General features: G+C 70.5%; 116 protein-coding genes and 1 riboswitch. Of the genes, 84 read left to right on the forward strand and 32 right to left on the reverse strand.

The annotated features are described in order from the left end of the window. Positions 1-91: 91 nt before the first annotated feature. On the reverse strand, positions 92-838 hold the full coding sequence (locus L6E10_RS38960; protein ID WP_236225178.1) for an IclR family transcriptional regulator: 747 nt from the start codon (positions 836-838) through the stop codon (positions 92-94). Between the two features lie 76 nt (positions 839-914). Between L6E10_RS38960 and aceB the strand changes: the two genes are divergently transcribed. From aceB to L6E10_RS38980, 4 genes are all read left to right on the forward strand, one after another. Next, positions 915-2399, forward strand: coding sequence for a malate synthase A (gene aceB, locus L6E10_RS38965; protein ID WP_236225179.1), 1485 nt, complete (start codon positions 915-917; stop codon positions 2397-2399). Next, complete coding sequence (locus L6E10_RS38970) at positions 2399-3568, forward strand: aldolase (RefSeq protein ID WP_236225180.1); 1170 nt, start codon at positions 2399-2401, stop codon at positions 3566-3568. The genes aceB and L6E10_RS38970 overlap by 1 nt, the downstream gene beginning before the upstream one ends. Positions 3569-3683: 115 nt before the next feature. Next, the gene (locus L6E10_RS38975) at positions 3684-4334 is read left to right on the forward strand and encodes an NAD(P)/FAD-dependent oxidoreductase (RefSeq protein WP_236225181.1); all 651 of its coding nucleotides are present in this window, start codon (positions 3684-3686) and stop codon (positions 4332-4334) included. Beyond that, a complete protein-coding gene (locus L6E10_RS38980; protein ID WP_236225182.1) occupies positions 4280-4966 on the forward strand; it encodes a hypothetical protein in 687 nt (228 codons plus the stop codon). The genes L6E10_RS38975 and L6E10_RS38980 overlap by 55 nt, the downstream gene beginning before the upstream one ends. Here the strand turns inward: L6E10_RS38980 and pucL are convergent. Both pucL and uraD read right to left on the reverse strand, forming a co-directional pair. Further along, positions 4893-5771 (reverse strand): factor-independent urate hydroxylase, encoded by an 879-nt coding sequence (gene pucL / locus L6E10_RS38985; protein WP_236225183.1) that lies wholly within the window; start codon positions 5769-5771, stop codon positions 4893-4895. The two genes, L6E10_RS38980 and pucL, sit on opposite strands and share 74 nt — an antisense overlap. A gap of 2 nt (positions 5772-5773) precedes the next feature. Then, the gene (gene uraD / locus L6E10_RS38990; RefSeq protein ID WP_236225184.1) at positions 5774-6256 is read right to left on the reverse strand and encodes a 2-oxo-4-hydroxy-4-carboxy-5-ureidoimidazoline decarboxylase; all 483 of its coding nucleotides are present in this window, start codon (positions 6254-6256) and stop codon (positions 5774-5776) included. Between the two features lie 122 nt (positions 6257-6378). Between uraD and L6E10_RS38995 the strand changes: the two genes are divergently transcribed. From L6E10_RS38995 to L6E10_RS39060, 14 genes are all read left to right on the forward strand, one after another. Beyond that, on the forward strand, positions 6379-7125 hold the full coding sequence (locus tag L6E10_RS38995) for a hydroxypyruvate isomerase family protein (RefSeq protein ID WP_236225185.1): 747 nt from the start codon (positions 6379-6381) through the stop codon (positions 7123-7125). Then, positions 7122-7979 carry an NAD(P)-dependent oxidoreductase gene (locus L6E10_RS39000; protein ID WP_236225186.1) on the forward strand — a complete coding sequence of 286 codons (858 nt, stop codon included), beginning with the start codon at positions 7122-7124 and terminating at the stop codon, positions 7977-7979. Before L6E10_RS38995 ends, L6E10_RS39000 begins: the two co-directional genes overlap by 4 nt. A 3-nt stretch (positions 7980-7982) precedes the next feature. Continuing rightward, positions 7983-9683 carry a glyoxylate carboligase gene (gene gcl / locus L6E10_RS39005; protein WP_236225187.1) on the forward strand — a complete coding sequence of 567 codons (1701 nt, stop codon included), beginning with the start codon at positions 7983-7985 and terminating at the stop codon, positions 9681-9683. Next, positions 9680-10684, forward strand: coding sequence for a glycerate kinase (locus L6E10_RS39010; RefSeq protein WP_236225188.1), 1005 nt, complete (start codon positions 9680-9682; stop codon positions 10682-10684). Before gcl ends, L6E10_RS39010 begins: the two co-directional genes overlap by 4 nt. Positions 10685-10689: 5 nt before the next feature. After that, positions 10690-11979 (forward strand): allantoinase AllB, encoded by a 1290-nt coding sequence (gene allB / locus L6E10_RS39015; protein ID WP_236225189.1) that lies wholly within the window; start codon positions 10690-10692, stop codon positions 11977-11979. After that, positions 11976-12968, forward strand: coding sequence for an allantoicase (gene alc / locus L6E10_RS39020; protein WP_236225190.1), 993 nt, complete (start codon positions 11976-11978; stop codon positions 12966-12968). Before allB ends, alc begins: the two co-directional genes overlap by 4 nt. 113 nt (positions 12969-13081) lie before the next feature. Next, entirely contained in the window at positions 13082-14614 is a 1533-nt protein-coding gene (locus L6E10_RS39025; protein ID WP_236225191.1) for an alpha/beta hydrolase, read from the forward strand. Between the two features lie 261 nt (positions 14615-14875). Further along, positions 14876-16219: an ammonium transporter gene (locus L6E10_RS39030; RefSeq protein WP_236225192.1), complete on the forward strand. Its 1344-nt coding sequence runs from the start codon at positions 14876-14878 to the stop codon at positions 16217-16219. Beyond that, positions 16216-16554: a P-II family nitrogen regulator gene (locus tag L6E10_RS39035; protein WP_090095448.1), complete on the forward strand. Its 339-nt coding sequence runs from the start codon at positions 16216-16218 to the stop codon at positions 16552-16554. Before L6E10_RS39030 ends, L6E10_RS39035 begins: the two co-directional genes overlap by 4 nt. A gap of 17 nt (positions 16555-16571) precedes the next feature. After that, a complete protein-coding gene (locus L6E10_RS39040) occupies positions 16572-18896 on the forward strand; it encodes a [protein-PII] uridylyltransferase (RefSeq protein ID WP_236225193.1) in 2325 nt (774 codons plus the stop codon). A gap of 341 nt (positions 18897-19237) precedes the next feature. Continuing rightward, positions 19238-19798 (forward strand): AAA family ATPase, encoded by a 561-nt coding sequence (locus tag L6E10_RS39045; protein ID WP_236225194.1) that lies wholly within the window; start codon positions 19238-19240, stop codon positions 19796-19798. Then, complete coding sequence (locus L6E10_RS39050) at positions 19795-20415, forward strand: HAD family hydrolase (RefSeq protein WP_236225195.1); 621 nt, start codon at positions 19795-19797, stop codon at positions 20413-20415. Before L6E10_RS39045 ends, L6E10_RS39050 begins: the two co-directional genes overlap by 4 nt. A 20-nt stretch (positions 20416-20435) precedes the next feature. After that, a complete protein-coding gene (gene ffh / locus L6E10_RS39055; protein WP_236225196.1) occupies positions 20436-21995 on the forward strand; it encodes a signal recognition particle protein in 1560 nt (519 codons plus the stop codon). Between the two features lie 2 nt (positions 21996-21997). Next, on the forward strand, positions 21998-23053 hold the full coding sequence (locus L6E10_RS39060; protein WP_236225197.1) for an amidohydrolase family protein: 1056 nt from the start codon (positions 21998-22000) through the stop codon (positions 23051-23053). Here the strand turns inward: L6E10_RS39060 and L6E10_RS39065 are convergent. Beyond that, positions 23050-23526 (reverse strand): carboxymuconolactone decarboxylase family protein, encoded by a 477-nt coding sequence (locus L6E10_RS39065; RefSeq protein ID WP_236225198.1) that lies wholly within the window; start codon positions 23524-23526, stop codon positions 23050-23052. The two genes, L6E10_RS39060 and L6E10_RS39065, sit on opposite strands and share 4 nt — an antisense overlap. A gap of 115 nt (positions 23527-23641) precedes the next feature. On the opposite strand from L6E10_RS39065, the gene L6E10_RS39070 reads away from it, so the two are divergent. The 15 genes from L6E10_RS39070 (at position 23642) to dprA (ending at position 35692) form a co-directional block, all read left to right on the forward strand. Further along, positions 23642-24517 (forward strand): RNA polymerase sigma-70 factor, encoded by an 876-nt coding sequence (locus L6E10_RS39070; RefSeq protein WP_236225199.1) that lies wholly within the window; start codon positions 23642-23644, stop codon positions 24515-24517. 409 nt (positions 24518-24926) lie between these two features. Continuing rightward, entirely contained in the window at positions 24927-25757 is an 831-nt protein-coding gene (locus L6E10_RS39075; protein ID WP_308102978.1) for a CPBP family intramembrane glutamic endopeptidase, read from the forward strand. Beyond that, complete coding sequence (locus L6E10_RS39080; protein ID WP_236225200.1) at positions 25757-26488, forward strand: LamB/YcsF family protein; 732 nt, start codon at positions 25757-25759, stop codon at positions 26486-26488. Before L6E10_RS39075 ends, L6E10_RS39080 begins: the two co-directional genes overlap by 1 nt. 124 nt (positions 26489-26612) lie before the next feature. Next, complete coding sequence (gene rpsP, locus L6E10_RS39085) at positions 26613-27053, forward strand: 30S ribosomal protein S16 (protein WP_236225201.1); 441 nt, start codon at positions 26613-26615, stop codon at positions 27051-27053. Then, positions 27050-27289: an RNA-binding protein gene (locus L6E10_RS39090; protein WP_030468017.1), complete on the forward strand. Its 240-nt coding sequence runs from the start codon at positions 27050-27052 to the stop codon at positions 27287-27289. The genes rpsP and L6E10_RS39090 overlap by 4 nt, the downstream gene beginning before the upstream one ends. A gap of 17 nt (positions 27290-27306) precedes the next feature. Beyond that, the gene (gene rimM / locus L6E10_RS39095) at positions 27307-27822 is read left to right on the forward strand and encodes a ribosome maturation factor RimM (protein WP_236225202.1); all 516 of its coding nucleotides are present in this window, start codon (positions 27307-27309) and stop codon (positions 27820-27822) included. After that, positions 27812-28558: a tRNA (guanosine(37)-N1)-methyltransferase TrmD gene (gene trmD, locus L6E10_RS39100; protein ID WP_236225203.1), complete on the forward strand. Its 747-nt coding sequence runs from the start codon at positions 27812-27814 to the stop codon at positions 28556-28558. Before rimM ends, trmD begins: the two co-directional genes overlap by 11 nt. A gap of 153 nt (positions 28559-28711) precedes the next feature. After that, the gene (gene rplS, locus L6E10_RS39105) at positions 28712-29071 is read left to right on the forward strand and encodes a 50S ribosomal protein L19 (RefSeq protein ID WP_090095457.1); all 360 of its coding nucleotides are present in this window, start codon (positions 28712-28714) and stop codon (positions 29069-29071) included. Positions 29072-29143: 72 nt separating this feature from the next. Next, the gene (gene lepB, locus L6E10_RS39110) at positions 29144-29815 is read left to right on the forward strand and encodes a signal peptidase I (RefSeq protein WP_374237631.1); all 672 of its coding nucleotides are present in this window, start codon (positions 29144-29146) and stop codon (positions 29813-29815) included. Positions 29816-29819: 4 nt separating this feature from the next. Further along, positions 29820-30683, forward strand: coding sequence for a signal peptidase I (gene lepB, locus L6E10_RS39115; RefSeq protein WP_236225204.1), 864 nt, complete (start codon positions 29820-29822; stop codon positions 30681-30683). Beyond that, complete coding sequence (locus tag L6E10_RS39120) at positions 30680-31474, forward strand: ribonuclease HII (protein ID WP_236225205.1); 795 nt, start codon at positions 30680-30682, stop codon at positions 31472-31474. Before lepB (L6E10_RS39115) ends, L6E10_RS39120 begins: the two co-directional genes overlap by 4 nt. Continuing rightward, on the forward strand, positions 31474-31797 hold the full coding sequence (locus L6E10_RS39125) for a DUF2469 domain-containing protein (RefSeq protein WP_030468024.1): 324 nt from the start codon (positions 31474-31476) through the stop codon (positions 31795-31797). Before L6E10_RS39120 ends, L6E10_RS39125 begins: the two co-directional genes overlap by 1 nt. 248 nt (positions 31798-32045) lie before the next feature. Then, positions 32046-32417 (forward strand): YraN family protein, encoded by a 372-nt coding sequence (locus tag L6E10_RS39130; protein ID WP_236225206.1) that lies wholly within the window; start codon positions 32046-32048, stop codon positions 32415-32417. A gap of 1 nt (position 32418) precedes the next feature. Next, positions 32419-33936 carry a YifB family Mg chelatase-like AAA ATPase gene (locus L6E10_RS39135; RefSeq protein ID WP_236225207.1) on the forward strand — a complete coding sequence of 506 codons (1518 nt, stop codon included), beginning with the start codon at positions 32419-32421 and terminating at the stop codon, positions 33934-33936. 598 nt (positions 33937-34534) lie between these two features. After that, positions 34535-35692, forward strand: coding sequence for a DNA-processing protein DprA (gene dprA, locus L6E10_RS39140; protein ID WP_236225309.1), 1158 nt, complete (start codon positions 34535-34537; stop codon positions 35690-35692). Here dprA and L6E10_RS39145 read toward each other — a convergent pair whose 3' ends face one another. Beyond that, a complete protein-coding gene (locus L6E10_RS39145; protein WP_236225208.1) occupies positions 35693-36208 on the reverse strand; it encodes a hypothetical protein in 516 nt (171 codons plus the stop codon). Between the two features lie 157 nt (positions 36209-36365). Here L6E10_RS39145 and L6E10_RS39150 point away from each other — a divergent pair, with 157 nt between their 5' ends. Next, positions 36366-37343 (forward strand): tyrosine recombinase XerC, encoded by a 978-nt coding sequence (locus L6E10_RS39150; protein ID WP_236225209.1) that lies wholly within the window; start codon positions 36366-36368, stop codon positions 37341-37343. 31 nt (positions 37344-37374) lie between these two features. Then, positions 37375-38316 carry a FliA/WhiG family RNA polymerase sigma factor gene (locus tag L6E10_RS39155; protein ID WP_374237633.1) on the forward strand — a complete coding sequence of 314 codons (942 nt, stop codon included), beginning with the start codon at positions 37375-37377 and terminating at the stop codon, positions 38314-38316. Positions 38317-39640: 1324 nt separating this feature from the next. Here the strand turns inward: L6E10_RS39155 and L6E10_RS39160 are convergent. Further along, the gene (locus L6E10_RS39160; protein ID WP_236225211.1) at positions 39641-40114 is read right to left on the reverse strand and encodes a M23 family metallopeptidase; all 474 of its coding nucleotides are present in this window, start codon (positions 40112-40114) and stop codon (positions 39641-39643) included. 370 nt (positions 40115-40484) lie between these two features. Between L6E10_RS39160 and rpsB the strand changes: the two genes are divergently transcribed. The 5 genes from rpsB to L6E10_RS39185 all read left to right on the forward strand — a co-directional run bounded on the left by rpsB (position 40485) and on the right by L6E10_RS39185 (position 44608). After that, on the forward strand, positions 40485-41348 hold the full coding sequence (gene rpsB / locus L6E10_RS39165; RefSeq protein WP_236225212.1) for a 30S ribosomal protein S2: 864 nt from the start codon (positions 40485-40487) through the stop codon (positions 41346-41348). A gap of 71 nt (positions 41349-41419) precedes the next feature. Further along, a complete protein-coding gene (gene tsf, locus L6E10_RS39170) occupies positions 41420-42235 on the forward strand; it encodes a translation elongation factor Ts (protein WP_236225213.1) in 816 nt (271 codons plus the stop codon). Positions 42236-42356: 121 nt separating this feature from the next. Further along, positions 42357-43067: a UMP kinase gene (gene pyrH / locus L6E10_RS39175; RefSeq protein WP_090096004.1), complete on the forward strand. Its 711-nt coding sequence runs from the start codon at positions 42357-42359 to the stop codon at positions 43065-43067. A 61-nt stretch (positions 43068-43128) separates the two neighbouring features. Then, a complete protein-coding gene (gene frr / locus L6E10_RS39180; RefSeq protein WP_236225214.1) occupies positions 43129-43686 on the forward strand; it encodes a ribosome recycling factor in 558 nt (185 codons plus the stop codon). Between the two features lie 67 nt (positions 43687-43753). Then, the gene (locus L6E10_RS39185) at positions 43754-44608 is read left to right on the forward strand and encodes a phosphatidate cytidylyltransferase (protein WP_090095471.1); all 855 of its coding nucleotides are present in this window, start codon (positions 43754-43756) and stop codon (positions 44606-44608) included. A 7-nt stretch (positions 44609-44615) separates the two neighbouring features. On the opposite strand, the gene L6E10_RS39190 is transcribed toward L6E10_RS39185, so the two are convergent. After that, positions 44616-45434 (reverse strand): VOC family protein, encoded by an 819-nt coding sequence (locus tag L6E10_RS39190; protein WP_236225215.1) that lies wholly within the window; start codon positions 45432-45434, stop codon positions 44616-44618. Between the two features lie 96 nt (positions 45435-45530). Between L6E10_RS39190 and L6E10_RS39195 the strand changes: the two genes are divergently transcribed. Next, the gene (locus tag L6E10_RS39195) at positions 45531-46274 is read left to right on the forward strand and encodes a class I SAM-dependent methyltransferase (protein WP_236225216.1); all 744 of its coding nucleotides are present in this window, start codon (positions 45531-45533) and stop codon (positions 46272-46274) included. Positions 46275-46293: 19 nt separating this feature from the next. Then, positions 46294-47271: an aldo/keto reductase gene (locus L6E10_RS39200; RefSeq protein WP_236225217.1), complete on the forward strand. Its 978-nt coding sequence runs from the start codon at positions 46294-46296 to the stop codon at positions 47269-47271. Between the two features lies 1 nt (position 47272). Here the strand turns inward: L6E10_RS39200 and L6E10_RS39205 are convergent, their stop codons facing one another. Continuing rightward, on the reverse strand, positions 47273-47782 hold the full coding sequence (locus L6E10_RS39205; protein ID WP_236225218.1) for a PadR family transcriptional regulator: 510 nt from the start codon (positions 47780-47782) through the stop codon (positions 47273-47275). A 77-nt stretch (positions 47783-47859) separates the two neighbouring features. Here L6E10_RS39205 and rlmN point away from each other — a divergent pair, with 77 nt between their 5' ends. From rlmN to L6E10_RS39235, 6 genes are all read left to right on the forward strand, one after another. Further along, a complete protein-coding gene (gene rlmN, locus L6E10_RS39210) occupies positions 47860-48966 on the forward strand; it encodes a 23S rRNA (adenine(2503)-C(2))-methyltransferase RlmN (RefSeq protein WP_236225219.1) in 1107 nt (368 codons plus the stop codon). A 106-nt stretch (positions 48967-49072) separates the two neighbouring features. Continuing rightward, positions 49073-49735: a hypothetical protein gene (locus L6E10_RS39215; protein ID WP_236225220.1), complete on the forward strand. Its 663-nt coding sequence runs from the start codon at positions 49073-49075 to the stop codon at positions 49733-49735. Next, positions 49732-50367 carry a hypothetical protein gene (locus L6E10_RS39220; RefSeq protein ID WP_236225221.1) on the forward strand — a complete coding sequence of 212 codons (636 nt, stop codon included), beginning with the start codon at positions 49732-49734 and terminating at the stop codon, positions 50365-50367. The genes L6E10_RS39215 and L6E10_RS39220 overlap by 4 nt, the downstream gene beginning before the upstream one ends. After that, a complete protein-coding gene (locus L6E10_RS39225) occupies positions 50364-51038 on the forward strand; it encodes a hypothetical protein (RefSeq protein WP_236225222.1) in 675 nt (224 codons plus the stop codon). Before L6E10_RS39220 ends, L6E10_RS39225 begins: the two co-directional genes overlap by 4 nt. A gap of 31 nt (positions 51039-51069) precedes the next feature. Then, the gene (locus L6E10_RS39230; RefSeq protein WP_236225223.1) at positions 51070-51498 is read left to right on the forward strand and encodes a hypothetical protein; all 429 of its coding nucleotides are present in this window, start codon (positions 51070-51072) and stop codon (positions 51496-51498) included. A gap of 82 nt (positions 51499-51580) precedes the next feature. Continuing rightward, positions 51581-53152, forward strand: coding sequence for a serine/threonine-protein kinase (locus L6E10_RS39235; protein ID WP_308102980.1), 1572 nt, complete (start codon positions 51581-51583; stop codon positions 53150-53152). A 9-nt stretch (positions 53153-53161) separates the two neighbouring features. Here L6E10_RS39235 and L6E10_RS39240 read toward each other — a convergent pair whose 3' ends face one another. After that, positions 53162-53524, reverse strand: a complete 363-nt coding sequence (locus L6E10_RS39240; protein ID WP_236225311.1) for a helix-turn-helix domain-containing protein — start codon at positions 53522-53524, stop codon at positions 53162-53164. A gap of 103 nt (positions 53525-53627) precedes the next feature. On the opposite strand from L6E10_RS39240, the gene L6E10_RS39245 reads away from it, so the two are divergent. Then, a complete protein-coding gene (locus tag L6E10_RS39245) occupies positions 53628-54527 on the forward strand; it encodes an NADP-dependent oxidoreductase (protein WP_236225224.1) in 900 nt (299 codons plus the stop codon). Here the strand turns inward: L6E10_RS39245 and L6E10_RS39250 are convergent. Further along, positions 54524-54781 carry a DUF2631 domain-containing protein gene (locus tag L6E10_RS39250; RefSeq protein WP_236225225.1) on the reverse strand — a complete coding sequence of 86 codons (258 nt, stop codon included), beginning with the start codon at positions 54779-54781 and terminating at the stop codon, positions 54524-54526. The two genes, L6E10_RS39245 and L6E10_RS39250, sit on opposite strands and share 4 nt — an antisense overlap. 154 nt (positions 54782-54935) lie before the next feature. On the opposite strand from L6E10_RS39250, the gene L6E10_RS39255 reads away from it, so the two are divergent. Both L6E10_RS39255 and L6E10_RS39260 read left to right on the forward strand, forming a co-directional pair. Continuing rightward, positions 54936-56075, forward strand: coding sequence for an ABC transporter ATP-binding protein (locus L6E10_RS39255; RefSeq protein WP_236225226.1), 1140 nt, complete (start codon positions 54936-54938; stop codon positions 56073-56075). After that, on the forward strand, positions 56068-57204 hold the full coding sequence (locus tag L6E10_RS39260) for a spermidine/putrescine ABC transporter substrate-binding protein (protein WP_236225227.1): 1137 nt from the start codon (positions 56068-56070) through the stop codon (positions 57202-57204). The genes L6E10_RS39255 and L6E10_RS39260 overlap by 8 nt, the downstream gene beginning before the upstream one ends. On the opposite strand, the gene L6E10_RS39265 is transcribed toward L6E10_RS39260, so the two are convergent. After that, positions 57191-58303 (reverse strand): cytochrome P450, encoded by a 1113-nt coding sequence (locus L6E10_RS39265; RefSeq protein WP_236225228.1) that lies wholly within the window; start codon positions 58301-58303, stop codon positions 57191-57193. The two genes, L6E10_RS39260 and L6E10_RS39265, sit on opposite strands and share 14 nt — an antisense overlap. Beyond that, positions 58278-58817: a TetR/AcrR family transcriptional regulator gene (locus L6E10_RS39270; protein ID WP_236225229.1), complete on the reverse strand. Its 540-nt coding sequence runs from the start codon at positions 58815-58817 to the stop codon at positions 58278-58280. Before L6E10_RS39270 ends, L6E10_RS39265 begins: the two co-directional genes overlap by 26 nt. 52 nt (positions 58818-58869) lie before the next feature. Between L6E10_RS39270 and L6E10_RS39275 the strand changes: the two genes are divergently transcribed. The 4 genes from L6E10_RS39275 (at position 58870) to L6E10_RS39290 (ending at position 62838) form a co-directional block, all read left to right on the forward strand. Next, entirely contained in the window at positions 58870-59709 is an 840-nt protein-coding gene (locus L6E10_RS39275) for an ABC transporter permease (RefSeq protein ID WP_236225230.1), read from the forward strand. Then, positions 59706-60515, forward strand: coding sequence for an ABC transporter permease (locus tag L6E10_RS39280; protein ID WP_236225231.1), 810 nt, complete (start codon positions 59706-59708; stop codon positions 60513-60515). The genes L6E10_RS39275 and L6E10_RS39280 overlap by 4 nt, the downstream gene beginning before the upstream one ends. Before the next feature lie 71 nt (positions 60516-60586). Further along, positions 60587-62191, forward strand: coding sequence for a histidine kinase (locus L6E10_RS40105; RefSeq protein ID WP_236225232.1), 1605 nt, complete (start codon positions 60587-60589; stop codon positions 62189-62191). Continuing rightward, positions 62188-62838, forward strand: a complete 651-nt coding sequence (locus L6E10_RS39290; RefSeq protein ID WP_236225233.1) for a response regulator transcription factor — start codon at positions 62188-62190, stop codon at positions 62836-62838. The genes L6E10_RS40105 and L6E10_RS39290 overlap by 4 nt, the downstream gene beginning before the upstream one ends. Positions 62839-62900: 62 nt before the next feature. Here L6E10_RS39290 and L6E10_RS39295 read toward each other — a convergent pair whose 3' ends face one another. Continuing rightward, positions 62901-63167, reverse strand: a complete 267-nt coding sequence (locus L6E10_RS39295) for a GlsB/YeaQ/YmgE family stress response membrane protein (protein ID WP_236225234.1) — start codon at positions 63165-63167, stop codon at positions 62901-62903. Positions 63168-63303: 136 nt separating this feature from the next. Here L6E10_RS39295 and dxr point away from each other — a divergent pair, with 136 nt between their 5' ends. The 7 genes from dxr (at position 63304) to map (ending at position 70700) form a co-directional block, all read left to right on the forward strand. Next, complete coding sequence (dxr, locus tag L6E10_RS39300) at positions 63304-64434, forward strand: 1-deoxy-D-xylulose-5-phosphate reductoisomerase (RefSeq protein WP_236225235.1); 1131 nt, start codon at positions 63304-63306, stop codon at positions 64432-64434. A gap of 7 nt (positions 64435-64441) precedes the next feature. Further along, positions 64442-65653 (forward strand): site-2 protease family protein, encoded by a 1212-nt coding sequence (locus L6E10_RS39305; protein ID WP_236225236.1) that lies wholly within the window; start codon positions 64442-64444, stop codon positions 65651-65653. A gap of 49 nt (positions 65654-65702) precedes the next feature. Continuing rightward, entirely contained in the window at positions 65703-66833 is a 1131-nt protein-coding gene (gene ispG / locus L6E10_RS39310) for a flavodoxin-dependent (E)-4-hydroxy-3-methylbut-2-enyl-diphosphate synthase (protein WP_236225312.1), read from the forward strand. A 210-nt stretch (positions 66834-67043) separates the two neighbouring features. Continuing rightward, positions 67044-67895, forward strand: coding sequence for a GNAT family N-acetyltransferase (locus L6E10_RS39315; RefSeq protein ID WP_236225237.1), 852 nt, complete (start codon positions 67044-67046; stop codon positions 67893-67895). 18 nt (positions 67896-67913) lie between these two features. Continuing rightward, positions 67914-69704 (forward strand): penicillin-binding transpeptidase domain-containing protein, encoded by a 1791-nt coding sequence (locus L6E10_RS39320; protein ID WP_308102982.1) that lies wholly within the window; start codon positions 67914-67916, stop codon positions 69702-69704. After that, the gene (locus L6E10_RS40600; protein ID WP_275677350.1) at positions 69704-69832 is read left to right on the forward strand and encodes a hypothetical protein; all 129 of its coding nucleotides are present in this window, start codon (positions 69704-69706) and stop codon (positions 69830-69832) included. Before L6E10_RS39320 ends, L6E10_RS40600 begins: the two co-directional genes overlap by 1 nt. 10 nt (positions 69833-69842) lie before the next feature. Next, a complete protein-coding gene (map, locus tag L6E10_RS39325; protein WP_090096010.1) occupies positions 69843-70700 on the forward strand; it encodes a type I methionyl aminopeptidase in 858 nt (285 codons plus the stop codon). On the opposite strand, the gene L6E10_RS39330 is transcribed toward map, so the two are convergent. Beyond that, positions 70687-71367: an alpha/beta fold hydrolase gene (locus tag L6E10_RS39330; protein ID WP_236225238.1), complete on the reverse strand. Its 681-nt coding sequence runs from the start codon at positions 71365-71367 to the stop codon at positions 70687-70689. The two genes, map and L6E10_RS39330, sit on opposite strands and share 14 nt — an antisense overlap. Positions 71368-71395: 28 nt before the next feature. On the opposite strand from L6E10_RS39330, the gene L6E10_RS39335 reads away from it, so the two are divergent. Then, the gene (locus L6E10_RS39335; protein WP_236225314.1) at positions 71396-72895 is read left to right on the forward strand and encodes a cobyric acid synthase; all 1500 of its coding nucleotides are present in this window, start codon (positions 71396-71398) and stop codon (positions 72893-72895) included. Here L6E10_RS39335 and L6E10_RS39340 read toward each other — a convergent pair. Next, positions 72819-73712: an EamA family transporter gene (locus L6E10_RS39340; RefSeq protein WP_236225239.1), complete on the reverse strand. Its 894-nt coding sequence runs from the start codon at positions 73710-73712 to the stop codon at positions 72819-72821. The genes L6E10_RS39335 and L6E10_RS39340 overlap by 77 nt on opposite strands. A gap of 73 nt (positions 73713-73785) precedes the next feature. On the opposite strand from L6E10_RS39340, the gene L6E10_RS39345 reads away from it, so the two are divergent. Then, positions 73786-74676 carry a LysR family transcriptional regulator gene (locus tag L6E10_RS39345; RefSeq protein ID WP_236225240.1) on the forward strand — a complete coding sequence of 297 codons (891 nt, stop codon included), beginning with the start codon at positions 73786-73788 and terminating at the stop codon, positions 74674-74676. Here the strand turns inward: L6E10_RS39345 and L6E10_RS39350 are convergent. The 3 genes from L6E10_RS39350 to L6E10_RS39360 are packed head-to-tail and all read right to left on the reverse strand — an operon-like array spanning position 74673 to position 77579. Beyond that, positions 74673-75764 carry a winged helix DNA-binding domain-containing protein gene (locus L6E10_RS39350; RefSeq protein ID WP_236225241.1) on the reverse strand — a complete coding sequence of 364 codons (1092 nt, stop codon included), beginning with the start codon at positions 75762-75764 and terminating at the stop codon, positions 74673-74675. The genes L6E10_RS39345 and L6E10_RS39350 overlap by 4 nt on opposite strands. Continuing rightward, the gene (locus L6E10_RS39355) at positions 75761-76864 is read right to left on the reverse strand and encodes an epoxide hydrolase family protein (protein WP_236225242.1); all 1104 of its coding nucleotides are present in this window, start codon (positions 76862-76864) and stop codon (positions 75761-75763) included. The genes L6E10_RS39350 and L6E10_RS39355 overlap by 4 nt, the downstream gene beginning before the upstream one ends. Positions 76865-76907: 43 nt before the next feature. Next, positions 76908-77579 (reverse strand): FadR/GntR family transcriptional regulator, encoded by a 672-nt coding sequence (locus L6E10_RS39360; protein WP_236225243.1) that lies wholly within the window; start codon positions 77577-77579, stop codon positions 76908-76910. A gap of 105 nt (positions 77580-77684) precedes the next feature. Here L6E10_RS39360 and L6E10_RS39365 point away from each other — a divergent pair, with 105 nt between their 5' ends. Both L6E10_RS39365 and L6E10_RS39370 read left to right on the forward strand, forming a co-directional pair. After that, positions 77685-78872 carry an MFS transporter gene (locus L6E10_RS39365; protein ID WP_236225244.1) on the forward strand — a complete coding sequence of 396 codons (1188 nt, stop codon included), beginning with the start codon at positions 77685-77687 and terminating at the stop codon, positions 78870-78872. Positions 78873-78930: 58 nt separating this feature from the next. Then, entirely contained in the window at positions 78931-79335 is a 405-nt protein-coding gene (locus tag L6E10_RS39370; RefSeq protein WP_236225245.1) for a VOC family protein, read from the forward strand. A gap of 490 nt (positions 79336-79825) precedes the next feature. On the opposite strand, the gene L6E10_RS39375 is transcribed toward L6E10_RS39370, so the two are convergent. Further along, positions 79826-81199, reverse strand: a complete 1374-nt coding sequence (locus L6E10_RS39375) for a mycothione reductase (RefSeq protein WP_236225246.1) — start codon at positions 81197-81199, stop codon at positions 79826-79828. 244 nt (positions 81200-81443) lie between these two features. After that, entirely contained in the window at positions 81444-81971 is a 528-nt protein-coding gene (locus tag L6E10_RS39380) for a YbhB/YbcL family Raf kinase inhibitor-like protein (RefSeq protein WP_236225247.1), read from the reverse strand. A gap of 88 nt (positions 81972-82059) precedes the next feature. Here L6E10_RS39380 and L6E10_RS39385 point away from each other — a divergent pair, with 88 nt between their 5' ends. The 3 genes from L6E10_RS39385 (at position 82060) to L6E10_RS39395 (ending at position 83920) form a co-directional block, all read left to right on the forward strand. Further along, on the forward strand, positions 82060-82830 hold the full coding sequence (locus L6E10_RS39385; RefSeq protein ID WP_236225248.1) for a polysaccharide deacetylase family protein: 771 nt from the start codon (positions 82060-82062) through the stop codon (positions 82828-82830). Positions 82831-82909: 79 nt separating this feature from the next. Next, positions 82910-83380: a hypothetical protein gene (locus L6E10_RS39390; RefSeq protein WP_236225249.1), complete on the forward strand. Its 471-nt coding sequence runs from the start codon at positions 82910-82912 to the stop codon at positions 83378-83380. Positions 83381-83443: 63 nt separating this feature from the next. Next, entirely contained in the window at positions 83444-83920 is a 477-nt protein-coding gene (locus tag L6E10_RS39395) for a hypothetical protein (RefSeq protein WP_236225250.1), read from the forward strand. Positions 83921-83987: 67 nt separating this feature from the next. Here L6E10_RS39395 and lon read toward each other — a convergent pair whose 3' ends face one another. Further along, complete coding sequence (gene lon, locus L6E10_RS39400; RefSeq protein ID WP_236225251.1) at positions 83988-86336, reverse strand: endopeptidase La; 2349 nt, start codon at positions 86334-86336, stop codon at positions 83988-83990. A 76-nt stretch (positions 86337-86412) separates the two neighbouring features. Continuing rightward, entirely contained in the window at positions 86413-87123 is a 711-nt protein-coding gene (locus L6E10_RS39405) for a cytochrome P450 (RefSeq protein ID WP_236225252.1), read from the reverse strand. Positions 87124-87204: 81 nt separating this feature from the next. Between L6E10_RS39405 and L6E10_RS39410 the strand changes: the two genes are divergently transcribed. After that, entirely contained in the window at positions 87205-88005 is an 801-nt protein-coding gene (locus L6E10_RS39410; protein ID WP_236225253.1) for an SAM-dependent methyltransferase, read from the forward strand. On the opposite strand, the gene L6E10_RS39415 is transcribed toward L6E10_RS39410, so the two are convergent. The 6 genes from L6E10_RS39415 to L6E10_RS39445 all read right to left on the reverse strand — a co-directional run bounded on the left by L6E10_RS39415 (position 87978) and on the right by L6E10_RS39445 (position 95028). Next, positions 87978-89006: a hypothetical protein gene (locus L6E10_RS39415; protein WP_236225254.1), complete on the reverse strand. Its 1029-nt coding sequence runs from the start codon at positions 89004-89006 to the stop codon at positions 87978-87980. The genes L6E10_RS39410 and L6E10_RS39415 overlap by 28 nt on opposite strands. 124 nt (positions 89007-89130) lie before the next feature. After that, positions 89131-91011 carry a patatin-like phospholipase family protein gene (locus tag L6E10_RS40605; RefSeq protein WP_275677353.1) on the reverse strand — a complete coding sequence of 627 codons (1881 nt, stop codon included), beginning with the start codon at positions 91009-91011 and terminating at the stop codon, positions 89131-89133. A gap of 40 nt (positions 91012-91051) precedes the next feature. After that, on the reverse strand, positions 91052-91594 hold the full coding sequence (locus L6E10_RS39430; protein ID WP_236225255.1) for a hypothetical protein: 543 nt from the start codon (positions 91592-91594) through the stop codon (positions 91052-91054). Then, complete coding sequence (locus tag L6E10_RS39435) at positions 91591-92226, reverse strand: CatB-related O-acetyltransferase (RefSeq protein WP_236225256.1); 636 nt, start codon at positions 92224-92226, stop codon at positions 91591-91593. Before L6E10_RS39435 ends, L6E10_RS39430 begins: the two co-directional genes overlap by 4 nt. Further along, positions 92223-94097 carry an ABC transporter ATP-binding protein gene (locus L6E10_RS39440; RefSeq protein WP_236225257.1) on the reverse strand — a complete coding sequence of 625 codons (1875 nt, stop codon included), beginning with the start codon at positions 94095-94097 and terminating at the stop codon, positions 92223-92225. The genes L6E10_RS39435 and L6E10_RS39440 overlap by 4 nt, the downstream gene beginning before the upstream one ends. 34 nt (positions 94098-94131) lie before the next feature. Further along, positions 94132-95028 (reverse strand): alpha/beta hydrolase, encoded by an 897-nt coding sequence (locus tag L6E10_RS39445; RefSeq protein WP_236225258.1) that lies wholly within the window; start codon positions 95026-95028, stop codon positions 94132-94134. A 69-nt stretch (positions 95029-95097) separates the two neighbouring features. Here L6E10_RS39445 and L6E10_RS39450 point away from each other — a divergent pair, with 69 nt between their 5' ends. From L6E10_RS39450 to L6E10_RS39460, 3 genes are read left to right on the forward strand one after another with little or no spacing between them, the layout of a single operon-like run. Further along, complete coding sequence (locus L6E10_RS39450; protein ID WP_236225259.1) at positions 95098-96117, forward strand: M48 family metallopeptidase; 1020 nt, start codon at positions 95098-95100, stop codon at positions 96115-96117. Positions 96118-96132: 15 nt separating this feature from the next. After that, positions 96133-96909 carry a trypsin-like serine protease gene (locus L6E10_RS39455; RefSeq protein ID WP_236225260.1) on the forward strand — a complete coding sequence of 259 codons (777 nt, stop codon included), beginning with the start codon at positions 96133-96135 and terminating at the stop codon, positions 96907-96909. A gap of 22 nt (positions 96910-96931) precedes the next feature. Further along, entirely contained in the window at positions 96932-97651 is a 720-nt protein-coding gene (locus tag L6E10_RS39460; protein ID WP_236225261.1) for a trypsin-like serine protease, read from the forward strand. Here the strand turns inward: L6E10_RS39460 and L6E10_RS41120 are convergent. Next, complete coding sequence (locus L6E10_RS41120) at positions 97623-99818, reverse strand: tetratricopeptide repeat protein (protein WP_236225262.1); 2196 nt, start codon at positions 99816-99818, stop codon at positions 97623-97625. The two genes, L6E10_RS39460 and L6E10_RS41120, sit on opposite strands and share 29 nt — an antisense overlap. A gap of 52 nt (positions 99819-99870) precedes the next feature. Next, on the reverse strand, positions 99871-100479 hold the full coding sequence (locus L6E10_RS39470; RefSeq protein ID WP_236225263.1) for a LysE family transporter: 609 nt from the start codon (positions 100477-100479) through the stop codon (positions 99871-99873). Between the two features lie 169 nt (positions 100480-100648). Here L6E10_RS39470 and L6E10_RS39475 point away from each other — a divergent pair, with 169 nt between their 5' ends. Further along, complete coding sequence (locus L6E10_RS39475) at positions 100649-101362, forward strand: trypsin-like serine protease (RefSeq protein WP_236225264.1); 714 nt, start codon at positions 100649-100651, stop codon at positions 101360-101362. A 13-nt stretch (positions 101363-101375) separates the two neighbouring features. Continuing rightward, a complete protein-coding gene (locus L6E10_RS39480; RefSeq protein WP_090095515.1) occupies positions 101376-101834 on the forward strand; it encodes a GNAT family N-acetyltransferase in 459 nt (152 codons plus the stop codon). Here L6E10_RS39480 and L6E10_RS39485 read toward each other — a convergent pair. Continuing rightward, positions 101788-102987 (reverse strand): 8-amino-7-oxononanoate synthase, encoded by a 1200-nt coding sequence (locus tag L6E10_RS39485; RefSeq protein ID WP_236225265.1) that lies wholly within the window; start codon positions 102985-102987, stop codon positions 101788-101790. The genes L6E10_RS39480 and L6E10_RS39485 overlap by 47 nt on opposite strands. 37 nt (positions 102988-103024) lie before the next feature. Here L6E10_RS39485 and L6E10_RS39490 point away from each other — a divergent pair, with 37 nt between their 5' ends. After that, on the forward strand, positions 103025-104086 hold the full coding sequence (locus L6E10_RS39490; protein ID WP_236225266.1) for a cytochrome P450: 1062 nt from the start codon (positions 103025-103027) through the stop codon (positions 104084-104086). Here L6E10_RS39490 and L6E10_RS39495 read toward each other — a convergent pair. Continuing rightward, positions 104070-104222: a hypothetical protein gene (locus L6E10_RS39495; RefSeq protein ID WP_236225267.1), complete on the reverse strand. Its 153-nt coding sequence runs from the start codon at positions 104220-104222 to the stop codon at positions 104070-104072. The two genes, L6E10_RS39490 and L6E10_RS39495, sit on opposite strands and share 17 nt — an antisense overlap. Before the next feature lie 139 nt (positions 104223-104361). On the opposite strand from L6E10_RS39495, the gene L6E10_RS39500 reads away from it, so the two are divergent. From L6E10_RS39500 to L6E10_RS39535, 8 genes are all read left to right on the forward strand, one after another. Next, a complete protein-coding gene (locus L6E10_RS39500) occupies positions 104362-105324 on the forward strand; it encodes a low specificity L-threonine aldolase (protein WP_236225268.1) in 963 nt (320 codons plus the stop codon). A 63-nt stretch (positions 105325-105387) separates the two neighbouring features. Beyond that, the gene (locus L6E10_RS39505) at positions 105388-105993 is read left to right on the forward strand and encodes a hypothetical protein (RefSeq protein WP_236225269.1); all 606 of its coding nucleotides are present in this window, start codon (positions 105388-105390) and stop codon (positions 105991-105993) included. Positions 105994-106058: 65 nt separating this feature from the next. Beyond that, a riboswitch (cobalamin riboswitch) is annotated at positions 106059-106194 on the forward strand. 35 nt (positions 106195-106229) lie between these two features. Continuing rightward, on the forward strand, positions 106230-108134 hold the full coding sequence (locus tag L6E10_RS39510; RefSeq protein ID WP_236225270.1) for a putative cobaltochelatase: 1905 nt from the start codon (positions 106230-106232) through the stop codon (positions 108132-108134). Between the two features lie 10 nt (positions 108135-108144). Then, a complete protein-coding gene (gene cobO, locus L6E10_RS39515; protein ID WP_236225271.1) occupies positions 108145-108759 on the forward strand; it encodes a cob(I)yrinic acid a,c-diamide adenosyltransferase in 615 nt (204 codons plus the stop codon). Continuing rightward, the gene (locus tag L6E10_RS39520; RefSeq protein WP_236225272.1) at positions 108756-110132 is read left to right on the forward strand and encodes a cobyrinate a,c-diamide synthase; all 1377 of its coding nucleotides are present in this window, start codon (positions 108756-108758) and stop codon (positions 110130-110132) included. The genes cobO and L6E10_RS39520 overlap by 4 nt, the downstream gene beginning before the upstream one ends. A 31-nt stretch (positions 110133-110163) precedes the next feature. Further along, positions 110164-111201 (forward strand): cobalt-precorrin-4/precorrin-4 C(11)-methyltransferase, encoded by a 1038-nt coding sequence (locus L6E10_RS39525; protein WP_236225273.1) that lies wholly within the window; start codon positions 110164-110166, stop codon positions 111199-111201. Between the two features lie 10 nt (positions 111202-111211). Continuing rightward, positions 111212-112033, forward strand: a complete 822-nt coding sequence (locus L6E10_RS39530; protein WP_236225274.1) for a hypothetical protein — start codon at positions 111212-111214, stop codon at positions 112031-112033. Between the two features lie 49 nt (positions 112034-112082). Next, positions 112083-113333 (forward strand): cobalamin biosynthesis protein, encoded by a 1251-nt coding sequence (locus L6E10_RS39535; protein WP_236225275.1) that lies wholly within the window; start codon positions 112083-112085, stop codon positions 113331-113333. Positions 113334-113425: the final 92 nt, after the last annotated feature.

Raw genomic sequence — 113425 nt, forward strand, 5'->3', positions numbered from 1 at the left:
GGACGGCTCGCCTTCGGCATCGCGCTCGGTCAGGCGGCTCGCCTTCGGCATCGCGCTTGGTCAGGCGGCTCGCCTTCGGCATCGTGCTTGATCAGGCTGTTGCTGCCTGGTCCGCCAGCCGCTTCGCCACTGCCAGCACCTCGGGGAGGATGCGGGTCACCGCTTCCTTCGTCAGTCGTCCCTCCGGGCCCGACACCGACACCGCGGCCAGCGTTGGGCCTCCCACCACCGGCACCGCGATGCAGCGCACCCCTAGTTCTTGCTCGGACTCGTCCAGCGCGTAGCCGCGTTCGGCGATCTCGTCGAGTGAAGCCAGCAGTTCGGTGGCGTCCGTGATCGTGTTCGACGTGTAGGCGGGTAGGCCCGTGCGCTCCAGGAGTGCGCGGACGTCGGGTCGCGGTAGTTGCGAGAGCATCGCCTTGCCCACGCCTGTGCCGTGGGGCAGCAGGCGGCGGCCCACCTCCGTGAACATGCGCATCGAGTGCTTCGAGGGCACCTGCGCCACATAGACGACCTCGTCGCCGTCCAGGACCGCCAAGTTCGCCGTTTCCTCCACCGAGTCGACCAGCTGGGAGAGCAGTGGTCTGGCCCAGGTGCCGTACTGGCGCGAGGCGGTCTCGCCGAGGCGGATCAGGCGGGAGCCGAGGGTGTAGCGCCGGTTGCTGTTCTGGCGCACATAGCCCAGCGTGACAAGGGTGCGGATGAGGCGGTGGATCGTGGGCAGGGGTAGGCCGGACGTGGTCGCCAGCTCCGACAGCGATGCCTCGCCGCCCGCGTCTGCCAGGCGTTCGAGCAGGTCGAATGCCCTTTGCAGGGACTGCACGCCACCTGTGGACACGTGCGGCTCCTTCCATTGCAGTTCCGCAATGCAAAAACTATAGTCCACACAGCAAAACCGAGAGAGGTGGATTCCGGTGCAGGTCCTGACCGAAGAGGCTCTTGAGTTCGTCGCGAAGCTGCACGAGGCGCATGCCGCCCGCAGGGACGAGTTGCTCGCCCTTCGCAAGGAGCGCCGCCCCCTCGGGTTCCTCCCCGAGACGCAGGACGTGAGGGACGGGGAGTGGCAGGTCGCCGAGGCGCCCGAACTGCTGCGCGACCGGCGGGTCGAGATCACCGGGCCCACCGAGCGCAAGATGACGATCAACGCGCTCAACTCCGGCGCGAAGGTGTGGCTCGCGGACCTCGAGGACGCGAACACGCCGCACTGGGACAACGTCGTGCAGGGGCAGGTGAACCTGTACGAGGCGGAGCGGCGGACCATCGCGTTCACCTCGCCGGAGGGCAAGGAGTACTCGCTCAAGGGCGGGCCGTACCCGACGATCGTCGTGCGGCCGCGCGGCTGGCACCTCGACGAGCGCAACCTCCAGTTCGGTGGCAAGAACGCCATCGGTGCGCTGGTGGACTTCGGGTTGCACTTCTTCCACAACGCCGAGGTGGGCAGGCCCTACTACTACCTGCCCAAGATGGAGTCGTACCTCGAAGCACGGCTGTGGAACGACGTCTTCACGACGGCGCAGAAGTTGTTGGGCATCCCGCACGGCACGATTCGCGCCACGGTGCTCATCGAGACGATTCCGGCCGCCTTCCAAATGGAGGAGATCCTCTACGAACTGCGCGACCACGCGTCGGGGCTCAACGCCGGCCGGTGGGACTACCTCTTCAGCGTCATCAAGTACTTCCGCGACGCCGGGGCCGACTACGTGCTGCCGGACCGCAACAGCGTGACGATGACGGCGCCGTTCATGCGCGCGTACACCGAGCTTCTGGTGAAGACGTGCCACAAGCGCGGAGCGTTCGCCATGGGTGGCATGGCGGCGTTCATCCCGAACAGGCGCGATCCCGAGGTCACGGAGAACGCGCTGCGCAAGGTCCGCGAGGACAAGACGCGCGAGGCGAACGATGGTTTCGACGGGTCGTGGGTGGCGCATCCTGATCTCGTGCCGATTTGCCGGGAGATCTTCGACGGGGTGCTGGGCGACAGGCCCAACCAGGTCGACAAGCAGCGACCCGACGTCAGCGTCACGGCCGAGCAGTTGCTGGACTTCAAGTCGGCGGGTGGCGCGGCGACGCGGGCCGGGCTGGAAGGCGCCGTCGACGTCGGCGTGCGCTACATCGCGTCCTGGCTGGGCGGCAACGGGGCGGCGGCGATCCACAACCTGATGGAGGACGCCGCCACCGCGGAGATCTCGCGTTCGCAGATCTGGCAGTGGATCCACAACGAGGTCGTGCTCGACGACGGCACCGAGGTCACCGCGGAGGCCGTGCGCGAGGTCCTCGCCCGTGTCGGCGGCTCCTTGGAGGGCCCGCACGTCGCGGCGGCCGTCGAGCTGTTCGAGCAGGTCGCGCTGTCCGAGGAGTTCGTCGACTTCCTCACGCTGCCGGCGTACGAGCGCATCTGATGTACCGGACATCGCTGCCTCCCGAGGAGGTCGAACGACTGACAGCGCGGTTGTCCACTGTGGAACGCAGCTGGCCGGTCGGCCGTCAGCCCGTGCACACGTGCTACGTGCCCGCCGGGCGCCTCATCGGTTCCACGGTCGAGGACTGGGGCCGCGAGGCCCTGGAGTCGATCGAGCCGGAACTGCTGCCGGACCTGCCGGACGGCGTGCTGGACCGCGTCGAGGCGAAGCTGCGCCGCGAGCCGGTCGAGGACCTGCGGATCGACTTCGAGGACGGCTACGGCGCGCCCGAGGACGACGTCGAGGACATGGACGCCGAGAGCACGGCCCACCTCGTGTCCCGCTGGGTCGCCGAGGGCACCGCGCCGCCGTCGTTCGGCGTGCGCATCAAGTCCTTCGACACCGCGGAACTGCGCGAGCGCGGGCTGCGGACCCTCGACATCTTCCTGACCGCGCTGGAGGACGTCCCGCCCGGCTTCGTGATCACGTTCCCGAAGGTGACGTCGGTCGAGCAGGTCGAGGTGTTCGGCGAGGTCCTCGACCTCTTCGGCGGCGACCTCAAGTTCGAGATCCAGGTCGAGACCACGCAGTCCGTCGTGGACTCCTCCGGACGGCTCGCGATCCCGCAGTTCATCGAGGCGGGGCGCGGCCGGGTGACGGGCCTGCACTTCGGCACCTACGACTACACCGCGGGCTGCGGTCTGTCCGCGGCGCAACAACACCTGGCACACGGCGCGTGCGACTTCGCCCGCCACGTGATGCAGGTGTCCGCCGCCGGCACGGGTGTCCGGTTGTCCGACGGCTCCACCAACGTGCTGCCCGTGGGCGACGGGAAGCAGCGCGGCTGGGAGACGCACTACCGGCTCGTTCGCCGTTCGCTGGAACACGGCTTCTACCAGGGCTGGGACCTGCACCCGGCACAACTGGTGACGCGGTACGCGGCCGTCTACGCCTTCTACCGCGAAGGCCTCGCCGCCGACGCCGCCCGCTTGAAGTCGTACGTCCAGCACGTTTCCGGTGGCGTCCTGGACGAGCCGGCGACCGCTCAGGCGCTGTCGTCCTCCTTCCTCCGCGCGGTGGACTGCGGCGCGCTGGACCCGGCGGAGGTGCAGGCCGCGACGGGTCTGGACGAACCGGCGCTGAGGAGCCTCGCGACCCGGTCGAGCTGATCCGGCGGGGCGGCCACTTCGGCCGGCCGGGGCGGACCTGTTCCACTCGTGACGGGACCGGCAGATGTCGTTGCGGGGCACGGAGAACCGCTGACCCTGCTGATTCAATGGGGCCATGAGGGTCGTGGTGGTGGGTGGGGGAATCGCCGGGCTGCTCGCCGCCCGCGTGCTGAGCGAGGCCCACGACGTCGTGGTCCTGGAGCGGGACGAGCTGTCCGACGAGGTCGAGTACCGGGCCGGGGTGCCGCAGGGCCGGCACGTGCACGGGCTGCTGGTGCGCGGCGGCGAACTGCTGGAGGGGCTGTTCCCCGGGCTGCGCGACGAACTCGTGGCGGCCGGAGCGGTGCTGGCGGACGCGGGGGACATGCGGATCCTCAACCCGCTCGGCTGGCTCGCCCGCACGCGGACGGGGCTGCCGTTGCTGTCGTTGAGCAGGCCCTTGCTGGAGACCGCGATCAGGCGGCGGGTCACGGCCGAGATCGTGGACGGCGTGCACGTCACCGGGTTGTCGTTGCGCGACGGCACGGTCGACGGCGTTCTCACGCGAGACCACGGCAAGATCGGCGCGGACCTCGTCGTCGACGCTTCCGGGCGGTCCTCGAAGCTGGCGAACTGGCTCGCGGAGGCGGGATCACGACGCCGGAGCCCGAGGTCGTCGACTCGCGCACCGGGTACGCCACGCGGATCTACACCGCGCCGGAGGACTTCCCCGTGGTGTACGCGGAAAGCCTGTCCGCGCCGCACGTGCCGAGGGGGTGCGCGGTGATGCGGGTGGAGGGCGGGCGGCTGATGGTGACCGCGCAGGGGGCCGCGGGCGACCACCCGTCGCGGGACGTGCGGAGCTACGAGGAGTTCCTGGGTTCGTTGCGGGTGCCGATCGCCGAGATGCTCGAGGACGCCGAGCCGCTCACGCCCGTGTACCTGTTCGCGCGGACGGCCAGTCGCCGCACCGCGTTCGAGGCCACGGCGCACTGGCCCGGCGGGCTGGTGGCGGTCGGGGACGCGGTGTGCGCCTTCAACCCCGTGTACGGGCAGGGGATCACCGTGGCGGCGATGGAGGCGCTGTTGTTCCGGCGGCACCAGGACTTCAGCGCCAAGGGCTGCCGGGCGTTCCAGCGCAAGGTCGCCAGGACCTCGCGGGGGTCGTGGGCGATGTCGAGCAACGCCGACCGCAGCTGGGTCGAGGACGGGCGCCGGGGCGTGCTCGGGTGGTACCTCAAGAAGTGGCAGGTCGGGATCGTGCGCGACCCCGACCTGTTCCGGCGCTTCATCCAGGTCGCGCACATGGTCGCCTCTCCGGCGAGCCTGTTCACCCCGGTGGTGTTCAGAAGGCTGGCAAGGTACTCCAGGCAAGCCCCGCCTCCGGGGCGTCGTCCCGCAGGACCGAGCCCTCGATGAGGCCGTAGGGGCGGTCCGCGGCGTAGAAGACCTCGTTGTCGTTCTCCAGGCCGAACGGGCTCAGGTCCACGAGGAAGTGGTGCTTGTTCGGCATGGAGAGCCGCACCTCGGCCACCTCGGGGCGTGTGTTCAGCACGGCCTCGCCCATCGCGTACAGCGTCTGCTGCAACGACAGGGAGTGCTTGTCCGCGAAGGTCTTCAGCATCGTCGAGCGGATCTCGGCGAACGACTTCGCCCAGTCGGCGTCCGTGCCGGTGTAGCGCCAGCGGGCGGTCACCGACGTCGCCAGGATGCGGTCGTCGGTCTCCTTCAACGTCGTGTACGGGTCCTTCGGGTAGCCGTGGAACTCCGAGCCCGTCGACTTCAGGACCACGAGGTCGCGCACGCCGGAGACGACCCAGGCGGACGAGCCCTCGATCGTCACGGCGGTGGTGCGCTTCTCGTTCGAGCCCTGGACGAACGAGTGGTCGTGGCCGTCGATGCGGTTCCAGGAGTGCTCGTCGACGAGGATGCGCGCGCCCGTGATCGGTTCCTGCGAGTCCACGAAGTGCCGGCCGAGGCGCAGGGCGAAGTCCTCGATCTCGCCGACGGGCGCTTCCTTGGCGAACGCATAGACGGTGTTCTTCTGCGTGTCGGTCGCGAGCACCTTGGCGTTGTCACCGGTGAGGTGCGTGTCGGCGAGGTCTCCGCGCAGCGAGGTGCTGACGGTCAGGTCTTTGATCGTGTGCACGGAACCGTTGCGCGACACCGTGACGAGGCGGTTCTCCGCCTTCCCGTACTGGTTGGGGCCCAGGACGATGGCCATGTTCAGCTCCCGATCAGCTTCTGCAGCCGCAAGGCGGCGATCTTCGCGAGTTCGTCGTTGACGACGCGGAGCTCGACCTCCGGCGGGTTGTCCATGCGACTGGACAGGTTGCCGAGCATCTCCGCACCGCTCAGGCCGGTCGCGCACACCAGGTAGATGTGCCCGAACCGATCCTCGTACGCGGCGTTGGCGGCCGCCAGGCGATCAGCCTCGGAGGCGTCCACACCGGACTGTTCGGACCGCGACCACCTCGCCGACACCCCGCCTGTCCTCTGCCGTTCGCCGATGCGCGGGTGCCCGGCGATCGCGCCGAGCACCTCCTCGTCGGAAAGTCCTTGTGCGGCGGCCGAAGAAGCCGCGAGGAGAGCATCCATCGACGCGTAAGGCCTGCCCGCCACCACCGCGTCGATCCAGCGGGGTACCGCGAGGCACTCGGCGAGCAAGGGGCGGAGTTCTGACTCCGGGGCGCTGTTGAAGCTCTCCACGGCTCTCCAAGTTTCTACATCGCGGAATTGAACTTCCACATTCTTGACCCGGCGCGCGCGAGATGTCTAGTGTCTCCGTAGTACGAAATACAACTTCCGCAATGTGGAAGGACAAGCCACCGATGTTCGATGCCAACCTCTCGATGCTCTTCACCGAGCTGCCGTTGCTGGAGCGTCCCCGAGCCGCACGCGCGGCCGGGTTCGACGCGGTCGAGATCTGGTGGCCGTTCGCGGACGCCGTACCCGAGACGCGCGAGATCGAGGCGTTCGAGAACGCGATCGTCGACGCGCGGGTGCGCCTGGTCGGCCTGAACCTCTACGCGGGCGACATGCCCGCGGGGGACAGGGGCCTCGCGAGCTGGCCCGGCCGCGAGACCGAGTTCCGCGCGAACGTCGAGATCGCCGCGGCCATCGCGGCCCGCCTCGGCTGCCGCACGCTCAACGCGCTGCACGGCAACTTCGAGACGACCGCGCACACCATCTCCCACTACCGCTTCGCCGCCGACGTCGCGGCGGAGATCGGCGCGCAGATCGTGGTCGAACCGCTGAGCGGCGCGCCGCGGTACCCGATCAGGACCGCCCACCAGGCGTTCGACCTGATCGACGAGATCGACCGCGGCAACGTGAAGCTGCTCGCCGACCTCTACCACCTCGCCACGAACGGCGACGACCTCGACCTCCTCGCCGACCACGCCGACCGCATCGGTCACGTGCAGATCGCCGACGCTCCCGGACGCGGCGAGCCCGGCACCGGCGAGCTCGACCTCTTCGGGCATCTCGCGAAGCTCCGCGCCAACGGCTACACGGGCTTCGTCGGCGCCGAGTACAAGCCCGTCACCCACTCCTTCGCTTGGAGGGACAACGCATGACGAAGATCGGTTTCATCGGGCTCGGCATCATGGGCGGCCCGATGGCGGCCCACCTCGTAGCCGCCGGGCACGACGTGACGGGCTTCGACCTCAGCCGGGCCTCGCTCGACGAGCTGGTCGCGAACGGTGGCGGGGCGGCCGGATCGGCGCAGGAGGCCGTGAGCGGCGCCGAGGTCGTCATCACGATGCTGCCGAACCACCCGCAGGTCGAGGCGGTGGTCGACGAGGTGGCGTTCGGCGAAGGCGCGTTGCTGATCGACATGAGCACGATCCGCCCGTCCACCTCGATCGAGATCGCGAGGAAGCTGACGCACGTGCGCGTGCTCGACGCGCCGGTCAGCGGCGGCCAGACGGGGGCGGTCCAGGCGTCGCTCAGCATCATGGTCGGGGGCGAGGAGCGGGACTTCGCCGCGGCCAGGCCGTTCCTGGAGGTCGTCGGCAAGACGGTCGTCCACGTCGGGCCGCACGGCGCGGGCCAGGTCGTGAAGGCGGCCAACCAGCTCGTGGTCGGCGGCATCTACGCCCTGGTCGCCGAGGCGATCGTGCTGCTGGAGGCGTCGGGTGTCGACCCGAAGGCGGGCCTCGACGTGCTCGCGGGCGGCCTCGCGGCGAGCCGGGTCCTCGACCTCAAGCGCGAGTCGATGATCGCCCGCGAGTTCCAGCCGGGCTTCCGGATCGACCTGCACCACAAGGACATGGGCATCGCACTGGACGCGGCGCGCTCCGCCGACGTCGCACTGCCGGTCACCAACCAGATCGCCGCGCTGGTCGCGGCGGCACGCGCGCAGGGGTACGGCTCGCTGGACCACTCCGCGCTGCTCAAGGTCGTCGAGAACTTCGCGGGAAGGGCCTGACACATGCCGAAGATCCCCGTCATGCAAGCGGTCGTCGAGGTCCTCAGGTCCGAGGGCGTCGACACCGTGTTCGGCTGCCCCGGCGCCGCGATCCTCCCGCTGTACAAGGCGATGGAGCAGGACGGCTCGATCGAGCACCTGATCGTCCGCCATGAGGAAGGTGCCACGCACATGGCCGACGGCTGGTCGCGCACGACCGGCAACGTCGGCGTCGCGATCGGCACCTCGGGTCCGGCCGGCACGAACATGATCACCGGCCTCTACACCGCACAGGCCGACTCCGTGCCGATCCTGTGCATCACCGGCCAGGCGGCGGTCTCGAAGCTGCACCAGGAGGCGTTCCAGGCCGTCGACATCGTCTCGATCGCCGCGCCCGTCACGAAGTGGGCGGTGCAGGTCAGGGAAGCCGCGCAGATGCCGTGGATCTTCCGCGAGGCGTTCCGGATCGCCCGGTCCGGCCGTCCGGGACCGGTCCTGATCGACCTGCCGATCGACGTGCAGAAGCAGGAGATCGAGTGGGACTCCACGATCGACGAGCCGTTGCCGGTGCAGAGAAGCGCTCCGAGTGACGCACGGGTCGAGCGCGCGCTGGAGATGCTGCTGGCCGCCGAACGCCCGCTGCTGCTCGCGGGTGGCGGTGTCATCCTCGGCGAGGCGTCCGCCGAACTGCTGGAGCTGGCCGAGTTCCTGCAGGTCCCGGTCCAGGCCACGCTGATGGGCAAGGGCGCCCTCGACGAGGACCACCCGCTCTACGCGGGCATGACCGGCATCCAGACCTCGCAGCGCTACGGCAACGCGTCGTTCCTGGAGTCCGACCTCGTGCTGGCGCTCGGCGCGCGGTTCGGCGACCGGCACACCGGTGACCTCGCGACCTACCGCGGTGACCGGAAGTTCATCCACGTCGACGTCGAACCGACGCAGATCGGCAAGGTGTTCGGGCCGGACCTCGGCATCGTCGCGGACACCAGGCTGTTCCTGAAGGCCCTGCTGGACAAGGCGAAGCGGCACGGGCCCCGGGACGGGGGCGCCTGGGTCGAGCGGTGCCAGGAGCTCAAGCGGACGCTGCTGCGGCGCGAGGACTTCGACACCGTGCCGGTCAAAGCGCCTCGGGTGTTCAAGGAGATCAACGAGTTCTACGGCCCGGACACGTACTTCGTCACGGCCATCGGGCTCTACCAGATCTGGTCCGGCCAGCACCAGAAGGCGCACAGGCCGCGGCACTACCAAGTCTGCGGCCAGGCCGGTCCGCTCGGCTGGGAGATCCCGGCGGCCATCGGGGTCAAGAAGGCCAGGCCGGACGCCGAGGTCGTCGGCGTCGTCGGCGACTACTCGTTCCAGTTCCTGGTCGAGGAACTGGCGGTCGGCGCCCAGTACGACGTGCCGTTCGTGCTGATCATGCTCAACAACGAGTACCTCGGCCTGATCAGGATGGCCGAGGACCACGGTGGCTACGACATGAAGTACGAGGTCGACATCCACTACGACACCACCGGCTCGGACAACGTCAAGATCATGGAGGCGTACGGCTGCTCCGGTGTCCGCGTGGCCGATCCGGGCGAGATCCGCGGCTCGCTGGAGTGGGCGCGCAAGGAGGCCGACCGCACGCGGCGGCCGGTGCTCGTCGAGATCATGGTCGAACGCGAGGGGAACACCGCGAACGGCACGTCGATCGCCGCGATGAGGGAATTCGAGCCGCTGCCGTGAGTGCCGTGGTCATCGCGCCGGACAAGTTCAAGGGATCGCTCACCGCCCCGCAGGTCGCCGCCGCCGTCGCGCGCGGCCTGCGGGAGGCGGTCCCGGACGCGGACGTGCGCCTCCTCCCGGTGGCCGACGGCGGCGACGGCACGGTCGACGCCGCCGTCGCCGCCGGGTTCCTGAAGGTGGGGCGCTGGGTCACCGGACCGGCCGGCACGCCGGTGCCCGCGTCCTTCGCCGTCCGCGGCACGACCGCCGTGGTCGAGGTGGCGTCGGCTGCGGGGCTTGCGTTGCTGGAGAAGCCCGCGCCGCTGGACGCCACCAGTCGCGGTGTCGGTGAGCTGCTGAAAGCCGCTCTGGACGTCGGCTGCTCCACGATCGTGCTGGGGCTCGGCGGCAGCGCGTGCACGGACGGCGGCGCCGGGATGCTGGAGGCGCTCGGCGGGACGTCGTTCGGCGGCGTCGACCTGGTGCTGGCCTCGGACGTCGACAACCCCCTGCTCGGGCCGACCGGCGCGGCGGCGGTCTACGGGCCGCAGAAGGGAGCTTCACCCGGCCAGGTGGAGGTCCTGGAGCAGCGGCTCGAAGCCTTCGCCGACTCGATCGGGCCGGAGCACGCCTCACGGCCCGGTGCCGGTGCGGCCGGTGGGATCGGGTTCGCGGCGCTGGCGGTGCTCGGCGCGCGGTTCCGGCCCGGCATCGAGGTGGTGCTCGAGCTCGCCGGTTTCGCCGAGGCCGTCGCCGACGCGTCGCTGGTGATCACCGGGGAGGGGTCGCTGGACGCCCAGACCAGGCACGGCAAGGCGCCGTACGGCGTGGTCAGGGCCTCGGGGGACGTACCCGTGGTCGCGGTGGCCGGACAGTGCTCGGTCGAACCCGGCGACCTCGGGCTGAAAGCCGCCTACGCGTTGCTGGACGTCGAACCGGACCTCACGCGGTGCATGGCTCACGCCGGTCCACTCCTCACCGTCCTGGGTGGTCGCATCGCCCGCGACTGGGTGTCACAGTGAGTGCCATGGACCTGGTCTTCCGCGCCCGCAGAGCCGTGACCCCGCAGGGTGAGATCGCGTGCGACGTCGGCGTCGTCGACGGCAGGGTGGTCGCCGTCGAGGCGCGCATCGACTCGCCGAACGTCGTGCACCTCGCCGACGACGAGGTGCTGCTGCCGGGCCTGGTCGACACCCACGTGCACGTCAACGACCCCGGCCGCAGCGAGTGGGAGGGCTTCGCGACGGCGACCAGGGCCGCCGCCGCCGGGGGCGTCACGACGATCATCGACATGCCGCTCAACAGCATCCCGCCGACGGTCACGGCCGAGGCGCTGGAGATCAAGCGCGGGGCTGCGGCGGCCGTGTCCGTGGACGTCGGGTTCTGGGGCGGCATCGTCCCCGGCAACCTCGCCGACCTCAAGCCGTTGCACGAGGCCGGCGTCTTCGGCTTCAAGTGCTTCCTGCTGCACTCGGGCGTGGACGAGTTCCCGGCGGTGACCACCGACGAACTCGAAGCGGCGTTGCGCCGGTTGGCGACGCTCGACGCGTTGACGATCGTGCACGCCGAAGACGCGCACACGGTCCGTGAGTCCGAGCCGGACTACGCGGGGTTCCTCGCCTCACGGCCGCGAGAGGCCGAGAACAAGGCGATCAGCGACGTCGTGGCGTTGACCCGCAAGACCGGCGCACGGACGCACATCCTGCACCTCTCGTCGTCCGACGCGCTCTCGATCCTGGAGGCCGCGAAACGCGAGAGCCTGCCGATCACCGCCGAGACGTGCCCGCACTACCTCACGTTCACGGCGGAGGAGATCCGCGACGGGCAGACCGAGTTCAAGTGCTGCCCGCCGATCCGCGAGGCGGAGAACCGCGAGGCGCTGTGGCAGGGCCTGCGCGACGGCGTGATCGACCTCGTCGTGAGCGACCACTCGCCGAGCACGGCGGAGCTGAAGGAGGGCGACTTCGCCACGGCCTGGGGCGGCATCGCGTCGCTGCAGCTCGGCCTGCCCGCGGTGTGGACGGGCGCGCGGGAACGCGGGTTCCAGCTCACCGACGTCGTCCGCTGGATGGCGACGCACCCGGCGCGCCAGGCCGGGCTGGAGAGCAAGGGCGCCATCGAGGTCGGCAAGGACGCGGACCTCGTGGTGTTCGCGCCGGACGAGACCTTCGTGGTGGACAAGGAGAAGCTGCACCACCGCAACCCGGTCACGCCGTACCACGGACGCACGCTGCACGGCGTCGTGCGCCAGACGTGGTTGCGCGGCAAGGAAACCGGTCAGACGCAAGGCAAGCTGCTCAGAAGAGGAGAAGCATGACGGAGTGGACCCGGCTGCCCGATCTCGCCTCGCGCGCGGTCGGAGGTGGTGTGGTGTGGGCGAACGACGAGCTGTTCGCCGAGCGGGAGAACCTGGTCGAGCCCGCCGAGCCGGTCTACCGGCCCTACACCTTCGGCCACAAGGGGCAGGTCTACGACGGCTGGGAGACCCGCCGGCGTCGCGAGCCCGGCGTGGACCGGGCGGTGGTCCGGCTCGGCATGCCCGGTGTCGTGCGCGGGGTCGTCGTCGACACGGCGTTCTTCAAGGGCAACTACCCGCCGTTCTGCTGGGTCGAGGGCGCCCAGGTCGACGGCTACCCGTCGGCCGACGAGATCACCGGGTGGTTCCCGCTGGTCGGGCGCACCGCGCTGAAGGGCGACGAGAAGCACTTCTTCGACGTCGGCGAAGGCCGCCGCGTCACGCACGTGCGCCTGACCATCGACCCGGACGGCGGCGTCGCCCGGCTGCGCGTGCACGGCGAACCTGTCGCCGACCCGCGCCTGCTCGTCGGCGGCGTCGACCTCGCCGCCCTGGAGAACGGCGCGGTCGTCACGGGCTGCAGCAACATGTTCTACAGCTCGCCCAACAACCTCATCGCCCCCGGTCAGGCCGCGGTCATGGGCGAGGGCTGGGAGACCGCGCGCCGCCGTGACGACGGCAACGACTGGGTGTCGCTGCGGCTCGCCGCGCCCGGTCTCGTGCGGCTGGTCGAGCTCGACACCAGCCACTTCAAGGGCAACGCGCCGGGCTGGGCGTCGGTGAAGGGCTGCGACGAGCGCAAGGACCCGGACACGTGGTTCGACCTGCTCCCGCGTACGCGGCTGCAGCCCGACACGAGGCACCGGTTCCTCGTGGACCCGGCCGAGGCGACGGCCGCGCGCCTCGACATCTACCCGGACGGCGGCATGGCACGCCTGCGCATCCTCGGAACTCCTACGAGTGACGGCCTGTCCCACCTGCGAACGATGTGGGCCAAAACGACCAACTGAGGGTGGTTGTACGACCACGGGCTGATTTCTCTCCCTACCTGAGTCGGTTGTCTGCGTCACACGATCGGTGGAAGCGTTCCTCCCGCAAGATCGGGGATCTAGGGAGGAAATCCATGCAACCGATGGTGCGCGTCTTCGGAGCCGCGCTAGCGAGTTCTGCATTGGTGCTAGGTGCGAGCCAGGTCGCGGTCGCGGCTGGGGAAGGGCAGCCGGAGTTCCACGTCGGCGCGATCGACTGGAAGCCCTGTGAAGAGGTGCCGACGGTCGACTGCGGCTTCCTCGAGCTGCCCGTCGACTACGCGAAGCCCCAGGGGGAGAAGTTCCAGCTGGCCGTGTCGCGCCGCAAGGCGAACGACCCGTCCCAGCGCATCGGCGCGATGGTGATCAACCCCGGCGGGCCGGGTGGGTCCGGTGTCGACTTCTCGTTCGGCGCCGACCGCTACTTCAGCAAGGAGATCGTCGACAAGTTCGACGTCATCGGGTTCGACCCGCGCGGTGTCGCCCGCAGCGCGCCGATCAAGTGCTCGGCGGAGATGCTGCAGAAGACCCCGTCGAACTACCCGAAGAGCAAGGCCGAGTTCGACGCGCTCGTCGTGTTCAACAAGGCGCTGCGCGAGGACTGCCGCAAGCAGTCCGGCGCGATCTTCGACAACGCCTCGACCGCGGAGGTGGCGCAGGACATCGACGCCATCCGCCGTGCCCTGGGCGAGAAGAAGATCAACTACTACGGCATCTCGTACGGCACGATCATGGGCCAGCACTACGCGGAGCGGTTCGGCCGCAACATCCGGGCCATGATCATCGACTCCAACATGGACCACAGCCTCGGCACCAAGGCGTTCCTCGACTCCGAGGCGCGCACCGCCGAGGACTCGTTCGACGAGTGGGTCAAGTGGAGCGACCGCAGCCCGTCGTCGCCGTTCCACGGCCAGGACCTCCGCAAGATCTGGAAGGACCTGCTGGCCAAGGCCGAGCGCGGTGAGGTGCCGGCTCCGTGGGACCCGACCCTCAAGATGACGCCGGAGGACCTCGGCAGCGGTGTGGTCGGCATGGCCTACGGCCCCAGCTGGAAGCCGTTCGCCGACCAGGTCAAGCAGATCATCGACGGTGTGCAGGCGCCGAAGTCGGCGTTCTCGGCCTTCGCGGCCGAGGAGACGTTCCCCAACCCGTTCCCCGGCATCTTCTGCAACGACTACAACCTGCGCGTCAGCTCGTGGGGTGAGTACCAGGCGTTGACGAAGTCCGAGTACCGGATCGCGCCGAACACGCGCGGCTCCTCGCTGGGCCACGGCGCCATGATGGGCTGTGCCGGGTTCCCGAAGGCCACGAACCCGCAGCGCACGCTGAAGATCAAGAACGCGCCGAAGATCCTGCTCACCAACGCCAAGCACGACCCGGCGACGGCCTACGAGTGGGCGGTCAACGCGCACCGCCAGTCCCGCGACACCACCGTCTTCGTGACCTACGAAGGCTGGGGCCACGGCGTCTACGACCGCAGCGAGTGCACGCTGAAGATCAACAACGAGTACCTCGTGTCGCTGAAGCTGCCGCGCAACGGCACGTCCTGCGCCGCCGTCGAGCCGGCCGAGACGGCGACCATGTCCGTGAAGCCGCGGGTGCCCGCGGGTCCGTTCTCCATCGCGTAGTCCAGTCAGGTCGCGGACCGCGTCCGCCGGTGAGCGCACCGGGGGACGCGGTCCGTTCGCGTCCCCCGCAAGGGTGAGGCCGGGGGCCACTCCTCGTCACCGGTTCGCCGCCGTGAGGTGGCCGAATCGAGACCGTGAACGCCGTGAAACGCGGACGTAACACGTCCAGTTCGACAGTTCACCTCGGCGAAACGTTCCACGCGGGTCCGTGAAACAGGACCTGCCGATGCTCCCTGCAACCGACGTGCAGTGGAGGTCGAAGTGGATACAGGGGACACCGCCTGGGTGCTCACCAGCGCCGCCTTGGTGCTGCTGATGACGCCGGGCCTCGCCTTCTTCTACGGAGGCATGGTCCGTTCGAAGAGCGTGCTCAACATGATGATGATGAGCCTGGGCGCCATGGCCGTGGTCGGTGTCCTGTGGGTGCTGTTCGGGTACTCGACGGCATTCGGCGCGGACGTCGGCGCGGGCCTGCTGGGCAAGCCGTTCGAGTTCTTCGGCCTCGACGGTCTGCTGGGGGCCGACTCGCTGTCGGGCAAGATCCCGAGCACCGTGTTCGTGGCGTTCCAGGCCATGTTCGCGATCATCACGGTCGCGCTGATCTCCGGTGCGATCGCCGACCGCGCCCGCTTCGGCCCGTGGCTGCTGTTCGCGGGTCTGTGGGCCACGATCGTCTACTTCCCGGTCGCCCACTGGGTCTTCGACTTCGACGGCAAGGACGAGGCCGGCAACGTCGTCGACCCCGGCGGCTGGATCGCCAACAAGCTCCTCGCGATCGACTTCGCCGGCGGTACGGCGGTGCACATCAACGCCGGTGCCGCGGGTCTCGCGCTGGCGCTGGTGCTCGGCAAGCGCGTCGGCTGGCCGAAGGAGCCCATGAAGCCGCACAGCCTGCCGCTGGTCGTGCTCGGTGCCGGTCTGCTGTGGTTCGGCTGGTTCGGGTTCAACGCCGGTTCCGCTCTCGGTGCTAACGGCACCGCGGGTGTCACGTTCGTCAACACGCTGGTCGCCACGTGCGCCGCGATGCTCGGCTGGCTGCTGACCGAGCGCATCCGCGACGGCAAGGCCACCACGCTCGGCGCGGCGTCGGGTGTCATCGCCGGTCTGGTCGCCATCACGCCCGCCTGCTCCGCGGTCACCCCGGTCGGCGCCATCGCGATCGGCGCGATCACCGGTGCCCTGTGCGCCCTGGCCGTGTCGCTGAAGTACCGCTTCGGCCTCGACGACTCGCTCGACGTCGTCGGCGTGCACCTCGTCGGCGGTCTGTCCGGCACGATCCTGATCGGCCTGTTCGCCAGCGAGGCGGCGCCCGCCAAGATCAACGGCCTCTTCTACGGCGGCGGCGTGGACCAGCTGTGGCGCCAGGCCGTCGGTGCCTTCGCGGTGCTCGCCTACTCGTTCGTCCTGAGCCTCGCGCTCGGGTACCTGGTGAAGTTCACCGTCGGGTTCCGCGCCTCCGAGGAAGCGGAGGTCGCGAGCATCGACGAAGCCGAGCACGCCGAGCGCGCCTACGAGTACGGCAGCCTCACCAGTGCGCGGGGTACCGGCAAGACGAGCGTGGCCGCCGGTGCGACCGCGGTCCTCGAGGGGAGCAACAAGAAATGAAGCTGGTCACCGCGATCATCAAGCCGTTCACGCTCGACGACGTGAAGAGCTCCCTGGAACAGCTCGGGGTGCTGGGCATGACCGTCAGCGAGGTGCAGGGCTACGGCCGCCAGAAGGGCCACACCGAGGTCTACCGCGGTGCCGAGTACTCGGTGGACTTCGTGCCCAAGATCAAGATCGAGGTCGTCATCGACGACACCGCCGTCGACAAGGTGCTGGAGGCGGTCGTCGAGGCCGCCCGCACCGGCAAGATCGGCGACGGCAAGGTCTGGGTCACTCCGGTCGAGACAGTCGTTCGCGTGCGCACGGGCGAACGCGGATCGGATGCGCTTTAACCACTAGGAGACGGCCCGTGGAGAACAACGAAACGGCCGTCGTCACGGCTGACGACCTGGTGCGAGCACGCGAAAGGCTGCTCGTGCCAGGTCGTCGTCGCTTGGCCGCCGAACCCCTGCGCGAAGCACTCGTGGACCTGCACGAGTTCTGGTTGACCAAACACGCGCAGGGAGCGGGGACATCCGGACCGGGTGTCGCGCTCGTGGCGGTCGGCGGGCTGGGGCGGCGCGAGCTCGTGCCCTACTCGGACCTCGACCTGGTCCTGGTGCACAACGGTGTCAAGAACATCGATGAGATCGCCGAGAAGCTCTGGTACCCCCTGTGGAACTCCGGCATCGGACTGGACCACTCCGTGCGGACCGTCGGGGAGGCGCTGAGGGTCGCCGCCGGCGATCTGCGGACAGCGCTGGGACTGCTCGACATCCGCCACGTCGCCGGTGATCCGGAAGTCACGCAGAAGCTCGCGGACGGCGCGCGGCAGGCGTGGCGGGGCAACGTCCGCAACCGGCTGGACGAGATCGCCGAGTCGTCGCGGAAGCGCTGGGCGCGCAGCGGCGAGATCGCCCACCGCGTCGAACCCGACCTCAAGCACGGCCGCGGTGGACTGCGGGACCTGACCATCCTGGACGCCCTGTCGCTCGCCCAGCTGGTGGACAGGCCGTCCGCCGACGTCGGTGAGGCGCGCCGGTTGCTGCTGGACGTGCGCACCGAACTCCGCCGCGTGGCGCGGAAACCTCGTGACGTGCTGCGGGCACAGGACGGCGACGAGGTGGCATCGGCTCTGGGGCTGGCCGATCGTTTTGCTTTGGCCCGTGCGCTTTCTTCTGCCGCACGCACCGTTGTCTACGCGTTCGACGTGGCCATGCGCTCGGCTCGTGCGGCCGCACCGAAGCGTGGACTCGGCGCGTTCCTCCGCGGACAGCCGCCGCGCAGGCCGTTGGACGAAGGCGTTGTGCTGCACGGCTCCGAGGTTTCCCTCGCCCGTGACGCGATTCCCAGCCGTGACCCGGCGTTGTTGTTGCGTGTGGCCACGGCGGCGGCACGGTCCAAGCACCCCATCGCGTCCGGAACACTCACCCGCCTTGCGGACTCGGCGCCGGAGCTGCGCCAGCCGTGGCCGCGCGAGGCCCGCGAGGAACTGCTGGCGTTGCTGGGCAGCGGCAGCGGGCTCGTGGACGTCGTGGAGGCGTTGGACCGCACGGGTCTGTGGGGCCGGCTGTTCCCCGAGTGGGGCGCGGTGCGGGACCTGCCTCCCCGCGACGCCGCCCACATGTGGACGGTCGACCGGCACCTGGTGCAGACCGTCGCGCACGCCGCCCGCCTCGCGACGACGGTGGCGCGGCCGGACCTGTTGCTGCTGGGCGCGTTGATCCACGACATCGGCAAGGGCCGGCAGCAGGACCACTCCGAGGTCGGGGCCGCGCTGGCGACCCAGATCGGCGAGCGGCTCGGGCTGTGGCCGCAGGACGTCGAGACGCTGTCCGCGATGGTGCGCCACCACCTGCTGCTGCCGCACACCGCGACCCGTCGTGACGTCGAAGACGAGGCCACCGTGCACCGCGTGGTCGAGACCCTCGGCGGCGACGCGGTGCTGCTGGAACTGCTGCACGCGCTCGCGGAGTCCGACTCCATCGCGACGGGGCCGGGCGTGTGGACGGACTGGAAGGCCGCGCTGCTGGCCGACCTGGTCGCCCGCTGCCGCACGGCGATGGCGGGGGAGGCGCTGCCCGAACCGGAACCGCTCGACCCCGCGCACGTCGAGATGGCGGAACGGGTCGCGGCGTCGGGGAAACCGGACGTGCTGCTGGAGAAGCAGGACCACGCGGCGGTCGTGACGGTGATCGCGCCGGACCGGCCGGGGCTGCTGTCCAAGGCTGCCGGGGTGCTCGCGTTGAACTCGCTGGAGGTCCACGCGGCGACGTTGCGCTCGCACGGCGGTGCGACGGTGGACGCGTTCACGGTGTCACCGCGCTTCGGCTCGTTGCCGGACGCGGCCCTGCTGCGCGAACAGCTCACCAGGGCGGTCGAGGGCTCGCTGCCGCTGGCGGACGAGCTCGCCGCCAAGGAACGCGACTACGGCGGCCCGCCGCTCGACCCGCCGCCCGCCCGCGTGCTGTGGTTCGACGACGAGGCGACCGGTGCCGTGGTGCTGGAACTGCGCGCCGCCGACCGCATCGGGCTGCTGCACCGCGTGGCCGGTGCGTTGGAGCAGTGCGGGGTGGACGTCCGGTGGGCGCGCGTGTCCACGCTGGGCGCCACCGTCGTCGACTCGTTCAGCATCGCCGGCGCCGATCTGGACAGGAGGCGGATCGAGCGGGCTGTGCTCGACGCGGCCAGGTAGAGGTTGAGTAGCACTACGCACAACCACTCGGGGGTGCTCACGCTCCTGGACGCTTCCGGAACGCGGCAGTCTTCGCGGTGTCCGGAAAGCGTCCTCGAGGGGTGGACCGCTTCCCGGGCGGGCGAAGGCGGTGGTGACGGGTGACGGAGCCGGGGGAGGTACCGGGCACCCGCACCGCCGCCGGCGTTTCTCCCGTGCCGCACGTCACTCCGCGATCGGTCCGGGGAGGTCGGCGGGCCGCCGTCGGGCGAACAGCACGGGCCGGGGAGCCGAAGGCTGTGCATTCGGTGAGAAACCGGACCAAACTGAACGAGAAGGATGGCCGGAACGTCTTCTAGGACATGACCGCCGTGTTGAACACGCAGACCACCGCCGTCCGAGTGCGGCCGCGCTCGCTCGTAGTCCTCGCCGGGATCCCCGGCGCGGGCAAGACGACGCTGCTCACCCGCCTCGACGCGGACGAACCGGTCACCGTGCTCGACTCCGACCAGGTGCGCCAGTGGCTGGAGCCGCGCGTGCGCCTGCCGTACCGGTACTGGCGCGTCTTCGTGCACCTCACGCACCGGCTGCGCGTGTTCTGGGCGGCGCTGTCCTGCGCGGGCCTGCTGGTGGTGCACGAGCCCTCCACCCGTCCCGGCACCCGGTTCATGCTGGTGCTGGCGGGCCTGCTGTCGGGACGCTCCCGCCACTTCCTGTGGCTGGACGCCTCCGCCGCCCAGGCGCTGGACGGTCAGATCGCCCGCAAACGGGTCGTCCGCACCCACGCGTTCGAACGCCACGTCCGCCGCGGCACGTCGATGCGCGCCCGGTTCGAGGCGGGCTGGGTCCCGTTCGGCTTCCAGGGCGTGACGCTCCTCACCCGTGCGGGGACCTCGGGTGGTCTGCGCATCATGGCGTCGTGATCAAGGCTGTCCTGTTCGACTTCGCGGGCACCCTGTTCGGGCGTCCTGCCCACCCGTGGTTCCCGCCGCGGCACCTCTCCGTCCTGCGCGCGCCCGCGCCGTACGTCGCGCGGATGAACGCGGCGGAGCGGGCTGTCTGGGACGCCCGCGACCTGACGGCGCTGGCCAGCCGCGCGGCCCACCGGACCCTGTTCCGGCTGGCGGGCCTGCCGCTGACCGAGGACCTGTTCCAGCGCCTGCACACCCCGGCGTTCTGGCTGCCGTACCCCGACACGGCCGCGGCGTTGAGCGTGGTGAGGCCGTTGAAGGTCGGCGTTCTCAGCAACATCTCGTGGAACATCCGCGGCGTGTTCGCACGCGAACGGCTGTCGGTGGACGCCTTCGCGCTGTCGTACGAGATCGGCTTCTCGAAGCCCTCACCCCGTGCCTTCGACGCCGCCTGCGTGCGGCTGGACGTCGACCCGTCCGAGTGCCTGCACGTCGGCGACGACCCCGTGGTGGACGGGGCCGCGGTGGCGGCGGGACTGCGGTTCGCGCAGATCTCCACTGCTCCGGTCGGACGCCGTCAGCCGGTCCTTCTGGACGCGCTGGCGAGCCATGGGATCGGGTGGAGCTGAGGTTGGCTAGGCTGGACGGCGTGTTCTCCACGCTTTCCGACCGGCTGACCACGGTTCTCCAGGGCCTTCGCGGCAAGGGCCGGCTCAGCGACGCCGACATCGACGCGACCGCCCGCGAGATCAGGGTCGCCCTGCTCGAGGCCGACGTCGCGCTGCCCGTTGTGCGCGGCTTCATCGCCAAGGTGAAGGAGCGCGCCAAGGGCGCCGAGGTGCACCAGGCGCTGAACCCGGCGCAGCAGGTCGTGAAGATCGTCAACGAGGAGCTCGTCAACGTCCTCGGTGGCGAGACGCGGCGGCTGAACCTGGCGAAGAACCCCCCGTCGGTGATCATGCTGGCGGGTCTGCAGGGTGCCGGTAAGACGACGCTCGCCGGCAAGCTGGCCCGCTGGCTCAAGGGCCAGGGTCACACGCCGCTGCTCGTCGCGGCCGACCTGCAGCGCCCGAACGCCGTCACGCAGCTCCAGGTCGTCGGTGAGCGCGCGGGCGTGCCCGTGTTCGCCCCCGAGCCCGGCAACGGCGTGGGCAACCCGGTCGAGGTCTCGCGCCGCGGCATCGAGGAAGCCAAGGCCAAGCAGCACGACATCGTCCTCGTCGACACGGCCGGCCGGCTGGGCGTCGACGAGGAGATGATGAAGCAGGCCATCGACATCCGGGCCGCGGTCAACCCGGACGAGGTCCTGTTCGTCGTCGACGCGATGGTCGGTCAGGACGCGATCAACACCGCCACGGCGTTCCGCGACGGCGTCGGCTTCACCGGTGTCGTGCTCACGAAGCTCGACGGCGACGCCCGCGGTGGTGCCGCCCTGTCGGTCCGCGAGGTCACCGGCCAGCCGATCCTCTTCGCGTCCAACGGCGAGAAGCTCGAGGACTTCGACGTCTTCCACCCGGACCGGATGGCCTCGCGCATCCTCGGCATGGGTGACGTCCTCACGCTGATCGAGCAGGCCGAGCAGCACTTCGACCAGGAGCAGGCCGAGAAGGCCGCCGCGAAGCTGCACACCGGCCAGCTCACGCTCGAGGACTTCCTGGAGCAGATGCTCGCGATCCGCAAGATGGGTCCCATCGCGAACCTGCTCGGCATGCTGCCGGGCGCGGGGCAGATGAAGGACCAGCTCGCGATGCTGGACGAGAAGCACCTCGACCGCATCCAGGCGATCATCCGCGGCATGACGCCGGCCGAGCGCGACGACCCCAAGATCATCAACGCTTCCCGCCGGCTGCGCATCGCCAACGGTTCGGGCGTCAAGGTCAGCGACGTGAACGACCTGGTCAACCGCTTCTTCGAGGCCCGCAAGATGATGGCGTCGATGGCCGGCCGGATGGGCTTCGGCGGCGGTGGCGGCGGCAAGGGGAAGAAGGGCAAGAAGGGGAAGAAGGGCAAGGGCGGACGCGGCCCGACGCCTCCCAAGATCAAGGGCGGCTTCCCCGGGATGCTCCCCGGCGGGATGCCCGGTGGCTTCCCCGGCATGCCTCCCGGCGGGATGCCCGACCTGTCGAAGCTCGGTGGGGGCATGAACGAGCTCCCGCCCGGCTTCGACCCGTCGAAGTTCAAGTTCGACGGCGACGACAAGAAGAAGTGACCATGCACCTGCGCGGCGTCGTCCTGCCGGACGGCGAGCCGCGAGACCTGTGGGTCGTCAACGGCCGTGTGCGCACCCAGCCCGTGCCGGGTGCGCGGACCGTGGTCGACGGAGGGTTCCTCGTCCCGGGCCTGGTCGACGCGCACTGCCACGTCGGCCTGGGCCCGCAGGGCGGTGTGGAGCTGTCCGAGGCCGTTGAGCAGGCGATCACCGACCGCGACGCGGGCACGTTGCTGATCCGCGACTGCGGGTCGCCGATCGACACGACGCCGTTGCAGGAACGCCTGGACCTGCCGCGGATCATCCGGTCGGGCCGCCACATCGCCCGCCCGAAGCGCTACCTCCCGCACATCGGCGTGGAGATCGAGTCGGACCTGGCGTCAGCCGTGGCGGAGCAGGCCGTGCAGGGCGACGGCTGGGTGAAGCTCGTCGGCGACTGGATCGACCGCGACGCGGGCGACCTCGCCCCGCTGTGGACGGACGAGGAGCTGGCCGGGGCGATCAAGGTCGCCCACGACGCCGGCGCCAAGGTCACCGCGCACGTGTTCGGCGAGGACGCGCTGCCGGGCCTGATCAACGCGGGCATCGACTGCATCGAGCACGGCACCGGCCTGACCGGCGACACGATCGCGCTGATGGCCGAGCGGGGCACCGCGCTGGTGCCCACGCTGATCAACGTCGAGACGTTCCCCGGCATCGCGGACAGGGCCGGCAGGTACCCGGTCTACGCGAACCACATGCGGGACCTGCACGCCCGCGTCTCGTCCACGGTGGCGTCCGCGATCGAGGCGGGCGTGCCGGTCTACGCGGGCACCGACGCGGGTGGCGGCATCCGCCACGGGCGCATCGTCGACGAGGTCGTCGCCCTGCACCGCGTGGGCATGAGCGCGGCGGACGCCATCGGCGCCGCGTCGTGGCGTGCCCGCGAGTGGCTGGGCTTCCCGTCGCTGACCGAGGGCGCGGCGGCGGACATCGTCGTCTACGACGAGGACCCGCGGAAAGACCTGGAGGTCCTCCGGACGCCGCGCATGGTCATGCTCCGGGGCCGGATCCACTAGTCGAACTGGGCCATCGCGCCCACCTGGTACGCACCGCCCTTCTGGCGGGTGATGACGCCCAGCCGGTTGGCGGCGTTGATCAGGCCGACCAGGCAGACCAGGGCGGCGGTCTCCTCGTCGTCGTAGTGCTTGCGGACCGCTGCCCAGGTCTCGTCGCTCACGCCGTCGAGCGTGAGCAGCGTGCCCTCCTCGGTGAGCTTGAGCGCGGCCTGTTCGGCCTCCGTGAACACGGTCGTCTCGCGCCACCCGGCCACCAGGTGCAGCCGCAACGGGTCCTCACCCGCCGCGACGGCGTCCTTGGCGTGCATGTCGAGGCAGAAGCCGCAGCCGTTGAGCTGGCTCGCCCGCATGCTGACCAGTTCGATCACGGTCTTCGGCAGCGGCGACTCGTGCAGCACGCCGTGCAGACCCGCGAACCGCTTGGCAAGCTTGGCGCCGGTCTGGGTGGCGAAGAGGTCGAAGCGGGTTTCCATCGTTGGTTCCTCCCTCGTGGACTTGCCGGACGACCACGAGATGCCGGACCCCCGAATCCTGTGACTGTGATCCAGCACACTGTCACAGTCGAGCCCGGCCTGGTGTCTTGTGTCCATGGACGCCGCGACCGACTCGTTCGTCAGCCACCGCAACCTGCTCTTCACGATCGCCTACGAGATGCTCGGCTCCGCCGCCGACGCCGAGGACGTGCTGCAGGAGACGTGGCTGCGGTGGGCAGACGTGGAGCACGGCGCCGTCGAGAACCACCGCGCCTACCTGGTCCGCGTCGTGACGCGCCAGGCGCTGGCGAGGCTGCGGACCCTGGGGCGCCGCAAGGAGTCCTACGTCGGCTCGTGGCTGCCGGAGCCGCTGCTGACCGCCCCGGACGTCGCCGAGGACGTCGAGCTCGCCGACAGCGTCTCGATGGCGGTGATGCTGGTCCTCGAAACGCTCACCCCGACCGAGCGCGCCGTCTTCGTGCTGCGCGAGGTGTTCGACCTCGGCTACGACGAGATCGCCGAGGCCGTGGGCAAGAACCCGGCCGCGGTCCGCCAGATCGCCCACCGCGCCCGCTCGCACGTGGCCGCCCGGCGCCCGCGCGAGGTCGTCACCCAGGCCGAGTCGCGCGAGGCCCTCGCGGCCTTCCAGCGCGCCACCGAGACGGGTGATCTCCAGTCGTTGCTGGACCTGCTCGCCCCGGACGTCGTGTTCCTCGGCGACGGCGGCGGCGTGAAGCAGGCCGTCCCGCGTCCGGTCGTCGGCGCCTCGAAGGTCGCGCGCCTGCTGCTCGGCGGCTTGCTGAAGGTGACCGGCTGGGAGATGGAACCGGCCCAGGTCAACGGCTACCCGGCGCTCGTGGTCAGGTTCGGCGGCGAGCTCGACACGGTGATCGCGGTGCGGCTGGAGGACGGGCGGATCAGCGGCCTCTACGCCGTGCGCAACCCGGAGAAGCTCTCGCACATGGACCGGGAGACGTCCCTGCGCCGCTGATCACCGGCAGGTGCGGACGTGTCCCGTGCTGGCCGGGCGTGGTGGAAGCCGGCCACCCGGGGCGACCTCGCGGCGGCACCGGTCCGGGCATCACCCCGCGCCAGTGGTTTGCGACCCGGTCCGCCCGCCGATCCGTTCAGCAGGAGCCGGGACATCCGGCGGGGACCCGATCTGACCATCTTTTGGCCAGGTGCTTGGCCCGGATTCCGCCGGTGCCGCACAGTAGCCTCGGATCCGGGGGCGGCAACGCTCCCCGAGGGGGCTCGCGGTCCCCACTCCAAGCGCATCGCGAGGCACCGACAGCCCGGAGGTGCTTCAGCAGCCGTCGATCGCGAGGTGGGTTGATCATGAGGGTGTCGGTGCCCGCTGTTGCGCCGCTGGTAGCCGCGGTGTGACTAGATTGCAGAGCGTGAGCGAGCCGGAATCCCTGAAGCCCAGGCGCGGCTTCACCGAGAGCGTCGCCGGGGCCGCGCGCCGCGTTGCCGGGGCCGTGCGCGGCGCCGTCGAGGCGGTGCGGAACATCAACCGCGACCCGGAGCCCGAGCGGGTCGGCCAGCGCTGGGGGTTCGGCGCGTTCCTCCTGGTCGAGGCGATCTTCATCCTCAGCGCCGTGTTCATCACGGCGCTCGCCAAGCAGTTCGGCATCAGCCTGCTGGACTCGGTGCCGCTGGTGCTGGTCGGCTCGATCGTGCCGACGGTCCTCGCGGCCGGTGCCGCCATCGTGATCACCTACGTCAGGGGCAACGGTCCCAAGATCGACCTCCGCTTCAGCATGACCAGGGAGGACGTCGCGATCGGGCTGAAGCTCGGCGTCCTCGGCCTCGTCCTCACCTACGCCGCCGCCACGCTCTGGACGAAGGTCGTCGGCGAGGAGAACGCGACGAGCGCGGTCGGGGACCTGCTGTCCGGCTCGAACCTGCCGCTCGGCGCCGCGATCACGATGTTCCTCTACGTGAGCCTCATCGGGCCGATCTGCGAGGAGATCATCTACCGCGGCATGCTCTGGGGCGCGGTCGAACGCCAGGGATGGAGCCGCTGGGCCGCGTTCTGGCTCACCACGGTGGTCTTCGCGATCGGCCACTTCGAACCGCTGCGCACGTCGTTGCTGCTCGTGATCGCCATCCCGATCGGCATAGCCCGCCTGCTCACCCGCCGCCTCGGGGCGAGCATCGTGGCGCACGTGATGAACAACTTCCTGCCGGGGCTCACGCTCCTGCTCGTCTCCGTCGGGGTCATGTGATGGATCTGAACAGCGACCTCGGCGAGGGCTTCGGCATCTGGAGGCTCGGCGACGACACCGCCCTGCTGGGCCTCATCAGCAGCGCGAACGTCGCGTGCGGCTTCCACGCCGGTGATCCGTCGACCATGCGCAGGGTGTGCGAGGAGGCGGCGCGCAACGGCGTGCGGATCGGCGCCCAGGTGTCCTACCGCGACCTCGCCGGGTTCGGGCGCCGCTTCATCGACGCCGACCCGCTCGAACTGGCCGACGAGGTGCTCTACCAGATCGGTGCGCTCGACGCGTGCGCGCGAGCAGCGGGCACCGAGGTCGTGTACGTGAAACCGCACGGCGCGCTCTACAACGCGACGGTGCACCACGAGAAGCAAGCCGAAGCCGTGGTGAACGGCACCAAGGCGTTCAAGGACCTGCCGATCCTCGGCCTGCCGGGCTCCCAGCTGCTCGCGAAAGCCGCGGAAGCCGGACTCAGGCCCGTCCAGGAGGCGTTCGCGGACCGCGGCTACACGCCGGAGGGCACGCTGGTCCCGCGCAGCCGGCCGGACGCCCTGCTCAGCAGCACGGACGAGGTCGTCGAACGGGCCAAGAGGCTCCTGGACGGCGAGATCGTCGCGGTCGACGGCACCGTGATCAAGACGCGCGCCGAGTCGTTGTGCGTGCACGGCGACACGCCCGGAGCGGTCGAACACGCCCGAGCGGTGCGCGAGGCGCTCGGCTCCGTGACGCCGTTCGCGTAGGCCCGGTTCGGATCCACCGGCCGTCATCTGGCACAATTGCCCGCTGTCCGTCGTGGTCGGCCCCTCTGCCCGGGCCACGGCTGTGCGAACCATCAACACAGAGCTCTCGAGGAGTACCAGGCCAATGGCCGTCAAGATCAAGCTTCAGCGTCTCGGCAAGATCCGCCAGCCGTACTACCGCATCGTGGTCGCCGACGCGCGCACCCGTCGCAACGGCAAGGCCATCGAGACGATCGGCAAGTACCACCCGAAGGAAGAGCCGTCGTTCATCGCGGTCGACTCCGAGCGCGCGCAGTACTGGCTGGGTGTCGGCGCGCAGCCGACCGAGTCGGTCCAGCGCCTCCTCGAGATCACCGGTGACTGGCAGAAGTTCAAGGGCCTGCCGGGCACCGAGGGCACGCTGAAGGTCAAGGAGCCGAAGACCTCCAAGGCCGACCTGTTCGCCGCCGCCCTGGCCGCCGCGAACGAGGAGCCGATGACCGAGGCCACCACCCCGAAGGCGAAGAAGGCCAAGAAGGCCGACGAGGCCCCCAAGGCTGACGAGGCCACCAAGGACGAGGCGTGAGTTTGTTGGCTGACGCCCTCGAACACCTCGTTCGCGGCATCGTCGACCACCCGGACGACGTCCGGGTGAACCTCGTCACGACCCGTCGCGGCCGCACCCTCGAGGTCCACGTCCACCCGGACGACCTCGGCAAGGTGATCGGTCGTGGCGGTCGCACCGCGACGGCTCTGCGCACCGTGATGGCCGGCATCGGCGGTCGTGGTGTGCGGGTCGACGTCGTCGACACCGACCGCTGAACGAACTTCAAGGGCAAATGGACGTCGTTGTCGGCCGTGTGGCCAAGGCGCACGGGATCACCGGCGAACTCGCCGTTGACGTGCGCACTGATTCACCCGAACTGCGGTTCGCGCTCGGAGCCAAGCTCCAGGCCAAGCTGCGTGACGGCACGTCCCGAAGCCTCACCGTGTCAGCCGCCCGGCCTCATGCCGGGCGGCTGCTCGTGCGTTTCGCCGAGGTCGTCACCCGCGATGTCGCCGAGGCGTTGCGCGGCACGTTGCTGCTGGGCAGCACCGACGACCTCCCGCCGACCGACGACCCCGACGAGTTCTACGACCACGAGCTCGAAGGGCTCGCGGCGGAGCTGGTCGACGGCACGAAGATCGGCACGGTCAAGGAGGTCCTGCACGGCCCCGGTGGCGAGCTGCTCGTGGTCATCCGCGACGGCGGGGAGGCGTTGATCCCGTTCGTGCGCGAGATCGTGCCCACTGTGGACGTTCGCGGCGGCCGTGTCGTGATCGACCCGCCCGAGGGTCTTCTCGATGCAGATTGACGTCGTCACGATCTTCCCCGAGTACCTCGCGCCGCTGCGCGCGGCGTTGCTCGGGAAGGCGATCGATAAAGGGCTGATCAGCGTCGGTGTGCACGACCTGCGGGACTGGACCCAGGACGTGCACAAGGCCGTCGACGACAGCCCGTACGGCGGTGGGCCCGGCATGGTCATGAAGGCCGACATCTGGGGCCCCGCGCTCGATGACGTCTGCACGGACGAGACGCGTCTCATCGTGCCGACGCCGGCCGGTCGTCCGTTCACGCAAGCGCTCGCGCACGAGTACGCGAGCGAGTCGCACCTCGTCTTCGCGTGCGGGCGCTACGAGGGCATTGATCAGCGTGTGGTCGACGACGCCCGGCGGCGCGTTCGCGTCGATGAGGTGTCCATCGGGGACTACGTGCTGGTCGGCGGCGAGGTGGCCGTGCTGGCGATCGTGGAAGCGGTCGCGCGGCTGCTGCCGGGCGTGCTCGGCAACCCGAAGTCGCACGCCGAGGACTCGTTCCAGGACGGGCTGCTCGAAGGACCGAGCTACACGCGGCCGCTCGTGTGGCGCGACCTGGCCGTTCCGGACGTGCTGCGCTCGGGCAACCACAGGCTCATCGACCGCTGGCGGCGTGACCAGTCACTCGCCCGCACCTTCGAACGGCGTCCCGACCTGCTGGAATCGTTGCCGGAGGACGCCTTCGACAAGCACGACCGGGCCCTGCTCGCACGCCTGCGCGAGGGGGGCGAGTAGCCCGATTTCATTCCGGAGTGCCTGGTCTGGCACACTGGAACAGTTGCCGCAGCCGGTGTCGTATCGGCGTGCGCACCAAGCCGACCCCCATCATGTCGTGCACAGCCATGGAACATGCTCTGGGGAGTTCACAGACACACGTGAGGACCACCGATGAACATCCTGGACGCACTTGACGCCCAGTCGCTGCGCTCCGACGTCCCGGCCTTCCGCGCCGGCGACACGCTGAAGGTCCACGTCCGCGTCATCGAGGGCTCGCGCGAGCGCGTCCAGGTGTTCCAGGGCGTCGTGATCCGTCGCCAGGGTGGCGGCATCCGCGAGACCTTCACCGTCCGCAAGGTCTCCTTCGGCGTCGGCGTCGAGCGCACCTTCCCGGTGCACTCCCCGAACATCTCCGAGATCGAGGTCGTCACCCGCGGTGACGTGCGTCGCGCCAAGCTGTACTACCTGCGCGACCTGCGCGGCAAGGCCGCCAAGATCAAGGAGAAGCGCGAGGCCCGTCCGGTCTCCTGATCGGTGGCTTCGAGCCCAGAAGACCCGGAGGACGCCTCCGCACCGGATGAACCGGAGCGGGGGCGTACTCCTGTGTGGAGGGAAGTCCTCTACGTCGTCCTGACGGCCGTCGTGCTGACGGTGCTGATCCAGGCGTTCGTGGCGCGGGTCTACGTGATCCCCTCGGCGTCGATGGAGAACACGCTGCACGGGTGCACCGGCTGCCAGAACGACCGCGTGCTCGTCGACAAGGTCACCTACAGGTTCGGCGACGTCGAACCCGGCGAGGTGGTCGTGTTCCGCGGGCCCGAGGCGTGGACGACGACGGACTTCCGCAACCCGCCGTCGACGAACCCCGTCGCACGGTCCGTGCAGTACGTCGGTTCGTTGCTGGGCATCGCGCCCGCGAACGAGCGCGACTTCGTCAAGCGCGTGATCGCGCTTCCCGGTCAGACGGTGATGTGCTGCGACGAGCAGCACCGTGTCGTCGTGGACGGAAAACCGCTCGACGAGCCGTACGTGTACTGGCAGCCCGGCACCTCTCCCGCCGACCACGAGCCGTTCGCTCCGATCCGCGTGCCGGAAGGGCGGTTGTTCGTGATGGGGGACAACCGGATGAACTCCACCGACTCGCGCAAACAGGGCGGCGGGGGCGTAGCGGGCACGGTGCCTGTCGAGAACGTCATCGGCAAAGCCCGGTACGTCGTTTTCCCGAAAGATCGCTGGAGTGTTGTGTCCGACCACAACCCCCAGCCCCTAGGCTGATCTCGTGGTCGACGACGCTCCAGAGCAGAACACGTCCGGTGACGAGCCGACTTCCGACGCTTCGGGTGAAACCGGGAAGAAGAAGAAAAAGGGCAACTTCTGGAAGGAACTGCCCGTTCTCGTCCTGGTCGCGTTCGGCCTCGCCATCGGCATCCAGGTCTTCCTGGGCCGCGTCTACATGATCCCGTCGGAGTCGATGGAGACGACGCTGCACGGGTGCACCGACTGCTACGGCGACCGGGTGCTCGTGGACAAGGTCACCTACCGCTTCACCGAGCCGGCGCCCGGCGACGTGATCGTCTTCCGCGGGCCGCCGTCGTGGCAGAACGACTTCATCTCCGAGGAGCCGGGCAACCCGGTCTCGCAGGGGCTGTCGTGGCTCGGGTCGCTGGTCGGGCTGCCGTCGGCGAACGAGGAGGACTTCGTCAAGCGCGTGATCGCCGTCGGCGGGCAGACCGTGAAGTGCTGCGACGAGCAGAACCGCGTGACCGTGGACGGCAAGCCCCTCGACGAGCCGTACAAGCACTTCGACGAGGGCACGCCGGCCGAGCAGGAGTCGTTCGAGGAGCTCAAGATCCCGGACGGGATGCTGTTCGTGCTCGGCGACAACCGCAACCACTCGTGCGACTCGCGCTGCCAGGGCCAGGGCGGTCTCAACGGCCTCGTGCCGGTGGACGACGTGATCGGCAAGGCGCGCGTGATCGTGCTGCCCCCGTCGAGGTGGGGCGGGGTGTCGGACCACGACCCGCAGGCCGTGTCGATGGGTGCGCCGGGCTGGCAGGAGAACGTGCCGCTGGGGCTGGGTATCGTCGCCGCGTGGCCGCTTCTGCTGCTCGGACGTCGAGTGCGAGACCGATTCCGCCGATGACCATGCTGATGCCGCCTCGCGCGGTGGTGCGGGGCTCCTCGGGGAACTGGGCGCTGCAGAGCACCCTGGAGCGCCGGGGCCTGGGTCCCGTCGCCGGGGTCGACGAGGCGGGGCGCGGTCCGTGCGCCGGGCCGCTGGTGATCGCCGCGTGCGTCCTCCGGCCGGGTGACGCGTCGCGGTTCGAGGGCCTGAACGACTCGAAGCTGATGACGGCGTCGGCGCGCGACAGGATGTACGACCTGGTGCTGAAGCGCGCGGTGGACCACTCGGTGGTCGTCGTGCCGCCCGCCGACATCGACTGGCTGGGCATCCACGTCATGAACATCGAGGGCATGCGCCGCGCGGTGGCGCAGATGTCGACCCATCCCGGCTACGTCCTGACCGACGGGTTCAAGGTGCCGGGCATGCCCGCGCCGAACGTGGCGGTGCTCAAGGGCGACCAGGCCGCGGCGTGCGTGGCCGCGGCATCGGTGCTGGCCAAGGTCACGCGGGACCGGATCATGGCCGACCTGCACGAGCGCCATCCCGAGTACGGGTTCAACGTGCACAAGGGTTACTGCACGCCCGACCACACGGCTGCGTTGATGGAGCACGGGCCGTGTGCGGAGCACCGGTGGTCGTATGTAAATGTGGCAGCGGCGGCTGCCAAGCACGGTCTCGCCGCGCCGCACAGGGTGGCGCGCGCCACGACCGCGGCGGCCGTGGTCCAGAATGATGCAGCCCCGGCTGATGCCGGGGAGCTCGCGACGAGGGAGGGCGCGGAGCAGATGATGACCCGCGCGGAGGCGTAATGAGTGCAGAGGATCTCGAGAAGTACGAGACCGAGATGGAACTGTCGCTGTACAAGGAGTACCGCGACATAGTCAGCCAGTTCTCGTTCGTCGTGGAGACCGAACGGCGTTTCTACCTGGCCAACTCGGTGGACGTGCAGGTGCGCAACGCCGACGGCGAGGTGTACTTCGAGGTGCGCATGTCGGACGCGTGGGTGTGGGACATGTACCGGCCCGCGAGGTTCGTCAAGAACGTTCGTGTCATCACGTTCAAGGACGTGAACGTGGAGGAGCTGGACAAGCCGGACCTCCGACTGCCGGAAAGCGGTCCGTTCCCCACCTGAGGTCTTCCGCAGCACCGCCCTCGCGTCCCGGGTCGTACCGGGACGCGGGGGCGGTGCTGTTTCGTGCCGCGGATCGCCGTCCTCGGGCCACTAGCACACCCCACCGACAACTCCGCCCTTTCAAGATCCACAAAGGCCGACCTGTCCACAGCCGCTGAGTTGTCCACAGATTCCCCTCAGCCCGGCCACCCACCCCGTTCCGCCCGGCAAGGTCGAACCCGACGACCCGCAGGGAGGCGAGGACAGTGGTGGCACAGGCACCGGTCGGGACCAGGCAGCAGGAGAGAGGCCGTCAGGGCGAGGACCTGGCGTGCAGGTACCTGGAGGAGCAGGGTCTGGTGGTCCTGTCGCGGAACTGGACGTGCCGCGACGGGGAGCTCGACATCGTGGCCGTGGAGGGCGACCGCCTGGTCGTCTGCGAGGTCAAGACGAGATCCGGTCCCGCGTGGGGACGTCCGGACGAGGCCGTGGACCAGCACAAGCTCTCACGCCTGCGTCGAACAGCCCTGCGCTGGCTCGCGTCGCACGGCGTCGGCTGGTGCCACGTCCGCGTCGACCTGATCTCGGTCACCTGGCCCCCGTCCGGTGAAGCCCGTCTGCAGCACCTGCGGGGAGCCTGAGATGGGCCTCGCACAGGCGTGGTCGGTGGCGCTCTGCGGCGTCGACGGCCTGCCGGTGGAGATCGAGGCGGACGTGGGCGTGGGCCAGCCCCGCACGCACCTGCTCGGGCTGCCCGACGCGTCGCTGCACGAGTCGAAGGAGCGCGTGAAAGCCGCCGTCCGCAACAGCGAGGAGGAGTGGCCGAAGCAGCGCATCGTCCTGGGGCTGTCCCCGGCGAACCTGCCGAAGGGCGGCAGCAGCTACGACCTGGCCATCGCCTGCGCCACGCTGGCCGCCTCGGGCGCGATCCCGCCCGACCGCCTCGCCACCACCGTCCTGCTGGGTGAGCTGGCCCTGGACGGCCGCATCCGCCCGGTCCGCGGCGTCCTGCCCGCCCTGCTGGCGGCCCGCCGCGCGGGCCTCACTCAGGCCGTCGTCCCCGTCGCCACCCTGCCCGAGGCCGCCCTGGTGGACGGCGTGGAGATCCACGGCGCCCTCACCCTGACGGAGGTCCTGGCGTGGCTGCGCGGCGACGAGGTGACGCTGCAGAAGCCACCGCGGCCCGTCGACCCGCCGCTGCCGCAGGTCCCGGACCTGGCCGACGTGGTCGGCCAGCCGGAAGCCCGCTGGGCGCTGGAGGTGGCGGCGGCCGGCGCCCACCACCTCCTCCTGACGGGCCCACCGGGCACCGGCAAGACGATGCTCGCCGAACGCCTCCCGGGCCTGCTCCCACCCCTGACCCGCGAGGAGTCGCTGGCCGTCACGGCGGTGCACTCCGTGGCGGGCGTCCTCTCCTCCGACTACCCGCTGGTCGCCAGCCCGCCGTTCGTCAACGTGCACCACACGACGTCGATAGCGGCCCTGATTGGCGGAGGGAGCGGACTGGCGAAGCCGGGCGCCGCCTCCCGGGCGCACAGGGGAGTGCTGTTCCTGGACGAGGCCTGCGAGTTCGGCCAGAAGACCATCGACACCCTCCGCACCGCGCTGGAGGAGGGCGAGGTCCGCATCCCACGCCGCGACGGCATAGCCCGCTACCCGGCCCGCTTCCAGCTGATCCTCGCCACCAACCCGTGCCCGTGCGCCCCGCCGAAGGAGGTCGACTGCATCTGCACCAGCACCGTGCGCCGCCGCTACCAGTCCAAACTCTCCGGCCCGCTGCTCGACCGAGTGGACCTCCGCGTCCGCATGAGGGCGACCACCGCCATGTCGAACGCCGACGCGGCCCCACCCGACTCGACGGCAACAGTCCGCGAACGCGTCCTCAAGGCCCGCTCCCGGGCCGCCACCCGCTGGTCGGCCCACGGCCACGACTGGCAGGCCAACGCCCTGGTCCCAGGCCCGGCACTCCGCCAGGAGTTCGCCCTCCCACGCGACACCACAGCGCTGCTGGACCGAGCCCTGGCCATCGGCGCCCTGACAGGCCGAGGCGCCGACAGATGTCTGCGAGTGGCTTGGACCTTGGCCGACCTGGCCGAAGCCGACCGCCCCACCGCCGACCACGTGGCCGCCGCCCTCCAGTTCCGAGAACGCCGAGTCTGACGCCTTTCCGCTGCTCTCCGACTCTCCTGCGAAGACACCAGGCCAGCACCCTGCGCCGCCGTGGGCGTTCGGCCACAAGTACCGCCTGACACACGGCGCTCGCGCTCGTGGCCGGCGGCCGACCGCCTGGCAGCGAGCCCAGGGGAGCCGCCTACCCGAGCCGCCGGTCGCAAGCGGTGGCTCTTGTCACCCCGGCTGCCAGCGGACTCCAAGACAGCCGTCCACCCGAGCCGCCGGTCGCGGAGCTTCCCGCCCCGACTCCGCGTCCGGCCCCCGGTCGAGCGGGCGCTCGTCCACCCCTGCGAGCGCCCGCTCACCCACCAACCCCAGGTCCGACCCCGACCCCGACGACGAACCCTGACCCTCCCGAGTCGCCGGGTTCGGAGTCCCACTCCTACTCCGCGCCCGGCCCCGTCCAACCCAGATCAAGGAGTCCGACCATGTCCTCGCTTCTCGCCTGTGCGGCCACCTCGACCACCGCCCGAGCAGCCGCCGCTTTGCCCGCGTTTCTGCGGATGCCGTGCACGGTGCGAAGGCGGTCGTCGGGTGTCAGTCCGCCGTCGCCGTGGCGTTCGGAGCCCTGGCAGCGCTGGCTGCCCTGGTGGTGGTTCCGGTGAGCGCCGGGGCGACGGACGCCGTCCGGCTGGCGCGGGCGTACCTGTCGCGGGTGGCGGAGCCGTATCCGGCGGCGCTGGCCGCGTTGGTGGCCGAGGTCGGGCCCGTTGAGGCCGCGGCGCTCGTCCGGGCTGGTGAAGTGTCGTCTTCGGTTGCGAGTCAGACGTCTGCTCGGCGGGCTGAGGAGCGGGCGGAGCAGGACCTCGCGCACGTCGCCAAGTTGGGTGGGCGGCTGGTTGTTCCTGAGGACGAGGAGTGGCCGCGGTGGCCCTTCGTCGCGTTGGAGGGGGTGTCGGCACGGCGGTGTGGTGGTGAGCCGTTGGCGTTGTGGGTTCGTGGGGCGCACGACCTCGCCGAGGCGGTGGACACGGCCGTGGCGATCGTCGGGTCGCGGGCTTCGACCGGGTACGGCGAGCACGTTGCCGGCGAGTTCGCGTTCGGGTTGGCGGCGGCGGGGGTGACGGTCGTGTCCGGGGCGGCGTACGGGATCGACGGTGCCGCTCACCGCGGTTCGCTCGCCGGTGGCGGGCTGACCGTCGCGGTGCTGGCGTGCGGGGTGGACTTCGCCTATCCCGCCGGGCACCAGGGGTTGCTCGCGAAGATCTCGCGGGAAGGGGTGATCGTCAGCGAGTACCCGCCTGGTGTGATGCCTGCTCGGCACCGGTTCCTGACGCGCAACCGCCTCATCGCGGCGTTGGCCGGTGGCACGGTCGTCGTCGAGGCCGGGCGGCGCAGCGGGGCCAAGAACACCGCCGCGATCACGCTCGCGCTGGGGCGGCCGTTGATGGTGGTGCCGGGGCCGGTGACGTCGGCCAGTTCGATCGGGTGCCACGAGCTGTTGCGGGACGGGCAGGCGGTGTCGGTGAGCTCGGTGGCCGAGGTCGTCGAGTCGGTCGGGCGGTTCGGGGACGACCTCGCCACCGAGCCCGCGGAGAAGGAGAGCGAGCTCGGGGCGCCGCAGGGCGAGGCCATGCGAGTCTACGAAGCACTCGGGAAGCGGGGCGGGGTCAGCGACGAGGTCGTGTCGGTCGAGTCCGGTGTGCCGTTGGAACGGGTGCGGGCGCTGCTGCCCGAGTTGGAGCTGGCCGGGCTGGCGCTGCAGGTCGACGGCGGCTGGCAGAAGCTGGAGGTGCGGTGCTGATCAGTCCGGGTCGGCCGGGCCTTCTTCGGGGTCGTTGTCGCGCAGCACCAGGGCGGTGACCACGGCGTCGGCGAGAGCCTCCGCCTTCTCCCGCTCCATGCCCAGCGAGAGAGCGCGTTCGAGGGCGGTCTTGCGCACCTCGGCCAGCTGGGGCGTCGTCAGGGGTGTGGACGGCAGCTCGAGCGGTTCGGCGGGCTTGCCGCGGAGTTTGCGCCACGCTTTGCGCGCGGCGTTCGTCGTGCCCTGCTGCACGGCCTTGCCGACGCTGTCGGACACGGCGGTGATCACGCTGCCGGACACCAGGGCGATCACCGGAGTCGCCATCGCGACGATGTCGCCCAGGCCGAAGCCCAGCGGGTCGTCGTGGGCCTGGCGGAGCCGGCGTTCGGCCTGCTTGGGGTTCTCCAGGTAGGGCGCGGCGACTATCTCGAACGAAGGCAGCTCCTCGGGAGCGATCTTGCGCACGACTCGGCGAGCGAGCTCGTCGACTGTTCGGACGGTGGTGCTGGCTACCATCGCTACTCCGAAAGGTGATCTGTACGTGCCACCAAGCCCCTGGTCGTCACGGGGAGTTGAAACGTTATCGTGTTCCTGATCATGGGAACGCTCTCATGCGGCTCGGGGGTGTGGCGATACTTGACCAAACGCCCCGACTGGCGCAGCGTCTTGGCCTATGTCCCCGCCGCCGCATGGTCGGACACGTCGTGTCGATCTCGTTCGCCTGCGCGAAAAACTGCCTGCGCACGTCGCGGAGGTGTTGCGGCAGTACGAACGCCACCTGGCGTTGGAGCGTGATCTCTCGACGCACACAGTGCGCGCTTACGTGGGCGATGCGGTGGCATTGCTGGGACACGTCGCCGGGAATATCCCGGAAAATGCCGATGTCGAGCACATAGACCTGACGAATCTGCGGTCATGGCTTGCGGCGCAACGCACAACGGGTGCGAGCCGCACGACTCTCGCGCGCCGCGCTGCCGCTGCACGCTCGTTCACGGCGTGGGCGCACCGAACAGGGCATTTGGCGTCGGATCCGGGGCCTCGCCTCGCTGCTCCGCGGCCGCACCGGACGTTGCCGTCCGTTTTGCGACAGGACCAGGCGAAGGACGTCATGAGCGCCGTATCCTCTGGCGCGTCCCAAGGTGATCCGGTTGCGCTGCGTGATCAGGCCGTGGTGGAGTTGCTGTACGCCACCGGTATCCGCGTGGCCGAACTCTGTGGTCTTGATCTCGACGACGTGGACTACTCCCTAAGGGTGATTCGAGTTCTGGGCAAAGGTGGGCGAGAGCGCAGCGCGCCGTTCGGCGTGCCGGCCGAGTGCGCGGTGCGGCGGTGGGTGGACGAGGGCAGGAACGCCCTGGTAGCACCGGATTCGCCGCCCGCCCTGTTCCTCGGTGCGCGCGGGGGCCGGCTGAACCAGCGGGCGGTCCGCGCCCTGGTGCACGAGGTAGTCGCCGAGGTGCCGGAAGCGCCGGACATCGGGCCGCACGGGTTGCGCCACTCCGCTGCGACCCATTTGCTGGAAGGGGGAGCGGACCTGCGCACCGTCCAAGAGCTGCTTGGTCACGCTACGCTCGCAACGACTCAGCTTTACACACACGTCACTGTCGAACGGCTGAAGGCGATCCATGACCGAACCCACCCCCGTTCCTGACGCCGCAGGGGGAGGATCGCGTACGGCGACCGTGCCCCCTGACCCCGTCCTGCCCGCACCAGCGTCGAAGCAGGCGAGCAACGGGCACCGTCAGAACGGCGCGCCACACAGCACCGAGGCGATCGCGGAGCCCGGTGCCGACACGCATGTCAACGGCACGCCCGCTGCCGTCCCGACCGGCGTGACGCGCACGGACGTCCGGTCCGGTGACGACGTCGAGGCCGGCATCGTGGCGCTGTGGCGCAGCTACGGCGAGTCCCGTGACCAGGGCCAGCGCGACCGCCTGGTGCTGCACTACGCGCCGCTGGTCAAGTACGTCGCCGGCCGCGTCGGCACGGGCCTGCCCGCCCACGTGGACGTCGCCGACCTGATCCAGTCCGGCATCTTCGGCCTGGTCGACGCGATAGAGAAGTTCGAGCCGGAACGCGGTCTCAAGTTCGAGACCTACGCCATGCAGCGCATCCGCGGCGCGATCCTCGACGACCTCCGCTCCCAGGACTGGGTGCCGCGGTCGGTCCGCAGCCGCGCCCGCGACGTCGAACGGGCCCTGGAACGCCTCGGTGCCAAGCTCCAGCGCACGCCCACCGACCGCGAGCTCGCCGCAGAGCTCAAGATCGGTCTGGCCGAGCTGCGCGAGCTGTACGGCCAGCTCCAGCTCACCAGCGTCGTCGCGCTCGACGAGCTGATCGCCCCGAACAAGGGCGGCTCCTCCCTCGCCGAGTCGCTGCCCGACGACGCCGCGGAAGACCCGGTGGCGAGCCTCGTCGACCAGGACAGCCGCCGCCAGCTGGCCGACGCGATAGCCCAGCTCGCGGAGCGCGACCGCGTAGTTGTGACCCTCTACTACTTCGAGAACCTGACCCTCGCCGAGATCGGCAAGGTCCTCGGCGTGACGGAGTCCAGGGTCTGCCAGCTGCACACCCGCGCCGTCCTGCGCCTGCGCACCAAGCTCAACGAGCAGTCCGAGGCCTGACGAAGGCTCATTCCACCCGCAGTCGGGCGCACCGCCCGAGCTGCCGGACGCGCGTACCGAGAAGTCGTGCGCGGCCCTGGAATTGAGCTTTGAGCCTCCTTTCCGCCCCTCGCCGGGCTAATTCACTCGAACGGGTGGACTTCTTCCAAGCCTCAGCACGCCGCGTGCCCGCTCGGGCAGCAGTCGAACGGTCGAGCGCCGAGCTGAGCTGCTGGACTTCGGGCGCGCAGGTCGATTCCCGCAGTGGGCCGTCGAGTCGAGCTGCGGACGACGGCGGCCAATCCGCGAGCCGCCGAAAATGCATTCAGCGCTTGCGAACCTCCACCGGCGACGGCAATCGGGCAGGCGCCGAACAGGACGATCGTCATCGCCGGACCGCGATTCGGCGATCGGCTGGAAAGCCGGTCTGTCGCCTGCGGTAGGTGGACGAGCGGGAGCAGCGGGCAGGGGTTGAGCCGGCTTGCGGGTGCAAACCGGGCGGTTCCGTGCGGAGAGCGGGCAAGGCCGCCGCGCGCTGGCCGCCCGCATGATGTCCGCGGGACCAGGGCTAGGTGGGCCGGGGAGTGAGCGGGGGCCTCGCCGGCTCGCGGGTGCAGGCTGGGCAGTTCCGCGCGGAGAGCGGGCAGGGCCACCGCGCGTCGGTCTGGCCTGGGCGTCCGCGGACCTGGGCTAGGCGGACCAGGAGGCGTGCGGAAGGTGAGCGGGGGTCGGGTCGGCTTGCGGGTGCAGGTCGGGCGCGGTTCTGCGCGGAGAGCGGGCAGGGCCGCCGTGCGCCGGCCGGGTTCGGATGTCTGTCGGATTTGGCCCAAGTGGGTCGGGGGCGGGTGGAAGGTGAGCGAGGGTCGATCGGCGGCTCGCTGGCGCAGGCCGGGCGGTTCCGTGCGGAGAGCGGGCACGGCCGCCGTGCGTCGGCCTGGTTCGGGCTTCCGCGGAGCGGGGCCAGGTGGACCGGGAGGCGGGTGGAAGGTGAGCGGGAACAGAGTCGGCTTGCGGGTGCAGGCCGGGCGGTTCCGTGAGGAGTGCGGGCAGGGCCGCCGTGCGCCGACGGGGCTCCGATGTCTGCGGGATCAGGGTCAGATGGGTCAGGGGAGCGGAAGGTGAGCGGGCAGGGCCGCTGCGCGCTGGCCGGGCTCGGATGTCTGCGGGACCGGGGCCAGGTGGCCGGGAGGCGGGCGAACGTGAGCGGGGCCGCCTCCCGGCACCTGGTGGGCGCCGCGGCGCGGGGACGGGTCGCGCCGCTGTCCGGCCGTCGGGGACGGCGGGAAGCGCCCTATCGGGGCGCCGCTCGCAAGCGCTGGGCTGCGCGGCGCGGGTCTCGGGCGGGTCAGGGGCTCCTGGCCGGCGTGGACAGGGGCAACAGGCGCACGTGCGGCGAGCTGACCAGGCGGAGCGGGTCGAGGTACTCGGTGCCCCGCCTGGCGCCCCAGTGCAGGCACGGCGTGGAGCAGTGGCCCTCCTGCAGATGACCGATCACCTGTCCCCGGCGTACCGGGCTTCCCGCCGTGACGGCCGGCGCCACCGGCTCGTACGTCGTGCGGAGGCCGCCGCGGTGCTGGAGCGACACCAACGTCCGGGTGGCCACCGGTCCGGCGAACACCACCACCCCGTCCGCCGCGGCCAGCACGCCGGTGCCGGCCGGAGCGGAGAGGTCGGCGCCCCGGTGGCCGGGGCCGAACGGGGTCGCCGGGGCCTCGAAGGCGCGCACCACCGGGTGGGGCGGGGGCAGCGGCCAGCCGAAGCGCGCCGGAGGCGGGGTCAGGAGCGTGGTGAGGACCAGGGCGGTGGGGAGGAGGGGCATGGGTCAACGGTCGGCTACGGGGCACACCGGGGACCAGCGGTGATCGGGGATCTGTGGATTACTCGCCGGTTGTGGACAATTGCCACCTGCTCGACGGGGGCGATTCGAAGTTTGACGGGGGTGAGGAGTAGACTTTCGGGCGCGTCCCGTCTGTGCGCGGGACGACTTCGCGTGCCAATGCAGATCCGACCCGCTGGTTCCAGCAAGGTCGAGTCACGACGTCCGACGGTCCTGAAGGTGCAGAGATGCTCCGAAGGTGTGGGCGGCGGCGTTCGGCACCAGGGCTGACGGCCTGCTGGCCTGAGGCGACAACCGGATCGACGCGCAAGGCCAGACCTGGCGCGTCCTACAGATGAGGTGCGAACCGGCCATGGCCGTCGTAACCATGAAGCAGCTGCTCGACAGCGGCGTGCACTTCGGGCACCAGACGCGGCGCTGGAACCCGAAGATGAAGCGCTACATCCTCACCGAGCGCAACGGCATCTACATCATCGACCTGCAGCAGACGCTGACCTACATCGACCGGGCTTACGAGTTCGTGAAGGAAACGGTCGCGCACGGCGGTTCGATCCTGTTCATCGGCACCAAGAAGCAGGCGCAGGAGGCCATCGCCAACGAGGCGCTCCGCGTCGGCATGCCCTACGTGAACCAGCGCTGGCTGGGCGGCATGCTCACCAACTTCTCGACGGTCCACAAGAGGCTCCAGCGCCTCAAGGAGCTCGAGTCGATGGAGCAGACCGGCGGTTTCCAGGGTTTCACCAAGAAGGAAATCCTGATGATGAACCGCGAGAAGGACAAGCTGGAGCGCACGCTCGGCGGTATCCGCGACATGTCCAAGGTGCCCAGCGCCGTGTGGATCGTGGACACCAAGAAGGAGCACATCGCGGTCGGTGAGGCTCGCAAGCTGAACATCCCGATCGTCGCGATCCTCGACACCAACTGCGACCCGGACGAGGTCGAGTTCCCGATCCCGGGCAACGACGACGCGATCCGCTCCGCCGCACTGCTGACCAAGGTCGTGGCCGAGGCCGCCGCCGCCGGTCTCATGCAGCGCTCCGGTGGTCGCCGCGACGCCGCCGAGGGCCAGGACAAGCCCGCTGCCGACGAGCCGCTGGCCGAGTGGGAGCAGGAGCTCCTGACCAGCTCCACGGCCACCGAGGCTCCGGCTGAGGCGGCTCCGGCTGAGGCGGCTCCTGCCGAGGAAGCTCCGGCCGAGCAGCCCGTCCAGTCCTGATCTCCCCCACGAGGTGCCCGCGACCAGCGGGCACCTCGTGACCCAAGCGCGTACATCGCAGAAGGAACACGATGGCGAACTACACCACCGCGGACGTCAAGAAGCTCCGCGAGCTGACCGCCGCCGGCATGATGGACTGCAAGAAGGCGCTGGACGAGGCTGACGGCGACTTCGAGAAGGCCGTCGAGATCCTGCGCATCAAGGGCGCCAAGGACGTCGGCAAGCGCGCCGAGCGCACCACGTCCAACGGCCTCGTCGCCGTCAAGGACGGCGCGATGGTCGAGCTGCGCTGCGAGACGGACTTCGTCGCCAAGAACGCGGACTTCATCGCCCTCGCCGACGACATCGTCGCGATCGCCAAGGCCAACAAGGTCGCGGACGTCGAGGCCCTCAAGGCCGTCGAGGTCGACGGCAAGACCGTCGACGCGCTGGTCCAGGAGTTCTCCGCGAAGATCGGCGAGAAGCTCGAGCTGGCCAAGGCCGTCGACTTCGACGGTACCGTCTCGACCTACCTGCACAAGCGTGCCGCGGACCTGCCGCCGGCCGTCGGCGTGCTCGTCGAGTACACCGGTGACAACGCCGAGGTCGCCAAGGGTGCCGCGATGCAGATCGCCGCGATGCGCCCGAAGTTCGTCACCCGTGACGAGGTTCCGGAGGAGCTCGTCGCCAACGAGCGCCGCATCGCCGAGGAGACCGCTCGCGAGGAGGGCAAGCCCGAGGGCGCGCTCCCCAAGATCGTCGAGGGTCGCGTCAACGGCTTCTTCAAGGACGTCGTGCTCGTCGAGCAGGCTTCCGTGACGGACAGCAAGAAGACGGTCAAGGCTCTCCTGGACGAGGCCGGCGTGACGGTGACCCGTTTCGCTCGGTTCGAGGTCGGCCAGAGCTGATTCGCATGAGGGCGGGGTTGCGGGTACCAGCGACCCCGCCCTTGGCGTGTCTACGGAAGTTCCCGGGGTCAAAGGAGAGGGACCTGTGAGCGAAGAAGGTAGCCACGGCTACAGCCGGGTGATGCTCAAACTCGGTGGCGAGATGTTCGGCGGTGGTGGCGTCGGCGTCGATCCCGACGTCGTCCAGACAGTCGCCAAGCAGATCGCGGCCGTCCACAAGTCCGGCGTGCAGGTGGCCGTCGTGATCGGTGGTGGCAACTTCTTCCGCGGGTCCGAGCTCCAGCAGCGCGGCATGGACCGGTCGCGCGCCGACTACATGGGCATGCTCGGCACGGTCATGAACTGCCTGGCGCTGCAGGACTTCCTCGAGCGCGAGCACGGCATCGACACCCGCGTGCAGACCTCCATCCAGATGACGCAGGTCGCCGAGTCCTACATCCCCCGCCGCGCGATGCGCCACCTCGACAAGGGCCGTGTCGTGATCTTCGGTGGCGGCGCGGGTCTGCCGTACTTCTCCACCGACACCACCGCCGCCCAGCGCGCGCTGGAGATCGGCTGCGAGATCGTCCTGATGGCCAAGGCCGTCGACGGCGTCTACACGGCCGACCCCAAGATCGACCCCGACGCGCTGATGTTCGACAACATCACCCACCGCGAGGTGCTGGAGCGAGGCCTCAACGTCGCCGATGCCACGGCCTTCAGCCTCTGCATGGACAACAACATGCCGATCCTCGTCTTCAACCTCCTCACCGAGGGGAACATCGCGCGCGCGGTGCGTGGTGAGAAGATCGGCACCCTGGTCAGCACCCCCGGTGGCCGTCCGGCCTTCTAGACCTGGTGGGATCTCTCCAGGACCGGGAATTGGGCACGAACACGCAGAGCAAGGAGCAGTCGTGATCGACGAGACCCTCCTCGACGCCGAGGAGAAGATGGAAAAGGCGGTTTCGGTCGCGAAGGAGAACCTCTCCTCCGTTCGAACCGGTCGTGCGACTCCCTCGATGTTCAACCGCATTCACATCGACTACTACGGCTCGATGACGCCGCTCAACCAGATGGCCAGCATCACGGTCCCCGAGGCGCGCATGGCGGTCGTCAAGCCGTACGACGCGAGCCAGCTCAACGCCATCGAGAAGGCGATCCGGGACTCCGACCTGGGCGTCAACCCGAGCAACGACGGCAGCATCATCCGCATCGTCATCCCGCAGCTCTCCGAGGAGCGCCGCCGGGACATGGTGAAGGTCGCCAAGCAGAAGGGCGAGGACGCGCGCGTCTCCGTCCGCGGTGTCCGCCGCAAGGCGAAGGAAGAGATCGACCGGCTCGTCAAGGACGGCGAGGTCGGCGAGGACGACGGCGCCCGTGGTGAGAAGGAGCTCGACGCTCTCACCCACAAGTACGTCGCGCAGGTCGACGAGCTCGTGAAGCACAAGGAAGCCGAGCTTCTCGAAGTCTGATCCCCCTTGATGGTTCGCCCGGCCGAGTCGCCGAAGGCGTGATTGCCCTGGCCGGGCGGAGGTCGTGATGGGAGCACAGGTGGCAGGCGGTCCCGCGGACGCGCCCGCGTCGAAGCCGTCGCGCGCGGGACGTGACCTGCGGGCGGCGATCCTGGTCGGCGTGGGTCTCGGCGCGGTGATCATCGCGTCGTTGCTGACGGTGAAGGAGACCTTCATCGCCATCGTCGCGGCCGCCGTGGCGGTGTCGACGTGGGAGATCGCCACCGCTTTCAAGAAGGCGGGCATCAACGTCGCCTTCTGGCCGGCGTTGATCGGCGGCCAGGCGATCCTCTGGCTGTCCTGGCCGCTGGAGCGCGCCGGCATGATGACCGCGTTCGTGGTCACCGTGCTGGTGTGCATGATCTGGCGGTTCCGGGGCGGCTCGGACGGCTACCTGCGCGACCTCAGCGCGTCGGTGTTCACCGTCGCGTACGTGCCGTTGTTCGCGGCGTTCGCGGCCATGCTCGTCGTGCCCGACGACGGCGTGGGCCGCGTGTTCGCGTTCATCGTGGGTGTCGTGCTGTCCGACGTCGGCGGGTACGCGGCCGGTGTCTTCCTGGGCAAGCACCCGATGGCGCCGACGATCAGCCCCAAGAAGTCCTGGGAGGGCTTCGCGGGCTCGCTGACCGCCGGTGTGGTCGGTGGCGCGATCACGGTGTCTACGCTGCTCGACGGCCAGTGGTGGCAGGGCGCGCTGTTCGGTGCCGCGCTCGTCGTCACGGCCACCGCGGGCGACCTGGTCGAGTCGCTGATCAAGCGCGACCTCGGCATCAAGGACATGGGCACGCTGCTGCCCGGCCACGGCGGGCTGATGGACCGGATGGACTCGCTCCTGCCGTCCGCCGTCGCCTCCTGGCTGCTGCTGCACCTGTTCGTGCCGTAGACCCCGATCAGTCGTCGAACGGGTCGTCCACCTCGGTGCGCGGCTCGGCCTCGATCACGCGGGACGGGTCGATCACCGAGAAGGCCGTTCCCGCGTGGTCCTCGACCACCGTGATGCGTCCGAACGGGGTGTCGTAGGGCTCGACGGTCACCCGGCCGCCGAGCTCGAGCACGCGGTACGCCACCGAGTCGATGCCGATCTCCGGCGCCGCGTTGAAGTAGACCATCCAGTGGGAGCGCTCTCCGTAGGGGAACTCGCGCCCCATCTTCTGCCGCCCGATGACCTCCGTCCCCTCGATGGACCAGGAGGCGTAGTCCAGGCGCTGGCCGTCGCCGATCTGGGTGATGTCGTAGTTGCACAGCTCGCCGAAGAACTCGTCCGCCGCGGCGCCGTCGCGGGTGTTCAGCTCGGCCCACGCGTACGAGCCGTGGCCTCCCGTGCCGAACCGCCAGTCCGGCGGCACGTGGCGGAAGCCGACGACGGCGCCGGTGGGGTCGGCGATCACGGTGCTCTGCGTGTGGTCGGCGGCGTCTTCGGGGTTGCGCAGCACGGTCCCGCCGAGGTGGAAGGCCTTCTCCGCGGTGGCACGCGCATGCGGTGTGACCAGGTACAACCGCCACCCTTCCGGATCGCCCTGGGGTAAGCCCGCGACGGGGATGCCGTCGACCATCGCGACGGTGTAGCCGGCGTCGTCGGCGTAGTGCCAGCCGAACAGGCCGGTGTAGAACTCGATCGCACCCTTGAGGTCGTCGACGGTTCTCTCGACCCAGCACGGACTTCCGGAGAGCAACGGCGCGAGCTTGGGCGTGTTGGGCGCGATGGACACAGCCGCCTCCTGCAGGGGAAAGAGATGTCAACACGCTACGCCGTGATCGGGCGAATTCGTACGGTCGCCGGGAAATGGAGGCCCTACAGTGGCTTCGTGAGGGGATTCGTGCGGGCGGCGCTGAACGCGGTGCGTCCGGCAGACGTCGTGCCCAGTCCGAACATCTGGCACTGGCCGGACGTCTACGAGGTCGAGAACCGCGCGCAGGACGTCCACGGTGCGATTTGGGCTGTGATAAGCGAAGAATGTCCGTTTGACGGCAGGGACGTCGTGGACGTCGGCTGCGGTGACGGGTTCCACCTGCCGCTGTTCGCGCGCACCGCGAAGTCCGTCACGGGCGTCGAACCGCACCCGCCGCTGGTCGTGCGGGCCAGGCAGCGGGTGGCCTCGCTGCCGAACGCCCGCGTCGTGTCCGGCCCGGCCCAGGGGCTCCCGCTCGACGACGCGTCCGCTGATCTGGTGCACGCCCGCACCGCCTACTTCTTCGGGCCGGGGTGCGAGCCGGGGATGCGGGAGGCTGACCGGGTGCTGAGGCCCGGGGGTGCGCTGGTGATCGTCGACCTCGACGGGCTGGCCGACCCGTACGGGCCCTGGTTGCTCGCCGACGAGCCGCGCTACGACCCCGTGGTGGTGGAGAAGTTCTTCGCGGACAACGGGTTTTCGTTGCGGCGGGTCGTGGCGCAGTGGCGCTTCGAAAGTCGCGAGGACCTGGAGGCCGTGCTGCGCATCGAGTTCTCGGCGAAGGTGGCCGAGCGGGCGATCGCCTCGGTGAGCGGGGTGAGCTTCCCGGTCGGGTACCGGGTGCACGTGCGGCGCAAGCCGAAGGGTCTGATCGTGTGATCGGGACTAGGCTCGATTCGTGGAGAAGCGAAACGCAGGCAGGTTGAACCGCCAGGTCGGCGTCGTGGGGCTGGGGTGCTGGCAGCTCGGCGCGGACTGGGGCGAGGTGGACGAGAGCGACGCGCTCGCGCTGCTGCACGCCGCCGCCGACACGGGTGTCGACTTCTTCGACACCGCCGACGTGTACGGCGACGGTCGCAGCGAGACGCTCGTCGGGCGGTTCCTGAAGGAGCGCAAGGACGACGGGATCTTCGTCGCCACGAAGATGGGGCGACGGCTGCCGGCGCAGGTCGCGGAGGGGTACAGCCGGGAGAACTTCCTCGCGTGGAACGACCGGAGCCGCCGCAACCTGGGTGTCGACACGCTGGACCTCGTGCAGCTGCACTGCCCGCCCACGGCCGTGTACAGCCGTGACGAGGTGTACGACACCTTGGACGAGATGGTGGAGCAGCAGCGGATCGCCGCTTACGGCGTGTCCGTGGAGAAGGTCGAGGAGGCGCTGGAGGCGATCAGGCGCCCGCACGTGGCCAGCGTGCAGATCATCCTGAACGCGTTCCGGCTCAAGCCCCTCGAGGAGGTGCTGCCCAGGGCCGCGGAGGCGGGGGTCGCGATCATCGCGCGGGTGCCGCTCGCTTCCGGGTTGCTGACCGGGAAGTACGACAGGTCGACGACCTTCGGCGCGGACGACCACCGCAACTACAACCGCAACGGTGAGGCGTTCGACGTCGGCGAGACCTTCTCCGGGGTGCCCTACGAGGTCGGCCTGGAGGCGGTGGAACGCCTGCGGCCGCTGGTGCCGGAAGGCGCCACGATGGCGCAGTTCGCGCTCAGGTGGATCGTGGACCAGGCCGGTGTCACGGTGGTGATCCCCGGTGCCCGCAACGTGGAGCAGGCGCGCGCCAACTCGCAGGCCGCTGACCTGGAGCCGGTGGACGGCAAGGCCGTCGAGGCCGTGTACGACGAGCTGATCCGGCCGCACGTGCACGACCGGTGGTAGGTCACTCCTCGGCGAGGATGGCGTAGAGCTTGCGCCGCAGGTCGTTGTAGAGCTCGACCGCGCGGGCCTTCTGCTCCGGCGTGCCCGCGTGGGAGATCTGCTCCATCGCGGCGCCGAGCAGGCGGACCGCTGTGCGCAGTTCGCCGTCCACCGGGTCCTGCTGGATCTCGATGTCGCGCCAGGGCGGGGCCGTGTGCTCCGTCCTGCCGTGCGCGGTGAGGTCGAACAGCTTCTTGCCCCCGTCCTCCGCCGAGGAGATGAGGCCTTCGTCGGCGAGCATCTGCAGGGTCGGGTAGACCGAGCCGGGGCTCGGGCTCCACACGCCGCCGGTGCGCCGGGCGATCTCCTGGATGATCTCGTAGCCGTGCATCGGCCGTTCTGCCAGCAACGACAGAACCGCCGCCCGGACGTTGCCGCGCCTCTGGCGGCCGCCCCTGCCCCTGCCGCCGCCCCCGAAGGGTCCGTGGCGGTGCCTGTGGTGGTGTTCTCGGTGGTGTGGTCTCATCATCATGTCGTTAACGATATATCGGAACCTATCGCGATGCAACGGTCTTGTGTTGTCTGAGTTCGTGGGACACTAGATGTGCTATGACCTCGCTTCCCCTTGTCTTCGACGCGCCCAAGCGCGGCCTGCCGCCGCGCCACCTCGTCGACCTGTCGCCCGCCGAACGCGCCGAGGCCGTCGCGGCCCTGGGTGAAAAGCCGTTCCGGGCCAAGCAGCTGTCGAACCACTACTTCAGCCGCCTGACCGTCGACCCGGCCGAGATGACCGACATCCCGGCCGCGACGCGCGACAAGCTGGTCGCGGACCTGATGCCGCCGCTGTTCACGGTCGTGCGCAAGGTCACCACCGACGAGGGCACGACGGCGAAGACGCTGCTGCGCGCGCACGACGGCACGCTCATCGAGTCCGTGCTGATGCGCTACCCGGACCGGGCGACGCTGTGCATCTCGTCGCAGGCGGGGTGCGGCATGGCGTGCCCGTTCTGCGCGACCGGCCAGGGCGGCCTGCAGCGCAACCTGTCGACCGCGGAGATCGTGGACCAGGTGCGGATGGGTGCCGCGGCCATGCGCGACGGCGACCTGCCCGGCGGCCCAGGCCGGCTGTCGAACATCGTCTTCATGGGCATGGGTGAGCCGCTCGCGAACTACAAGCGCATCCTCGAGGCCGTTCACCGCATCTGCGACCCGGCGCCGGACGGCCTGGGCATCTCGCAGCGCCACGTGACGGTGTCGACGGTCGGGCTCGTGCCGGCGATCAAGAAGCTGACCGAGGAGAACCTGCAGGTCCGCCTCGCGGTGTCGCTGCACACGCCGGACGACGAGCTGCGCGACACGCTGGTGCCGGTCAACACGCGGTGGAACGTCGCCGAGGTGCTGGAGGCCGCCCGCGGGTACGCCGACAAGACCGGGCGCCGCGTCTCGATCGAGTACGCGCTGATCCGCGACATCAACGACCAGGGGTGGCGCGCCGACCTGCTCGGCAAGAAGCTGCGCAAGCACCTCGGGCAGCTCGTGCACGTGAACCTGATCCCGCTGAACCCGACTCCGGGGTCCAAGTGGGACGCGTCGCCGAAGCCCGTCGAGCGGGAGTTCGTGCGGCGGGTCCGGGAGCAGGGTGTCGAGTGCACCGTGCGGGACACGCGCGGGCAGGAGATCGCGGCGGCCTGCGGTCAGCTGGCCGCCGAGGGCTGACCGTCTGCCGTTGATCCGGCGCGGAGCCGCCAGTCCTGTCTTCGACCAAGTGCGCCGGCGAAAAATCAGTCGCTGAGGTCCACTGCGGCTCTTACCGTTCCCCGCGATGAAACTTCTGGGGGAGCGCTGGCGCACGCTCGTCAGCACGGTGCGGCTGGGCCGCGACGAGTACCGGGTGGTGCAGCCTGCCCGGCCGGTCGCGCATGCGTCGATGCACCTCGCGTCGTGCGGCGTGAGCGTCACGGTGAACAAGGCGGCGGCGCGCGAGCTGGCCATGGCGTGGGCGTTCGCGATGCGGTCGCCTCGCACGCTGGTGTACCTGCCCCTGAGGCAGAGCGACCGCGAATGCCGGATGTACGCCGGCGACGGCGACATCTCCGTCGATCTCGTGTTGTTGCACCACAGCTTGGGGTTCGCCGCGTCGCGGTGGAAGGAAGTGCGCGCCAGGCTCCGGGGTGGACGGCCGCACACCGTTGTGTGCCAGGGGTTGCCGAGAGGTGCGCTGCGGCGGGGGGAGGTTCTTCGCCGCGACTTCGAAGACGACCTCCGCTACCACTTCGCGGCCGACACCGCCTTCTTCACCGGCAGCCGGAAGGCGTTCGCGGCCACCGGCGAGGAGCTGCTGGACATGGTCGAGGACTGGCCGCGGCTCATGCACGAGAGGCAGCGGGAAGGCTTCTGCGCCGAGATCGTCGCGAAGGGCATGGACAGCAGGGAGCAGTTGCACGTCCAGTACTGCCCCGAGCACCGCGTGAGCACGCGCCGATGAAGCTCGAAGAGACGCGGTGGCGCACGCTCGTCACCTCCGTGCGACTGGGGCCCAAGGAGTACCGGGTCGTGCAGCCCGCCAAGCCCTTGGAGCACGCGCCGCTGTACGAGGGGTACATGGGCGTCGAGTCGTGTGTGACCAAGGCGTCGGCGCTCGACATCGCGATGGCGTGGGCGTTCGCGATGCGGTCGCCACGCACGCTGGTGTACCTGCCGTTGCGGCAGAGCGATTGCGAGTGCCGTGGCAACGACGGACCTGCGCTGGACCTCGTTCTGCTCCACCACAGCCTCGGGTTCCGCCTCTCGACGTGGCGGGACGTGCGGTCCAGGCTTCGGGGTGGGCGGCCGCACACCGTCTTCTCCCGTGGACTACCTCGGGCGCACCCGTCGCCGGAGTGGGAAAGGGACGAGCTGCGCGCCGAGATCGTGGAAGGCACCGTGTTCGTCATCGGTGGCAAGGCCGCGTTCCAGGCAGGCGGGCAGGCGTTGCGGCAGTTGGTGGAGGACTGCCCGCGACACATGCACGAGGCCCCCGGCACGCATTGCTGCGCCGAGATCACGGCCAAGGGCAGGCACGCGAACTGGTTGCACGTCGTGTACTGCGACGAGCACCGGGTGAGCACGCGCCGATGAAGCTCGAAGGGGCGCGCTGGCGGACGCTGATCAGCACCGTCAGGGTGGGACGGGACGAGTACCGGGTCGTGCGGCCTGCCACACCGTTGCGGCACGTGTCGATGTACATCTCGGACGACGCGTTCCGCAACGCGGAGCTGCTCGTCGACAAGGTGGCTGCTCGTGAGCTGGCGATGGCGTGGGAGTTCGCGATGCGGTCGCCGCGCACGTTGGTGTACCTGCCGTTGCGGCAGAGCGAGTACGAGTGCCGGTCGTTCGAGGAGGACGGCGAGCCGTTGCTGGATCTCGTGTTGATGCACCACAGCCTCGGGTTTCCGCCGTCGCTGTGGAAAGAGGTGCGGGCGCGGCTCGGGCGGGGGAGGCCGCACGTCGTCCGGAGCAGGGGGTTCCCGCCGGTCGAGAGCCTGCTCACGCCGGACCACCAGCCGCTGCGCCGCACCTACCGCGACGTGGTGCGGCACCACGTCGCGGCTCACACGGTGTTCCTCACGGGGAGCCGGAAGGCGTTCGCGCTCACCGGCGAACAGTGGCGGTGGCTGGTCGAGGACGGACCGCGCTGGATCCACGAGAACCCCGGCCGGCACTGCTGCGCGGAGGTCGCGGTCGAGCGGGACTGGGACTGGCTGCACGTCGTCCGCTGCGACGATCACCGAGTCGGCGTGAACGCCTGACGCCGGGGCGCAGTTCTGCGAAGCTCCGTTCATGGGAGTGTTCTGCGATTACTTCGCCGCGCCGTCCGACGAGCTCGCGGCCACCGCGATCGAGGACGGGCCGGTGGGTCTGTTCAGGACGGTCGAGACCAAGTCGATCGACCCCGTCGTGGTGATGGGACAGCTGGAGGAGCTGCTGACCGGCCGCCCCTACACCGAGGTCGTCCGAGACCCGAGGTGCGGTCACGGCGTTGCCGTGGAACACGACGGGAACGTGGCGGTCCTCGCGGTCACCGACGGCCTGCGGGACGGGCTCGCGGCCGCCGGTGACCTGGACGAGGTCTCGGTGCGGTGGGCCGGGATCGAGGAGCTGGAGGGGTTCGAGGCCGCCGTGCTCGCCGAGGTCCTGGCAGAGCTGCGGGACCTCGCCTCCGAAGCGCGGAAGAACGGCGAGCGGCTCTACTGCTGGGCCTGCGTCTAGGGCTGTCGCTCCGGTCGGCGAACGACTGGAACCGGCCGGACAGGAACCTGCCGCCACGACCGTGCGGCTACCATGCGGCCTCGTGGGGGATTCGACGAGGCTGGTCGCGGGCAGGTACGCGACGCTCAGGGAGCTGGGCCGGGGCGGCATGGGGGTCGTCTGGCTGGCGGAGGACAGGGTCATCGGCCGGCAGGTCGCGCTCAAGGAGCTGCGGACCGGCGAGACCGAGCGGGTGCTGCGGGAAGCACGCACGGCGGGGCGCCTGAACAGCCCGAACGTCGTCGGCATCTACGACGTGATCGTCGAGCACGGCGTCACGTACCTGGTCATGGAGCTGGTCGAGGCGCCCACGCTCTCCGAGGTCATGACCCGCAGGGCCCTGACCGAGGACGAGGTCGCGGACATCGGCCTGCAGACCCTCAACGCCCTGGAGGCGGCGCACGCGGCGGGGATCGTGCACCGGGACGTCAAGCCCAGCAACATCATGGTGCTGCCGGACGGACGCGTGAAGCTCGCCGACTTCGGCATCGCCCGCGCGATGGACGACCCGGGCCTCACGGCGACCGGCGGCGTCATGGGCTCGCCCGGCTACATGGCGCCGGAGCTGTTCGCGGGCAAGCAACCCTCGCCGGCAAGCGACCTCTGGGCGTTGGGCGCCACGCTGTTCCACGCCGTGGAGGGGCGTTCTCCGTTCCAGCGCGACACGACCGCGGCGACGATGCACGCGATCATGTACGAGGAGCCGGTCCTCCAGCGCACCAGGGGCCCGCTCGCGGACACGATCATGGCGCTGCTGGCCCAGGACGACACCCGGCGGCTCACCGCGGCCCAGCTGCGCGAACGGCTCGAGAACCGCACCAGCGTCGTGAAGCCGCTGACGCCGTCCGAGCAGACCGTCGTCATCGAACCGGTCACCGGCCACGTCGTGCCGCAGGCGGCGACGCGGGACGACTGGAGCGACGAGAAACCCGGGTCGCGCAGGAAGGTCGGCCTGTTCGCCGGTGCGGCGGCGGTCGTCGTGGTGGTCGCCCTGGCCGCCGTCTTCCTGGTGAAGCCCGAGACGAGGCAGGGCGAAGCCGCTGCCGCGCAACAGGGTCCGGCTCCCGCGCAACCGTCCTCGACGGCGAGCAGCACGCCCTCCAGCACGGCGAGCAGCAGCAGTGCGGCTCCGAGCAGCAGCAGCGCGGCGCCGTCGTCCACGCAGGTGTCGAAGCCGTCCCAGACCTCGCAGGCGGGGCAGCCCCAGCCGACCACGACACCGCCGAAGCCACCGCGCGAGACCCTGGCGTTCTCCCGCTACCGCAACGCGAACGGCTGGCACTACAGCGGAACGCCGAACATCGCCGTGCCGCCCGGCTTCACGGTGGAGAACACCGGCGGCCTGGGCAAGCTCCTCGCCAAGCCGGAGCCGGGCACGAAGCCGTTGTACAGCTGCATCATCAACAACTCGGAAGACCGCATGACGTCGGCTTCGGACGGGTGCGAGGGCCAGAAGCGCTACGGCGGCGTCCTCGGCCACGTCTTCACCGCCAAACCCGCCGACGTCGCCTCGTTGCCGCTGCACCGCTGCAACATGGGCGGCCACCACTTCGACTCGGTGGCGGGCTGCGAGGGCTACCCGCAGGAGTTCGTGCAGGGCTGGGTGCTCGCCTGACCGCCCAGGTCAGCGGGTCGTGGCGGGCTCCAGGCCGACCGGCTCCGAGCGGTCGAACGTCTCCCTCGCCTCGGCGACGGACTCGTAGTTCCGCTGCGCCCACAACCGCAGCGCGGCCAGCGGCTCGGTGACGCTGCGCCCGAGTTCGGTCAGCTCGTACTCGACGCGCAACGGCACCGAGGGGTAGACCGTGCGCGTGACGAGCCCATCGCGCTCCAAGGTGCGCAACGTCTGGGTGAGCATCTTCTGGCTGATGCCTTCCAACCGGCGCTTGAGCTCACCGAACCGCTTGGGCCCGTCCTCGAGGTCGCCGATCACCAACGCCGTCCACTTGGACGCGACCATGTCCAGCAGGTCGCGGCACGGGCACATCCTGAGGTAAACGTCCCTGATCACGGATAGTTTCTACCAGGTACCCAGTGCACAAAACAGTGCCTGGTTGCCAAAGGTGACCTGCTCTCCCAGGATTGAGGGCATGCGAGCGATCACCCAGAACGAGTTCGGCGGCCCCCTCACCCTCACCGAGGTGCCCAAGCCCACGCCGCTTCCGACGGAGGTGCTGGTCAGGGTCCACGCGGCCGGTGTCAACCCGGTGGACTGGAAGACCCGCGCCGGCAGCGGCATGGCCGGGCTCCAGACGTTCCCGTTCATCAACGGGTGGGACGTCTCCGGCGTGGTCGAGGAGGTCGGCTTCGGCGTCACGACCCTCAAGCCCGGCGACGAGGTCTACGGCATGCCGTGGTTCCCGCGGGCCGCGAGCGCCTACGCCGAGTACGTCACCGCGCCGTCGCGGCACTTCGCGAAGAAGCCGAAGAGCCTCACCCACGTCGAGGCGGCCGCGCTGCCCCTCGCCGCCCTGACCGCGCACCAAGTCCTCATCGACACCGCTGACCTGCGGGAAGGGCAGAAGGTGCTGATCTCGGCCGCGGCGGGTGGCGTTGGTCACCTCGCCGTGCAGATCGCGAAGGCGCACGGCGCGTACGTCATCGGCACCGCGCGCGAGCCGAAGCACGCGTTCCTGAAGGACCTCGGCGCCGACGAGGTGGTCGACTACACCAAGGGTGACTACCAGGGCACGGACATCGACCTGTACGTCGACCTGGTCGGCGGCGCGTCACCGGCCCCGGTGCGGTCCGGAGGGTTGTTCGTCGGCGTGCCGTCCCGGGTGGACATGCAGACCCGCGACGACATCAGGACGAGCCCGATCCTGGTCGAACCCGACCGCGCGGGGCTCGAGGCCATCGCCGCGCTGGTCGAGTCGAAGAAGCTCAGGGTGCACGTCGACGCGACGTTCCCGCTGGAGGACGCCGAAAAGGCGCATGCCCTGGGCGAGACGGGTCGCACCCAGGGCAAGATCGTGCTGAAGACGCTCTAGCGGCGCCAGGGCTTCTTGCGGCGCGCGGCGTCCCACAGCAGCAGGGCGATGATCGAGACACCGGAGGCGACGAGCCAGATGTTCTCGGTCTGACCGTGGTGGTTGCCGATCAGCATCAGGAAGCAGAAGATCGCGGAGAGCCAGCCCGCGATGCGGGTGCCCTTGGGGAACGTGCCGTGCCAGCCCCACTCGGCCGACGGCTCCTCGTGCGGGTCGACGGCAGGACGCTTGTCCAGTTCCGAGGACGTGGCCACGGTTTCCTCCACTGCTCATCCGGATTACGAGGCCATCGTCGCACATGTGGGCGGGGACGGATGTGTGAGGTCGCGCGCGCACGACTGACGGGCGAGGTCGCGCCGGTCTAGGCTCAGCGCGGCCCCACCCGTCCGACCTCGAAGGCGCCTCGACTTGACCGGCTTCTCCCCCGCCGAGGCCTCCGCCCCGGACACGTTCGCCCCCGTCGAGATCGGTCTCCACGGCGTGCGCAAGCGCTTCTCCGACCAGGTGGCGGTCGACGGCGTCTCGCTGAACGTCCACGAGGGCGAGTTCTTCTCCGTCCTCGGCCCGTCCGGCTGCGGCAAGACCACGGTGCTGCGCATGATCGCCGGGTTCGCCGACCCGGACGAGGGCCGCATCGAGCTCGACGGCAACGACATGGTCGGCGTCCCTCCCCACCGGCGGGACGTCAACACCGTCTTCCAGTCGTACGCGCTGTTCCCGCACATGACGGTGTGGGACAACGTCGCCTACGGCCTCAAGCGCAAGAAGATCCGCGGCGACGAGTTGAAGAAGCGCGTCGGCGAGCACCTTGAGCTCGTGCGGCTCTCGCAGTTCGCCAAGCGCAGGCCCGCGCAGCTCTCCGGCGGTCAGCAGCAGCGCGTCGCCATCGCCCGTGCGCTGGCCGCCGGGCCCCGGCTGCTGCTGCTCGACGAACCCCTCGGCGCGCTCGACGCCAAGCTCCGCAAGGAGCTGCAGATCGAGCTGATGCGCATCCAGCGCGAGGTGGGCACGACGTTCCTGTACGTCACGCACGACCAAGAAGAGGCGCTGGTCCTGTCGCACCGCATCGCGGTCATGAACGCGGGCAAGATCGAGCAGGTCGGCTACCCCGAGGACGTCTACGAGCGCCCCGCGACCCGGTTCGTCGCCGGCTTCATCGGCACCTCGAACATCCTCGACGCCGTCGTGTCCGGTGTGGACGGTGAGTTCGCCGCCCTCCGTGCGCCGGGGGCGGAGCACCTGCGCGCCAAGTTCTCCGGCAGCGTCGGCCACGGCCGTGAGGTCGCCGCCACCGTCCGCCCGGAGAAGGTGCACCTGTTCGACGAGTCCGCCGAGCCCCCGGCGGGCTGGTGCGTGCTCAGGGGCGTCGTCCAGGACGTCGTCTACACGGGCGTCTCCACGCAGTTCGTGGTCGAGACGCCCGCCGGCGTGCTGTCGGCGTTCGTGCAGAACGCCCAGCGCATCGACGACGCGGGGGCGCCGGGCCAGCCGGTGCGGATGGCGTGGGACCCGGAGTTCACCGTGCTGCTGGAGGGCTCGGATGGCTGACCGGGTCCGGATCGCCCGGCTGTGGGACGTCGACAGCCCGCGGGTGACCCGGCGCACGATGCTGGGCTCGATGGCGTTCTTCGCCCTCGCGGCGTGCGCCGTCGGTCCGGCGCCGACGAACTCCGGTGGCTCCGGCGGCGCCGCCAAGGCCGCGAACCTGCTGGACGAGCCGAAGCTCAACTTCTACAACTGGACCGACTACATCGCGCCGGAGACGTTGCCCGCCTTCACGTCCGCGAGCGGCATCGAGGTCACGTACGACAACTTCTCGACCAACGACGAGATGGAAGCCAAGATCGCGTCCGGGCAGGCCGGGTACGACCTGGTGGTGCCGAGCGACAACTTCCTGCGCCGGTTCCTGCGGTCCGGGCTCCTGCAGCCGCTCGACCACGACGCGATCCCGAACCTGCGCAACCTGGAGCCGCGGTTCGCCGAGGCCGAGTACGACCCCGGCAACCGGTACTCCGTGCCGTGGGCCTGGGGCACGACCGGGCTCGCGTACTCGAAGGCGGAGCTCGGCGGCGAGGTCACCGGCTTCGACGCCTTCGACCTGCCGAACGCCAGGGGGCGCAGCTCGATCCTCGACGAGGCCCGCGACGGCATGGCGATCGGCCTGCTCAAGCTCGGCCACGACCCGAACACCACGGACGCGCGGCAGATCGACGAGGCCGCGAACTTCCTGCTGTCGCTCAAGAAGAAGCTCGGTCAGATCACCTCGGACGTGATCGAACCGCTGACGTCGGGGCAGGTGCGGCTCGCGCAGGCGTACTCCGGTGACGCGTTCCAGGCCCGCGAGACCACCGAGGACGTCGGCTACGCGATCCCGGCGGAGGGCGGACTGTCCTACGTGGACCTGCTCGTCATCCCGAAGGACGCGCCGCACGCCGGGAACGCGCACCGGTTCATCGACTTCATCCTCGGCGCGGAGGCGGGCGCGGCGCTGTCCAACGCCGTCCGGTACGGCAGCCCCAACGCCGCCGCGAAGCCGTTGATCGACAAGGAGTTGCTGAACGACCCGGTGGTCTACCCGCCGGACGAGCAGCTGGCGAAGCTCCCGTTCACCAAGGACCTCGGCGGCGACGCCGAAGCGCTCTACGCCGACGCCTGGACGAAGGTCAAGACCGGCTGACCGGCATGGACCTCATGCCCCGGATCACCACCGAGTCGCGGAACGTCACCGGACCCGTCTGCCGCAGATCCGGCATGCGGCGGGCCAGCGCGCGCAACGCCACGTCGCCCTCCATGCGCGCGAGCGTCGCGCCCAGGCAGTAGTGGATGCCGCTGGAGAACGCGAGGTGCTCGGGCTTGTGCACGCGCATCACGTCGAACTTGTGCGGCTCGGGGTAGACCTCGGGATCGCGGTTCGCGGCGGCGAGCAGGAGCGTCACCACCTCGTCCTTGCCGATCGCGTCGACCCGCTCGTGCGCGATCCGGCTGGTCAGCTGCACCGGCGGCGCCCACCGCAGCGTCTCCTCGACCACGTCGGGCGCGAGGTCCGGGTTGGCCTTGAACAACCTCCACTGCGCGGGGTGGTCGAGCAGCGCACGGGTGGCGTTGCCGATCAGGTTCACCGTGGTCTCGAAGCCCGCGACCAGCAACAGCACCAGGGTGCCGAGCATCTCCTGCGCGGTGAGCCTCCGCTCCGCCTCCGCGGCGACCAGCGAGCTGATCACGTCGTCGCCGGGCGTCCTGCGGCGTTCCGCGATGAGCCGGTCGAACAGCGCGAGCACCTTGCCGTGGGCCTCGGACATCTCCGGCGTGACACCGGAGTCGAACGACGCGGCGACCAGCGCGCCGTAGTCGGCGAACTCCGCGGTGTCGGAGTCGGGGATGCCCAGCAGGTCGCTGATCACCGAGATCGGCAGCGGCGCCGCGAAGTCGGCGATCAGGTCGAACTCGTCGCGGTCGAGCAACGCGTCGGCGACCTTCTCCACGCGCGCCCGGTACTCGTCGATCTTCTTCGGGCTGAACGCCGGCATGGCGAGCCTGCGCAGCCGCGTGTGGTCGGGGGGATCGAGCTCCAGGAACGAGTCGGGCAGCAGGCTGCCGCCGGCGGGGTAGCCGCCGTCGGCGAACCGGACGCCGAAGCGGCGGTCGCGCAGGACCTTGTTGGCCAGCGCGTGGCTCGTCGTGAGCCACATCCCGTCGTCCCGCGTCAGCGGTCCCTGCGCGCGGAGTCGTTCGTAGATCGGGTGCGGGTCTTCATGTCCGGTCAGCTGGTCCAGCACTTGCTACCCCCTCGAACACAGTGGTGAGCACGAACCGGGGAGCGTCCAGCGGCGCGAGACGGCCGTCGCTGATCGCCTCCCAGGCGTTGAAGAGCCCGGCGTAGAGGGTCTGCAGGATCCACCACGCGGGCAGGTCGTGGCGCAGCGCCGTGCCCTGCAGCCGGGTGATCAGGTCGAGCACGGGCCGGTCCATCTCGCGGATGCGGGCCGCCAGTTCCTCGTCGCGTTCCAGGCCGGGGAAGCGGAGCAGGAACTCCACCCGCGGGCCCAGCGCGACCAGGCGGGTGACCAGGTCTTCGAGCGCCTCGTCGGAGCCGAAGTCGACCTCGCGGGCGACCGAGTGGATCAGGTCGAGCGCGTCGCTCGCGACGGCGCGGACCAGCGCCGCGCGGGTCGGGAACCGCTTGTGGAGTGTGGTCCTGCCGACACCGGCGGCCCGCGCGACGTCGCTCAGCGAGGCCGTCGGGTCCTTGAGCAGCACAGACGTTGCCGTCTGAAGCAGGTGAACACTCATGTTCACAACGGTACACGAATGTTCAGGCCGGTGCGGTGGCAAGATGCGGCCCGTGCTCCGACGCTGGCTGAAGGCCAACGCCCTTCTCGCTCCGACCGGGATCTGGCTGGGGATCTTCCTGATCGCGCCGCTGGTCGTGGTCGTCGAGTTCAGCTTCGCGACCAGGGACACGGGGGTCGCCCGCGCGGTGCTGCCGTGGACGGCGCAGGCGTACCTGACGGCGCTCGACCCGGCGTTCCTGCCGATCTTCGGGCGGACCCTGCTGTACGCCGGTGCGACCACGCTGTTGTGCCTGGTGCTCGGCTTCCCGCTGGCGTGGTTCATCGCGCGGCACGGCGGGCGCTACCGGACGGCGTTGCTCGCGGCGGTGCTGATCCCGTTCTGGTCGAGCTACCTCGCGCGGATCTACGCGTGGAAGGCGCTGCTGGACGGCGAAGGGCTCGTGAACACCGTGCTCGGCTGGGTCGGGCTGGACCGGGACGGCGGTTTCCTGCTGACCCACGGCGCCGTGGTGCTCGGCCTGACGTACGGCTTCCTGCCGTTCATGGTGCTGCCGCTCTACGTGGCCTGCGAGCGGTTCGACGTGCGGCTGGTGGAGGCGTCCCACGACCTCGGTCACGGGCGCGTGTCGACGTTCTTCCGCGTCGTGCTGCCGGGGGTGATGAGCGGTGTGCTGGCCGGGTCGCTGCTGGTGCTGGTGCCCGCGGCCGGTGACTTCGTGACGCCGAGGTTGCTCGGCGGGGTGGAGCAGTCGACGTTCGGGTCGGTGATCGACGACCAGTTCCGCGGCGGCAACAACTGGCCGCTGGGCTCGGCGATGGCGGTGCTGCTGCTGGTGCTCGTCGTGGTGGTGCTGGCGCTGCGCGGACGGCGCGGGGAGGACGTGCTGTGAACCGTCGTCCGTGGGCACTCGGCGCTGTCGTGGCGCTGGTGTTCCTGTTCTTGTACGCACCGATCGCGTGGCTCGCCATCGCGTCGTTCAACTCCTCGCGGTCGTTGTCTCGCATCAGCGGGTTCTCGCTGCAGTGGTACGCGGAGCTGGTGGACGACACGCGTGTGTTCGACTCGTTGCGGCTGACCTTGCAGCTCGCCCTGTCGTCCGCGCTGATCTCGACGGTGATCGGGACGCTGGCGGCGTTCGGGCTGCGGCGGGCGTTCCCCGGCCGCGGGCTCTGGACGGTGCTGCTGTCGTTGCCGCTCGTGGTGCCCGAGGTCGTGCTGGGCGTGGCGATGCTGGGGTTCTTCGTGAAGCTCGCCGGTGTGCCGCTCGGGTTCGGGGCGCTGCTGTTCGCGCACGTGGCGTTCTCGCTGAGCTTCGTGGTCGTCGTGGTGCGGTCGCGGGTGTCCGGGATGGACGCCCGGCTGGAGGAGGCGGCGGCCGACCTCGGGGCGTCGCCGTTCGTGGCGTTCCGGACCGTGACGCTGCCGCTGGTGGCGCCCGCGGTCGTGGCCGGTGCGGCGTTCGCGTTCCTGCTGTCGTTCGACGACGTGGTGATCTCGTCGTACCTGACCGGTGTCGGCTCGACGACGCTGCCGGTGTTCGTCTACGCGCAGGCGTCGAAGCGCGGCATCTCGCCGGAGATCGTCGCGCTCTCGACGCTGATGGTGGCCGCGACGGCTCTTTTGCTGATCATCGGCGTCGTCCTCGCCTCCTGGCGGGCGCGCAGGGCCGGATCAGCCGCGAAGCTGGCCGGGTAGTCAACTTTCGTCGCTGGTTTCCGATACTCCAGCGTGCCGCGCGGACATGGGACGTCTCGTAGCTTGAGAGCGTGATTACTGCTGTGCGGACCAGGGCCGAGGCGTTCCGCGCCGACGCCCTGGCCCGGTTCCGCGGCCTGACCGTGGTGCGCCTGGTCGGCGACCTGGTCGTCATGGTCGCCGCGCTCCTGCTGGACGTGTGGCCGGGCCCGTGGGCCGAGACGAAGGCGACGGGCTGGTCGATCGCCGGCATCGCCGCCGTCTACGTGGTGCTGCTGCCGCTGCGGCACCTGTTCCCGGCGACGACCATGATCGGAGGTGCGGCGCTGCCGTTCCTCGGACCCGCGACGATGGTCGTGCTGAGCTACACGGCGGGCCGCCGGATCGAGTCGTGGGTCAAGGCCGTCGCGTCGACCGCGCTGACGTTCGTCGTCGTGGTCCTGCTGTGGGACTGGGACGCGCGCCCGCTCGAGTTCGACCCCGTCTACGGGATGCTCATCCTCATCACGATCTTCGGCGTGGGCGTGGCGCTGCCGTTCCTCGTCGGCCGGTACCTCGCGCAGCGCGAGGCGCTCGTCCAGGCCATGCAGGACCGCGAGGCGCGCATGCGCGGCGAGCACAAGATGCTGTCGCGGCAGGTCCGCCTGCGCGAACGCAGCCGCATCGCCCAGGACATGCACGACAGCCTCGGCCACCGGCTCTCCCTGATCTCGGTGCACGCCGGCGCCCTGGCGCTGGACCCGTCGCTGGGGGAGAAGCAGCGCGAGGCGATCGGGGTGCTGCGCTCCGCGGCGCTGACCGGCATGGGGGAGCTGCGGGCGATCATCGGCGTTTTGCGGGCCGAGGACGGTCCCGACGACGACCCGGCGACACGCACCGCGGAGTCCATCGACTCGTTGGTCACCGACGCGCGCAAGGCCGGTGTTCTGGTCAGTCTGGTGCGCGGCGGACAAGCACACCCTTTGCCGTCCCGTGTCTCTCACGCGGCTTATCGCGTCGCGCAGGAGGGCCTCACGAACGCCGCCAAGCACGCGCCGGGCGCGGCCGTGCAGGTGACGGTGAAGTACGAGCCGGACGCCCTGGTCGTCGAAGTCCGCAACAACCCGTCACGCAACGGCTCCCCGAGCGGCGCACCGGGCGTGGGCCTCATCGGCCTGACGGAACGCGTGCGCGTGGCGGGCGGCATTCTGCACGTGGGCGCGCTGCCGTCCGGTGGCTTCCGCATCGCCGCCGTGCTGCCGTACGAGGAGACCGCGCTCCCCGACGAGCCCGAGGACGAGCAGGACGAGACCGAGTCGCCGCGCGGCATCCGCAAGTGGGCGGGCGTCGGCTCCATCGCGGGCGCGTCCGTGGTGCTGGCGATCATCATCGGCGGCTTCACGTACCTCGGCGCGCAACCGGTGACCGAGGTCGTCTCGCAGGAGAACCTGGACAAGATCCAGGAGGGCCAGCCCGAGGCCGACGTGCGCGCGTTGCTCCCGAACGGCGACGAACCCCTGGTGGCCGACGGCGAACGCAAGTCGCAGGCCTCCCCGGAGCCACCCGGCGCCCGCTGCGTCTACCACATCACCGACGAGCAGTCGTACCTCGCGAAGGGCACCAGGGTGGTGCGTTTCTGCTTCCGGGACGGCAAGCTGGTCGAGAAGAAGATCCACGTTCAGAGGACTGGTCAATGATCCGGGTGCTCATCGCCGACGACGAGCCGTTGATGCGCGCCGGCATCAAGGCCATCCTCGGCACCGCCGACGACATCGAGCTGGTGGCGGAGGCCGGCGACGGCCGCGAGGCGCTGCAGGTCGTGCGCGAACGCCGCGTGGACGTGGCGGTGCTCGACATCCGCATGCCGCGCATGGACGGCCTGGCGTGCGCCCGCGAGCTGCGGACGGTGGCGCCGTCCGTGCGGGTCGTGATGCTGACGACGTTCGGTGAGGACGACAACATCGTGCGGGCCCTGTCCGACGGCGCCGCGGGGTTCCTGTTGAAGGACTCCGCACCCGAGGAGCTGCTGCGCGCCGTGCGCGCGGTGAACAACGGCGAGGCGTACCTGTCGCCGATGGTCACGTCCCGGGTGGTCGGCATGGTGGCGACGTCCGGGCAGCCGAAGCGGCAGGAGGCGCAGAAGGCCGTCGAGGGGCTGACCGAGCGCGAGGTCGAGGTGCTGGCGCTGCTCGGGCAGGGGATGTCGAACGCGGACGTCGGCGCGAAGCTGCACATGTCCGAGGCGACGGTGAAGACGTACGTGTCGCGGTTGCTGGCGAAGCTGGGGCTGACGAACCGGGTGCAGGCGGCTCTGCTGGCGCGGGACGCGGGCATCGCGAACTGATCCGGAAAAGACGAGAGGCCGTCCGGGTGTCACCCGAACGGCCTCAAACGTCGTGTGTGCCGCTAAGCGTGGCTGCGTCGTCCCGTGACGAGGCGGTAGACGCCCAGCAGGACCAGCGATCCGACGATGGCCAGCAGCCACGTCCGGAGATCGAAGAAATTGCCCAGGCTGGTCCCGAAGATGGCGGATCCGATGAAACCGCCCAGGATCGCGCCGACGATGCCGATCAGCATCGTGATGATGATTCCGCCCGGGTCCTTACCCGGCATGATCGCCTTGGCGATGGCTCCGGCCAGCAGGCCGAGCACGATCCATCCGAGGATGCCCACCGAGAGTCTCCTTCCAACGACTTGACGATCGTGGAATGCCCTCGATCCGGCGACTTCACACCTCCAAAACCACTCCGTTATCAAAGTAGCGGCCTGTGCCGAGGCTCTCAGGCACTCTCCGGAACAATGAGGGGCGATGAGTACTCCACGCACTGTCCTGATCCTGGGGTCGACCGGTTCGGTCGGGACCCAGGCGCTCGACGTCATCCGGCGCAACCGCGACCGCTTCCAGGTCGTCGGGCTCGGCGCGGGTGGGCGTCAGCTGGACCTGCTGAAGCAGCAGGCAGCAGAGTTCGACGTGAAGACGGTCGCCGTGGCCAACGGCGCCGACGTGCCCGGTGTCAGGACGCTGACCAGCATGGTCGACCTGATCGAGGCGTGTCCGGCGGACGTCGTCCTCAACGGCATGGACGGGTCCAGGGGGCTCGAGCCGTCGCTCAAGGTGCTCGAGACCGGCGCCGTGCTCGCGCTCGCGAACAAGGAGTCGCTCATCGCGGGCGGGCCGCTCGTGCTCGAGGCGGCCAAGCCGGACCAGATCGTCCCGGTCGACTCCGAGCACTCGGCACTCGCGCAGTGCCTTCGCGGCGGCACCGGGAACGAGGTCCACAAACTCGTTCTCACGGCCTCCGGAGGGCCGTTTCGGGGCAAAAGCCGCGAACAACTCGAATCGGTCACCGTGCAGCAGGCCATGGCGCACCCGACGTGGTCGATGGGGCAGGTCGTCACCATCAACTCGGCGAACCTCGTCAACAAGGGCCTGGAGCTGATCGAGGCGCACCTGCTGTTCGGCGTGCCCTACGACCGCGTCGACGTGGTCGTGCACCCCCAGTCCGTCATTCACTCGATGGTGACCTTCACGGACGGCTCGACGCTCGCGCAGGCGTCGCCTCCGGACATGCGGCTCCCCATCTCGCTGGGCCTCGGGTGGCCCGAGCGCGTACCGGGTGCGGCCGCCGCCTGTACCTTTGACACCGCCACCTCGTGGACTTTCGAGCCGCTGGACACCGTGACCTTCCCGGCGGTCGAGCTCGCGCGGCAGGCCGGCAAGGCGGGTGGGTGCCACCCTGCGATCTACAACGCCGCGAACGAGGAGGCACTCGCCTCATTCGTGGCGGGGAAGACGTCGTTCCTGTCGATCGTGGACACCATCGGCCAGGTTCTCGGCGAGGCGAACGATTGGCAGAAGGACCCCGCGGACGTCGCGGAGGTGCTGGCCGCCGAGGACTGGGCACGCGCACGTGCCCGCGAGCTGGTTGGAAGGAACTGAACTACTCGTGAACACATTCATCAACATCCTCGGGGTGCTGTTGTTCGCGTTCGGCATCGCGGTGTCCATCGCGCTGCACGAGTTCGGGCACCTGCTGACCGCGAAGGCCTTCGGCATGAAGGTCACCCGCTACTTCATCGGTTTCGGCCCGAAGATCTTCTCGTTCCGCAAGGGCGAGACCGAGTACGGTCTGAAAGCGATCCCGGCCGGCGGTTTCTGCGAGATCACCGGCATGACGGCGCTGGACGACGTCCACCCGGACGACCGCAAGCGCGCCTTCTACAACCAGAAGGTGTGGAAGCGCGTCGTCGTGCTGGCCGCCGGCTCCATCACGCACTTCATCCTCGGCTTCCTCATCCTGCTCGTCCTCGCGATGTCGCTCGGCCTGCCGAACAACAAGGACCTCCCGGTTCTCGCCGAGATCACGCCGTGCGTCCAGGACCACACCGTCGGCCTCACCGCGCCGTGCCAGCCGGGCGCCCCTGCGCCGGCCAAGGACGCGGGCCTGCGGCCCGGCGACGAGGTCACGGCCATCGCCGGCAAGCCGATCTCGACGTGGTCGGAGATGCTCAAGGTCACCCGCGACCTGAGCGGCCCGACCGAGTTCAAGGTCAAGCGCAACGGCGAGGAAGTGGCCCTCACGGTGAACGTGCCGAAGGTCACCCGCGAGGTGACGGACGGCAAGGGCGGCCGCGAGGTCAAACAGGTCGGCGCCATCGGCGTCACCTGGCAGCAGAACTTCGAGTACAGCCCGCTCGCGGCGGTCCCGGCGTCCGTCGCGTTCACCGGCGACATGTTCGTGAACACCTGGAAGGGCCTCATGCGCTTCCCGGAGCGCATCCCGGCCGTGGTCAAGGCCATCGGCGGCGGCGAGCGCGACCTCGACACCCCCATCTCCGTCGTGGGCGCGTCGCGCCTGGGCGGTGACGCGGCGGAGCGAGGTCTCTGGGCGTTCTTCATCCTGATGCTGGCGGGCCTGAACTTCTTCGTGGGTGTGTTCAACCTCCTGCCGCTGCTCCCGCTTGACGGTGGTCACATCGCCGTCAACCTCTACGAACGGGTGCGAGACTGGGTGAGGAAGCTCCGCGGGAAGCCCGCCGGCGCACCGGTCAACTACATGCGCCTGCTGCCCCTCACCTACGTGGTCATCTTCATCGGTGGCGCCATCACGCTGCTGACCGTGACCGCCGACATCGTCAACCCGATCAGGTTGCAGTAGTGATTCACGGAAAGGTGCACAACCCATGAGTGACGGCGTGATGCTCGGAATGCCGGCACTGCCGCCGCCGGTGCTGTCGGAACGTCGCAAGACCAGGCAGCTGATGGTCGGCAACGTCGGTGTCGGCAGCGAGTTCCCCGTCTCCGTCCAGTCGATGACGACGACCCTCACGTCGGACGTCAACGCGACGCTGCAGCAGATCGCGGAACTCACCGCGGCCGGTTGCGACATCGTCCGGGTCGCCTGCCCGTCGCAGGACGACGCGGACGCGCTGCCGGCGATCGCCAGGAAGTCCCAGATCCCGGTGATCGCCGACATCCACTTCCAGCCGAAGTACGTCTTCGCCGCCATCGAGGCCGGCTGCGCAGCGGTGCGCGTGAACCCCGGCAACATCCGCAAGTTCGACGACCAGGTGAAGGAGATCGCGGCCGCCGCGCGCGACCACGGCACCCCGATCCGCATCGGCGTCAACGCGGGCTCGCTCGACCCCCGCCTGCTGCAGAAGTACGGCAAGGCCACCCCGGAGGCCCTGGCCGAGAGCGCGATGTGGGAGGCCTCGCTCTTCGCGGAGCACGACTTCCACGACATCAAGATCTCGGTCAAGCACAACGACCCGGTGGTCATGATCCGCGCTTACGAACTGCTGGCCGAGCAGTGCGACTACCCGCTGCACCTGGGCGTCACCGAGGCGGGCCCGGCCTTCCAGGGCACCATCAAGTCCGCCGTGGCCTTCGGCGCGCTCCTGCGCCAGGGCATCGGCGACACGATCCGCGTGTCGCTGTCCGCCCCGCCGGTCGAGGAGATCAAGGTCGGCCACCAGATCCTCCAGTCGCTCAACCTGCGCCCGCGCAAGCTGGAGATCGTGTCCTGCCCGTCCTGCGGCCGCGCGCAGGTGGACGTCTACACGCTCGCCGAGCAGGTCACGGCCGGTCTGGAGGGCATGGAGGTGCCGCTGCGCGTCGCCGTCATGGGCTGCGTCGTGAACGGCCCCGGTGAGGCCCGCGAGGCCGACCTGGGCGTGGCGAGCGGCAACGGCAAGGGCCAGATCTTCGTCAAGGGCAAGGTCATCAAGACCGTTCCCGAGCACGCGATCGTCGAGACCCTCATCGAAGAGGCCATGCGCCTCGCCGAGGAGATGGAGCCGGTAGAGGGCGGCGCGCCCGCCGTCACCGTCGGCTAGCAGCAACAACAGCACCACCGAAGGGCGCTCCCACGGGGGCGCCCTTCGCTTTGTCGCGACATCGAGGCCACCCACCACCGCGAGAACCGGCGTGCCACCTCGACGGGGCGGTTCGCACAACAGCCGCATAAATAAACGCAACCACCATCACCCCTGCTCCGCACCAACGGCTGATCCCAATTCCCGCGCGGATCTGGCACGCTGGATGACGTGCTGAGGCTGGCCGGAGCGCGCGTGCTGGACGAACGCGACCTGATCGACGTACGCGGGGTCTTCGAATCAGACCCCGTAGCCGCGTGCATGGTCGCCGCAAGGGTCGAAGTCGCCGGCCTGGACCCGTGGCGCCTCGGCGGCGAGATGTGGGGCTCGGACAGCAAACCGGCCAGGGGCGCGATCGACGGCCTGTGCTTCAGCGGCCCGAACCTGATCCCCCTCAAGGGCAGCGCGGCGGCCATGCGCATGTTCGCGGACAGGGCCCGCCGCAGAGGCCGCATGTGCTCCAGCCTCGTGGGCCCGGCCGAACAGGTCCTCACCCTCTGGGACGAGCTCCAGCCGGACTGGGGCCCGGCCAGGGAGGTCAGGGCGGACCAGCCCCTCATGGCCATCTCGACGGCCCCGAAGACCACCCCGGACCCCGCGGTCCGGCAGGTCAGGCCGAGCGAGCTGAACCGCTACCTGCCCGCGGCGATCAGCATGTTCATCGAAGAGGTCGGCATCGACCCGTGCGCCGAGGACGGCGGCGCGGGTTATCGCGCACGGGTCACCGAGCTCATCGCGGCGGGCCGGGCGTTCGCCAGGTTCGAGGACGGCGAGGTCGTCTTCAAGGCCGAGATCGGCGCCATGTCGAGCCGCGTCGGTCAGATCCAGGGGGTCTGGGTGCGCCCGGACCGCAGGGGCGAGGGCATCGGCACGGCGGGAACGGCAGCCGTCGCCGACCGCCTCACCAGGGTCCTGAACAGGACCGCGAGCCTCTACGTCAACGGCTACAACCACGTGGCGCAGGCCGCCTACCGCCGAATCGGTTTCGAACAGGTCGGGCAATACGCCACCGTCCTCTTCTGAGAGGGCATACTCGCGCGAGTGCGCCTACTCGCGATGATCACGGTGGTGCTGGTGACGGTGAGCGGCTGCGGGCTGTTCGAGTCGGAACCGGGGGCACCGGAGATCACCCACGACTTCCTGGCGAAGCTCGCGTCCGGTGACGTGCAGGGTGCCGCCGGGATGACCGACAACCCGACCGAGGCCAAGGAGACCCTGGAGAAGTTCCGGGGCGCTCTGAAACCGGAGGGGCTCAGCAGCAAGGTCGACCAGATCCGCAAGAACGGCGAGACGGCGTCCGAGGCGAGCGTCACCCTCGACTGGGACCTCGGCAAGAACCGCCACTGGACGTACCCGGCCAAGTTCGACGTGCGCCAGGAGGGCGACACGTGGAAGGTCCACTGGGCCTCGTCGGTGGCGCACCCGAAGCTCGCGCCGCAGCAGTCCGTGCGGCTCACGGAGCTCAAGCCCGACCCGGCGCCGGTGCTCGACCGCGACGGCACGCCGCTGCTGGCGCCGGAACGGGTCGTGTCGGTGCTGCTCGTCGCGAAGGAGGCCGGGGACGTCGGGGCCGTCGGCAAGGCCCTCGCGGACGCGCTCAACCCGCTCGACAAGGCCATCACCCAGCAGACGATCACCGACGGCGTGGCCAAGACGCCGGAGGGGCAGGCCTACCAGGTCGCGGCGCTGCGCGACCCGGACTACCAGTCGGTGAAGCCCGCCATCTACGAGCTGCCGGGCGTGCGGTTCAGCTCGCAGACGTCGTTGCTGGCGCCGAGCCGCAACTTCGGCTCGCAGGTGCTGCCGGCCGTGCGCAAGCTGGTCGAGAACGACATCGCCGGTGCCGCGGGCTTCCGGATCGCCACGGTCGACGCGCAGGGCAACGAGGTCGACGAGCTGCACTCGAAGGCGCCCGAGCCCGCCAAGGCCGTGAGCACCGCGTTGTCCCGCTCGATCCAGACCGCCGCCGAGGACGCCGTCGAACCGGTCACGCAGCCCGCGATCCTCGTCGCGATCCAGCCGTCGACCGGGGACGTCCTCGCCGTCGCGCAGAACGACCCGGCTGACGCGCAGGGGGCTCTCGCGCTGACCGGCCGCTTCCCGCCGGGCTCGACGATGAAGGCCGTGAGCGCGCTCGCCGCGATCCAGTCCGGCAAGGCCACCGCCGACACCCCGCTGCCGTGCCCCGGCAAGACCACCATCGACGGGCGGCGGATCGTGCCGAACTCCTCGGAGTTCGACAAGGGCACCATCCCGTTCCGCTCGGCGTTCGCGTTCTCCTGCAACACCACGTTCGCGCAGCTCGCCGTCGACATGCCGGCGGACCTGCTGACGAACTCCGCGCTGTCGCTCGGCCTCGGCGTCGACTTCGACGTCCCCGGCCTGACCACGATCACCGGCTCCGTGCCGCCCGCGACCGACGTCGTGGAACGGGCGGAGGACGCCTTCGGGCAGGGCAAGGTGCTGGCGTCGCCGTTCGGCATGGCACTGGTCGGGGCGTCCATCGCGAAGGGCTCGATGCCGGTGCCGCAGCTGGTGCGGGGCAGGGAGACCAAAGCGGACAAGCAGCCGGCCGCACCGCCCGCCGCCGCGCTCGACCCGGTGCGGCAGATGATGCGCGAGGTCGTCGACTACGGCACTGCACCGCAACTCAAGCCGTACGGAGACGTGCGCGGGAAGACTGGTACCGCACAGTTCGGTGACGGAGTGCACTCGCACGGGTGGTTCATGGGTTACCGGGGCGATCTCGCGTTCGCGACCCTGGTGCTCAGCGGTGAGACTTCGACCCCGGCCGTGGACGTGGCGGTGAGGTTCCTCAAGGCGGTGCCGTGATGAGCAAGACCAGCGACCTGACGTTGCGCGAACGCCTGCTGCGGGCAGGCATCCTCCTGCCCGCGCCGCGCGTGCCCGAACCTCGTGCGGAGGACCAGGTTCGGGGTGGTCCGCGCGTAGGCGGCTAATGTGGAACGCATGGCTGTTCGTGCCCCACTGCAACCCGGTGTGCAATCTCCGCGGCGTCAGGTGCCCTCGCGCATCGTGCGTCCCGAGTACGTCGACAAGCCCGCGCCGCAGCGCGGCACCGACCCCTGGGTGCAGACGCCGGAGATCATCGAAGCCATGCGCGTCGCCGGCCGTCTCGCGGCCCAGGCGCTGCAGGAGGCCGGCAAGGTCGTCGTGCCCGGCGTGACGACGGACGAGATCGACGCGGTGGCGCACGAGTTCCTGTGCGACAACGGCGCGTACCCGTCGACGCTGGGCTACCGCGGCTTCCCGAAGTCGTGCTGCACCTCGCTGAACGAGGTCATCTGCCACGGCATCCCGGACAGCACCGTCGTCGAGGACGGCGACATCGTCAACATCGACGTCACGGCCTTCATCGGCGGCGTGCACGGCGACACGAACGCCACCTTCCTCGCGGGCGACGTCTCGGAGGAGGCCAAGCTCCTCGTCGAGCGCACGCACGAGGCGACCATGCGCGCCATCAAGGCCGTGAAGCCCGGTCGTGAGCTCAACGTCGTCGGCCGCGTCATCGAGGCGTACGCGAAGCGGTTCGGCTACGGCGTCGTGCGCGACTTCACCGGCCACGGCATCGGCCGGACGTTCCACAGCGGCCTCGTGGTGCTGCACTACGACGAGCCGTCGGTGAAGACCGTGCTCGAACCCGGCATGACGTTCACGATCGAGCCGATGATCACGCTCGGGGACTACGAGGGCGAGATGTGGGACGACGGCTGGACCGTCACCACGAAGGACAAGAGCTGGACCGCGCAGTTCGAGCACACGATCGTCGTGACCGAGACCGGCTCGGAGATCCTCACAGTCTGCTGACCACGGACTTCACCGCGGCCGCGACCGACGAGGGCGACGTCGCGGCCGCCAGGTGGTGCGCCTCGACGCGCTCGACCGGCCACCCGAGCCCTTCCGCGCGCACGGCCGCGTCCTCGTAGACCGGGGACAGCAGCACGTAGCCGCAGGGGCCGGACCACTCGACGCTCGGGCGCTGCTCCTTCAGGAACTCCCACGGCACCTCGGGCGCCTCGTCGCGCATTTCCTCGCGCAGGCCGGCGGGCACGAGCCGCAGCGGGTCGGAGTCGAACCAGCGGTCCCAGCGCGGCAGCCTGCCGTCGCGCACGGACGCCTTGACCTGGCTCACCAGGGCGGGGTCGACGGTCTCGCGCCACGCCCTCCCCGGCGTCGGCAGGTCGGAGTCGAGGAACACGAGGCCGGCCACGTCCAGTTCGAGGGCGTCGGCGAAGGCGGGGAGCAGCGGACCGGCTCCGCTGTGGCCGACGAGGACCAGCGGGCCGGGCACCCCGGCGTCCTGCAGGGCGTCGGCGAAGGCGCCGATCAGCCGCTGGTGCACCGGGGCCTCGTTGACCGTCATCTGCAGGTCGACGAGCAGGACGGCCACCCCCTCGGAGGCCAGTTCGTCGGCGAGCGGGCGCATGCTCGACGGGCCGAGGAACGGGCTGTGCATGAGCACGACGGTGACCATGGGGGTGATGATGGCAGCATTGGCGTCCATGCGGGGCGCGATGTTGATCTGTGGGACGACCTCCGACGCGGGCAAGAGCGTCCTGGTGGCCGGTCTGTGCCGGTTCCTGGCACGCCAGGGCGTCGACGTCGTGCCGTTCAAGGCCCAGAACATGTCGAACAACTCGTTCGTCACACTCGACGGCGGTGAGATCGGGCGGGCGCAGGCGGTGCAGGCGCGGGCGGCGTTCAAGGAGCCCAGCGTCCGGTTCAACCCGGTGCTGCTCAAACCCGGCAGCGACCGCACGTCCCAGGTGGTCGTGCTCGGGCAGGCGGTCGGCGAGGTGTCGGCGCTGAGCTACCGCGACCGCAAGCGGCAGCTGCTCGGCACCGTGCTGTCCACTTTGGACGAGCTGCGGCGCGACCACGAGGTCGTCGTGTGCGAGGGCGCGGGCTCACCGGCCGAGATCAACCTGCGCGCCGACGACATCGCGAACATGGGCCTCGCGGTCAACGCGCACCTGCCGGTGCTCGTGGTCGGCGACATCGACCGCGGTGGCGTGTTCGCGCACCTCTTCGGCACGGTCGCGGTGCTGGACGCGGCCGACCAGGCGCTGGTCTCGGGGTTCGTCGTCAACAAGTTCCGCGGCGACCAGCGCCTGCTCGAACCCGGGCTGCACCAGCTGAAGGCGCTCACCGGCCGGCCGGTGCTCGGCGTGCTGCCGTGGCGCGAGGAGCTGTGGCTCGACGCGGAGGACTCGTTGTCCTACAACGCCGACGGCGTGATCGGCCGGCCGCGGCCGCCGGTGAGGGACTGGCTGCGCGTCGCGGTGATCCGGTTGCCGCGCATCTCGAACGCCACCGACGTGGAGGCGCTGGCGTGCGAGCCCGGCGTCTCGGTGCGGTTCGTGACGGAGCCGTCGAGGCTGGCCGACGCGGACCTGGTGGTGCTGCCCGGCTCGAAGGCCACCGTCTCCGACCTGGCCTGGCTGCGCGAAACCGGCCTGGCGCAGGCGATCGCGCGCTTCGACGGCCCGGTCCTCGGCATCTGCGGGGGGTTCCAGATGCTCTCGAAGCGGATCGAGGACGACGTCGAGTCCGGGCGCGGCACGGTCGACGGGCTCGGCCTGCTCGACGTCGACATCCGCTTCCGGCGGCGCAAGACGCTGGCCACGCCGTCGGACGTCGCCTGGGGCGAACCCGTCACGGGGTACGAGATCCACCACGGCCAGGTCGTCCGCAGCGCCGAGCAGCCGTTGATCGGCGACGAGGGCGCGCAGACCGACGCGGTCCTCGGCACGCACTGGCACGGCCTGCTGGAGAACGACGCGTTCCGCCGCAGGTTCCTGCGCTGGGCCGCCGACCGCGCCGGCCGCGACTTCGAGCCGGCCGAGGTGAGCTTCCAGGCCGCCCGCGAGGCCCAGCTGGACCTGCTGGGCGACCTGGTCGCCGACCACCTCGACACGAAGGCCGTCATCGACCTGCTGGAACGAGGGGCTCCGGCAGGACTGCCGTTCGTGCCGCCCGGCGCCCCAGCAGCTGCGGGATAGCGAGCCCGGCCAGCACGAGCCCACCGGCCGCGGCCTGCAGCCCGCTCAGGTCCTCGCCGAGGAACGCCCACGCCGAGAACATCCCGAACACCGGCACCAGCAGCGAGAACGGCGCCACGACGGACGACTCGTACTGGCGCAGCAGGGACCCCCAGAGGGCGAACCCGAGCAGCGTCGAGATCCACGCGACGTACCCGACCGCGCCGATCCCGGACCAGCCGAGGTCGCCGAGCGCGCTCATGTCCTCGGTGAGGGCCGACAGCGCGAACAACGGCAGCACCGCGACCGCGCTCACCCACACCATGAACCGCAGCGCGTCCGCGGGTCGTGCGTACCGCATCAGCACGTTCGACACGCCCCAGCAGGCCGCCGCGGCGATCAGCAGCACGAACCCGAGCAGGGGCGACGAGAGCCCGTAGTCCCACGCGATGACCCCGATGCCCGCGACGGCCAGCGCGATCCCGGTGATCTGCACGGACTTCGGCCGTTCGCGGAGCACGACCGCCGCGAAAAGGGTCGTGAAGATCACCTGGCTCTGCAGGACCAGCGACCCGAGGCCCGCCGGCATGCCCGCCTTGAGGCCGATGAACAGGAAGCTGAACTTCGCGACGCCCAGCACCAGCCCGACGGAGACGATCCAGCGCCACGCCACCCTCGGCCGCCCGACGAAGAAGATCGCGGGGACCGCCGCCGCGAGGAAGCGCAGCGCGGAGAACAGGATCGGCGGGAACTCGTCGAGGCCGACCTTGAGCACGACGAAGTTGAAGCCCCAGATGGCGGCGACGAGAACGGCGAGCAGGACGTGGCGGGGACTCATGGGCTCAAGCTTGCGCGTGCTAACTGTTTAGCACTAGTTCCGATTCCTAAGGTGATGGGTTTAGCATCACTACATGCTCGACCTCGGCCGACTGAAAGCCCTGCACGCCGTCGCCACCCACGGGACCGTCGGCGCCGCTGCGGACGTGCTCGGCTACACGCCGTCCGCCGTCTCGCAGCAGATCGCCAAGCTCGAACGCGAGACCCGCACCACGCTGCTGGAGCGCAACGGACGCGGTGTGCGCCTCACCGACGCGGCCCGCCTGCTCGCCGAGACCGCCGACCAGGTGCTCAAGCTCGTGGAGGAGGCCGAGGTGGCGCTGGAGGAACAGCGCGGCGCCGCGATCGGCAGGCTCTGCGTCGGCTCCTTCGCCACGGCGGCACGCGGCCTGCTGCCCGAGGTGCTCGCGCGGCTGGGCGAGCAGCACCCGGCACTCGACGTGCGGCTCACGGAGATCGACCCGCCCTACGCCACCGAGGCGGTCGCCCGCGGTGAGCTGGACATGGCGATCGTGCACGACTGGGCGAACACGCCGTTGCCCGTGCCGGAGTCGCTGTCCCGCGAGTTCCTCGTCGAGGACGTCGCCGAGGTGCTGATCCCCGCCACGAACCCGCTGGCGCACAGGGAGTTCCTCGAACCGGTCGACCTCGCCGGCGAGCGGTGGATCTGCCAGACCGAGGGCTCGATCTGCTTCGACTGGCTGGAGCGGACGTTCCACGGCGCGGGCATCGAACCCGTGGTGGCCTACCGGATCAGCGAGTACCGGACGCAGATCGCGTTGCTGGACAAGGGGATCGGGGTCGCGCTGATCCCGCGGCTCGGCAGGGGGGAGGTGCCGGGCACGGTCAGGATCGTGCCGTTGCGGCCCACGCCCACCCGGCGGCTGTACGCGGTGTGGCGGACCCAGGCCTCGCGCAGGCCCGCCATCACCGCGGCGCTCGACGTGATCAGGCAGGTCGCCTAGGGCGCCACGACGACGTGGGGCTTCTTCGGTGCCATCACCTTGAGCACCGCCTTGGCTTCCCGGACCACGCCGGCCATGTCCTTCTTCGTGGTCTTGGAGTAGGGCTCGATCGTCAGCGTCGCCGCGTCCTTGTTCTCCACCACGTTCCAGGTGCCGCGCAGGAACCCGTCCACGAGGAACGTCGGCGGGAACACGGCGTTGCGGACCGCGCCCCACCGCGAACGCGCGTCCTCGCTCATGATCCGCCTGCGGTCGGCGTGCCCGAGCAGCACGTTGTCGAACGCGGGCAGCAGCCGTGCGGGAGCCGGCACGTCCTCGGGCACGATCACGCCGTCCGGGACGTCGAGCAGCACCTTGCCGTCCTCGTTGCGGTACTCCACGAGGTCGAGGTCCGCCGCGTGCGCCTTGAGCCCGACCAACCGCGACCAGGCCTGCATGTCCGCGAGCGTCGCCGGCCCGAACGCCCGCAGGTACCGCTCGACGAGTTCCGGCACCGCGGCCTTCTCCGGCAGTTCGCGGCCGAGCCACGTGGCCATGGCGACGTTCTGCGGAACGCCGCCCACGCCCCAGATCCCGCGCGGCGGCACCTGGATCATCGGCACCAGCATCTGCGCCTGCGTCGACAGCTCGCGGGCCTTCGCCCCGGGGAAGTGCTCCTCGAGGTGCGCGCCGATCTCGGCGACCGTGCGCGGCTCGGCGTCGATGTACTCGCGCGTGATCCGGGCGAGCTTCTCGAAGTCGACCTCGACGCGCGTGGCGGGCGGCATCACAGTCTTCGCCCACTTGTCCAGCTCCGGTTGCAACGCCGTGCGCATGAGATACACGTCGTCGGCCGAGATCAGGTGCAGGGTGCCGCGCCACAGCGTCATCCGCACCAGGGAGCGGTCGATGATGAGCTTGCTCAGCGCGTCGACCCTGTACGGCTTGAGCCGCGCCCAAAGGGCGAGGTAGGGCGGGATCGGCGCCTGCGCCTGCAGGCCGCCGAGGTGTTCGACGGCCTGGACGATCGGCATGTCGGTGCGTTGCAGCAACATCTGCCGCGCGAGGAGCGTGCGGTTGAGGGTGCGGTGGGAAAGTGTTGTGCTCATAGTGATCCGAAGAACTTCCTGATGTCTTGGACCAGCAGGTCCGGCTCCTCCATCGCGGCGAAGTGACCGCCGCGGTCGAACTCCGTCCAGTGCACGATCGACGGGATCGTCTTCTCCGCCAGCGACCGCACCGGCAGGCTGAGGTCGTGCGGGAAGACGGCCACGCCCGTCGGCACGGTCGACGGCTGCTGCTTGCCCCAGGCCGCGGACTGCTCCTTGTAGAGCGCCGCGGACGAGCCCGCGGTGGCGGTGAACCAGTAGACGGACACGTTGGTCAGCATCTGGTCGCGGTCCACGGCGTCCTCGGGCACGCCGTTGTTGTCCGTCCAGTCGTGGAACTTCTCCGCGATCCACGCGAGCTGCCCGACCGGCGAGTCCGTCAGGGCGTACGAGAGAGTGCGCGGCCGGCTGCGTTGCAGGTGCATGTAGCCGGAGAGTTCCTTCTGGTAGTGGTCGAGCGACTCCAGCGCCCGCATCTCCTCGGGCGAGAGGTCGTTCACGCCCTGCGGCCGGAAGGTCTGCAGCATGTTCACGTGCACGCCGACGACGTGCTCGGGGAACACCCGGCCGATCTCCTGCGCGATGCCGGAGCCCCAGTCGCCGCCCTGCGTGCCGTAGCGGTCGTAGCCCAGGGCTTCCATCAGCTTCGCGAACGCCCACGACACGCGCAGGACGTTCCACCCGGGCTTGCGCACCGGGCCCGAGAAGCCGAAGCCCGGGATCGACGGGATCACCAGGTGGAAGTCCTGCGAGAGCGGCTCGACCACGTCCAGGAACTCGACGACCGAGCCCGGCCAGCCGTGCACGAGCAGCAGGGGCAGCGCGTCCGGGTTCTTCGAGCGGACGTGCAGGAAGTGGATGCGCTGCCCGCTCACCTCGGTCGTGAACTGCGGGTGGGAGTTCAGCCGCTCCTCCTGCGCACGCCAGTCGAACCCGTCGGCCCAGTACTCGGCGAGCGGGCGCAGGTAGCTCAGCGGGATGCCGTAGGACCAGCCGACATCGGGCAGGTCGTCCTCCGGCCAGCGGGTGCCGGCCAGGCGGGCGCGGAGGTCGTCGACCTCGGCCTGCGGGATCTCGATGCGGAACGGCGTGATCTCCATGGCCCCCGCTATGAGCTCGTGCGGACAGCCGTTGTCCGCGTTTTCAGCAGAACTTCTCGATCAGCTCCTCGAAGAACCCGCCCGCCTCGATCGCCGCCTTCTCCTGGTCGCCGTCGCGGACCGCGTGCAACAGTCCGGTGTGCGACACCTGGTCGGTGCCAGGCTGGCTGGTGTCGACAGAAGCCGCCACCGAAGCTTTGACCGCCTCGGTCAAGCCCCGGTAGAGCTCGGCTAGAAGAGTGTTGTGCGAGCACTGGACGAGCAGCACGTGGAACGCCGTGTCGTGCTCGACCACCTCGGCCCACTGCTCCGCCTCCATCGCCACGTCGCGCTTGTGCAGCAACTCGGTGAGGCGCGCGAGTTCGGCGTCGGTGCGGTGCTTGGCGGCCAGACGCGCGCCCTCCACCTCGAGGGTGCGGCGGACCTGGAGCACCTCCCTGAGCTCCGACCCGCACATGCGGCGGACCGCGCCGGAGATCTCGCTGGTCGCGCGGACGAACGTGCCGTCGCCCTGCCGCACCTCCAGCAGGCCCGCGTGCGACAGCGCCCGCACGGCTTCCCGAACTGTGTTCCGACCCACCCCGAGCGCGGTGACGAGCTCGGGCTCGGGCGGGATGCGCTGCCCGACGGGCCATTCACCAGTGGTGATCGCGCCGCGCATCTGCTCGATCACCTGGTCGACGAGGCCCGCCCGCCGGGTAGTGGCCAACGGCACAGCGTCATCCTTTCATCCGAACATCCTACGTCTGCGATAGTGGCTCGCGTGACGCTTCAGCAGACGACTCCCGCCGCACAGACTGCCACCGATCGGGGTTGCAGGGTGACGGTCGTCAAGAATCGTCACGTTCCGCTGGTCGGGTCCACGGTGCTCGCGATCGGGGTCGCCCTCGCTGCCGCGAATCTCCGGCCTGCGGTCACCAGTCTGGCCTCGGTCCTCGGCGATGTCCGCGCCGCCCTGGGCGTTTCGGCCGCTTGGACCAGCGCGCTGACGGCCGTTCCGGCGCTCTGCTTCGGCTTCGCGGCGTTCGCGGCCCCCTGGCTCGGCCGCCGTCTCGGCATGGCCCGCGCGATCGGTCTGTCGCTGGGGGTGCTCACGCTCGGCCTGGTGCTGCGCGTGATCGACGGCCCGTGGGTCGTGCTGGGCGGCACCTTCATCGCGTGCGCGGGCATCGCGGTGTCCAACGTGCTGATCCCGGTGGTCGTGAAGGCCTCGTTCCCGGACAAGGTCGGCCTCATCACCGGTGTCTACACCGGGACGCTGTCCGCGGGCGCCGCGCTCGCCGCCGCCCTGACGCCGCGCCTGGAGGACTACCTCGGCTCGTGGCGCCTCGCCGTCGGCGCGTGGGCGCTGCTGTCGGCCGGTGCGGTGATCGTGTGGTTCGCCGGCGCGCGCCACGGTTCCGAAGCCTCGGTCGTGCGCTCCGCCGCTCCCGCGGAGAAGCGTTCACTGCTGCGCAGCCCGCTGGCGTGGGTGATCACCGCGTTCTTCGGCCTGCAGTCGCTGTTCGCCTACACCGTCATGGGCTGGCTGCCCGCGATGCTCGTGGACTCGGGCGTCGACCGGAACACCGCCGGCATGCTGCTCGCCGTCTCGATGCTGCTGAGCGTCCCGGTCAGCCTGTTCGTGCCGCCGATCGCCGCGCGGTTGCGCAGCCAGGGCCGGATGGTGCTGGCGCTCGGCGCGCTGTCGTTCGCGGGCATGCTCGGCATGCTGGTGGCGCCCGCCGCGGCGCCCGGCCTGTGGGTGGTGCTGATCGGGTTCGGCATGGGCATGTTCCCGCTGGCGCTGCTGATCATGTCGCTGCGCACGAAGTCCACTTCGGACACCGCGCGGCTGTCCGCGATGGCGCAGAGCCTCGGCTACCTGATCGCGGCGTCCGGGCCGTTCGCGTTCGGCGTGCTGCGCGAGGCCACCGGCACCTGGACCACGTCGCTGGTCCTGCAGCTGGTGCTGCTGGCCGCGCTGACCGCGCTCGGCATGGTCGCCGGCCGTCCCCGCTACGTCTGAGCACAGCCGGTCAGGAATCGAGAAGCACAGCGTTCCCGCCGGTCCTAGCGTTGCCGGCATGGACATCACCCTTCACGCGACGTTCCTGCCGCACACCGACCCCGACGCCTCGCTGGCGTTCTACCGGGACCTGCTCGGCTGGGAGGTCCGCGCGGACGTCGGCCGGGGCGCGCTGCGCTGGATCACCGTCGCCCCCGCCGGGTCGAGCTCGTCGGTCGTCCTGGAGCCGCCGGCCATGGCGGAGGGCCTCACCGACTCCCACCGCACCGCCATCGCCGAGATGATCGAGAACGGCTCCTACGCCTTCATCACCCTCGCGACGCCCGATCTCGCGGGCGCGTTCGACGCGTTGCAGGCGGGCGGAGCGGACGTCGTGCAGGAGCCGGCGGACCAGCCGTGGGGCGTGCGCGACTGCGTGTTCCGCGACCCGGCGGGCAACACGGTCCGCATCCAGCAGGCCTGATTCCCCTCGACCGGACACGAAACCGCGGTGCAGCACCGTGAGCTGGTCGGCGAGGTAGCGCGCCCACGCTTTCGCCCGGTCCCGGTCCCGGTCCGGTGCCGCGCCGCCGAAGCTGACGGGCCCGATGGCGCCGAGCCTGCGCGCCATTCGCGTGACGTCGTTGGGCACCGGAGACGTGCCGCGGTGGAACAGCCACAGGGGCGTGCACTTGAGGGAAGCCTTGTGCCGCCGCACGAATCTGTGCGCATCCCGTGCGGCGGCATCACCCATGATCACGGCACCGAACCCGTGCAGCGTCTCCGCGGCGGCGACCGGGAGCACGCTGACCCTCAGCCCGCAGCCCGCGAGCTCGGTGCCGATGATCTGGGCTGTTTCGTCCGTGGCGGCGATTTTCGACGTGTACGCGACGAGGACTTCGTCTGCCATCGCTGCACCGTGGTCCGTGCGAGCGGTTCGCGGCAGCGGCGGAAGACCCCGTCCCGGGGGACTTTCAGTCCAACGGCAGGTTCAGCAGCGCGTTCTCCACGAGCTCCGGCATCGCCGGGTGGATCCAGTACTGGCCCTGCGCCATGGACTTCGCGTCCAGCCCGAAGCTCATCGCCTGGATCAGCGGCTGGATCACCGTCGACGCCTGCGGCCCGATGATGTGCGCGCCGAGCAGCTGCCCGGTCGCCGGGTCCGCGAGCAGCTTCGCGAAGCCCGTCGTGTCCTCCATCGCCCAGCCGTACGCGATCGACGCGTAGGCCTGGCTCGCGGTGACGTACCGGATTCCCCGTTCCTTGGCCTGCTCCTCGGTCAGACCGACGCTCGCGATCTGCGGGCTGGAGAACACGGCCGCCGGCACGAACCGGTGGTCGCTCGCCTTGGGCTCGTCCGGGTGCAGCAGGTTGTGCTGGACCACGCGGGCCTCGTGGTTCGCGACGTGCTTGAGCTGGTGGTCCGAGCTGATGTCGCCCAACGCGAAGATGTGCGGCTGCGAGGTCCGCTGGAACTCGTCGACCTTGACGCGGCCGTCGTCGTGCGTCTCGATGCCCGCCTTGGCGACGTCGAGCAGGTCGGAGTTCGGCTGCCGCCCGGTGGCGATGAGGAGCTGCTGCGCCTCAACGGTTTCCGCGCCGTTCGGCCCCTCCAGGTGCAGCCGCACACCGGTCGCGGTCTTCTCCGCGCGGGTCGTCTTGCGCTGGAGCAGGACGTTCCACTTCGACTTCGCGACGGACGTGAAGCGCTCGGCGATCTCCAGGTCCTCGTGGCGCAGCAGGAGGTTCGAGCGGGCGATCACCGTGACGTCCACGCCGAAGCTGCTGAAGACGTGCGCGAACTCCGAGGCGATGAAGCCGCTGCCGACGATGATGAGGCTTTCGGGCAGCTCGTCGAGGCGCATGACCGTGTCGCTGGTGTGGAAGCCGGTCGTGTCGAGGTCCGCGATGTCGGGGATGCTCGGACGGCTGCCGGCGGCCACGACGATCCGGTCGGCGGTGATGGTCTCGCCGGTGCCGGTGTCGATCGTGTGGGCGTCGAGGAAACGCGCGGTGCCCTCGTAGACGGTCACGTTGGCGTTCTCGTTGGCCCGCCAGTTGCGCCCGCCCTCGGCGATCGGGTCGATCCGCCCGAAGATGCGGTCGCGGATCTCCGGCCAGTGGACCGCGTCGGTGTGGGCGTCCACGCCGAGCTTCCTGGCGTTGGCCGGGGCTGCTGCCTGGTCCGCGGTGTGGACGAACATCTTCGTCGGGATGCAGCCCACGTTGAGGCAGGTTCCGCCGAAGGTGCCTTTCTCCAGGATGGCGATCTGCCAGCCTGCCATGGCTTCGGCAGGGATGCTGTTGCCGGAACCGGTGCCGATGATGACCAGGTCGAAGTGCCTCACGTGTCGATCCAACCACTTCGGGTGGGTGGGTGTTCCCCGGACGGGTCTTACGCGGGGTTACGTGGCTTGCCCTGGCCGCGGGTGGCCGCTTCGCGGGCGGCCTGTTGCCTTGCGTTGTTCCGCCGGGGCCCGGCGGAACAGGTTGCCCAGCCGCCGGTCGCGCCCGTCGTGGGGTGGGCCGGTGGGGCGGCTCGTGACGGGACACCCCACCGGCGAGGCGGCTCGCCTTCGGCGTCGCGTGCGATCAGTGCTGGTAGGTCGGGGTGATGATCGCCCTGGCCAGGGTGTGGAAGGCCAGGTTGAAGCTGACCACGGCGGGGGAGGCGTCGGCGTCCACGTCGAGCTTGTCGACGTCCACGGCGTGCACCACGAAGTAGTAGCGGTGCGGGTGGTCGCCCTGGGGCGGGGCGGCTCCCCCGAACGCTCGGGTGCTGTAGTCGGAGCGGACGTGGAAGGCGTCGCCCGGGAGGGTGTCGTCCGAGGCGCCCGCGCCCGTGTCGAGGCTGGTGGTGGTCGCGGGGATGTTCACGGCCACCCAGTGCCAGAAGCCCGAGGGGGTCGGGGCGTCGGGGTCGTAGCAGGTGACCACGAAGCTGCGGGTCTCCTCCGGGAAGCCGGACCAGGACAGCTGGGGTGAGGTGTTGCCGCCCTCGAAGACCTGGGCTTCGGGGAGCTGTTCGCCGTCTCGCACGTCCGTCGAGGTGACGGTGAAGGTGCCCACCTGCGGGAGCAGCTCGTAGGGGTCGGGAGCGACTGGGCGCTCGAGGCTCATGGGAGTCCTCCTTTTGTGATCAGTTCGACCCTATCCCCGTGCAACCGGTGGGGCCTGCTCGACGTCTTTCGCCTGGAGGGGGATGTTGATGTCGAGGTTGCGGCTCTTCGCTGCTTTTGTGCTGGTCGCGGGGGTGGTCTCCTGTGCGGAGACGCCGGAGGGGTCCGGTGGCGGGCCTGTGCTCACCACGTCGTCGCCCGCGGTGGTGACAACGACCGCGGAGCGGCCGAAGAGGATGTTCGAGCCGCCGTACCCGTACGGGACGGTGCAGGCCAAGGCGCCCGCCGTGGTGGACGGGATGGTTCCCGTCGTCACGCACATCCCGACGGACAAGCCGTACGTGTTCATCACGGTCGACGACGGGGCCGTGCAGCACCCGAAGGCCCGTGAGCTGATGATCCAGGCCGGGGTGTGGCCGTCGGTGTTCCTCAACACGAAGTACGCCGAGGGGCATCGCGACTACTTCAAGGAACTGCCCGTCACGGTCCACAGCCACACGACGAGCCACCCCAACCTCGCCGGCAAGGGGCTGGAGTTCCAGAAGCACGAGATCTGCGGCAACGCGGACTTCCTGGCGGCCGAGTACGGGAAGCGGCCCACGTTGTTCCGGCCGCCGTTCGGCAACTACGACGCCACCACGCGGCACGCCGCGGCGAGTTGCGGGTTCAAGGCGCTGGTCAACTGGACCGCCGCGGTCAACGACGGGCGGGTGCAGTTCCAGCAGGGGGATCGGCTCAAGGCCGGGGACATCGTGCTCATGCACTTCCGGACGACGTTCGTCGAGGACTTCACCGCGTTCCTCGACCGGGCCGAGCAGGACGGGCTCACGCCGGTGCCGCTGGAGGACTTCCTGGGGTAGCGGAGCAACCCCGCGGACGGTCGTTGCGTGGTTAGGGGTGAAAAGTTTCACGACCACTGACGTTCGCAGGGGGAGACAAGTGCAGAAGCGGCTTATCGCGGTGCTGCTCGCAGTGCTCGCGGTGTTCACGTTCGTCCCGGCGGCCTCGGCCAGCGGGCACGCGGAGCTCACGAACATCAGGACCGGCAAGCACGACGGCTTCGAGCGGATCGTGCTCGACTTCACCGGCCTGCCGGGCAACTACCTCTCGCGGGAGACGACCGAGGTCTCGAACTGCGCCTCGGGCAACCCGGTTCCCGTGCAGGGCGCGAAGATCCTCGACACGGTGCTCTACGGCGCGGCCACGTACGACGAGAACTTCGACCCGACGTACACCGGGCCGCGCAACTTCGTGCCGCAGGGGCTGACCAACGTCAAGGGCGTCGCCATCACGTGCGACTTCGAGGGGACGCTGGGCATCGCCGTCGGGTACGCGAACCCGCACTCGTACCACAAGGTGTTCACGCTGACGGGCCCTGACCGGCTCGTCATCGATGTCTACTCGTTCTGACGCAACTGTGGCCCGTGTCACACGTCTTGAAGTCATCGAACGAGCCCTGAGAGGGGGCCGAAGATGAACAGACGCATTGCCGCGGTCCTGGTCGCGGTGCTGGCGGTTTTCACGTTCGTCCCGATCGCGTCGGCACAGAGCACGCCCACGCTGTCGAACATCAGGACCGGGCAGCACGCCGGGTTCAGCCGCGTGGTGCTGGACCTGTCCGGACTGCCGGCCGAACACCGGGTCAGCGAGGTCACCGGCGTGTCGAACTGCGGGTCCGGCAACCCGGTCACCGTCGCGGGGTCCGGGATCCGGGAGATCCTGTCCGTCACGCTGATCGGTGCCGCCGCGCACGACGACGCCGGGAACCCGACCTACACGGGGTCGCGGAACTTCGCGACACCCGGCCTCACGCACGTCCGCGGGATCGCGCTCACGTGCGACTTCGAGGCCACGCTCGGGATTGCCGTCGGTTACGGCAACCCCTCGTCGTGGCACCGGGTCTTCACCCTGACGAGCCCGAACAGGCTCGTCATCGACATCGGCCTGTAGAACGGAAAAGCCTCGTGGGGCAGTAGTCGCCGCTACTGCCCCACGAGGGGTCTGCGTCAGGATTCCGTTACGCCGCAACGGTCGCGACGGTCTCCTTCGACAACGCGTGCTCCAGCACCTGGGCCACGTCCGACACGAAGTGCACGGTCAGCTGCTCGCGCACCGCCTCCGGCACGTCGTCCAGGTCCGGCTCGTTGCGCTGGGGCAGCAGCACGGTCGTGATGCCGGCGCGGTGGGCGGCCAGCAGCTTCTGCTTCACGCCACCGATCGGCAGCACGCGGCCGGTCAGCGAGATCTCACCGGTCATCGCCACGTCCGAGCGCACCGGGCGGCCCGACAGCAGCGACGCCAGCGCCGTCGTCATCGTGACGCCCGCGGACGGACCGTCCTTCGGCACCGCGCCCGCCGGGACGTGGATGTGCACTCCCCGGTCGGCCAGCGCCGCGGCCTTGTCGTCGTGCGAACGCAGGTACGACAACGCGATCTGCGCGGACTCCTTCATCACGTCGCCCAGCTGGCCGGTCAGCGTGACCCCGGTCGACCCCGTGCCCTTCGGGGCCAGCGAGGCCTCGATGAACAGCACGTCGCCGCCGACACCCGTGACGGCCAGACCGGTCGCCACGCCGGGCACCGAGGTCCGCTCCGCCGACTCGGGCGTGTTCTTCGGGCTGCCCAGGTACGACTTCAGCGACGGTTGGTCGACCACGACCGGCAGCTCCGACTCGCCCAGGGCGACCTTCGCGGTGACCTTGCGCAGGATCCGCGAGATGGCGCGTTCCAGCTGTCGCACACCGGCTTCCCGCGTGTACTCGCTCGCGAGCTGGTGCAGCGCGGGCTTGTCGAACGTGACGTCCTCGGGGGTGAGGCCGGCGCGTTCGACCTGGCGCGGCAGCAGGTGGTCGCTCGCGATCGTGACCTTCTCGTCCTCGGTGTAGCCGTCGAGCTGCACGAGCTCCATGCGGTCGAGCAGCGGCGCCGGGATCGACTCCAGGACGTTCGCCGTCGCGAGGAACACCACGTCCGAGAGGTCGAGCTCGACCTCCAGGTAGTGGTCGCGGAACGTGTGGTTCTGCGCCGGGTCCAGCACTTCGAGCAACGCCGCCGTGGGGTCGCCGCGGTAGTCCGAGCCGACCTTGTCGATCTCGTCGAGCAGCACGACCGGGTTCATCGAACCGGCCTCGCTGATGGCGCGGACGATCCGGCCCGGCAGCGCGCCGACGTACGTGCGGCGGTGGCCGCGGATCTCGGCCTCGTCACGCACGCCGCCGAGCGCCACGCGGACGAACTTGCGGCCCATCGCCCGTGCCACGGACTCGCCGAGCGAGGTCTTGCCGACGCCGGGAGGGCCCGTCAGCGCGAGCACGGCGCCGGAACGACGCCCGCCCACGACGCCCATGCCGCGGTCGGCACGGCGCTTGCGCACGGCCAGGTACTCCGTGATGCGCTGCTTCACGTCGTCGAGGCCCGCGTGGTCGGCGTCGAGGACCTCGCGCGCCGCCTTGATGTCGTAGGAGTCCTCGGTGCGCTCGTTCCACGGCATCTCGAGAACCGTGTCGAGCCAGGTGCGGATCCAGCCCACCTCGGGCGACTGCTCGGAGGTGCGCTCCAGCTTGTCGACCTCGGCCAGCGCGGCCTTGAGCACCTTCTCGGGCAGCTCGGCGGCCTCGACGCGGGCGCGGTAGTCCTCCTGCTCGGTGGCGGGCTTGCCGTCGAGCTCGGCCAGCTCCTTGCGGATCGCGGCCATCTGCTGGCGCAGCAGGAACTCCCGCTGCTGCTTCTCGACGCCTTCCTTGACGTCCTTGGCGATCGTCTCGTTGACGTCGAGCTCGGTCAGGTGCGCCTGGCCCCACTCCACGAGCTTCTCGAGGCGCTCGGTGACGTCGGACGTCTCCAGCAGCCAGATCTTCTGCTTCTCGTCGAGGTAGGAGGCGTAGCCCGCGAGGTCGGCGAGCGCCGACGGGTCGGTGATCTGCTGCACCGAGTCGACCATCTGCCACGCGCCGCGCGTCTGCAGGATGTTCGTGACGAGCGCGCGGTACTGCTTCGCGAGCTCACGGGTGCGGTCGGTGATCTCGGACTCGTCCGCGATCGTGGCGTTCACCCACAGCGCCGCGCCCGGCCCCGTGGTGCCCGTGCCGATGCGCACGCGCTTGGTGCCGCGCACAACGGCGGCGCGTTCGCCACCGGGCAGCCGGCCCACCTGCTCGATCTCGGCCAGTGTGCCGACCGCGGCGTACTTGCCGTCCAGCCGTGGGACGAGCAGCACTTGATGGTTCGCCGCGGTCGTGGCCGCGTCGACGGCCGCGCGGGCCTCGGCGCTCGCGTCCGCACCGGAGATGCGGATCGGCACCACCATGCCGGGAAGCACCACGACGTCGTCCAGCGGCAGTACCGGCAGGGCCAGGGTTTCGCCCATCTCGTCATCCTCCAAAGTTGAGTCTGTATCGCTCAACCAACTGGAGTCTGCCGGTGTTCCCCCGCGGTGTTCGCTGTCAGCGAGCAGTGGCTCGCAGGCGCCTGACCAGCGCGATCTCGCCGGTCAGGCGGGCGATCGCCGCGCCGGTCCCGCACGAGGACAGCACGCCGGTGGGCCTGCGCCGCAGGTCGAGGCGGTCCGCGCCGGGATACCGGACCGTGCAGCGGTTGGCCGCCGCGACCAAGGGGACCAGCACCTCGCCCGCTTCGACCGTACGCCCGCTCAGCACGATCGGCCGGGGCGTGCGGCGGGCCGGGGCGACGGGGACCGGTGTGTCGAACCGGAGCAGCTCCTCGACGGCGTCCGCGGCGAGGTCCGGGTCGGCGCGGAGCAGCGCGGCCTGGCCGGGGTGCTCGTGCAACGCGCGCAGGGCGTTGGCGAGGAAGCCCCGCGTGGTGGCGAGGGCGGACGCGGCGAACGCCTCCACGCCGTGCGTGAGGGTGAACGCCTCCGCGGCCGTGGCGGCGACCGACTGCGCGAAGGTGGCGTCGTCGGCGTCGAGCAGCTCCACGGTGCTCATGGTGATCGCCGGCCGGGCCACTTTCAGCGCCCGTGCGATCGCCCGTTTGGGTGGAGGTTGCGGGCCGCCCGCGTCCACGCCGAGCACTGTGCGCACGTCGTCGTAACGGCTGATGCACCACCCGCCGATGTCGGCGTCGAAGTGCACCGGCGAGCGTTCCCTGAGGTAGCGGAACCTCTCGTGGCGTTCAGCGGTGCTGGAGGGCATGTCCTCCACACGTGAGCGACACCATCCCGGTTCGGGTGTGTGGCGGTGGACACCTGTGCGGCGACGACGGAGGATGCGCACGTGAAGGAAGAGCTGAAGTGGGTTCCGTCCACGGTCGACGTCACGCGTCCGAGCGTGGCGCGGATGTACGACTACTACCTGGGCGGCTCGCACAACTTCGAAGCCGACCGCGCGGCCGCGAAGCAGGTGGAGCAGATCTTCCCCGGCGTCGCCCAGAGCGCGCAGGCCAACCGCTCGTTCCTGCGCCGGGTCGTCCGCCACCTCATGGACCAGGGCGTCGACCAGTTCCTCGACCTCGGCTCCGGCATCCCGACCGTGGGCAACGTCCACGAGATCGCGCAGCACGAGAACCCGGACGCCCGCGTGGTCTACGTCGACTTCGAACCGGTCGCCGTCTCGCACAGCAACGCCCTGCTGGCCGACAACCCGAACGCCACCGCGATCCTCGCCGACCTGCGCGCCACCTCGACGGTGCTCGAAGGAGCCCGCGAGACGCTCGACTTCTCCCGCCCGGTCGGCGTGCTGGTCATCGCCGCGCTGCACTTCATCCAGGACGCCGACAGCCCGTACCAGGCGGTGGAGGAGTACATGGCGGCGTTCCCCTCCGGCTCGTACCTCGCCATCACCCACGCCACCTGGGACACCCTGAACGACGAGGAGCGCGCCGAGGCCGAGCAGATCGCCAAGATCTACAGCAGCTCGGACAACGGCCTCAAGATGCGCACGCACGCCGAGGTGACGAGGTTCTTCGACGGCATGGAGATGCTGGAGCCGGGCGTCGTCGCGGTCAACGACTGGCGCCCGGACTCCTTCGACGAGGCCCACGTGGGCATCTACGGCGCCGTCGCCCGCAAGCCCTGAAGCAGGCGGTCCCGGATCTCGTTGGTCTCGCGGTCGGTGAGGGTGCGTTCCGGCGCCCTCATCGTCACGCGGATGAGCACGTTCTTCTGACCGGGCAGGGCTCCCAGCCGTGCCCTCACGTGCTCGGGCAGCTCCTCCGACGGTGTCTCGCCGAGGATCTCGATCTCCTCGACGACGTCCTCCGGGACGAGAGCGCGGATCCGGTCGCCCAGCGTCTCCGCGTCGTCGCCGCCGCCGGCCACGATCGAGATGTCCCTGATCGCCGCCGGGTGCCGGGAGATCGGCCGGTACCCGTCCAGGTCGAGCATCTGCGCCGCGATGCGCGGGTCCTCGTTGCGCAGCAGGCGGATGTCCGGGATCCCCTTGCGCAGCATGAGAACCCGGTCGAGACCGAGCCCCAGCGCGAGGCCGTGCGGGTGGTGCTTGAGCACGTGCCGCGCCGCCCTGCCGCACTCACCGATCTCCACCCACCGACCGTCGTGCTCGACGTCGATCTGCTTGCCGTGCGTGGTGTACGGGTGCTGCGCGTCGACGGTCCGATAGCGCTTGCCGGGCAACAGGGTCGTGACGACGGTGTGGATGAGGTCGTCCAGAGGTTCCTCCGCGGTGCTGATCCGCCAGACGTCGAGCTGGTGCGGCGTGCCGGTGTGCAGGCGGTCGACGGTGTCACGGCGGTAGACGAGGCCGGGGCAGAGCAGCGTCACGTCCGGGGTGACCTCCCGCAACGCCGGCGGGATCATCGCCGTGGTGTGGCTGCGCAGCATGCACGTCTGGCTGACGTACCGGGTGTAGCGGGCGTCCCTGGTGATCGCGTCGGCCGGGTAGCCGAGGTGCTCGTAGTTGTGCTCCACCGGGACGAGCGGGTGGTGGCGGACTTCCCGCGGGGTGTCCAGCACCGCCTTCAGGTCCGCGATGAGGAGCTGCATCGCGTGCGGGCCCTGCGCGGGGTCGGTGAGGTCGCGGACGTTCAGGGCGTGCACGAGTTCTTCGGTGCGGTACATGGGAATTCCCGATTCTGCTCGGTCGAGTGGGTGCGGAGTCCCCCGACCGACGGGAATTTCAGGCGCGCGCCACCCACGCTGGTCGGGGGTGGCTAAATCGCGTCACGGGTTCAGGTTAGCGCGCCTACTCCGGTGGCGTCAGCCGCAAATCCGGGTCCACGGGCGGCACCCCGTCGAACGGCCCGTCGTCCTTCAGCCGCCCCACGTGGTCGAGCGCGACCTCGATCCCGTCCCGGAACGGGTCGCCGTCGGCCGGGGGAGTGCGGAACCAGTCGTGCAGTTCCGCGGGGATCTCGAACCGGGCGAGCAGCTCGTCGTAGAGCGCCTCGCGGTCCGCGGCCTGCTCGCCGAGCTCCTGGTACTCGCGCAGCGCCATGCGCAGGCGGATCCAGCGGTAGCGGTCGGTGTTGTGCCGCTGCTCGAACCGCTCGCGCAGGAGTTCGCCCGCCCGCTGGCCGCGCAGCGCCAGGCGCCGGATCGTGGCAGGCGGCATGAAGAGGTTGGAGCCGCCCTCGTCGTCGGCCTGCCGCACGTGCGCGATGCGGCCGCGGTAGCCGGGGAGCGCGGACTGCATGGTGTCGCGCCAGTCCAGGAACGTGTTCAGGATCGACACCAGGAAGCGCGGCATCGAGTCCAGGGACGCGTACGGCGTGCCGGAGCGCGACGCGTCCTGCTCCGGCAGCCACACCTCCCGCGTGTCGCCGTTCGGGTAGGACTGCAGGCTCAGGCCGAACGTGGGCCAGCGGGGCAGCAGCGCGTCGAAGAAGTGGATGGGGAAGTTGCTGGTGATGCCGCCGTCGGAGAACCAGTGCACGCGGCCGTCGCGGCACAGCGGCACGGCGGCGATCAGGCCGGGGAACGACAACGACATCCGCACGGCGAGCACGACGGGCAGGTGGTCGCGGGGAGGCAGTGCGCGCAACGGCATGTGCTCGTGCAGCGGGCACTTCGCGGAGACCTCAGGACCGTCGAGCTGGTCGACGACCCGGCGGGGCAGCACGTGGCCGAGGCACTCCTCGCAGTACTGCCACTCCTCCTTGAACGGCAACCGGTACGGCCGCCCCTCCGACACGTCGGTCGTCATCAGCACGAGGTTGATGTCACCGAGGTCGCCGAACGTCAGCGCCTGCGAGGTGCCCGCCAGCGCGTCCAGCTGGTCGGCGATCCAGTCGGCCAGCGGTGGCACGCCGGTCGACTTCGGCACGCCGGCGAGCCGGTCGAGCCAGGACGGCCTGAAGTCACCGGTGCCCGGCACGAGTCCGAAGTGGATGGACCGCGCGTTGTTCTTCAGGAACCGTTGCACGGCATAGCCGTACGTGACGATCAACGCGCTGACCGCCGCCAGCGACAGCACCAGCCACACCAGCAGCACGACCGCGGCCGTGGCGTGGTGGCGGGAGAACGCCAGCCCGAGCACCAGGGGCACGGCGGCGAAGATCCAGGCGGGCCACGGCAGGCTCGACCTCAGCGGCCACAGCACCAGGACCAGGCACGCCAGCGCCAGCACGACCACCAGCGCCGCGAGCCAGCCCGCGTAGGACGACGGCGCGAGCCACGCCGACCACAGCACCGGCCCGCCCAGCCACAGCGCCGCCATGAGCGCCAGCACCGCCTTCGCCCGCCAGCCGATCGCGCCGAGCAGCGCGAAGAACAGGCACGTGATCGCGCTGCGGCCCGTCGTGGAGCGCTTCTGCATGGACGCGACGACGATCCGGTACAGCGCGCGGGTCTTCTGCGCGGGCTGGAACAGCTGTGCCATCCGCCACCGCTCCGCGCCCGTGCCGGACGTGAACCAGTCGATCAGCCCCGCCAGCTTCTCGAACCCGCCGGAGGCACGACCGCGTTCGGCCGCCGCCGTGAACCCCGCGGCGATCGCTCCCGCGGACGCGCCACCGATCTGCTTGAACTCGTAGTGGCGCGCCAGCGAGGCGACGGCGAGCGGGTACACGACGCCGCTGGTCGTGCCGCCCCGCATGGTCAGGTCGCAGTAGCGGTCGTACTCCATGTGCTCATGATCGCGCGGTCAGCGTGATCCCCGGGAAAGTTCACCCGGACGCCAGCGGCCGGACCGGACCGCGTTCCACGGCGAGCCACCACGAGATCACGTCCTGCGCCACGTCGACCACGGACTGGTCCGCGTCGACGACGTAGTCCTCGACCCAGGACGCCGCGTAGAGCATCTCCAGCTCGTCGGCGCGGTTGAGGTGCCACCGCAGGTCCGCCTCGTCGAGGTGCCGCTGCGACAGCCGCCGGTGCACGACCGACAGGTCGGCCTTCAACCGGCAGACGTTGAGCTTCCCGCCGATCACCTCGGCGTAGCGCAGGCGGTCCGCCTGGCTCTCCACCACGCCCGCGAGCACGATGCGGTGCACGCCGGTCTCGACGTAGTTGCCCACCACGGCCCGCAGGTTGCGCAGCCGCAGCTCGAGGTGGAACGGGTCGGAGTCCGGTGCGGGCCAGCAGGACGACAGCCAGTCGAGGTCGATGACCGCGTGCGGCACCTTCGCCTCGGCGAGCCTGCCGCCGACCGCCTCGGCGACCGTCGTCTTGCCCACCCCGACCGGCCCGGTGATCAGCAGCGCCTTCACCCCGCCACCGCCGCGAGCTCCGCCGGCGTCCCGGACATGATCACGCGGACGTGCTCGGTCACCTTCTCGACCGGCCAGTCCCACCACGCGATGCTCTCCAGCAGCTCGACGTCGGCGTCGCTGTACCGCTTCTTGAGCAGCTTGGCCGGGTTGCCGCCGACCACGCCGTACGCCGGCACGTCCGCCACGACGACCGAACCGGACGCGATGATCGCGCCGTTGCCGATGCGCACGCCCGGCATGACCACGCTGTGGTATCCGATCCAGACGTCGTTGCCCACCACGGTGTCGCCCCGGCTCGGCGCCCCCAGCGCGATGTCGAGCGTCTTCTCCGCCCACAGCCCGCCGAAGATCGTGAACGGGAACGTCGACACGCCGTCGGTGCGGTGGTTGCCGCCGGACATGATGAACCGCACGCCCTCCGCCAGCGCGCAGTACCTGCCGATGACCAGCTTCTCCTCGCCGAAGTTGTAGAGGACGTTGCGGTGCTCGAACTCCTCGGCGTGGTGCGGGTCGTCGTAGTAGGTGTACTCGCCGACCTCGATCTGCGGGTTCTTCACCAACGGCTTGAGCAGCACCGTCCGGGGGTGGTCCGGCAACGGGTAGAGGTTGTCGGGCGGGGGGATCGTCACGGCGCTCCGATCGGCTCTTCGCTGAATTGCGTGCGGTACAGCTTGGCGTAGTGGCCTTCCCGGGCCAGCAACGCTTCATGCGTACCACGTTCCACGATCCGCCCCTTCTCGACCACGAGGATCTGGTCCGCCGCGCGGATGGTCGAGAGCCGGTGCGCGATGACGAGCGAGGTCCGCCCGGCGAGCGCCTCGACCAGCGCCTCCTGCACCGCGGCCTCCGAACGCGAGTCGAGGTGCGCGGTGGCCTCGTCGAGGATCACCACGCGGGGCTTGGCCAGCAGCAACCGCGCGATGGTCAGGCGCTGCCGCTCCCCGCCCGAGAGCCGGTAGCCGCGCTCGCCCACCACGGTGCCGAGCTGGTCCGGCAACGAGAAGACCAGGTCCGCGAGCCGCGACCGTTCAAGTGCGTCCCACAGTTCCTCGTCGGTCGCCGCGGGAGCCGCGAGCCGCAGGTTCGCGCCGATCGTCTCGTGGAACAGGTGGCCGTCTTGCGTCACCATTCCCACGGTGTCGCGGATCGAGTCGAACGACAGGTCGCGAACGTCCACACCGGACAGCCGGATGGAGCCGGAGTCCGCGTCGTACAGGCGGGGCAGCAGCGAGGCGATCGTCGACTTGCCCGCACCGGACGACCCGACCAGCGCGATCATCGAACCGGGCTCGGCGGTGAACGACACCCCGTCGAGGATCTGCTCACCTCCGCGCGTGTCGAGCGACGCGACCTCCTCCAGCGAGGCCAGCGACACCTTGTCCGCGGACGGGTAGGCGAACCTCACGTCGGAGAACTCGACGGACACCGGCCCGTCGGGAACGGGGACCGCCTCGGCCTTCTCCTCGATGAGCGGCGGCAGGTCCAGCACCTCGAAGACGCGCTCGAACGACACCAGCGCCGTCATCACGTCGACCCGCGCGCCGGCCAGTGCCGTCAGCGGTGCGTACAGCCTGGTCAGCAGCAGTGCCAGCGTCACGATCGTGCCCGGCGCCATCTGCCCGGCGAACACGAACCACCCGCCCAGGCCGTAGACCAGGGCCAGTGCCAGCGAGGACACCAGCGTGAGCGCCACCAGGAAGAGCCACTGCGCCACCGCGGTCCGCACGCCGATGTCGCGCACCCGCCGCGCCCGTGCGCCGAACTCGGCGCTCTCCAGGGCGGGCCGGCCGAACAGCTTGATCAGCGTCGCGCCCGGCGCGGAGAACCGCTCGGTCATCTGCGTGGTCATCGCCGAGTCGAGGTTCGCCGCCTCGCGGTGCAGCGACGCCAAGCGCTTGCCCATCCGCCGCGCCGGAATGAGGAAGATCGGCAGCAGCGCCATCGCGAGCAGCGTGACCTGCCACGACAGCGTCAGCATCACGGCCAGCGTCAGCACGAGCGCGATCACGTTCGTGACGACACCGGAGATCGTCTCGGAGAACGCCCGCTGCGCCGCGATCACGTCGTTGTTCAGGCGCGACACCAACGCACCCGTGCGCGTGCGGGTGAAGAACGCGACCGGCATCCGCTGCACGTGGTCGAAGACGGCCTGGCGCAGCCGCAGGATCAGGTCCTCGCCGACCCGCGACGACTGCCACCGCTCGGCCAGGGAGAACCCGGCCTCCAGCACCGCGACGCCGGCGATCGCCAGCGCGAGCCACACGACCAGCCCGAAGTCCCTGCCCGCGATGATGGTGTCGACGACGCGACCGGCGAGCAGCGGCGAGGCCACCGCGAGCACGGCGGCGACCGCGCTGGTGGCGAGCAACGCGTACACGGCCCGCCGCTGGGGGCGGGCGAACCGGGCGACGCGCTTCAACGTCGCCCGGCTCACGCGACGGCTCTTCTCGTCCTGCATCGCGCTTTCGAGCGCGTACCAGGCGTTGAAGTCGATGTTCATGACGACCAGTCTCGAACTTCGACCTATCAGGAGGTCAAGCGGTTTCCAGGAACTCGTCCACCTCGGCGAGCGCCGCCGCGCGCACGGGCTCGGGGGAGAGGAAGAGGTCGTGCATGCCGGCCTTGATCTCGACGACCTTGACCGACGGCCCGATCTTCGGACCCCACCTGCGCATCCCCTCGACGTCGAGCACGGCGTCGGCCCGGGAGACGTCCTCGCTCCACTCGCGGGCGTTGAGCATGCTCTTGTCGGAGTGCAGCACGAGCACGGGCACGCGCACGTCGAGTCCCTTCTGGACCTTCTCCTGCGCGATGAGCACGGCCCGGATCCACCCGGCCAGCACCGGGAAGCCCGCGAGCGGCTTCCACCGGAGGTCGAAGTCCCACTCGCCGTTGCGCGAGCTGTGGATCGCCGACCCGTACGCGTCGCCGAGGTTCGCGCGGATCTTCGCCTTCGGCGCGAGCCGGCCCACCAGTTTCACGACTCGGCGCATCAACGGCGGTTCGACGACGTCCAGCCACGGGCTGTTGAGCACCAAGGCGTCGATCAGCTCGCTGGAACGCCGTTCGTGCGCCCACAACGACGTGGTCAGGCCTCCGGTCGAGTGGCCCATGAGGACGACGCGCGAGTGCTCCTCGCGGACCTTCGCGATGGCCGCGTCGATCTCCTCGAAGTACACCGCCATGTCGGTCGTGTAGTTGGGCACCTCGCCGTCGCGCAGCGACCGGCCGTACCCGCGCAGGTCGACGGCGTAGAAGTCGTAGCCCCGGGCCGTGTAGTGCTCGGCCACGTGCTCCTGGAAGAAGTAGTCCGCGAACCCGTGCACGTAGAGGATCGCGCCCCGGTCGTTCGCCGCGGCCCGCCGGCGGACCAGGGTGGCCGATGCCCCGCCGCGCAACGGCAGAACGGTGGTGTCTTCGTCGCTGCTCACCGCGCAAGTCTGCATCGGTCCGGTGCCGATTCCGCGCACCCGCGTCCGGATCGTGTCTAACCTGGGGACATGACGGGGGACATCGAACAGTCATCCAGGGTGCGGTTCCCGGGCATCAGCTCGCGCGCCTACGAACATCCGGCCGACCGGGGCGCCCTCGCGGTGCTGCGCGCCGTGCCCGCCGTGGGACCGGTCATCAAGGCGGTCGCGGCGGCGTTCTCCGAGCGCGGCGAGCGCCTGGTCCAGGTCGCGTCCTCGGTGCGCGTCGGCCCGAAGCAGTTCCCCGACCTGCACCGGCTGCAGAACGAGGTCGCCGCCGCGTTCGACCTGCAGGAGGTCCCGGAGCTGTTCGTCCGGCACTCCCCGCTGGTCAACGCGCAGACCAGGGGCATCGACAAGCCCTTCATCGTGCTGAACTCCGCGCTGGTCGAGAGGTTCGACCGGGAGCAGCTGCGCTGGGTCGTCGGCCACGAGATGGGCCACGCGATGTCCGGTCACGGCCTCTACAACACGATCCTCGACCGCCTGCTCGGCCTGCGGTACACGATGGGCTGGAACCCGGCGGGCACGTTCGCCATGCGCGCGGTGATCGCGGCGCTCTACGAGTGGCAGCGCAAGACCGAGCTGTCGTGCGACCGCGCCGGGCTGCTCGCGGGCCAGGACCCGCAGGCCGCGCTGCGCGTGCACCTCGCGTTCGCCGGCGACACGGGCGACCAGGTGGACATCGCGTCGTTCCTCGAGCAGGCCAAGGAGTACGAGGGCGAGGACATCCGCGACAGCATCCTCAAGCTGCTCGACAACGAGCAGCGCTCGCACCCGCTCGCCGTCGTCCGGGCCGCCGAGCTGCAGCGGTGGGCCGCGAGCGAGGAGTACCGCGAGATCCTCACCGGTACCTACCCGCGCCGCGAGGACGACCACCCGACGAACAACCTGACCGACGACATCAAGGGCGCCGCCAGGTCGTACAAGGAGTCCATGAGCAGCTCCGCCGACCCGTTGATCAAGACCATCAACGACATCGGCGAGACCGTGATGGGCGCGGCCGGCAAGATGTGGAGCAAGGTTGCTCCAAATGGAGCAGCCGAGTAGCTACCATCTGGAGTCATGAGACGACTCCTGGTACTGGTTCTCGCCGCAATGCTGGCTCCCGCGGGTGTCGCCGCCGCCGACGTGCAGGTCGTCGGCGGCGAGCGCGCCTCGATAACGGCCAATCCGTGGGTCGTCCACCTCACCGACGAGCGGGGTGCGCAGTTCTGCGGTGGCACGATCGTCGCGCCGACGAAGGTGCTCACAGCGGCGCACTGCGCGCTGGGCCGCTCCCCGAGGAGCCTGCGGGTCGTCGCCGGTCGCGAGGACAAGCAGGACCGCGAGTCCGGGGTCTCGGTCGTGCCCGAGTCCATCTGGGTCCACCGGCAGTACGTCTCCGCCGACCAGGGCGAGGACGTCGCGGTGCTCACGCTGCCCAGGGCGCTGCCGTACCAGCCGCTGCCGTTCGCGGAGGAGACCGACGGGGCGCTCTACCAGCCGGGAACGCCGCTGCGCGCGCTCGGCTGGGGGCGCACCAGCGAGAACGGCAGGACCTCGCGCTTCCTCATGCAGGCGACCGTGCCGGTGCTGCCCGACGACTTCTGCGTCGACACGTACCCGCAGTTCGTGCAGACCGACATGTTCTGCGCGGGGTACGAGGGCGGCAAGGTCGACACCTGCCAGGGCGACTCGGGCGGTCCGATCGTCGTCGAGGGCAAGCTCGTCGGCGTCACGTCGTGGGGCGAGGGCTGCGCGCGCAGGAACAAGCCCGGCGTGTACGTCCGGATCTCCCGCTACGCCAAGGAGCTGCACTCGGTGGTGGATTCTCCGCCGCCTGCCGTTGTCGAGCCGTAGGGCGGCGGGTTCGGTGAGAGGCGTGCTGCCGGCGGTCCTGGCTCTGCTCGTGATCACGGCGACCCCGGTTCACGCGGCTCCCCGGATCGTCGGCGGCGTCGTGGCGGAGGCCGGTGAGGCGCCGTGGGTGGTGGCCCTGACGTCGTCGGGCGACCAGTTCTGCGGCGGCGCTCTCGTCGGCCCCCGGCGGGTGGTCACGGCGGCGCACTGCGTCGACGGCCGCCCGCCCGCCTCGATCACCGTCGTCGGCGGGCGGCTCGACCTGCGCACCGGTGACGGGGCCACCTCCGCAGTCTCGGCCTACCGGGTGGTGGACGGCTATTCGACGCCGTCGCGTGGCAAGGACCTCGCGGTGCTGACGCTCGCCGAGCCGATGCCCTACGCGCCGTTGCCCGTCGCGCAGTCGTCCGGTGTCTACATGGCCGGCAGCGTCGGCGCCGTGTACGGCTGGGGCCGGCAGGCGGAGGACGACGCGGTGAAGAGCCCGTTGCTGCACAAGGCGTACATCCCGATCGTGCCCGACGAGCAGTGTGCGGCGGCCCACCCGCGGTACGACGCCGTGGCCATGTTCTGCGCCGGCTATCCGGACGGCGGGATCGACTCGTGCGTCGGCGACTCCGGCGGTCCGTTCGTGATCGACGGCAGGCTCGTGGGCATCGTGTCGTGGGGCGTGGGCTGCGCCCGCCCGAACCTGCCCGGCGTCTACACCCGCGTCACGACGTACCTGAACGCAGCCGCCTGACCACGTCGGCCCGGTAGCGCAGTCCGGCGCTCTCCGCCCGTTCGACCGCTTTGGCGTACAACGCGTCGTCCTGCGTCAGCGCGGCTTTGCCCGCGAGCGCGCGCACCTCGATGATGCGGAACCCGGCCTCCACCGCGCGGCGCAGCACCTCGTCGTACTCGGCGACCGAACGGTTCACCTCCGCGAGTACGAGGCACGCGTCGACCTCGATGAACAGGTCGTCGTCACCCGCGAGTCCGAGGGCGCGCCCGGCCTGCTCGCGCGCCTCCTCCCGGCGGCCCGCGGTCAGCAGCAGCTCGGCGTACTCGACCCGTGCGGACATCTCGACCGGCCGCAGCCCGTGGCGCTGGGCCAGCAGGACCGCCTCGGTGAACGCGGACTCGGACTCGGCGTGCCGGTGCTGGGCGGCGAGCACCACGCCCAGGTTGTTCAGGCCGTTCGCGAGGTGCTGCCAGTCGTCGGTCTCGCGCGCCAGCTCGACGGAGCGCCGCAGCATCTCCTCGGCCGAGGTGAGCCCGCCGAGCTCGAGGTCGACCAGTCCGAGGTTGGCGAGACCGCCGATGAGCTGCGCCCGCATGCCGTTCGGCCCGTAGAGCTCGATCGCGGACGCCAGGTGCTCGCGGGCGCGGTCGAGCTCGCCGAGGTCGTGGCGGATTCCGGCGAGCGTGTTGAGCGCCGTGGCCTCCTGCGCCTGCGCTCCGGCCGCGCGGAACTCGGCGATCGCCCGCTCGCTGTGCTCGACGGCCCGCCGGTGCTCGCCGGCACGCCAGTCGAGGAGGGCGAGGCACACCCGCGCCGCCGCCGCGCGCTGCCCGGTCTCGCCGGCGTCCAGCGCCGCCTGCGCGATCGTGCGCAGGTCGGCGTACTGGCCGGTGAGCAGCAGGAACGGCCGCATGGCCGCGACCAGCGACGCGTCGGGACGCTCCACGGCGAGCGCGACGAGGTTCTGCCGTTCCGCCTCGAACCAGGCCATCGCCTCCGCCCTGTCCGCGAACTCCACGGGCTCCGGCACGGGCGGCAGCAGCCGGGTGAAGCCGGCCCGCAACCGCGCCTCGGCGCCGTCGGCGTGCCGCAGGTACCAGTCGAACACCGCCCGCCGGTCCGAGGCGGTGGCCCGTTCGCCGGCGTAGAGGCGCAGCAGGTCGTGCAGCTGGTAGCGGTCGCCGGTGCGCTGCACCAGGTTCGCCGCGACCAGGTCGTCCACGGCAGGGCCGGCCAGACCGGGCGGGACGTCGGGACCGGGCACGGCGCCCAGGAAGTCGAACGTCCGGCGCGCCCGCGACGAGAGCTTGCGGTACGAGAGGTCGAACGCCGCTCGCACCGCCGTGTCGTCCTCTTCGATCTCCAGCGCTTCGAGCCGGTGTTCGCGCAGCTCCGCGACGTAGTCCGGCAGGTGCCGCCCGGCGAGGTTCGCCCCGGCGATCCGCAACGCCAGCGGCAGCCGCGCGCACAGCCGGACCAGCTCGCCGGTGTCGCCCTCGACCCGCATGCCCTTCACCAGCTCGCGTGCTTCCCGTTCCGCCAGCACACCGATCTTGACCTGCGCGAACTGCGGCAGGTCCTGGCGGCTCGTGACCAGCGCGGCGCACCCCGGTGTGGCCGGGAGCAGGGGCGCGATCACCTCGGCGGTGGCGTTGTCGAGCACGACCAGCACCCGCCGGCCCCGCAGCAGCTCGCGGTAGTCGTCGTCCGGCCCGCCGCCGAGCGCCTTCACGAACCGCGCCAGCGCCTGCTCGACCGTCGTCGACGGCCCGGGGGAGAAGCCTCGCAGGTCCACGTACAGCTGACCGTCGGGGAACCTCCCGCGCAGCCGGTGCGCCTCGCGGACCGCGAGCGCGGTCTTGCCGACACCGGGCAGGCCGGTGATCGCCCGCACCGGGGCGTCGAGCAGCTCCAGCCGTGCCAGCTCCTCCTCCCTGCCGACGAAGTCGGGCAGATCGGCGGGCAGCTGGCACGGTGCGGGCGGGCGCGGCACGAGCCGGTACCCGGTCGGTTCGGTGACCACCTGCTCCGTGGCGCGCAGTCTGCTGACCAGTGTGCGCAGCGCCGCTCGGGGGTGCTTCGGCGGTTCCGCCGGCCAGACCCGCGCCGCCAGCACGTCGAACGGGACGGGGTCACCGGGACGCTCGGCCAGCGCGTCGCGCAGGGCCCGCAGTCGATCCACCACGTGATCGATCGTAGGGATTTCGTGCCGGGACGGGCGCCGCTCCCAGGAGCGCCTAGAGCACCAAGCCCACGGACATGGTCAGGAAGACCGCGGCGCAGACCGCGTCCAGCGCGGTCGTGACACCGGGGCGCTTCAGCCGTCCGGCGACGCGCGACGCCGCCAGCACGATCATCAGCTCCCAGACGGCCGCCAGGCCGAGGAACAGCGCCGCCAGCATCGCGAGCTGCGGTGCCGGTTCACCCGATCCGATGAACTGCGGCAGGAACGCCAGCGAGAACAGGATCATCTTCGGGTTGGTGATGTTGGTCAGGAAGCCCTGCCGGAACGGCCGGTCGCCGACGACCTCCTCCGGCTCGCCGCCGGAGCGCCTGAGCAGGCCGCGCGTGATGGAAACGGCCAGGTGGAGCAGGTAGGCGGCGCCGATCCAGCGCAGCGCGGTGAGCACCATCGGGTACTGCGCGAGCACGACGCCGAGGCCCGAGATGACCAGCGCCACCTGGACCGCCGCGGCCGTGTGGATGCCGCCCAGCGCGAGCAGTCCGGCGCGGGTGCCGGAGCGCAGTGACGTGCGCAGCAACAGGAACGCGTCAACACCGGGGGTCACGATGACGACCGCGCACGCGATGAGAAAGGCCGGAACCTGGCCGAAGTCGAACAACACCGTACATACCCCCGTGATTTACGCCACTGATCGCAAAATCTCCGGTCTGATGGGACACTAACACGAGAATCTACGGTTTTGACGCCGTCCTAGCGCGATCGCTACGGTTGGTGACCGATCGTCCACCTGGCGCAACGAGGAGTGGTCCGTGAGGGGTAAGCGGTGTGCCGTGCTGATTGCGGTGATCGCGCTGGTCAGCGGCGCCACGACCGCCGATGCGGTCGTCGGGGGGACGCCCGCGGAGGTGGAGGACACCCCGTGGGTTGTGGCGATCACCACCACGGACGGTCAGCTGATCTGCGGCGGCGCGCTGGTCGCCCCGGACAAGGTCGCGACGGCCGCCCACTGCGTCACGGCGAAGGGCGTGGTCGGCAACAACCAGCGCTCGGCGGAGCAGTTGCGCGTGGTCGCCGGCCGCACCGACCTGAGGGTGCAGGGGGAGGGCGTCGAGGCGGCGGTCGCGAGCGTGTGGCGCCACCCCGACTACCGCGAGGTCACCAAGGGCGACGACGTGGCGGTGCTGACGCTCACCCGTGCTCTGCCGTACCGGACGATCGCGCTCGGCGAGGGCGGGGACGACGGCGTCGTGCTGGGCTGGGGCCGCACGTCCGAGAACTCCGCACCCGCGATGTCGCTGCGCAAGGTGACGGTGCCGGTGCTGTCCGACCAGGAGTGCCTGCTCAAGGAACCGGACTACCGGCAGGGCGCGATGCTGTGCGCCGGGCGGGGTGGCCGTGACGCGTGCACCGGCGACTCGGGCGGACCGCTCGTGGTGCGCGGCAGGCTCGCGGGCGTCGTGTCGTTCGGCCGCGGCTGTGCCCGTCCCGACGAGCCCGGGGTCTACACGCGGCTGGCTCACTACCGGCAGGCACTGGGCTTCTGATATCCAAGGTTCGGTGCGAACCACACAGTTTCCGGCCACCCTGCGCCGCCAGTGGGGACTCGACCTGAGCCCCGCCCAGCTCTACGCGATCCTGCGGCTGCGCCAGGACGTCTTCGTCGTCGAGCAGAGCTGCGTCTACGCCGACGTGGACGGGCGTGACCTCGACCAGGGCACACGGCACTTCTGGCTGGAAGCCGAAGGATCGCACGACCCGCTCGCGTACCTCAGGCTCCTGGAGGAGCCCGACGGCACGTTCCGCATCGGACGCGTCGCCACCGCGCGCATGGCCCGCGGCCGCGGCTACAGCCGCCGCCTCATGCAGGCCGCGCTCGTGGACGTGGGCACCACGCCGTGCGTGCTCGACGCGCAGACGTACGTCGCGGACTTCTACGCGTCGTTCGGGTTCGTCGCCGAGGGCGCCGAGTTCATGGACGACGGGATCCCACACCTGCGGATGCGGCGCTCTCCCTGATCACGCGCACCGCGCGCTCGATCTCGGCCTCGGTCAGGTCGGCGCGCGCGGTGAGCCGCAGCCTGCTGACACCGTCCGGCACCGACGGCGGCCGGAAGCAGCCGACGACCACGCCGCTCGCGCGGCAGTTCTCGGCCCACTGGAACGCCTGCTCCGGGCTCGGCGCCCGCACGCTCACTACGGCGGCGGTCGGCGTGCTGACCTGGAAACCGGCTTCCTTCAGGCGGTTGCTCAGGTCGTGCGCCACGGTCAGCGCCCGCTCGGGGCGGTCCGGCTCCTCGCGCAGGATCTTGATCGCGGTGAGGGCCGCCGCCGCGCTGCTGGGCGCGAGACCGGTGTCGAAGATGAACGTCCGCGCGGTGTCGATCAGGTGCCTGATCACCCGGCTCGGGCCGAGCACGGCACCGCCCATCGCGCCGAGCGACTTGCTCAGCGTCAGCGTGGTGACCACGTCCGGCGCCTTGATGATCCCCGCCTCGGCGACCGCGCCGCGGCCGCCCGGTCCGACCACACCCAGGCCGTGCGCGTCGTCGACGACCAGCGCCGCCCCGGTCGCGCGGCAGGCCTCGTGCAGCTCGTTCAGCGGGGCGATGTCGCCGTCGACGCTGAACACCGAGTCCGTGACGACGATCGCGCGCCGCTTGCCGCGCGTCTCGAGCGCGTGCCGGACCTTGCCCACGTCGCAGTGGTCCGCGACGACGACGTCGGCCTTCGACAGGCGCGTGCCGTCGATCAGCGACGCGTGGATGTGCTGGTCCGCCACGATCGCCGTGCCGGGACCGGTCAGCGCCGTGACCGCGCCGAGGTTCGCCATGTAGCCGCTGCTGAACACCAGCGCCGACTGCGCGCCGCAGAAGTTCGCGAGCTCGTACTCCAGCTCGTTGTGCAGCTCCGTCGAGCCGGTCACGAGACGCGAGCCCGTCGAGCCCGCGCCCCACTTCAGCGTGGCGGCGGCCGCGGCACCCGCGACGCGCTTGTCCCTGGCGAGGCCGAGGTAGTCGTTGCTCGCGAGGTCGAGGTCCGTCGAGTCCGCCGTGCGCGGCCTCACGCGCCGGGTCAGACCCGCCTTGGACCGCGCCTCGGAGCGGACGTCGATCCAGTCGAACGTCGACTCACCGCCACTGGACACTGCCTCGGTTGTGCTCACGGTCACCGACTGAGTCTCCCATCCGCCGACTAGCGTGCCGCTCGTGGACCTGTTCACCTTCACGCGCGCCGAACTCACCTCACCGGTGCAGTTCGCCGGCGGCCGCTGGGTGGTGTCCGCGTACGACGACGTGCGTGCCGTGCTGGCCGACCCGGTCACGTTCCTGCCCGACAACGCGCTGACCGCCGTCACCCCGGTCGCACCCGCCGCGCTGCGGTCCCTGGTGAGGGCCCGCTTCTCGCTGCCGCCGACACTCGCGAACAACAGCTCCGAGTCCCACACCCGCCTGCGCAAGCTGGTGGCGTCGTTCTTCACGCCGGCCCGCGTCGCCGCTGCGGAGCCTCGCATCCGGTCCCTGGTTTGGGAACGGCTGGGTGGCACGGATCTCGTGCGCGACCTCGCGTGGGACCTGCCCGCGATCGTGCTGATGGACCTCCTGGGTTGTCCGAATGTTGACATTCCGACGTTGAAGCGGTGGAGCTCCGGCTCGCTGGAGTTCTTCTGGGGCGACATCACCCGCGAACGGCAGCTGGAGCTGGTCGACGACGTCGGCGACTTCCACCAGTGGCTGGTCAAGCGCTACCACGCGCGCGACGGCGAGCTGTTCCGCGCGCTCGCCGACGCCGGGGTGTCCGCCGAGGACTCCGCGGGCCTCTGCTACTTCCTGCTGATCGCGGGGCAGGAGACGACGACCCAGCTGCTGTCCACGGCGTTGCGCCGGGCTCTGCTGGACCGCGAGCTGTGGGCGCGGCTGCCGTTGCCCGGTGTCGCGGAGGAGTTCGTCGAGGACGTGCTGCGCACCGAGACGCCCGTGGTGACGTGGCGGCGGCTGACCGCGCGGGAGGTGGTGCTGTCCGGGGTGCGCGTGCCCGCCGGCGCCGAGCTCGTGTTGTTGTTGCGCGGCAAGGAGACCGATCCGCGGCACCTGGCCTTCGGCTACGGCAGGCACTTCTGCCTCGGCGCCGGGCTGGCCCGGCTGGAGGCCGCGGTGACGCTGCGGACGGTGGCCGGGCACGAGCCCTCGCTGCACCTCACCGGGCCTGGTCCGGACTGGCTGAACCTGCTGTCGTTCCGCGCGCCGCGGTCGGTCACGGTCGCGCGATGAGCTTGCCCCTCGTGGTGCGGGCTTCGAGCGCCCGGTGCGCCTCGGCGATCTCGTCGAGCCGGTAGACGTCGCCGAGCCCGAGGGCCTCCTCCGGCAGGCGCGAGGCGGGCGAGCTGCACGAGCAGGGTGCCGGCACCGCCGGACGTCGCCTCGGCCAGCACACCGTGCTGGCCGTCCTGTCGAGTTCCTGCTGAACCAGGGCATGACCGCCGACGAGATCCGTGCGGGCGTTATCTCTCTCGCGGACACTCTCGCGGCTGAGGTTTGATGCTGGGGTGCTGAACCGCCAACTCTCCGGAATCCGCAAGAAGACGCTGCTGGAAAGGCTCGGCCCCGTGCCGGACGTCGACCCCGACCGGTACGGCGACGGCGGCCCGGTGGAGACGCTGGAGAAGCGGGTCGCGGAGCTGCTGGGCACCGAGGCGGCGCTGTTCGTGCCCACCGGCACCATGGCGCAGCAGATCGCGCTGCGCTGCTGGGCCGACCGCACCCACAACCCGATCGTGGCGATGCACCCGCGTGCGCACCCCCTGAACCACGAGGACGACGCGCTGACCGTGCTGTCCGGCCTGCGCCCGGTGAAGGTGCGCGACTGCGAGGTGGGCTCCTGCCCGGAGCCGTACGGGACGCTGCTGCTGGAGGTGCCGGACCGCGAGGCCGGGTTCGTCCTGCCGGCCTGGGACGAGCTGACCTCGCTCGTGGACCTGGCACGGGAACGGGACGCCGTCGTGCACCTCGACGGCGCGCGGCTGTGGGAGAGCACGTACGGCCTCGGCAAGCCGCTGCCCGAGATCGCGGGCCTGTTCGACTCGGTCTACGTGTCGTTCTACAAGTCGCTCGAAGGCATCTCGGGCGCGGCGCTCGCGGGTTCGCAGGACTTCGTCGACCAGGCGCGCGTCTGGCGGCACCGGTACGGCGGCATGCTGTTCCAGCAGTGGCCCGCCGCCCTGTCGGCGTTGCACGGCCTCGACACCGTGCTGCCCCGGCTGGGGCTGTACGTCGAACACGCCAAGGTCGTGGCCGCCGCCCTGGACCTGCCCGAACCGCACACCCACCAGTTCGCGCTGCACCTGCCGGGCGACCCGGAGCGGCTGACCGAGGTGAGCGGGTCGTTCCTCGGCGGGTTCTGGCGGGACGGGACGCTCGCCAAGACCGAGATCACGGTGGCGGAGCCCGCGCTGGAGTGGACCGCCGACGAGGTCCGGGAGGCCTGGGCGGAGTTCCGGAGCCTGATCTAGGGCGACGTCGACTGCCATCGCCCGATCGTGTCGCCGAGCCTTCTGCCACGATCAGATCTCGGCGTGATCAGGAGGCAGTTCGACATGACCGCCCACGTGTTCGTGGACGAGCCCAAGGAGAAGGGCTTCCTGGTCACCGCGGCGGCGTTGCTCCCAGGCGATCTGGTCTCCGCACGCCGGACCGTGCGCGGTCTGGTCATGGCCAACCAGCGGAGGATCCACTTCCACAAGGAATCGGATCAGCGCAGGAAACAGATCCTGGACGTGGTGGTGGAGATCGCGCCGGAGGTCACGATCTACGACGGATCGGCGCACGTGCGCAGGCGCCAACGGGATGCATGCCTCGTCCGGCTGGTCTGCGACCTCGCGGTGTCCGGCGCCGGGATGCTGGTGCTCGAACAGGACGATTCCGTCCTCGAAGCCGACAAGAAGCTCCTCTACCGCTGTGTTCGAGATCTCGGGTGTCACGAGACGCTCGTCTACCGGCACCACCGCGCCCACGAGGAACCGCTGCTCGCGTTGCCGGACGCGATCGCCTGGTGCTGGCACCGGGGTGGTCAGTGGAAGAAGCGGTGCAGCCTTTGGTCGCCGCGGTGGAAGTCGTCTGAAACCGCGAAACCCGGCCCACCCACCGTCCGGAAGGCTGCCGGGTCCACTTCGCAGCGCTAGTGCGACTGCGCGGACCCACGATACCGCACTTCTGACGCGACGTCGCTCACCTGGCTGTTGGACCCGGCGGTGCGAAGTGCGACGATGCCGGGGCTGTGAGGGGAGTGCGAGGAAGCCGGTGCGAATCCGGCGCCGTCCCGCGACTGTGACCGGCCCGGCAGGGTCGGGAGTCAGGAACTCGTCCCCCTCTTCACCTGACCGCGGGCGTGGACACCCGAGGAAGGACTTCACCGAGCATGTTCCCCTTTTCGGCTGTCGTCGGACATGACGACCTCCGCCTGGCCCTGCTGCTCAACGCCGTTCACCCCGGCATCGGCGGCGTTCTCGTCCGAGGTGAGAAGGGGACCGCGAAGTCGACGATCGTGCGTGCCCTCGCCGCGCTCCTGCCCGAGCTGGAGGTGTCGGCGCACTGCCGCTTCGGGTGCGTGCCCGGCAGCGCGGACTGCCCCGACGCGCCGCACGAGGGCGTGGAGCGGCGGCGCGCGAAGCTCGTCGAGCTGCCCGTCGGCGCCACCGAGGACCGGCTGGTCGGGTCGCTCGACCTCGAGAAGGCGCTGACCGAGGGCGTGCGGGCGTTCCAGCCCGGGTTGCTGGCGGCGGCGCACCGGGGCGTGCTCTACGTCGACGAGGTCAACCTGCTGCACGACCACCTGGTCGACCTGCTGCTCGACGCCGCCGCGATGGGACGCGCGCACGTCGAGCGCGAAGGCGTGTCGATCTCGCACCCGTCGCAGTTCCTGCTGGTCGGCACCATGAACCCCGAGGAGGGCGAGCTGCGGCCGCAGCTGCTCGACCGGTTCGGGCTGACGGTGGCGGTGAAGGCGGCGCGGGACGTCGGCGTGCGCACCGAGGTCATCCGGCGCCGGCTCTCCTACGAGGCGGACCCGGTGGGGTTCGCGCGGAAGTGGGAGGACGAGGACGCCCTGCTCCGGCAGCGGATTGCCGACGCGCGGCACAGGCTGCCCGCGGTGTCCCTCCCGGACGGTGAGCTGCGCCGGATCGCCGCCGTCTGCGCGGCTTTCGAGGTCGACGGCATGCGCGCGGACCTCGTGGTCGCCCGTGCCGCCACGGCCCACGCGGCGTGGCGGGGCGCCGATCAGGTCGAGGAGCAGGACGTCGAGACCGCGGTCCGGCTCGCGCTGCCGCACCGGCGCCGCCGCGACCCGTTCGACGAGCCCGGCATCGAGGAGCAGCAGCTCGAGGACGCCATGCGGCAGGCGGCCGAGCACGCGGAGGACCCCGGGGAGGGACCGGACGACGACGGGCCGGGTGGTGGTGAGCTGCCCGAACCGCAGGAGGGCCCGAAGGGCGGCGGGAACGCGCCCGGCGACCGTCCGGCACCGGAGCCCGCGCCCGCGTTCAAGGCGCGGCTGCTGGAGGTGCCCGGCGTCGGCGAAGGCGCGCCCGGCAAGCGTTCGAGGGCACGCGCCCGCACCGGCCGGGTCGTGCGTTCGTCCACAGTGGACGGCAATGGGCTGCACCTGGTCGACACGCTCACGAACGCGGCGCCGCACCAGCGGGCCCGCGGCCGCAGCGGACCGGGACTGCTGCTGACGGGCGCCGACCTCCGCAAGGCGGTCAGGGAGGGCAAGGAGTCGAACCTCGTCCTGTTCGTCGTCGACGCCTCCGGCTCGATGGCGGCGCAGAAGCGGATGTCGGCGGTCAGCGGCGCGGTGATCTCGTTGCTGCGCGACGCCTACCAGCGCCGGGACAAGGTCGGCGTGGTCACGTTCCGCGGCAGCCAGGCCGAGGTCGCGCTGCCTCCGACGACCTCCGTGGACGCGGCGGCGACGCGGCTCAAGAAGATGCGCACTGGAGGACGGACCCCGCTCGCGGACGGCCTGCTGAAGGCCCACCGGGTGCTGGAGGTCGAACGGCTGAGGGATCCGCGCAAGCGCCCGCTCGTGGTGCTGCTGACCGACGGGCGCGCCACGTCGTCCGGGCTCGGCGGTGACCCCGCCAAGGACGCGCTCAAGGCCGCCGGGCTGCTGGAGCAGACCGCCGTCGTCGTCGTGGACTGCGAGCAGGGGCACGTCCGCCTCGGGCTCGCCCAGAAGATCGCCGAGGCGCTGCAGGGCACCTGCGTGCGGCTCGACCAGCTGTCCGCCGACCACCTCGCCGGCGTCGTCCGGGCCGCATAAGGAGATCCCGATGCCTCAAGGACAACCCACCGAGGTGCCGAAGGACGGCCTGACCACCCGTCAGCGCCGCAACCGGCCGTTGCTCATGCTCCACACCGGCGAGATGAAGGGGAAGTCGACGTCGGCGTTCGGCCTCGCGCTGCGCGGCTGGAACCAGGGCTGGGACATCGGCGTGTTCCAGTTCGTGAAGTCCGCCAAGTGGAAGGTCGGCGAGGAGTCCGCGTTCAAGGCGCTCGGCCGGCTGCACGACGAGACCGGCGAGGGCGGCGCCGTCGAGTGGCACAAGATGGGCGAGGGCTGGTCCTGGACCCGCAAGCAGGGCACCGAGGACGACCACGCCACCGCCGCGCGGGAGGGCTGGGCGGAGATCGCCCGCCGCATCCGGTCCGAACGCCACGGCCTCTACGTGCTCGACGAGTTCACGTACCCGCTGCACTGGGGCTGGATCGACGTCGACGAGGTGGTCGACACGCTGACGACCAGGCCCGGTCACCAGCACGTCGTCATCACCGGCAGGTACGCGCCCCCGAAGCTCGTCGACGCCGCCGACCTCGTGGTGGAGATGACCAAGGTCAAGCACCCGATGGACGCCGGGCAGAAGGGCCAGCGGGGGATCGAGTGGTGAACAGGCTGGTCGTCGCCGCCCCGGCCTCCGGCAGCGGCAAGACGACCGTCGCCACCGGCCTGATGGCCGCGCTGCGCCTGGCCGGGTCGCGGGTCGCGCCGTTCAAGGTGGGACCCGACTACATCGACCCCGGCTACCACGCGCTGGCGACGCGGCGGCCCGGTCGCAACCTCGACCCGGTGATGGTCGGCGAGCACCGGATCCCCGGCCTGTTCGCGCACGGTGCCAAGGGTTGCGACATCGCCGTCGTCGAGGGCGTGATGGGCCTCTTCGACGGCCGCGTCGACACCGCGGGCATCGGCTCGACCGCGCACGTCGCCAAGCTGATCAACGCGCCGGTGCTGTTCGTCGTGGACGCCCGCGGGCAGAGCCGGTCGCTGGCCGCGCTGCTGCACGGGTTCCGCGGCTACGACCCGACGGTCCGGCTCGGCGGCGTCATCCTCAACCAGGTCGGCTCGGAACGGCACGAGCAGGTGCTCAGGTCGGCGTGCGACGAGGTCGGCCTCGACGTGCTCGGCGTGCTGCCCCGCGACCCGCGGTTCTCCCTGCCCTCACGGCACCTGGGCCTCGTGACGGCCGCGGAGCACGGGCCGGAGGCCGTCGCCGCGGTCGACGCGATCGCCGCCGCCGTCGCGAAGCACGTCGACCTCGACGCGGTGCGCAGGCTCGCGGCGTCGGTGCCCCCGACGGCCGTCGCCGCGTGGGAGCCGCGGGTCGACCGCGTGCGGGACGAGCCGCTGGTCGCGGTCGCCGGGGGAGCGGCGTTCACGTTCGGCTACGCCGAGCACGTCGAGGTGTTGAAGGCCGCGGGCGCCGCGGTCGCCGTCGTCGACCCGCTGAACGACGAGGACCTCCCGCGGGGGACGGCCGGTCTCGTCCTGCCGGGCGGGTTCCCCGAGCAGCACGCGGAAGCCCTGTCGGCCAACGCGAAGCTGCGCGACGCCGTGACGCGGTTCGCCCGATCGGGCGCTCCCGTGCACGCCGAGTGCGGAGGGTTGCTGTACCTCGCCCGCTCGCTCGACGGGCACCCGATGTGCGGGGTGGTCGACGCCGAGGGGTTCATGACCCCGAAGCTGACCCTGGGCTACCGGGACGCGGTGGCCTCCGCGGGTTCGCCGCTGCACCCGCCGGGCAGCCGCGTGACCGGCCACGAGTTCCACCGGACCCAGCTGTCCACACCGCACTCCACCCCGCCCGCGTGGCACTGGCGCGGCGTCGGCTCGCGGCCCGTCGCCGAGGGGTTCGTGGTGGGCGGCGTGCACGCGTCGTACCTCCACACCCACCCGGCCGGTGATCCGGAGGCGGTGGCCCGTTTCGTGCGCGCCTGCCACCCGTTCGTGGCAGGAGTGGCAGACGGTACGGTCTTCGCTTAAGCCTCTTCCCGAAACCCCCTGTGGAGCTGTCGTGACGACGACCGGTCGGGTCTCCTTCGTCGGCGCCGGTCCCGGTGCCGCCGACCTCATCACTGTCCGGGGCGCGCGCCGCATCGCGGAAGCCGACGTCGTCGTCTGGGCCCCGAGCGCGGTGGACGTCGAATGCGTCCGCGAGCACGCCCGCCCCGACGCCGACCTGGTCGACTTCTCGCGCGTCACGCCGGAGGAGATCACCGACCTGTACCGCCGTGCCGCGGCCTCGCGCCAGGTCGTCGTGCGCCTGCACGCGGGCGACGCCGCGACCGGTGGTGGCGTCCAGGAGCAGCACGACCTGTGCGTGCGCCTCGGTCTGGAGGTCGAGGTCGTCCCCGGCGTGTCGGTCGTGGCCGCCGCTGCCGCCAGGATCGGCCGCGAGCTCACGCAGACCGAGGCGTCGTCGGCGGTGCTGATCTCGCCGGAGAGCAGCGAGCGCGTCGCCGAGTTCGCGCGGCTGCAGACCACGATGGCCGCGACGGTGTCGGGCGCGCGCACGGGCCAGTTCGTGGAGAAGCTGCTGCAGGGCGGCTACACCACCGAGACGCCGGTCGTCGTCGCGTACAAGGTGAGCCAGGCCGACGAGATCGTCGTGCACACCACGGTGGGCGAGCTCGAGGCGGTCGTGAAGCAGCACAAGCTGTACCGCCCCACGCTGTTCCTGGTCGGCACCGCGGTGAAGGCGCCGGCGCGCCGCGTCTCGGCGTCGGCCGCGAGCTCGGCCGACGAGTCCCCGCGCACCGCCCGCCCGACCCGCTGGTCCCGCCGCGCCGCCTCGCGCATCGCGACGCGCACGGACGAGCCCATCCCGGCCGCGGTCCCCTCGCCCGCCGTTCCCGCCGAGCCGAACCCGGCGTGGACGGCGGTCGAGGAGATACAGCAGTCCGTGCGCAAGCCCGCCGAGGAGCCCGCGCCCAAGCCGAAGCTGACGGTGGTGGCGGCCGAGAAGCCGAAGCCGCCGACGGTCCGGGCCTCCACGGCCACGGCGAAGAAGAAGCCGGTCACCCGCAAGTCCAAGCGCACGGCCGGCAACTGAGGCGGAAGCCGTGACAGTCGAGAAGCTGCGGGAGGCGGCGGGCCGCCCGGTCGAGGTCGTCGACGCCGCGGACGGTCTGCGCCCGGCGCTGAACGTGTGCCGTGCCCGTTCCGCCGTGGTCGTGGAGCTGGCCGAGGGCGTGGGCCCCGCCGAGATCGGGGCGGGCCTCGCGGGCTGGCGCCGGTCGATGGTCGTGTCGGACGCCGACGGACTGACCACAGTGGACCCGCGTGACGCGGTGACCAGGCGCTGGAGCGCGCCGGACGCCGTGCTGTGCCTGGCGGACAACGAGTTCCTCCGGTCAGGCGACGGCTGGGCGCTCCCGGACGAGGAGTTCGCGAGCCGCGGCCACGTGCTGGGCGCCGAGGTCCGCGCGTTCGTGCTGGCCCGTCTCGCCCCGCGCCCCGGCGTGCTGGTGTGGGACGTGCTGGCCGGTTCCGGCGCGGTGGGCGTGGAGTGCGCCCGGCTGGGCGCCGCCGTGATCGCGGTCGAGCCGGACCCCGTGCAGTGCGTGCGGATCATCGCGAACGCCTCCGCGCACGGCGTGGACGTCCGAGTCGAGGAGTCCGAGCTGGACGCGCCCTCCTTACCGCGCCCCGACGCGGTGTTCGTCGGGCGCGGTGAGATCGGCGCGGTCAAGGCCTCCGCCGCCGTGTCGGCCCGCCGGGTCGTGGTGGCGACCGAGGGAGTCGACGAGATCGTGCCGGCGCGCGACGCGCTGGTGGCCGCGGGCTACGAGGTGGAGGGCGTGCACTGGACCGCCTCGCGCCTGCTGGACTCCGGGTTCGCGCCCGCGGTGCCGGTGACCGTGTTGTGGGGGAGCAAGAAGTGAGCGCGGTGGAGCCGAACCGCCCGGCCGCCGGACCGTGGGGAAGCAGCAGGTGATCGGTGTGTTCGCCGGGGCCGCCCACCGAGGTGACGCGGCTGACCTGGCAGGCCTGCTCGGCGCGGACGCGGTCGTCCCCGACGGTCCCGTCAAGCTCGCCGTTCGCGGTCTCTGGCCGCGGCTCGGCGCCGTCGTGCTGTTCCTGGACGCCGGGTCCGCCGTCCGCCTGATCGCGCCGCTGCTGCGCGACCGGCGCCGTGACCCGGCCGTGGTGTGCGTGGACGAGCACTTCGTCGTCGCGCTGGCCGGGAACGCGGACACGTTCGCCCGCCACGTCGCGGACCTGCTGAACCGCACGGCCGTGGTGACGAAGGGACCGTCGATCGACTCGGTGCTCGACGAGCTGGTGGAGCAGCTCGACGCCACCGCGGACGGCGACGTCGAGGCCTGCTTCGCCGCCATCGAGGCGGGCGAGAAGGTCGTGCTGCGCAACCCGTTGAACTTCCCGCTGCCCGCCCTGCCGCCGAACGTCGTGGCGGCGGGCGAGGACGCGACCTGGGTGATCGTCGTCGACGACCGGGCGGGTTCCAGCAAGGAGAACGTGCTGCGGATCGTGCCGCGCACGCTCGTCGTCGGCGTGGGGTCCACGAGGGGCGCGTCGGCCACGAGCGTCGGCGCGGCACTGTCGGAACTGGACGCCCAGGGCGGGCTCGACCTGCGCGCCATCAAGGCGTTCGCGACGGCCGACGTCAAGGCGGACGAGCCCGGCATCGTGGACGCCGTGGAGGACTGGGGTTTCTGGCACGGCGACACCGCCGAGCTGCTGACGTTCCCGACCGAGGAGCTGGCGGAGATCGGGGTGCCGAACCCGAGCTCGGTGGTGCGCAACTCGATGGGCACCGCGAGCGTCGCGGAGGCGGCGGCGTTGCGGGGTGCGCGGTCGCTCTGCGCCGGCGGCCCGGTCGAGCTGGCGGCCGAGAAGTTCAAGCGGGACAACGTGACCGTGGCCGCGGCGCGGGTGCTGCCGCGCGGCAGGCTAGCGCTGGTCGGGCTCGGTCCTGGTCCCGCCGAGGAACGCACGCCGAGGGCGGAGGCGGAGATCCGGCGCGCGGCGTTCGTGGTCGGGACACCCGAGGCGCTCGACGCCGTGGGACCGATCCTGCGTGCCGGCACCGAGGTCCGGCACGAGGGCGCGGGTGAACTGGCCGCGGCGGGGGCCGCCGTCGCGTTCGTCGCTTTGGGAGCCGGTCCCGCGCTGGACGGTCCGGTCGAAGCCGACGTGGTCGTCGTTCCCGGAATCGGCTGAGTCAAAAGTCAAGTCCGGCATCTCCGACTAATGGCGGTTATGCCGCCGAATCCTCCCCGGTGACGCTGTGTGCGCCGTTGCTTCACACCCTG

It is taken from the genome of Lentzea sp. CC55, from assembly GCF_021056325.1.
GTDB lineage: Bacteria > Actinomycetota > Actinomycetes > Mycobacteriales > Pseudonocardiaceae > Lentzea > Lentzea jiangxiensis.

Excerpts from the sequence above, each read along its gene's own strand:
- tsf (WP_236225213.1), top strand. The coding sequence starts at position 41,420 with ATGGCGAACTACACCACCGCGGACGTCAAGAAGCTCCGCGAGCTGACC.
- dxr (WP_236225235.1), top strand. The coding sequence starts at position 63,304 with ATGAGTACTCCACGCACTGTCCTGATCCTGGGGTCGACCGGTTCGGTC.
- allB (WP_236225189.1), top strand. The coding sequence starts at position 10,690 with ATGGACCTGGTCTTCCGCGCCCGCAGAGCCGTGACCCCGCAGGGTGAG.
- L6E10_RS39145 (WP_236225208.1), bottom strand. The coding sequence starts at position 36,208 with ATGGTAGCCAGCACCACCGTCCGAACAGTCGACGAGCTCGCTCGCCGA.
- L6E10_RS39450 (WP_236225259.1), top strand. The coding sequence starts at position 95,098 with ATGACGGGGGACATCGAACAGTCATCCAGGGTGCGGTTCCCGGGCATC.
- L6E10_RS39330 (WP_236225238.1), bottom strand. The coding sequence starts at position 71,367 with ATGGTCACCGTCGTGCTCATGCACAGCCCGTTCCTCGGCCCGTCGAGC.
- L6E10_RS39455 (WP_236225260.1), top strand. The coding sequence starts at position 96,133 with ATGAGACGACTCCTGGTACTGGTTCTCGCCGCAATGCTGGCTCCCGCG.
- rimM (WP_236225202.1), top strand. The coding sequence starts at position 27,307 with ATGGACGTCGTTGTCGGCCGTGTGGCCAAGGCGCACGGGATCACCGGC.
- L6E10_RS39345 (WP_236225240.1), top strand. The coding sequence starts at position 73,786 with ATGCTCGACCTCGGCCGACTGAAAGCCCTGCACGCCGTCGCCACCCAC.
- L6E10_RS39350 (WP_236225241.1), bottom strand. The coding sequence starts at position 75,764 with ATGAGCACAACACTTTCCCACCGCACCCTCAACCGCACGCTCCTCGCG.
- pyrH (WP_090096004.1), top strand. The coding sequence starts at position 42,357 with ATGCTCAAACTCGGTGGCGAGATGTTCGGCGGTGGTGGCGTCGGCGTC.
- trmD (WP_236225203.1), top strand. The coding sequence starts at position 27,812 with ATGCAGATTGACGTCGTCACGATCTTCCCCGAGTACCTCGCGCCGCTG.
- L6E10_RS39355 (WP_236225242.1), bottom strand. The coding sequence starts at position 76,864 with ATGGAGATCACGCCGTTCCGCATCGAGATCCCGCAGGCCGAGGTCGAC.
- gcl (WP_236225187.1), top strand. The coding sequence starts at position 7,983 with ATGCCGAAGATCCCCGTCATGCAAGCGGTCGTCGAGGTCCTCAGGTCC.
- L6E10_RS39290 (WP_236225233.1), top strand. The coding sequence starts at position 62,188 with ATGATCCGGGTGCTCATCGCCGACGACGAGCCGTTGATGCGCGCCGGC.
- L6E10_RS39340 (WP_236225239.1), bottom strand. The coding sequence starts at position 73,712 with ATGAGTCCCCGCCACGTCCTGCTCGCCGTTCTCGTCGCCGCCATCTGG.
- L6E10_RS38975 (WP_236225181.1), top strand. The coding sequence starts at position 3,684 with ATGAGGGTCGTGGTGGTGGGTGGGGGAATCGCCGGGCTGCTCGCCGCC.
- lon (WP_236225251.1), bottom strand. The coding sequence starts at position 86,336 with ATGGGCGAAACCCTGGCCCTGCCGGTACTGCCGCTGGACGACGTCGTG.
- cobO (WP_236225271.1), top strand. The coding sequence starts at position 108,145 with ATGCCTCAAGGACAACCCACCGAGGTGCCGAAGGACGGCCTGACCACC.
- L6E10_RS39220 (WP_236225221.1), top strand. The coding sequence starts at position 49,732 with ATGAAGCTCGAAGAGACGCGGTGGCGCACGCTCGTCACCTCCGTGCGA.
- map (WP_090096010.1), top strand. The coding sequence starts at position 69,843 with ATGGCTGTTCGTGCCCCACTGCAACCCGGTGTGCAATCTCCGCGGCGT.
- rplS (WP_090095457.1), top strand. The coding sequence starts at position 28,712 with ATGAACATCCTGGACGCACTTGACGCCCAGTCGCTGCGCTCCGACGTC.
- L6E10_RS39260 (WP_236225227.1), top strand. The coding sequence starts at position 56,068 with ATGGCTGACCGGGTCCGGATCGCCCGGCTGTGGGACGTCGACAGCCCG.
- L6E10_RS38995 (WP_236225185.1), top strand. The coding sequence starts at position 6,379 with ATGTTCGATGCCAACCTCTCGATGCTCTTCACCGAGCTGCCGTTGCTG.
- L6E10_RS39185 (WP_090095471.1), top strand. The coding sequence starts at position 43,754 with ATGGGAGCACAGGTGGCAGGCGGTCCCGCGGACGCGCCCGCGTCGAAG.
- L6E10_RS39160 (WP_236225211.1), bottom strand. The coding sequence starts at position 40,114 with ATGCCCCTCCTCCCCACCGCCCTGGTCCTCACCACGCTCCTGACCCCG.
- L6E10_RS39205 (WP_236225218.1), bottom strand. The coding sequence starts at position 47,782 with ATGATGATGAGACCACACCACCGAGAACACCACCACAGGCACCGCCAC.
- L6E10_RS39380 (WP_236225247.1), bottom strand. The coding sequence starts at position 81,971 with ATGAGCCTCGAGCGCCCAGTCGCTCCCGACCCCTACGAGCTGCTCCCG.
- L6E10_RS39370 (WP_236225245.1), top strand. The coding sequence starts at position 78,931 with ATGGACATCACCCTTCACGCGACGTTCCTGCCGCACACCGACCCCGAC.
- pucL (WP_236225183.1), bottom strand. The coding sequence starts at position 5,771 with ATGGCCATCGTCCTGGGCCCCAACCAGTACGGGAAGGCGGAGAACCGC.
- L6E10_RS39335 (WP_236225314.1), top strand. The coding sequence starts at position 71,396 with ATGCGGGGCGCGATGTTGATCTGTGGGACGACCTCCGACGCGGGCAAG.
- L6E10_RS39415 (WP_236225254.1), bottom strand. The coding sequence starts at position 89,006 with ATGTACCGCACCGAAGAACTCGTGCACGCCCTGAACGTCCGCGACCTC.
- rpsB (WP_236225212.1), top strand. The coding sequence starts at position 40,485 with ATGGCCGTCGTAACCATGAAGCAGCTGCTCGACAGCGGCGTGCACTTC.
- L6E10_RS39120 (WP_236225205.1), top strand. The coding sequence starts at position 30,680 with ATGACCATGCTGATGCCGCCTCGCGCGGTGGTGCGGGGCTCCTCGGGG.
- L6E10_RS39510 (WP_236225270.1), top strand. The coding sequence starts at position 106,230 with ATGTTCCCCTTTTCGGCTGTCGTCGGACATGACGACCTCCGCCTGGCC.
- alc (WP_236225190.1), top strand. The coding sequence starts at position 11,976 with ATGACGGAGTGGACCCGGCTGCCCGATCTCGCCTCGCGCGCGGTCGGA.
- L6E10_RS39045 (WP_236225194.1), top strand. The coding sequence starts at position 19,238 with ATGACCGCCGTGTTGAACACGCAGACCACCGCCGTCCGAGTGCGGCCG.
- L6E10_RS39135 (WP_236225207.1), top strand. The coding sequence starts at position 32,419 with ATGGGCCTCGCACAGGCGTGGTCGGTGGCGCTCTGCGGCGTCGACGGC.
- L6E10_RS38970 (WP_236225180.1), top strand. The coding sequence starts at position 2,399 with ATGTACCGGACATCGCTGCCTCCCGAGGAGGTCGAACGACTGACAGCG.
- L6E10_RS39035 (WP_090095448.1), top strand. The coding sequence starts at position 16,216 with ATGAAGCTGGTCACCGCGATCATCAAGCCGTTCACGCTCGACGACGTG.
- L6E10_RS39395 (WP_236225250.1), top strand. The coding sequence starts at position 83,444 with ATGAACAGACGCATTGCCGCGGTCCTGGTCGCGGTGCTGGCGGTTTTC.
- rpsP (WP_236225201.1), top strand. The coding sequence starts at position 26,613 with ATGGCCGTCAAGATCAAGCTTCAGCGTCTCGGCAAGATCCGCCAGCCG.
- L6E10_RS39440 (WP_236225257.1), bottom strand. The coding sequence starts at position 94,097 with ATGAACATCGACTTCAACGCCTGGTACGCGCTCGAAAGCGCGATGCAG.
- L6E10_RS39025 (WP_236225191.1), top strand. The coding sequence starts at position 13,082 with ATGCAACCGATGGTGCGCGTCTTCGGAGCCGCGCTAGCGAGTTCTGCA.
- L6E10_RS39240 (WP_236225311.1), bottom strand. The coding sequence starts at position 53,524 with ATGTGCCCGTGCCGCGACCTGCTGGACATGGTCGCGTCCAAGTGGACG.
- L6E10_RS39080 (WP_236225200.1), top strand. The coding sequence starts at position 25,757 with ATGGATCTGAACAGCGACCTCGGCGAGGGCTTCGGCATCTGGAGGCTC.
- L6E10_RS40600 (WP_275677350.1), top strand. The coding sequence starts at position 69,704 with ATGAGCAAGACCAGCGACCTGACGTTGCGCGAACGCCTGCTGCGGGCA.
- L6E10_RS39225 (WP_236225222.1), top strand. The coding sequence starts at position 50,364 with ATGAAGCTCGAAGGGGCGCGCTGGCGGACGCTGATCAGCACCGTCAGG.
- L6E10_RS39405 (WP_236225252.1), bottom strand. The coding sequence starts at position 87,123 with ATGCCCTCCAGCACCGCTGAACGCCACGAGAGGTTCCGCTACCTCAGG.
- L6E10_RS39385 (WP_236225248.1), top strand. The coding sequence starts at position 82,060 with ATGTCGAGGTTGCGGCTCTTCGCTGCTTTTGTGCTGGTCGCGGGGGTG.
- L6E10_RS39215 (WP_236225220.1), top strand. The coding sequence starts at position 49,073 with ATGAAACTTCTGGGGGAGCGCTGGCGCACGCTCGTCAGCACGGTGCGG.
- rlmN (WP_236225219.1), top strand. The coding sequence starts at position 47,860 with ATGACCTCGCTTCCCCTTGTCTTCGACGCGCCCAAGCGCGGCCTGCCG.
- L6E10_RS39245 (WP_236225224.1), top strand. The coding sequence starts at position 53,628 with ATGCGAGCGATCACCCAGAACGAGTTCGGCGGCCCCCTCACCCTCACC.
- L6E10_RS39230 (WP_236225223.1), top strand. The coding sequence starts at position 51,070 with ATGGGAGTGTTCTGCGATTACTTCGCCGCGCCGTCCGACGAGCTCGCG.
- L6E10_RS39070 (WP_236225199.1), top strand. The coding sequence starts at position 23,642 with ATGGACGCCGCGACCGACTCGTTCGTCAGCCACCGCAACCTGCTCTTC.
- L6E10_RS39000 (WP_236225186.1), top strand. The coding sequence starts at position 7,122 with ATGACGAAGATCGGTTTCATCGGGCTCGGCATCATGGGCGGCCCGATG.
- L6E10_RS39060 (WP_236225197.1), top strand. The coding sequence starts at position 21,998 with ATGCACCTGCGCGGCGTCGTCCTGCCGGACGGCGAGCCGCGAGACCTG.
- L6E10_RS39150 (WP_236225209.1), top strand. The coding sequence starts at position 36,366 with ATGTCCCCGCCGCCGCATGGTCGGACACGTCGTGTCGATCTCGTTCGC.
- L6E10_RS39125 (WP_030468024.1), top strand. The coding sequence starts at position 31,474 with ATGAGTGCAGAGGATCTCGAGAAGTACGAGACCGAGATGGAACTGTCG.
- L6E10_RS39270 (WP_236225229.1), bottom strand. The coding sequence starts at position 58,817 with ATGAGTGTTCACCTGCTTCAGACGGCAACGTCTGTGCTGCTCAAGGAC.
- ispG (WP_236225312.1), top strand. The coding sequence starts at position 65,703 with ATGCCGGCACTGCCGCCGCCGGTGCTGTCGGAACGTCGCAAGACCAGG.
- L6E10_RS39065 (WP_236225198.1), bottom strand. The coding sequence starts at position 23,526 with ATGGAAACCCGCTTCGACCTCTTCGCCACCCAGACCGGCGCCAAGCTT.
- L6E10_RS40605 (WP_275677353.1), bottom strand. The coding sequence starts at position 91,011 with ATGGAGTACGACCGCTACTGCGACCTGACCATGCGGGGCGGCACGACC.